Source organism: Paraburkholderia sp. FT54, from assembly GCF_031585635.1.
In the GTDB taxonomy this organism is placed as follows: domain Bacteria; phylum Pseudomonadota; class Gammaproteobacteria; order Burkholderiales; family Burkholderiaceae; genus Paraburkholderia.
On record NZ_CP134198.1, the window covers coordinates 57672 to 173014 of the forward strand.

The following is a 115343-nucleotide window of genomic DNA, read 5'->3' on the forward strand; positions in this document are numbered from 1 at the left end:
TTTCCGCGCTCTGGCCGGAAAGGAGCATCTTTGCGGCCTGTCTCCTGCGTTCGGCGTCCCTTTCGCTCAGACGTAAGCGGTGTTTTCTCCACACTTTGGAAGAAGCACGACGAGCGGCGCGCCTTTAGAACGGCATATCGTCGAAACGCGGCGTGGCTAATGACCGTTTCACGGACTTTAGCCAGCCCTTAAGTTGCCTGACGTCGTCGAATACGAGCAGGTCATGTTCAAGGGCGTGGAGGCTCTCCTGCAGCGAGAAGATATCAGCGGCGAGATTGCGCATGATAGTGCCGGGGGAGACGTCGATGAAGGGCGGAATTCCGTAGCTGTTCTTGAATCCGTTCTCGACATGCAGGATTTCGTGGTCGAGTTCACCGACCTGTTCCTTCAGAATCTTGTTGTAGTGTTTCAACCGCTCTTCGCCGATGTTGTTGAGGGCGCTTTGGTCGATATGTTCCAGCTCCAGCTGCACCTCAAGCAATTGCAACAGGCTATTTTTGCTATACGCCTGATTGGCCCTCTGCATCATGGTGGTCTTGCGCTCACGTTCCTGCGGATCAGTTTCGCGGTCGGGATGCAAGGCGCTGGCCAGTTTGCGATAGACCTCGCGGATGGATAAGCTCAGTTCTGCCTGCTCAACTTGTTCTCGTGCCTCTGCTGCGAGTTGCCTGGGCGTCTTTTTTCGTTTGGCGCGGCGCGCTTCCCGAGCCTGGTTTTCGAGTGCATCTTGTGCCTGCAACTGCTCCATTTGCGCATGGGCGCGCTGCAGTACGTCCTCGGGAGAACTCATATCAACGTCGTCGCCCAACTCGACCCCGAGCATAGCTTCGAGCGCCGATTTCATGTCTTCCAACTCGGCGGCGGCTTCACTGTCAAAGTCAGATTCGCTATACCGGTTGTAAATCGTTTTAAGCTCCGGATCATCGCTCTGCGCGACCAGCTCACCTGCCAGGTCGGTGATCAGGTCTGCAATCGTGCGTCGTTCGGATTTGGTCAGGCCCTTCTGACCGTACGCCTGGTCCAGGCGATGCACGAGCCTGGTCCGCAAATCGATGGAAGTTTGCTCAAGGGGAGCGAACTCGCTTAGGTATTTCCGATGGAAGGCAGGCATTGCAGCCTCCCAGGCACTCAGCCGGGCGCGCCGCTTTTCGATCTGCTTGATAAGCGTGTTGAACGCCTTTTGTCCTTTCGACAGATTAGTAGGCTTGTTGTGGTCGGGAGCAATGCTGACGGACCTGATATTTGTCCTGGTCATGGGATGATTTCCGCTGGTTGATGCGAGAACGAATACCCCGCTATTTTAGCCGAGGCCGCGCTGGCGCCCGCGTTGCGATAGCGGGCACGCCTACGTTGCCGACCGATGGCCGACCTGTGCCGGAGCTCGTGCAGAAATGCGAATTGGACCTCAGATTGAGGTGCTTCAGGGGCGGGTTGTAGCGAGCGTCACTCGTTTGGCGAAGTTAAAAGGCAACAGGTCGCCGATGTCAGCCCCGGGCGCTCGTTGCGCTAGCTCGTTGAGTACATGATGCAGATATGCATAGGGCTCGACGTTGCAGGCCCGGCACGTCAGCACGAGACTGTAGACGATGGCGCTCGCCTTCGCGCCCGCAACTGTGTCAGAGAAGAGCCATGAATTTCTCGCTGTTGCAAATGGCCTGATATCTCGTTCCAGAATGTTGTTATCCACGGGGGCACGCCCATCGGTCACGTAGCGGCCTAGATATTCCCATTGGTTTCTCGTGTAGCTGATCGCCTTGCCCAACAGGCTTTCAGGCAGGACCTGGGGCGCCTGTGTGTCCAGCCATACCTTGAACGCTTCTAGCAAAGGCACGCTGTGTTCCTGCCGCAGCCGGTAGGCGTAGTCGGCTCGTGCCTCGCCATCGGGCAGTTCTGCCCGGGCCAGGGTCTCGACCTGATACAGCGCCTTGAAGTACTCAAGCGCCTGCAGCGCGCGACCACCGGCTTTCCTCTTCTGCCCCTTGTGCGCGTCGACGAACAGGCGCCGCGAATGGGCCATGCATCCGAAGTGGGCCACGCCTTCGAGCGTGCGCCAGGCGCTGTAGCCGTCGGTCATCAGCATGCCGTCGTAGCCGGCGAGAAACGCCTGCGGATATTGCTGCCCGCGTCCCGACTGGTAATCGAACAGCACCACCGGCTGTTCGCTGTCCTGTGCGCTGCGGTACGTCCACATGTACGATTTGCTTTGCGCGCTCTTGCCTTCTTCCTTCAGAACCTGCACCGTCGTCTCGTCGCCGTGAATCAGCGGCTGAGACAACAGTGTCTTGCGCATCGCTTCGTACAGCCGGCGGTAGTGCAGCTCGGCAGGCCTGATGATCCAGTTCGCCAGCGTGCCGCGGCCCACCGGAATGCCCGCACGGGCCAGCGCATGTTCCATCCGGTACAGCGGCGTGCCGTCAACATATTTGCCGGTCGTCACTGTCGCGATCATGGCCGCGCTTGCGTTGCTGCCCGGCAGCGGCTGGGCCGGCATCGGTGCGGTCACGATCGGCGTGTGCTCCGCGTGCTGCTCGCAGTGGCGGCACGCGTACTTAAGGCGTACGTGTTGCAACACCGACGCCTTGACCTCGATGTGCAACTGCTCGCTCATTTGCTCGCCCATGCGGTGCAGCGCGCTCTGACAGCACGGGCAAATCTTCTGCTCGTCGGGCAGGTCGTACTCGATGCGCCGGCGCGGCAGCTCCGCTGGCAACGGCTTGCGTCCCCGTTTGCCACGCTCGGGCTTATCAACCTCCGGCAGTCCCGTATCGGGCAGTGCTAATGCATCACCCGGATCATCGTCGGTGGGTTCGGTCGCAGCGATCTGCTCGGCTTCATCGAACACGCGATCCTTGAGTTTCTCGCTGCTCGGGGCGAAGCGCTTGAGCTGCGCGAGGCGGAACAGTTCCTCGAGTTGCCCGATGCGTTGCGCAAGTTGCTGGTTCTGGGACTGAAGCTCGAGAATGCGCGCGATCAGCGCATCGGGCGAGAGGTGTTTGAGGTCGTCCTCAGGGGACGGGGGACGGGCGCCGCTATTCATGTCCTCCACGATAGCGAAGCCGCACAACGAATGGGTTTACGTCAAAGTGTAACAATTGCGCCGGGCACCATGCGTACCACGCCCGGCGGCGCTGCTACTGAACGTTCAGCTCACGTGCCGGTACTGTCTCGAAGGGTGACGACGTACCGCATCGATGTCGATGCCTTCCAGTAACCAGTGAAGCTGCTCGGTCGTGAGCTCCATCACCGCCTGCTGTCGGCGTGGCCAGACAAAACGGTCTGCCTCTAATCGTTTTATCATCAGCCAGAAACCCGAGCGCTCGTAAAACAGCAGCTTGATGCGGTTCGCACGCTTGTTACGGAAGGCGAAGACCGCACGGGCAAATGGGTCAAGCTGCATGGACTGCTCGACCAGGATAACGAGACCGTTAATCCCGTTCCTAAAATCGACCGCGTCGCGGTGCAGGTAGACCCGCAGCTCAGCGTCCAGCCGGAACACGGTAGCGCCCCAGCGTTTCGATCATCGCCGACACCAACGTCGTGTCCTGCCCGCTAGACTCGAGCTTGAGCGTAATGCCATTGGGCATTTCCACCGTCAGCCGTGACGGTGCCGGTGGGTGCAGCGAGCGGCGCTCGGATTCGCCGTGCGCCGGCAGGAGTTCCGATTGCGGTCCGGATCGCCTTGACTGCGCGTCGGTGCGGCCGATCTCGACGACCGGCACAAACGCCGACGGCGTACCTTCGATTACGTCCATCGCGACGGTGCCGTCGCGTTTCTCCTGGTGCTTGCTGACCCACCGGCGCAGCAGGTTCGCGTTCACACCAGCCTTGAGCGCCATGCCAGCCAAAGACACGCCCGGCTGCAGGCAGGCCTCGACCAGCTTCTGTTTGGCCTCTTCGTCATAGTAGCGCCGTCGGCCATCACTGCTTACCCCGACGGGCTCAAGCTTCAACGGATCTGAGGGATTCTGCGTCATATGTCCACCTATCAATGAGGTGGACATATGCTGCGCGATCAAGCCTCAGGAAACCATGTGTGCTTATTTCACCGCTTACGCTCAGACGTCTCTGGGCCCGTCCTTTAGCCTCTGTAACGACAGACGTGTAGGTCAGCCGATAGCCAAGACCCCAGTCCCGCATCATGCGGGCAACATGCGAGGACGAGTATTGAATGCCATAACGCGCGAGGATGACGCTCCTTACCTGATCGACTGTCCAGACCGGCGTCGAAAAACCGTGCAATTCGGGCGAGTGCTTGACAGCGCTGATGAGCCAGCTTTGGGCGTTATCGTCCAGTCGCGACTTCTTTCCGTGGGGGCCGAGCCGGGCAAGGGCGTCCGGACCGCCGCCGTCTAACAGCGCTTTGTAATTACGCAGAGTGGGCAAGCTAAGGCCAGTCCGCCTGGATATCTCCATGGGGCGTTCACTTCTCAGAAGCATTTCAGCCGCCAGCATTCTACGGCGCTCGAGTGGAATCTCGTCCATGCGCTCGTCCGGATGGTTTTCCAGGACTGTGTGTTTGGCCTGTCCATATATCTTAAGGTGATTTCTTAGGGAATGGCCGGTTGCCGAACCCTGGCAGACGTCGGCGAAATTTTCCTGATCGGCTCTTGCGGGTCCGATCAGAGCCGATCGTCGACGGACCGGGTTCAGCCACCTGGGGCATTCGCCCGCCGCCTCAATCGTCCATCAATGTGCCGCGCACGTCGACTGATGAATTGCTGGCGGCTCGATCAGGAGATGCTGGTTCAGACCGGGAACGCTCGACACCACGCTCGTCAATCGCAATCCCAAACACAGTCGACGTGGGCAACGATGTGGACTCGATATACGGACTTCGGGCGTATCGGCGTTCGACCGGTAAATATGAAGTAACGAAGGACAACTACAACGACTCGAGCATTGTGGTGTATCGCTGGACGCCACCTGTATTGACCGGGACCGGCCTGAGCGCGACGAAGACGATGGTGGTGTCGCCATTCAGCGTGAATTGACGATCTGGGGGCGATGCTGGCATGTCAACGGCCGTACAAGAGAGACGAGGAAAGCGTGCAACGATTGGGTCATCCTTCGAGCCGTCGAGAACTCCTTTTACAGTCGCGAGCGCGGAGACCCCGACTGGCAGCGCTGTGGCGTCCGCGGGCTTCTGAAGAAACAGATCGGATAAAAACGTTGAAGAAGGTGGCAGGCTTGGTGACGAAGAAGATGGATAGGCACCAGCCAGAAAATGAGACGAGTCAGCCGGGCGTTCTGGCGTTCCCGCGAAAAATGTCAGATCGGGCGAATGACGCGCACCGATGAATTGGGCGTCCCGGTTTTGCCGGCGCCCGCCAGTCATGGTGTCACATGAACCCGGATACGTTTGTGGTCATTGTAGTTGCTCAGATTTGCGGGCCGGTGATCATTGCGATATCCGGCTAAATGCAGGTGCCGCGCCGGTGCCCTGGCTCAGTAGTGTGGGGATTTCATCGAGGCGCAGCAGTGTAAGGTTGCCGCCGTACACAACACCCGTGTCGACATTGATCACATTGTGGCTCACGATCGGCCCAGATGAAGGCGTATGTCCTACGATGACAGCCGCCACCCCTTCGACCCAGCCGCTGGTGTCAAGCCGAGCAGACCTGAGCCGCCTGAACAGTCGCGCGGCGACGCGGCGCAACGACCCGAAGCCACCCGGTTCCGGCAGCTTCCATCGTGACCGATCCCAGATGACCTTGCGCCGTATTTTCCCGTCAATCCCTTCTTTCAGTAGCGCTTCAACCGTTCTGGGCCACGATTTCAGAGGCACGTTGGCATGCACGATCCCGACCAGGCCGAAGTCCGTCTCGATTTCGATTGCGTAGGGGAGGGCTGCCATGTACGCGACGATAGCATCAATGGACTGTTCGTCTCCTGTCATATCCAGCAGCCACCTGCCGCCATTGCGCCGAACGAAGCCGTCGCTGGCGCCGTAAAGACGCCAGCGTACGATCGAGTCCTCATGATTGCCGCGCACCGACTGGATGCCGTACCGACGCACCACGTCGAGGACAGCGGGCGATTCGAACCCTCTGTCTACCAGGTCGCCGACCGCAAAGATCCGGTCCCGGGACGGGTCGAACTGGCCAGCTTCGAGTTCTTTTCGCAGCTGGGTGAAACATCCGTGCAGATCGCCTACAACAAAGTCACGACCTGACGTATTTTTTTTAAAGCGCCGAGCCGGTGAGAAGGTCTGCTGCATTTTTTTGCCGCCATGGGATGTCCACGTTGTACCCTCGTGGAAGGGACGAAGTGGATCGCAGTGTCCAACGCGAATTTTGAGCGCGACGGCCCGCAGTTTTGCGCGCTGTTCTTCGCCAGTGCAGAGCGGGTTACTCACGGGCGCACGGCGCACCACGTGCGCGCCTGCAAGAGCGTTGCTTCGCCGGCCGGCAGACGGTAGCGTCAATCCGATGCTGATGTTGCGCGTTTGCCAGCGTGGCGCGTAAGGCCGCCATAGAAGTAGTGTCGAATGTCCATTGCCCGCAGGCGTATCCGTTTGTAACAACATGTGTGCCTGAGGAAACGGCGGTATTTGTCCGATCGATCAAGGGGCGTCGTTTCTGCCCGTAAAGGCGCGTCGCGCGAGGTCTGGTCGCCAGCCCGACCTGTAGGTCTCGGTTTCCATATTTACTGTCAGTTACAAGCGCAGTCCAACTGCCGCCCAGGGCGTGGCCTGCTTGACAGTTGAGCAACGAAGTAAATTGCATCTCGCGGCGTCTGCGCTGCGGCCGACGGGAAAACGGCAGTCAGCTGACCGCCGTTCTGTGATGTGGCGGGCCGGTCTCAAAGTGGCTTCCTGTTCACCGGATCGGCGCCGCCGGTGGCCGCGTTGCCCGCATCGCGCTCGACCTCCACTTGCGTGCCGCGAACGGTATCATTCACGGTCTCCGTCCGCTGGCTGGACTCCTTGCCGACGACCACTTCCTCGACCACCCGCGCAGTTTTTGCAACAACTGGCTCTTCGGCCGTCTCGCGGATCTCCACGGCGCCTTCCTGCCGGTCCGCTTCGGTGGCAGGGCGATCGACGCTCCGGCGCTCGATCGTCGCATGCTCTTCGCACAGATTGACGCTTTCGGAGACAGGCGTCTCGGTAACGCGCGAATAGACGCGTACCCCTCCCGTCGACACCTCGCGCCTGCCGATGGTCAGGTCTTCCCGGACGACAGGAAACGTCCTGCGGTCTTCGGCAATTTCGTCTGCGGTGTATGCCGGGGCACTGCTGTCGTAGCCGCTATATCCAGCGGCTTTCCACTGGGTCACGCGCTCTTCGATATCCATCGCACCGGCGTCGTTCATCGCCGCCCGCACGGCGTCGATCTGCGATTCGTCGACCACATCCACGCTCAACAGCGCGTGCCCGCGGCGGACGGATTCGCGATAGTGGCCTGCCTCTTCGGGTGCGTCATCATTACCGAACAGCCTTTTGAAAAAATGGGCAATGCCGCCTTCGTGTGGCGCCCCTTCTCGGGTGTCGGCTGCGACGGTGCGGGTGGGCGTGCCGCCGCTGCCTGAAACGTCGTCTGGCACTTCGCTTTCACGGCTTGCATCCTGCGCGTGAACGTGTATGTCGGTGCGGGCGATGCCTTCCTGCGCCAGACGGTCCGATGCGCGTTGCGCGTCGGACATGGAATCGAACAGCCCAACGAGAGTCTGAGTCATAACATTTCTCCAGAATACCAGGATGAAGGCGCTATGCGCCGAAGGGGCCTGAGATGGCTTTCTGTTTGCGCAACGGCCGTTCCCGCCGGCTCACGCCTGAGGGGGGTCCTCGCGCTGCCATTCCCCGTCAGGGCCTTTGCGACGCTCGATCACTACCTCCTCGTTGTGCAGGCGGATGTTCTGTAATGACTGCTCGACGCTCCCGGTGGTCGTCACGCGAACCTCTTCCTTCAGCGTCAGCTGCATCGTGACAACCGGCACGTACCCGTACACCGGGATGATGAGCGTGTCGCCTTCCTGCCGGGGTAGATCCCTGCGGTCAACGGCCCGACCCACAGGTATCCGTTCGACGGTCACTTTCTCGCTTCGCAGCGAAACCGACACGGGGCGCAGATCTTCGTGCACGACTGTGCGAACCCGCACCGCTCCGGTTTCGGTCGATTTCACGCCTACCTCAATCTCCTCAGTGACCGCCGCCACCCGTAATTCACTTTCCGGTCGACCGTCAGGCGCAACGTGTGAAGCAGACGGCGTCGACACAGGATTCCGTTGCATGGTGATTCTCCAGTTGGAAAAGCCGGAGCATGGCCCCGGCTCATGGTTTCCCCAGCCCGAGGCCGCCTGAAGCTTCGGCTAGAGGGGGGGGGGGGCCGGTCGCACAACGCGGCTGCGAGCAGACACGGCATCCTTGCCCACACCGGCGGCACCCGCGTCTTCAAACGGCGGCTGGTGACGGAACCCTGCGCTTCCGGAGACGGCGGCGATAATCGCGCCGACCACCAGCGCGGCGAATGAGAACCAGCTCGCACGGGCGACAGCGCGCGCGGTGGTGTCTGCTGCCTGTCGCGCGTCCTGTTCCGCTTGCGGACTGGACGCCGCGGAAGCAGCCGACGCGACGGCTGCCTGGACCTGCTGTTTAGCGGAATTCATGAGATCGCCGGCGGCACCGTTCTGGTTAGCGGCCGTGGCGCTGACCTGCGCACCGGTCGATGCGACGCGGCCTGCCGTGCTCACCGCGCCCGCAAGCAGTGAGGACATGCCATAGACGACGAGCAAGGTCATGACTGCCCAGGAAAGCAGCCCGTGCAGCCAGCCCAGAACAGGGGCGCACCGGCCGGCGAAATACGAGCCGACAAAAACGGCAAGCACCGTCGTGATAATGACCCATGCGCCGGAGCCGAAACCGAAGCCGCGCAACGGGTTTGGTTGCGACAGTGGAGAAAGCAGCGAAGCTCCGATCGCGGTTCCAAGCACGCTCATGATCAGATACACGATTGAGGACAGGATGACACCGGCGATAATGGAACCCCAGGAGAGGCGCGGCAGTCCGTCCTGAGTGGTGAGGAGTTTCATGGCAATTTCCCTGGATTGGTTAGACGGCACCGCCCGCCACTGGCCCGACGGCGCGCACCTTACGTGCGCAAGCGGAATGCCCGGACGAAAACGAATCGTGGGTCCCCTGACTGCCAGCCGTCGAATGCGGTCAATCGTCATTGGACGGCAATGGCCTTGGCGCATTTCGGGCGGACTCGAAGTGCAGGGTGCCCGGGCGTCGGGAAAACCGCGACTGTTGCTTTTCGTGCTCCGGCGCCAGTCAATTGCAGGAGCGCGCGCGCCGGATCACGGTTTCAACCAGTTCACTCATTTCCGCGGAGCCGGGGAACCACTCGTCCCATTGCGCCGGATCGGCATGATCGCCCCCGCAGTACAGAGCAATAACAAACGGCCGCCCGGAACGTTCGCTCGAGGTGCTTAACGATTCGATCTCAGGGACCGCGTCGCGATCCCTCGGCATGTTCGCCATCACCACGACCCGCGGGGGGGTAGACTTCGCGGCGCCGGGCGCTTCTGCCGGATCGACCGTGCACATTACTGTCATGCCGCGCGACGTCAGCATGGACGCGAGCCGCGAGAGCGTCTTCGGCTCGCTGTCGACAATCAGCACGTCGACCTGGGTTTCTGCCCGGCCGAGCGAGCGGGACACGCTGGCGCGCTGGCGCGACGCATTCCTCTGTCGTCGCAACAGGCGTTTCGCCGGCGTCGCAATGCAGGCAAGAAGATGGGCGCTGACTATCTGCCTCCAGATACGGTCCAGTTTGAAATCAGTCATCCGGGCCTGCCGCTCGAGCATTCTTTTTCGATCCGGCAGGTGCAGCAGAGAACAGTGTCTGAACCACCGAAGGTCCCTGTGAGTATTTCCGGACCAGTGGCGACCGACCAGCTGATATGCCCCAACGTCGATGATCTGATGTCCGTTGTCGGCGAGAAGGTTAAGCGCGGCGGAAATAAATGCTTCGTCGCCGTTGTGATTGAGCCTTTGCATTGCGATGGTATAACGTTCAAAGCACTCGCGCGCATAAGGCATCAGCACCTGGATGAAGCCTGCTGAAACAAGAAGGCACTCGCCCCCAAACCACCGCGGGTCGTTCAGGCGCTTTCCCGCCACGACCTCGAGATCGCCAACGACGCGCGCCGCTCCATACGCGAAGAACTCCTGGTCGGAGATGTCGAAGGCCCCCACACCGCTGCGGTAGCAGCGCCGCAATACGTCCTGATCAAGCTGTCGCAACGCGACCATATCCGTGTCGAGAAGCAGGACCAGCGTCCCGGCGCCTACGGATTTGCCGATCTGTTCCAGAAGATCGAGCTTGAAGTGGGCCGCATAGAAGCGGGTCGTTTTCGGCAGTGTCAACGATGGCGCCAGGTCGCGCAATTCCGGGCGCACCGACGCATCGACGCTGGCGAGATAGCGCTCTATCTCGCGGCGTACATTCGTGACGATCGTGAGCGCGGGCATCCCGGCAGCGAGCAGGCTCCGGTTTAACGTTATCGCCTGTTCGACGTAGCAGAAGGGGTCAACACGGGTACAGTTAGGGCTTCCCTTGCCTTGCGTATCGATATACACGAGCGCACATGGCATTACGTTAATCCGCAGCAGGTCGTTCGCATTCGCAGAGCGAGCCGGGCTGCCGCCGATGCATGTGTCGAACGATGCTCGCCAGTCGTAGCGTTCTGCCTGAGCCATGCAGTATCCCCTGGGGTCGCGCAAGTTGAGCATGCATTCCATCACTGAATTAGATCTTGTTACGCCGCTTCCATTCCGCGAACGCCAAAAGTTAGCATTTTGCGGACTAGTCAACCGCATCGCATTTCTGGACAGCTTTTGCATGCGTTTCGTCCGCCAGACGGGGGTTCCTTGACCTGCATGGACGCCCCGGATTTCCCGTCGATCACAAACGGCAGCGAGCGCATCACACGCGGCTATGCGAGACCGGCGGCGCCCAACGAACCCAGTTGATGAGATGTGGTCGGGCGATGCGATGGGACGGCGGCATCTGAGAGTTGGAGCGGCTTGCTGCGCGCAACGCGTTGCAAAAGCAGACGGTCCCTGAAAGGGTCCGCCGGGCGAAAGCCGTCCATGGCCTCACAGGATTCAGGACGAAGTGCGACACATCGACGGACAGCCACGGAGACATTGACCGGTCAGCCGTTCGCGGCAGCGGAAGGCGCCGACGAATTCTCCCTGCACGCACGACTGGGAACGAACGCGGGAACGCTGACAACCAGCTGATTCAGCGGCCATGTAATTCCAGCGCTGATGCGCCAGGATGAATCTCTCCGCGTTATGAGAATGATGGTTTTGCCGTGTGAAGTGAAGCTGCGACAACCCATGCATGGACATTCAGCCGTCTCGTTATTTCGGCCAGATCCGCGGCCGAGATGGACTCGAACGTGACCGTCATTTCATCGAAATCGTGCTTGTCGCTGCAGTGAACCCGGGTTCGTCTCGCTTGCGTCGCGTGCGCTCCCAGGGCCTGCCAGACCTGAATGATGCGCAACTGGCCGGCGGCGGTCCGGATCGTGATGCTGGCGCAAGCGCCATCGGCCGGGTCTTCGTGTCGATGTGTCATTGCAGTGACTTCAGCTCAGGATTGCGCATCAGTTATGGGCCGGCTGACACCTTCGTCGCGCGTGTCACCGCGTGGCGCACAGCACACGTGCGGGGTCGGGCAGTTACTGCTCCGTTGCCGGGAGCGCGCGGCGTCACGAACGGGCCGTGGCCCAAGGGGCGCGGCCCAGGTCGGCGCCGCATCACCTGACCTCACTGCGATGACGATGGTTCATCCGGCGGAGCAGCCATTCGCCGATACGGCACAGTCGGCCATGACGAATCCGTCTGCGCCCGTCACCGACGCCCGGAATGCGCTTCGGCACTCCAGCTTTAACGATAAATCACTTACCCTTCTGCTGCCCGGCGGCAATGCAATTCAGCGTTTGCAATAGGGCCGACGCCTGATCCGCGGTCGCCCGCGCGAGCATCGGCGTAGCCAGCAACGCATTGATCCGGTTTCGCCAGTACTGAGCGTGCACGACGGAGGTCTTCGGGTTTAAGTCATCCCCGTTCTGAACCAGCCGCTCCAGTTCAAGCACCATGGCCCGGATATGAAGAAGCTCATGCTGCTCCTGGTCATGGATCATCGCCTTTGCTCTCCCGCCTCTTTTGTCGTATTTTTGCAGAGGCTTTTCACGCCATCAAGCGACTGGCGGATATTCACTGGACTAAGACGTCCACGGGGCGGCCTCGAACATGTTGCCCCAACCGTTCCACAAGTTGACGTAGCTGATCTCGCCAGGCATCGGCTCCCTGCTGGTCAACGCCGCCAGAATGATTCCGCGGGTTATGGACCCCTGCCACCGGCGCTGGAATGATCGAAGGGTGGTTGCAATGGCCCACCGGATGGACAGGCCCGTTCATTGTTGCGCCGGCCCGGACCATCCGGTGATTGGGCGGCGTTGGCGGAAATGCCGCGGCGTCACGACGTTCACAGGCGCCGGGAAACACATTCACCCCACCGGAAAACCCCTGAGTGCACGGATTACAAAACTGACCGACAATCGGATCCAACGCACGCAGCCGGCCGTTTTTCGCGCCGGCGCTGGTCCTCGCGGCGGTGTCGGGGAAACCTCATAAGTTGTTTTCGGGCGGCGTCAGCCGGACGATCGCAGCGGCGCATGTCACCGTGTTCTATCGCAGCTCACCATGAGTCCTGTTGCAATGAGGCGGCCTGAGTGGATGAACCGATCCCGGGACGGTAAGGTTTTTGGCGCCGCCTATATCAGTAAAGCGTCCCGATCGGTCGGGTCGGCACAGATAGCGTCACTCGTTTCGGAGGCGCGGCAGCGCAATGAGGCGGACGCACTGAGCGGTTTTCTCGTCAGGGCCGGCCAGAATTTCCTTCAGTATCTGGAAGGCCCGCAACCCGGAGTCATTGCCTGTCTGCGCCGGATAGAATCGGATTGCCGCCACTACGACATGAAGATTCTGGCACTCGGGTCAATGGAAACGCGCCATTTTTCCAACTGGTCCATGGGTTACTTTGTCGGCGATGCGGGTGGCTGCGAGCGGTTCGAATCCGCCCTGACCGAATGGCGGGGAACGGATCGCTCACTGCTCGAAGAAGTGTGGCGGATTGCGGCCGCCGCTCAGACCGGGCCGTCTGTCGACCGCCCCGAACTGGTCATTGGCCCCTTCGAGGTCTTGCTCCGAAGAGCTGTCTGAAGTGACCGCGCAACGCGTCCTGCAGTTCGTCATTGAAGGTCGACCAGCAGTGCAGGTGCCAATCCCAGTACGCAGATCAAAAACGCGATACCGTACGGCACTTTGTGTGTCATATCCGGCGCCTTCAACATCCCCTTGTGTGGATGTTGATCAGCGCGGTGTCGTCCTCTGCTTCGTCAGTTGTGTCGGGCAGTGAGTCGCGTTGCGGCAGAAAAGCCGCGCAAGCAGAATTGACGGGCACGATTAGCGCTCCAACGGACATCATCAGCGGAATTTCCGAACTTCAACACCGGCAGGACTTCGCGCTCAAGCGACGTCTGCTACGCGCCCCACTATCGCAAACAGCTCGCCGCGCGCTTTGCCGCCTGGCATCGTTTCCCGGAGGCCACCCAAGATCCATCCGTTTTCTGCGCAAGCACGTGTCCTCTCCGCTATTGCGCCGCGAACAATTTATCGTAACCACGCCCTTGAGGGAGAAGGTGTCGGTGACATTACGCGCCGTTGCTCGAGGTAAATCAGTGGGAGCAAGGCACAGGTCGACCGAATGGAGTTCGGTATCTGCACGCGAGATCTCGCGTGGCGCCTTTCGTTACGATACTGTTTGCAAGGACTTCCCCTGAAAGTCAAGGTCGGGGTTCGATTTTTTTCGACCCTCGCAGATATTGGCGCGCACTTGCAGGCTGGCCCTGTTGGTGTGGTCATAGCATTTTTCCTCAAGTAGGCTGCCGCTGTCGTGTCGAAGCAATACCAGGAACAGACTGCGTCTTTGCAAACGGCCTTGTTGCCCGAGACGTATCGGGCGGCCCACGATATGAGCCGCCCAGGAGAACCCTTCTATGAGGAGGAAGTTGTCAAGGCCTTTCACGTACTGCGTCACGAATTATCGGCCCAGTCCTTCTCGGTCTCCGCGGACGCCACGTAGCCGGGTCAAGGGCAGGCGAAGCCTGGCGCAGCGCACCCTTGACGCTGCGAAGGGGCGATATGCTGGCCTATGTTGGCGAGCGTGAGTTATAGCGCTCGCCAACATACGAGCGCATTCTGGCGGAGCTCCACCCCGACAACCAATGCTGCATGGCGAGATTCCGGCAGGAGCAAGACTCGAACCGGCGGCAACACCGGCGCTGTAGCCTGAGCAACGACAGTCAGGCTCGATTGAAAACGTTCGCGTGCCCGGACAGTAAGCGGGTTGCCCCGACGGGTGACCGTAGTTCTAGATGGGGTACGTCGGTAACGGAGTGGTTCCAGCGCTTTGCGCATGCAGTATGTGGTGCCCGGCCTCGCGCCGGCACGGATAGAAGTTGGCCCGGGGCAACTGCCCGGATATCAGACACTCCGGCCTCGAACGTTTTTAGTGACTCGCCTGATGTAAAGGATTCCAGACTGGGTTTTATACCCTCAGCAAACAGCAGGTTATCCACCGCTGGTCAGCGGTTCGAGTGTTATGACCGCGACGCTGACAGCGGTAGATAACCTGACTCTGTCAAACGGAGGCAAACGACCCAAGGAAAGCACATCGAAAAAGCGGTCGAATTCCAATTTCCCACGGCAGTACATCGTACGTCGGCGACAAGTTCGTCAAGCTCCCCAGCGAACGGTGCCTTCGGTGAAGCGCACCGGAGGAACCCGGTGGCAAACATTGTTATCCTGCTATAAAAGTGGCGCGAACGCTGCCGCAGCCGATTCATCGGCGTTTTCGCTGGGCGCGAGTGCCGTGCAAGATCGCCATCGCACTCGCCTGCATTGGCAGCCCCGGGCCTCGCGCCGGCAGCGGGTTGGCCTTTGGTACTGACCATCGGAATAATAGCGTCGCGCAGAAGAAGAACTGGTTGTCGGGCGAGCACTTCAGCGTGGACGGCACGCAGATCCAGGCGTGGGCGGGGCACAAGAGCTTTGCGCGCAAGGACGGTGACGACAGGGATAACGACGGTGGCAGCGGCGAGGGCGACTTCAAGGGCGGCAAGCGGAGCAACGAAACGCACGAGTCGAAGACCGATCCCGATGCACGGCTTCACCGCAAGGGCAAGACGGCCAGCGAATTGCGTTACATGGGCCACACGCTGACCGACAACCGCCATGGGCTGGTGGTCAATGCCCGGGTGAGCTGTGCTGATGGACATGCCGAACGTGAAGCGGCCAAGGTCATGATCAACGATGCGCGGTAGGCGGCGAACGATGCGGCTGCGCAAATCACGCTGGGCGCGGACAAGGGTTACGACGCAGAGGAATTCATCGAAGCTTGCCAGCAGATGAAGGTCACGCCGCACGTGGCGCAGAACACGTCGGGTCACCGTTCGTCCGTGCCCGATTAGATTGCACGCAGTGTGGGCTACGCGATATCGCAGCAAAAGCGCAAGCTGATCGAACAAGGCGCGCCGAATGGGATTTTATCGATCAGGCCACCAAAAACACCAGATCTTTTGCCTTTGCGCGTTTGGCCAGTCGGAGCGTATTGATCGCACCGTGCACGCTGGTCTTGGTGGTCTGCACGGGATCGTCCTGGTAATGGATGGGAGAAGCGGGGCAGGCAAGGATGTAGATCTCGTCCGCTTCCCCTAAAGTGGAAGGATGACGTCGTGGCGCATCAGTTCGAAATTGGCGTAAGGGAGGCAAGGCCAAGCGCTTGACGCAGGCTCGCGTCGTCGCGTCGGGGCCGTCATCGCAGACCAGGATCTCGTAGCGACGTGGCGGTAAAATCCTTGGTCGCACAGCGCGGCGAGACACGCGGCGAGCAGCGCGGAACGCCGATAGGTCGGCACGACCACGGAGACATCGAATTGCGCCAGCGGCGCGCCGGGTTGGCCGCACGCGCCCTTCGCGGCTTTCGTGCTATTCGTCTTCGACGTGCGCGCTGACAAGGGCGCGCGCATTCCGGCGGTGCGGCATGTGCACGGCACGGCGCAGGTGTGCAGACCGTCAACCGTTCGCACCATCCGCTCTATTACGACCTGCTGGACGCGTTCAGACAGCGCACAGGAGTGCCGATGCAGATGCGTCCTGCCTCCACGGTCCGAAGCTCGAAGCCCTGCCGCTGTGGCAGCTTTATCTGGACGCACTACCTCTCGCAGGTCAATCCGGAATGGAAAAGCAAGGTGGGAGATGGCACGACCGTCAGTTGGCCGACAGGCACGGGCGGGAAGGGCAACGATGGAGACGTTCAAGGCGGCCGTAGCCAGCGTTGACTGGTCAAAATCGTTCTATCAGATCCTGACAAATGAGCCAGGCAAGCAGGCATGGCTCGTCGTCGGCGCAACCTTCGTGCTGCTCCACCCGGCTCACCGCAAGCCAGAAGTCGGCAAAGAAACGCTGAGGTTCTTCGACGCCAGCAGGAAATGTCAGGCGCCGGACGAGCCGCCTCACAGCTTGTTCACTCGATGCAGTCGACATCCTGGGAAGCCTGGCCGCCATGCGCGAACGCCAGATCAATCCGTCCCGCAAACAGGCATCTTATTCGTCACGACGGTCGTGCCTGTCATCGTCACCTTGCTCATTTCGAAGCGCTGTTAGCCCAAGACCGAGTGCCATCACAATTAGCAACGCCAGAAAGTCCCATCCGCACGCGAACCTGAGACCCACAATAGCCTTGGATTCGGGCAGCCAGCCGGTTGTGCCACACCGTTTCTCCACTAAATGCGTCACGGCCGCGCACGGCAGCGAGGACGTCATCCGCTGTGCGCTGAACCCGGGGCAGACGGCGCACGCATCGGGCACGTTGAGCACAGCGTCGATCGCTGACTCGTGACGGTGAAGGAGAGAACTGCACGCCAGGGTGCGATCGACACATGACCTGTTCCGGAGCTTTTTCCGGATAGGGGCCTTGCTCCAGGCTGGAAGTGAACGCGGCTTCGATACAAGGGCCTGAAGTTAGTGTGACTGATCTCTTTGATCACCGGGGAGCAGACCTTCACATTCGAGAAGTCGCCAGCGAGGTTGCCGGCTCGCCGACAATTGCCAGGAGCGCGGGGTTGCAGCGCCTTAAGTTTTAATAAGGTGAAGTCTGGCATGCTAACCGGCTGGAGTCCGGTGATCCCGCGTAAAGTGCGGACCGTGAACCTAACGAAGACTGCGATGGAAACGCCGGATGCCCACTTGCCCCCACGAAACTGATTCGCGGTATCTGTCCAGGAGGCGCGCGCAGGCATTCAGACGGGCGGGTCTCGGGCTTGCCTGGCTGTTCCTTTATCTGGTTCCCGGTATAGTCGGACGCGAACCTTGGAAGCAGGACGAAACCTATACGTTCGGCATCATTCAGCATATTGCGTCGACCGGTGACTGGGTTGTCCCGACGAACGCGGGCGTACCTTTCATGGAGAAGCCGCCGCTCTTCTACTGGCTCGCTAGCGTATTCATGCGGGCCAGTTCCGGTTGGTTGCCGGCGCCAGACGGCGCCAGGCTCGCAACGCTTCTGGCCATGCTGATCGCCTTCGCTGCCGTCGCCGCAGCGGCACGTCTGATTGCCGGTAATCCCGGCTGGCTTACCCGGGATGTCGCGGGTACGGTTCTGTTACTGGCAGGGACGATAGGGCTGGTGAAGCATTCACACGATCTGTTCACTGATATCGGGTTGATGGCTGCAAGCGCGAGCGCGCTTTATGCCTTGATCCGTATTGTTGGTGATACCGCGCGGAGCGGTAACCCTCGATGGCTTGACTCCCTCCTGTTTGGCATCAGCATTTCAGCGACCTTCATGACGAAGGGACTGCTGATGCCCGGCGTGTTCGGCGTCGCCACGCTTCTCGTACCCGTTTTCGTGCCTTCTTCCCGTTCGCGCCGCTACGTCCTGCTGCTGGGAGCTGCGGTGGCTGTCGGACTGCCGCTAATGACGATCTGGCCATGGCTGCTTGCGCAGCGGTCAAACTCGCTCTTCATCGTCTGGTTTTGGGAGAACAATGTCGGACGTTTCGTCGGTTTTTCAGTGCCGGAACTCGGGTCCGACAATACACTGCTTACTGCGGTGAAAGGGCTGCTTTTTTTCGCGTTCCCAATTGGACCGCTAGCTCTGATGACGATGTGTCGGGCGACCGTCTGGCGTGACCCCCGGCTGGTCGTGGCAGCGCTGGTTGTCACGGTTGGTCTCGTGACACTGGGCCTTTCTGCGACAATGCGTGAACTCTATCTTTTGCCTTTGTTGCCGGCGCTGGCGCCGCTGGCGGCCAGTTTTCTTTGCCGCCTTTCGCCCCTTGTGCAGCGGGCGTGGGTCGCCGTCTCGTCGACCGTGGCCATTCTGAGTCTGTGTTTGGGATGGACAGGATGGTGGATCATGCGCGCGCCTGTCACCGAACACCACTGGCTGTCGCCGTTTGCTCGCTGGCTGCCGCTGTCCTATCAGTTGCCAGCGAAGCAGCCGGTGGCGCTCGCCGCGGCTGTTGCGCTGACATTGGGCTGGCTTTTGGCACAGCCTGTCATCTCACGTGGCGGTCGCTGGTCCGGTGCGTGGAGTTGGGCCGCCGCGATGACGCTCGGGTGGGGTCTTATGTCAACACTCATGTTGCCGTGGATCGATGCCGCGAAAAGCTATCGGGAGGTATTCGACCAGGCGGCAATCGCACTTGCACCCAACCTGGCTGCGAAAGGATGCGTCGCCTCTGACGGCTTCGGTGAATCTGAAGCCCCCATGTTTGCGTGGTATGCGCACCGTCAGGCAGTTCCGCTCGGGACCCGAGGGGCTGAGAACTGCAACGTTCTGATTGTGCAGACGCCCTCCGCGCACAAGCCTTCTTCACTTTTTTGGCAGCCGTTCTGGACCGGCTCGCGCCCCGGAGACAGTCAGCAGAGGTTCATCCTCTACCGGCGCATTGCCGAATCCGGTTCAGGAAAGCAGGCCGATGGTTCAGCGGAGTTCTGCCGTCAGTCCGGCATAGTCAAACCGTCCGATCAGCGTCACTGTGGAACTGTTTCAAGCGACGCGCAGCGTCGTCACCGTCCGTCTGGCCCGTATGCGGAAACTTGGATGTCAAAGCGGATCGGGCGGGGAGACGTTGATGGCGAAGTCGTCTCGCGACCGGCAGCCCGGTCAGTCTGACGTCGACGGACGGTTCACATCACGCGGGCATCGATTATAGCTTCGACCGTTACTTGCCGCATTATCAGCTTTTTCACAGGACTGGAGGATGACGACCCCTTCCTGCTCGCTTCCCTCGCCGCACCGGACCATCAGATCACCGCGGGCCCTGAGCAACGTGGTGCCGTCGTTCGCCCACGGACCGCAGGCAACGCATGCTTACTGCGCGTGTATCTTTGCAGCAGCCGGCCGGCGTCGGTCGGCTATCATGAACCGGTCAAAGCCCGCGGCATGCGCGTGCCGATGGCCGGCGACAAAGGGTTAGGGACCAAATGAAAACCATTCTGGTCCTCGACGACGACCCGGCCATCGCGAAATCCTTGAAACGGCTGCTTCATCTGGCCGGATATCGGGTGATAACCGCTAGCAATGGCAGCGAGGGACTTGCCGCTGCACGCGTTGAAATGCCCGCGCTCATCATCACAGACCGGTCAATGCCGATTATGGATGGCGTCGAATTCTGTCGTCAGCTCAGGCGGGAAAGAGAACTCGCACGGATACCAGTCATTCTCACGAGTGCGGATATGTCCGCCCCTTGAGCAACGGCAATGTGGAATGAATTCTTAGTCAAGCCAGTACCGATGGATGTTCTTCTGGCTTCCGTTCAGCGCCTTCTAGCGTCCGCCACCGATGGTCGTGAGGCCGGGGATTGAATATCGCGGTCCGACGCCGAGACGAAAGTTCATCGGTACCCGCCGTGCTATCGCATGCCAGCAAGGCTGTCGGGCCACCCTTCACGCGCTGCGGCTGGAAGCTCCCGCAAGATGGGCGAGCGGTAGCTGAGCATACGTCGTTGCGGATGTGACGCGACAGTATCGGACTCGCCTGTGGTGTGCGGGTCATTTGCGGCATCCGGGCGTGCGGTTTCGTCGTGCTCGACCGCACAGAAGCCCCGCGCACAATTGCGTGGCGGCGATGTATCAACTATATGAAGTTTTCTCTCTTTTCGTATGCCGTCGGGAGGCGGCGTCCTTAGGAAAACGGCGGGCCGAGCTGACAATCCGGTCGCCACGAAGCATGAACCACAGTCCAACGAAAACGAGCGCTGGATACAACAGTGCAAGACGCACAAAGGACAATACGTCGTCAGTGTCCATTCGTTCCTCCATACCTTATCCGAAATTGCCCGGACTGACCTACAGTGCAGTTCAGGTGATTCAGTTTCGCAATCTTCAGGACGCGCGGGAATCAGGGTGAACGTGACATAGGTGATGACAAGGCATGAGCGGGCGCGGCGAGAGAGAGTGCCGACGGCATATCGGTCTTTTGTGCACCTTCGCAGCAACCCGTTTCACCAAAGCTTCTTCGCCACGTGCCTCGCGCGGCCGCCTTCCGATCTCGACAGCCGCGTCAACGTGCCTCGATCTGACCGTTCCTGTCTGGTCGTTTCGCCGAGCGGGTGCGTCCGACGATACCGATGAACTGCACAGTGAACCAAAGCGTCAGCCTTCCGGATGCGTCAGTACTCCGGGCGCGGTCACCCGCCACCTCCTCCTGTTGTTGGGAATACCTGATACCGGGCAGGGAAGATCCCATGCGCAGCTTCCGGAGTGCGCCATGTGCTCCACTCGCAAGCACATCCATCTCAAGCGTCGCCTTCGGTACAGATCGCCGGTTCAAGGAAATCGTCATCTCCAACTGGCCGTCGGCCGACACATTCCCGTGCGGAGCGCAACGGGCATATTCGTTGCGGGTTCAGTATTCCCCGTCTGTCGCTCACACGCCGGTGCCGGCTATCCAGGCGGACCGGTGCGTGCGCGGCTGTTCTTTCACGCCAATCACGCTGTGACGCTCAACGGTATTCGGGGAGGCTGATATGAAAGCATCGATGAAGTCGGTACTGTTTTCCGCATTGGTAATCGCCTTTGGCGGGACCGCGATGGCCGGGGGGCTGGTGGAGGCGGTGCGGGGGCAGGAGGCCGCCGTCCGCGTCTAGCAGGCTGTTGAAAAGCGCCCCGTCATGACGACCGAAGCTATGTTCAGGAGGCTTGCGCGTGCGATTTCGCGCTGAATTGCCGGTTTGCCGCGCGATCTTCGCGGGGCATGCGCACGCATGCAGGCCTTGTGGCGTGCAGCCTTCGCGCCATGGCGGCTCACCGCGCCGCTCCTTGCGGCACCACCCCTGGCATTCGGCCATGCGGGTCAGATTGCTCGCAACCATCGTCAGTTTGAAGTGCTTTTCGATTCGTTTGCGGATGATCTGGCTGATCCGGTAGCCCGCATGCCGCGAAGTGCGACCGTCGATTGCGCTGCCGCCCCAACGCTCATCGTTGCGCGCGACATGCGGTATCACGTTTCGAGCGCGGCAATCGTTCACGAAGTCGCGGGTGTCATACGCCTTGTCGGCACCGACTGTCTTCGCATGACCACCTGGCACGCAATCGAGCAATCGCAACGCACTGGCCCGCTCGGCGAAACCATCCGCGTGACTGACCACGGCGCCGACCACCAGCCCCGAGCGGTTCTCCATCAGGATGTGCCCGTGGTAGCACAGGATGGCCGGGGGCGGCACGAATGCGAGAGAGCGGCGCGCTTTGTAGAGAGGACATCTAATGGCTTTGAGCTTGCACATGGCTTTCGCCAGAAACGCTGCCGGTCAGATGGTCGCAACGAACGATCTGCGCTACGTCGGTCCGGCATTCTTCCATGCGCGGGCTGCGGTGATGAGGTCGCGCTTTGCCGGTCGCCAGGTTCTCGCGCCTACTTCCGGCACGTGCGTTCGGCTGCACGTGAATTCGGCGCGTTGCGCGCCCTCCACGCAGCAGCGTTGGACCTGCTCGTCGAGAGCCGGTTTGTCGATGCGCCGCCGCTGGCATAGAACGGTAGTGGACAGAGTAAGCGCCGCATGATCGAAGAGTGGGGCGGCGAGGCCTCAGTGTGACCAGGGTGGACGGGATCCCTGTCGATCTGTACGCCGGGACACTGGCCGGCCCGTTGATCATCCAGATCGCTATCAAATCGTTGTATGACGCAACGACTCGTCCAAATGTGCGTGCGCTCCGCTACGCGGCTTTGGAAAATCGCCATCCCAGAGCCGATCGCGATCCATAGCAGGATCGATGCAGACGCGCGTGTCCCGGCTGATACTGAACGCGCGTGGCAACAGTTCGTCTATCACCTGCTCCTTGATCTGCCGCATCTGTTTGCGGCCAGGCTTGAATCCCTGTTGCTCTTCGACCTCCTGCGCGCGCAGCTTCGTGAACTACGTGATGACGGAGGGCGGCAGCAGCTTCATCTCCGCGCGATAAGTGAGCAGCATCTTGCGGTTCAACGAATATTCGAGCGCACCATTGTCGCGAGGCGATACCCAGCCGCTGCGGTCCTTTTCAATAGTGGTGGTGGGCTGGAACGCGTGAGGCGCGAGCCAGCGCACGGAGCCGATGCACCTGCAGATTCTTAAAAAACATGACAGTGATCCTGTGTAGTTCCTTCGTTGAAGGAAAGTCTTAATGCTTTCCGCTGACCGCCTGCAGCGGGGCGAAGCGTTCGCCGTCGAGAGGTAAACTCGAAGCCACGCGCCGCCACACAGCGGCATCTCGCGACCCCGAATCGCTCCGCTACCTGCCTGTTCGCGGAGCGCTCGAGCTCCAGATGCTTATCCGGTTTACCTGCCCTGGTCGAACTGACGGCGAGGGCGCCACGGCCGCGGATTGCCCGCATCGAATTTTCAATGGCTATCGCGCCCTAAGCTAAAGTTTTCCTTGCGATGGCCGACAACGGCAGGCGCGGCAGGGTAAGTCTGTGGCGCCCGACCGGGATTTTCCCTAGGCGCGCCGCGGTGCGGCACGGTGGTTGCGCAATGCTTGTCGCATACCGCGCGTCTCTCGTCAGGGGAACGATCATGCCCTACCAATCCTGTGCTCCTTACCGTGGCTTCAACATCGACCTTCAGGCCACGACGGGCAAGTCGCTGTGTTTGCACGCACCAGGGCGCCGGTACAAGGTGTCTTGGACCATCTGTTCGGTTGGTCAATCTGAACAGACGCTTGCAAGTTTTCCAGAGCAGCTGGAATTCCTAACTGAAAATGAGGCATTCCGGTACGCCGAAGACCGAGCGCATATGTTCATCGACGGCATGCTCGCTGCGAACCCATCGATCTCTTCTGAAGGCCAGACGACGTACGCTCCAGAGCGCGCAGAGCGTCCTGAAGCGTGAGGGGCGCCCAGCTTAATGCCTCATGTGATCGAAGACCCGAGCGGGCCTAATGTGGTCGCGGGCGACCGTGCTAGGACCCTTGGTCTATCTGGAAGCGGCTCTCCTTACTACGCAATATGGGTACTGCGACGCCAGCGCTGCCGCGGTTTCCAGAATTCGTTGTACTGCTGCTTCCGCTTAATCGATCACCGATATTTTGCGATCAGGTCTGCTTTGCCCCTATCTGGATGACCTATGCTTATTGCACCGGTCGGTTGTATCCGAGAGGGAGGGCGAAATGGAACGGTGCCTTGCTTGCGAGACGTTGATCGGAAGAGCTTCAGCAGTCCCCCCGCACGAAAAACTCCAGTGCTCCGGAGCGGGTGTTTTTGGTACGCCAAAATCGCCGATAACACGCTACGTCCTTTACCGATGCACCTCTTGCGGTTGCTGGATGAAGCAGAACACGTCCGATGGATTGCCGGCCGGCCTTTGGTGGGAATGCGAGTCGAGCGGTCCTGTCCCGCAAGTTCCTGAGCGCAAGCCTCCCGACCATGCCTGGAGGAAGGCGGTACTTGCCTCAGTGCTGGGGCGACCCCGATAGCCCCACAGAGCGAGCGGTTGTTACCGTTCATGGCGCACCGAACCGGCGGGTCTGGATGCTGCTGAATGCCGGCCAACACTAAGTTTCGGGGCTGTCAGATGGACAAAAACTCGGCGTACAGAGAGATCGAAGAGAATGGTGGCGAGCCATACGCACTGCATTTCGCTGAAGAAAACCCTAACCATCCGCTCACCCCGTTTTGTCGGCAATACCTGTTCGAGAAAGATCGCGAGGCGCGCGCGGCAAAGCATGAGTCAGATCGAACTTTCGCGCTGAAATCGTTGGCCGAAATGCAGTCTTCGTCGAACATAGCACGAGTTGCCGCTGCGTCATCAAAGCAGGCGGCTGATGCATCGAAAGAATCTGCAGCCGCCGCTCGCAATTCGGCCTTCTGGACAATGATTGCGGCAATCGCTAGCGCTGTCGGAATTTTGGTCAATGCAGCCATCAACCTCGGCTGGCTCGATTGGGCAAAGCACGTCATCAAATGACTCTCGTAAGCTCGACAACCCACACCCAAGGGTTCGCGTGGCAGCCATAACCGTGCTCGGCGTTCAGGCTGTCGCAAAGGCGTTGGTACGATTCGCCTGCGGTCTCAGTGCGCCTTCACCGTTGTCGTATTCCCATGAACCGGCGTGAACGGCTCTGATAATCATATAGCCGGCCTCGCGCCGTTCCGATAGGACGGCTGGCGTAGAGTCAGGGTTGCGACACCAACGTGACGCACAGGAGGCCGGCATGAAAAAGTTTAGCGGAATCGACCTGCACTCGAACAACAGTGTGGTCGTGGTCAGCGATGAGGTGGACCACATCGTCTATCAGCGGCGGTTGCCAAACGACGCGTTGCAGATCCGCGCCGCACTGGCGCCGCATCGCGAAGAACTGGAAGGCGTGGTCATTGAGGCGACGTACAACTGGTACTGGTTGGTCGATGCACTGCTTGCGGATGGATATCATGTTCATCTCGCCAACCCCGCAGCGATCAGGCAGTACGAGGGGCTGAAATACAGTGGTGATTTCACCGATGCGGCCCATCTCGCACAATTACTGCGTCTGGGGCTGCTCCCCGAAGGCTACATCTACCCCGCGGACGGACGGCAGGTACGCGACCTTGCACGCAAACGGATGCAGCTCGTGCAGTGCCGCACCGCCCAGATTCTCGCGATCGGCAACCTGTTCGCGCGGCATACTGGTTCTCAGATGCACGGGCCGCAGGTCAAGCGCCTCGATGGCGCGCAGGTGAGCCGATTCAGTTTTGCGCCCGACGTAACGCTCGCGATCCGGGCCAACCTAGCGGTCCTGCAAACGCTTCAGCAGCAAATCGAGATCGTCGAAAAGCGACTCACGCAGCAGGTGAAACTGAATCCGGATTACGCGCTGCTGAACACGGTGCCCGGCATTGGTCCAGTGCTGGCGACCACCATCATGCTGGAAACCGGCACCATCTCGCGCTTTGCCACCGTTGGCCACTTCAGTTCCTACTGTCGCTGCGTGGACAGCAGGCGCGAAAGCAACCGCAGGAAGAAAGGCGAAGGCAACACGAAGAACGGGAACCGCTACCTGGCATGGGCGTTTGTCGAAGCGGCCAACTTCGCGATCCGTACGTGTCCGCAAGCCAGGCGCTTTTACGAACGCAAGAAGCGAATGCGCAACGGCATCGTTGCGATCAAGGCACTGGCGCACAAGCTGGCCCGCGCCTGCTATCACATGCTTCGGGAGCACAAACCATTTGAGACAGTTCGCTGTTTTGGCTAGCAGGTGATGCAAGGGGAACGAACCCGGTAACTTGACTGGTGCACAGCCATGGCTTTGATTGGGTCTTCCCTTTGCTTCACCTCACCGACTGTCTGCAAGCAATCGGGTCGCCCGGGCGGGGAGCCACGTTTGACTGGCGCTGCAAACGCAACAGCCACGGCTTTGACCAACCCCTTGGACCTCGTCCGGCACCAACGTTTCTCCGGGGCGGCCATGGCCGCCAGGGCACACGTGACTTACCTCACGGCATGCTTGATCCAGATGGGTGTCTGGTGCGATCCGTTTCGCAACCAGCTTTGAGAAACCGGATGCGATACTGATCATGCAGACAGGAGACGCACCACAAGCGTCCTTGCGATTGCCATGTCGATGAAAAACATATCGACATGGCAATCGCAAGGGGGAAGAGATTTGTACCTTGACTCCGGCCGACTAATGGGTGTCAAGTTGACGGGCGTAGGCTACCTGTATGGCTTACGCGTAGTCATCCTTATTAGATAACGTTATCGCGTGCGGCAGTGACAGTCCAACCATGCCAAGCGGCGAAACGTTCCTCAAGTACAGCACGATGACGTGCCGCGTTCATCCGATGTCTGGGCAACGCGAAGTGCTGCCGGATCGGGCCAAAGCATGAGATAAACGCCTGCGTACGACGCGCCTCGCGAAAGCCGCACATCTGGCGGGGTGGACCGGCGAGGCGCTGCGCAGGAGACCCGCACCAGGTGGACCCTGACGCCGGCTCCGGCTGCCGATGCATGCCCGCTGATCGCCCTGTCGCTGGGGACGGCTGGCGGGGGCTCAATCAGTGAATAATTGGCCGGCAAATGAGAAGTTCCAGCAGAAGCGAAGGAAGCGGCAACCGCGGCTCATCGAGATCGCAGTCAGCGGGTGACGAGGAAGGAAGCCAGCGGGCGCCGCGCAGGTCCAGATGCGTCGCGTGACCAGAAAAAAAAACCGCCGCTCGTGAATACGCGAATGTCGTTGCAGCCGGCGGCGCGACAGCGAGCCTGCTCTTTCATCGCTTGAAAAATGTTTAGCTAAACGGAGCATCAAATGCACACGGGAAAGGCAGAAGGTGCGGTCCGGGAAGTCGCTTGCGAGGTTCGGGGCGCAGCCGGCGACTCCGCGGCGCAACTGGCGGGAAAGGTGCGCGAACTCTCCGGTAAAGCGCAGCAACTTCGCGCCGACGCAGTGAGCGCAGTGCGCGAGACACCAGCCACGAATCCCTTCATGACTCTGGCAGCGGTTGCGGCCCTAAGCCTTGTGGCAAGCGCCATATGGCGCGCCGGTCGACCCAGGCGCAACGACAGGTAAGCATCCCTCGCATATGCGGCAGTCCAGGAACCCATGATTCCCATACGCGCCCGCGCTTACGCCTCGGCGTTGGAAACCATGGGTACGTTACAAAACCGATTGCGCTTAAAGCAATTCAAGCCGGCGAAGTCGTCGCGTGCGTTGACTTGAACGCTCCGCACTGCACTTTCGCCACCGGCACTTTTCGCCTCCTATGCCCAAAAAACTTCTGCTTGCGGACGACGACGTCAATGCAATGGCAGCAGCCGCCGTGTTTTTCGAGTCCCACAATTTCGAGGTGCGCACCGCCACTGACGGCATCACCGCGCTCCGGTGGTTCTCAACGTGGCAACCCGACGCGGTCATTCTCGATATCGATATGCCGGGCGCCAGTGGATATGAGGTGGCGCGACACGTGAGGAGCACCGAGAGTTCAGGCAAACGGACACTACTCGTTGCGGTCACTGGAGCAATGCCGCCACGCGAGGTCGCCGCCAGATGCTATCAGGCATGCTTCGATCTCCACGTTGCGAAGCCAGCCGAGGTGAAGTCACTCGCTGAATTCGTCATTCTGGGAATCACGGGCTGAATCATTCCCGGCTACCTGACGAGGGCGAAGCGCGAAAAGCGTTGACATTATTGCTGTGTCACTATACTGTGACCCTCGAAATATTCAAGAAGCTCGATTGCTGATCACCATTTTCCGCCTGCTTTGCGCGGTACTCGTTATCCTCTCCTCTTCCTTGAAGTTTTTGTCGCTCCGCAACGGAGCTATTATTTTTATCTCAAGGAATCTCATGGATACCGGTACTGTTAAGTGGTTCAACGATAGCAAAGGCTTTGGTTTTATCACTCCTGACGGAGGCGGCGATGATCTCTTCGCCCACTTCTCGGAAGTTCGGGGCGACGGCTTCAAGACGCTCACGGAAAACCAGAAAGTGAGCTACGAAACAAAGCGCGGCCCGAAGGGCATGCAGGCGTCGAACATCTCGCCGCAGTAAAGTATCTCAAGGGCCGGTTTTTCGGCCCTTTGCATGTTTGCCTGACTTGTATCCTCGCGGAGCCAATGCGCTCCCGATCTGATCGCCACGTTTGAACGTGCACATCATTTGTCTTTCTGACACGATCCGTCTCGCCCCGCGTTCGATTTATTCGCCTGCACGGCATCGTTGTCGTGCGGGCGTCGTCCGGTTATCGCTTATGCAAAACAATAAACATATTCACCAGTACAACGGTTATTCAGTTTCCCCGTCCGCTCACCGTTTGCCGGACGGCTGGTTTGCCGCCAACCTGCTTCTCACGAGAGGTGACGCCCGGAGTGCTGAGCTAGCGTCATACAAGTTTGATGCGCTCGACTATTTCGATAGCGAAATACAGGCTGTTGGGCACGCCACGGTCTGGGCGCGCGGCTGGGTCGATAGACGCGGTTAAGTCGGCAACACCCCTGGATAGCAGCGGCAGATGGGCGGCGATCGAGGATCGACCGGACGCTGGTACAGAGCCCAGCCTGATCGCCACGATACACAACCATATCGCCTGCTTCCGGATGGAGCGGTGTCATTCCTGCGACCGCTTTAGCTCCTCGCCCAGGCGTCGTCGGTGACGCGCACGCAGGATGCCCAAGCTATGCTACGTGTGACGGCACACCCTGCCTGTCGCACCCGCTCAGTCACACCAGTTAAACCGCTATACCCGTTACACAATGTCGCAGTGAAGCGCCTCAAGGGCGCCCGGGCTCGCGCCCATCAGAACGTCACTCAACCGGATCACGGGATCCGGTCGCATGATCGACACAACGCTATTCCCGTCAATCGCATCACAAGGAGCAGAGATGGCGTTATTGGTCATGCAGGTCGCAGTAAGCGGAGAACTGGTCGAGGTTTTCGAAATGACGGTCGATGATATTGACGGCCACCGGATGCTCGCCGCTGCCAATGAGGACGAACGGGTGATTTATCCTTCCGGACAGGCACCCGAAGACGGCGAGGTCTGGATCGATCTGATCGATGGGGATGGCGAGACACTGTTCGACCAGGTGGCGTGTTTTCACCGGGCGGATGCAGCCGACGCGCTGCAGATCCATTTCGGCATGAAGTCCGATGTCGTCAAGGATTGCCTGTCAAAGTCGAATATCGCTTCACTCCACGCCAGGCACCGTCTGGCAGCCCAGGCCTACTTCCGCCGGGTCGATCGTCTTGTGGATTGCTCGCCGGTGAGTTCCAGGCAGAGCAATCGCCGGCGTGTTGGCGACGCCAGTGTGATGGAACTGGCGATAGAGCTGCGCAGGCGGCTGGAGGGTATCGTCACGCAACTTGCGCTGAGCGAACTGCCCACCCACGTGCAGGCTGCGGCGCAACAACTCAAGGATGCAACGAAGAGCTACGTGGGTGCGGTTCTGCTCCTGTAAAGCAGCGGCCGGAGCCGGATCGTGGAGGACTGTATGCAAAGAACGCTGAAGTATCGCGGGTTTCAGATCTGTGTCGACCTCGTGCCCACGTCGGAAGATATGTTTGACGCGTGGCTTTGCATTGAAGGACCGCCTCACGTCACGGGAGTGACTACGCCCGGCCAGCGCATCAAGGTTCGCGGTGGCCCGTTTTCGCAGCGTTGGGCTTACTTCGTTGCGCAGATCGCTGGCCTGGCCTCAATCGATGTCATTCTCGATCCTAGCGAATAGTTTGACGCCGTAACCCGTGACGAGTGGACCAGCATTTCCCGCGTTGCCGCCTGCAGTTCAAAAAAATACTGGATACCTACCCGACAGGAAACATGTTTCATGGACGAACGCAAACGGGACAGTATGATTGCCTACCTCCGCCACCGCATGGAGGACTTTGGAATCAGCGCGGATGATCTCGCCGCAACACTTGCGGCTGAGCCGGCAGCGGGCCGCTACCGAAGCGCGCATGGCGAGAACTGGAGTGGTGAAGGTGCGATGCCGCAATGGCTGAAGCAGCCGATCAGTGCGGGCCAGTCCATAGCCACTTCGAGGTGTCATCAGGGTGAAGTTTCCGGATCGTCCTCGCAGGCGAGCGCGGTTTCAGGTGCAGACTGCAAAAATGATCCGTTCGCGGGCCGTCCGCTCGCCCGATCGAGCTCCCGTTAGATCCGTTGGCAAGCCACTCAACTGCCGCTTAAAAAATCCGTGCCGTCCGGGCGAAGTGTCTCCAGTGGCCGAAGTACGTCGCGAATCCCCGGCAGATCCGCAACGTGTTGATCTATCTGGTCGATGACGTCCGTCACCTGATCGACGAAGGACTCGTCCTGTGTGCCGGTCGTCAGGCCGCCGCCGTTGACGAGCGTATGGGCGATGCGGTGCAGGCGCAACAGGTCGTCGCGCAGGCCTTCCGGGTCGTAAAGGCTGGTACGTACCTCATCGAGTCTGCCCACGGCGCCCAGCATACGCGTCGTGTCGTAGCCCGATTGCAGTGCTTCCAGCGCGCCGGCATCCACCTCGCCATACGGCGTCGCGGTGACCGCGGCTCTTGCGCTCATGCAGTCGTTACCTGATCTCGTCACCCGGGCGTGCCGCCTGACCAAACATCGCATTCGCGGGCCCCCGTTACATGATCTCCGTCGGCTATATGGATCCGGGCAACTGGGCAACCGACATTGCCGGCGGCTCGCGCTTCGGCTACACACTGCTCGCGGGATCCTGCTGTCGAATCTCATGGCGATCCTGCTGCAGGCGCTGTCGGTGCGCCTCGGGATCGAGACTGGGCGCGACCTCGCGCAGGCGTGCCGCGCGCATTATTGGAGGCCCGTCAATTTCATGCTGTGGCTGGCCTGCGAAGTGGCGATCATCGCATGCGATCTCGCTGAGGTGATCGGTACGGCGATTGCGCTGCAATTGCTCTTCGGTATTCCGCTCATGGGCTGCGCGCTCATCACCGCGCTCGACGCCTTTCTGCTGCTGCTCCTGATGAACAAAGGCTTCCGCTTTCTCGAAGCCTTCGTGATCGCCCTGCTGCTCGTGATCGCGGTGTGCTTTGCGGTGCAGATCGTTGCGGCGGCACCGCCGGTCATGGCTGTGCTGCGGGGCTTCGTGCCCTTGCCGGAATCGTGACCAACCGCGAGATGCTCTATGTCGCAATCGGCATCATCGGTGCGACGGTGATGCCGCACAAGCTGTATCTGCACTCGTCGGTCGTGACCTTACCGATTTCGGCGACGTCCATATGGCCGGTACCATGAAACACGGCGATCCTGATTGTCGCAGCGAGTAGCGCGCAACGACGAGGGGACGGCGCGATGCGATCAGATGGGCCACGGCGGACAGCACCATCGGCTCATGCTCGCGCTCTTCATCAACGCCCTACAGGCTTCTTTCGCCGTTGCTCGGGCTCGGCATTGCATCGGACGCTGTTCGCGCTTGCGCTGCTCGCCTCGGGGCTTAATTCGCCCGTGACGGCGACGCTCGCGGGGCAGATTGTCATCGAGGGAAAATAGAAGGGGAGCAGTGCAAGGCGTGCGGGGGCACCGGAAAATGCAGCAAGGTATCGGCGGCGGTTGAGACCTCGCGTGAACTGACAGCCTCGCAGGCACGGCGGAGGCTGTCGCCGCCAACTGACGGAAAAAGCAGCGCGGGTGCCGTAGTCTCGCTATTCCGACGTGGCCACTGTTACCTGATGTTCCCCGGGCCGATTTCGCCCTACGGCGGGTCCCCGTTTCACTCCGACGCGCGCATAAAGGCGATTGCGGCTAACGATGGTTGCGGCGGCCGTCATGCGGCATGCAGATTACTGACAATCGGATGCGGCTCCCACCGTCCGGTTCGACCGACTGCTGCCGATGCATGGCGCGAGACCCGTCGCACGGTCACTGTTCGGTACCATGCGGAGGATCTCTCGTGGGCCTTCGTGACCGAAGGAATCCGCGAACCTCGAAGTCCGATACGCAGATAAGCGGCGCCCGGCGTTTTCCCTTTTCGAACAGCGAACCGCGCTAAAGGCCGTCCGGTCGGAAGGACAGCACATTCGTTGCGGTTGTTTCTGGCCGATTGAAGGAGCAGGCAATTTCTCAGCGCGCCGACGGCATCGGGTTCGCGCAAACCACCGTATCCAGAATGCCTCGCCCCGACGAACGCCCCGGGCCCAGGGGTTGCTCGCCCGTGACAGTCGTTTGCGGCACTACGTGAACCGTACATCGGAGCAATGAACCACTCACCAGGAGATCGTCATGACTGAAACCGAACGCCCCACACCGCCTATGCCGGCGCAGCAGCAGAACCAGACACCCGGCCGCACCGCCGACATGACGCCCAGGCCGGATCACGGCGAACACTCATACAAGGGGTCTGGCCGTCTCGCCGGCAAGGCGGCGATCGTCACTGGCGGCGACAGCGGCATCGGCCGTGCCGTCGCTATCGCGTTTGCGCGTGAAGGCGCCGACGTATTGATAGCCTATCTGGACGAAGACGACGATGCACGCGCAACCGGGCGGTGGGTCGAAGAAGCTGGACGCAAAGCGGTGCTGTTGCGCGGCGATATCAGGAGCCGCGAGCACTGCAACGAGATAGTGGAACGCGCGGTCGAGGCATTTGGGCGGCTCGACGTGCTCGTAAACAACGCCGCGTACCAGATGGTCTTGCGCAATTGCTTGCGGAAAAGGGTATTCGCGCGAACTGCGTGGCCCCGGGGCCGATCTGGACACCACTTATTCCATCGACGATGCCGCCGGAAAAGGTCGAGAAGTTCGGCCAGCAAGTGCCGATGAAGCGGCCTGGACAGCCGGCAGAGCTGGCGGCTGTTTGCGTGATGCTCGCCGCGTGACCTGCGATTTCTGATGGCTGCCTCTAAGTGTCACCAATCTTGAACGCGCGGGTGACGAGGCACGAAAGGTTGCGAATCGGCTTCGCCGGCGCGGCGGGTTGTCGGCGTGCAGACCTATCCGTCGCTCGACGCAATCACCGACGAGGAATGGGACAAGACCTTCGATACCAACATCGGCGCAATGTTCAGGATTACGCGGGCCGCGGTGAAGCACATGAAGCAGGGCGGTGCGATTGTGAACACGTCGTCGATAAATGCAGATCATCCGAACCCCGAATTCGCGAGAATGGCGGGGCACACGCCATCAATACGACCGAGCAAAAAAGGTCCGGCGAGCTGGTCCTGATGACTCTGCGCAAGGCCCTGGATGCGTTCGAGCGGATGGACGCCGCGGCGGCCGCGCAGATTGTCCGGGATGGCGAAGCAGTCGATAGGTCGTGCCGTGCATTCGGACGCAGGACTGTCACGCAGATGAAGGAAGCTCCTCATATAATTCCGATTGGCCTGGAATACTACCAGCGAACACACAGAATGATCACATCGCGGTCAAAATGACGGCCCGCGAACAGTTCCTCCAGACTCTTCAACTTGCTCATCGGCGGCTCTCAATTCATTCAGACCGACACCTTAACCGATTCGCCCCCCGCTATTTGCACTAGAGCCATGTTATCCAGGTTCCGGTCAGAGCGAACGGCGCGCGCAACATCGAAGCCGTCCACATCCGGCATTCCGACATCGACAACTGCCACCTCCGGCCATATCTCCGTCATCAGGCGAATCGCGTCACGTCCATTGTTCACAGTGGTCACAATGTGCCCTTCGAGCTCCAACAGTATCCCTAGCGAAAGCAAAGCGTCCTGATTGTCATCAACCAGAAGAAGGCGTACCGGACAAGCGCCAAAGCCTCAGCAGTCGGTTCTGGTTGGGCAGGCACCGATGCCGTACGGAGGATTGGCAAACGCAGCGTTACAACGGTGCCTGTGCCCGCTCCTTCACTCTGAAGTGATATGGTCCCTTCATGAAGTTCAACCATACGCTGCCCAGTATTAGCGACGGTTCAGAAGGTCGACCGCAGACATCGTCTGATAACTCTGGCAGCCCAATTTGTTTCGGCTATCGCAGTTCAGGTGACAAGTCACCTTGCACCATTGATATAAGCTGCGCGCTGTTCCCTCCAGTCCTGTATTTGCGGCCGTCACCGCGTGCCGGCGGGAACGGATACGTTCACCGGCGAGCGCGGTGCCAGTGGCCTTGATATCCCTGCGGCCAGGCTTCAGGAGCCGGAGACGCAGACCTTGAGGCCCCTAGGGCGAAATAGACATTTGGTCCGCCATAGGCGCTCTGCTGAATGGGTGCCGAGGAAGTTGAACGCAATCAGATTCCCACGCGGGGCCCGGCAACCTCGCTGCGGGGCAGGTTACATGCTTCACACATCGTGCTTGCGAATAATGCTTATCTCACCGTTGCGCTCAAGAATTGCGCCCTTCACCCTATCCAATGCGTCAGTCCCCAATTCCTGGCGAACTGTCTCCAGGACGTCGGTTCGCGAGACGAGCGCGGCTACCATTTGCCGTTCATCGAACTTCCCGTCCCGGTATAGCTGTCGCTCAACTCCTCCTACGAAGGATTCAAGCGCTCGAGACCGAACACATGCCCACGCCAGCGCACGATGCACGAGGACGATAACCAGCGAGGCGACTAGGGTTGGAACTGCCGGCGAAGCTCCGACTATTGCGCGGCTCAATGTCGCCCCTAGCAGGATCGCAACGACGTAATCGAACGGTGACCGCTGGCCAAAGGACCGTCGTCCAGATATCCGAATGAAAGCCAGCGCGGCGAAAAACGTCGCTGCTGCTCGCATTCCCATTTGCAAGGAAGAGAGGTCCTTTCCCTCACCGAAGATTGCAATGAGCGCCTGCATGTCTAACTCCTGTTCTCGACTCCTGAACTCGGCCGCGGACTTTTTTGAGTTGCTCGGCAAAGCACGGTTTGCTCTTTTCCGCCGAATGACAATTTGCGATATTCGGTCGCCTACGGCATCGCTTTACCAACGTAACCTGGCAATCCCGCAGCGGCCTTGCTCTTTGCCAGCTTGAGCGCCTGCCGTTGAACCGACGCGAATTCGTCATCGGTTCCTGGGTACGGCAGATAGGAGCGAAACAGGTCCGCCCAGCGAAATTCTTCCAGCGGCACGGTGGTTTTTTCATACCCGCCGGCGTCACGGACCGATGCGGCAAGACTGCGATATTCATCGTCAGCCAACTCCCAAATATGGTCGGGCATTTCAGAAAAGCTCTTGCGCTGACCTCCGGCATCGTACGGATAGGCCCAGCGGCGGTCTTCCATAGACAACCAGAATTCCTGATACGAGAGCGATGAGAAATCAGCTACCAGCACGGCAGGCATCGTTTTTATCCCTGCGCGCCACAAAGCGGTTGCGACATGATGATGGTCAATCGCAAAAGGCGAACCGTCCAGACCAAGTACGAGAGGGACAGGCTTTTCCGCAATTGCCATCTCAAGGTCATGGCGGGAAAGCGATTGGTAGAACTGGGTCTTTTGGCGTATCTCGCGCAGACCATGCGTCAATTGGGTCGGACGCAGTTCGTTGATAGATACTGTCTTCATGTCCCCTCCAAACAAATCGGACTGTCTGTCCATCACAGGTCGCAGGACTTATCGTCGCTCGAGTGGGCGTTGGCGACCCAGCGTGCCCCTGCCGTCATCCGGGCGACTGGTGAATGTCTGCAAGGGATGCCACTGAGTCCAAAAAGCGAAGCGATTGGCGTAAACCAGCGTCTCGAGTGTCCGAAGAAGGTTCGCATCGTCATCCACTAAGAGCACACGCGCAATGTCATCTCCCGTTGCTTTCGATTACCGCAACGGGTGTTCCCGCTTTCTTCTGTCTGTTCACGTATATGAGGCGGCGGCCAAGCGTGTGTCTGAGATATCGTTCCCCTGCGCGAGCCTCTCAAGGCAATTTGAACTTGCGAGCGCGGCGAAAGAGGTCGCTTTTTCGTCTGTTGTGGTGCGTATCGTGGCGAGCCGATAACGGGCACCAACTGAGACGAGAAACAACGCCCTGACATTGACAAACTCCGGAGCGACGTCAAGCCGCCTCTCGGCGGGGCTAGCCAGGAATGTTATGCAAGAAGCCTGTCAATCAGTTCGACCAGTTCGACTGTTGAAAATGGCTTTCGCAGAAAAGCCTGTCCCGGGAGAACAGGCGGGATATTGATGGCGGTGGTCATAATTACGGGGATATGCGCAAGTAACGGCGCTCTCTCAATCTGCGCACCAACGCTATGCCGTCCATGCCCGGCATCATGACATCCGTCACGATGATGTCAGGAGCCTCGACCGACGCAGCATTGAGGGCTTCCGTTCCATTTTCGGCCCGTCGCACGCGGTGTCCTTCAACAACAAGCAGGGTGCCCAGTGCCCGAAGCAGATTAGCGTCGTCTTCAACCAGCAGCACGTTAGCCATTTGTCCGCTCCTCGTAGCAGAACAAGTAGCAACGCATGTTCCCTTTCTGTATGAATGAAATCGGTGCGCCGTACGGGGCGTCGCCGGCGAACGTGCAGAGCCGTCCGAGCAGAAACCTGGGTACAGCCAGGCTGAAGATTTCCATTGAATGCAAACAACCTACTCCTGGGGCGCGTGCGAAAGCTGGAGTGCTGCAGTTGTGCGCGGGACGCGTGCACTACGCGCGCGAGGCTTCGTCTCATTGTCTTCCGCGTTGGGAAGCGGACTAGGGCCCGGTTCCTGCATTGGGCATCACTATGGAGATTGCGTGCTTGAACACCATCTGGGGCCAGACAAGTCCTCAAGGATAACTATGTATGTGTCGAACGACGCGTCCTGGCCACTCGGTCTGATTCCGTTAATCAGGTAAACGTTTGCCGGGGTTTCTCCTTTGTGTAGCGCCTGCCGGAATTCGTCATTCTCCGCTGGCGCTCCCAGTTTGACATTTTGCCGTTGGAGAGCGCGAGGCGGCCACGGGAAAGTGCGACGCGCGGGAACTCCAGCGTGCCTTATGCATCACGTTTCTTTACTCATTGACACACAGGTAATTCCTGGGTTCGATAGCGCACGCTGGTAACGCCGGTTCGACAGTTATTCTGAAGGTTCTTGTCTGAGTCGGCCTGGCGAATGTTTTGCACAGCAGCGGCAATTCCCTACGCTACTGAGCATGCTTGGGGTACTCCGCACAGTATCCGGGTAAGCAATTGGATTTGAGGTTACGCACGAGCACGCTGTCGAGGCGCACTTCCTGCATTGAACCGAAAGCAGCTACTGCGGGTAAACGTGGAAGTTTCCCGAACAGATTTCCGCTGATACGGAACCAACGGTACGCACTGAATTGATGGAAAATTCGCACCAACGGTGGCCGGGGACAACTTGAGGTCGACCTGTAGTTGCATGTTGGTGCTTCTTTCGCAATAGTCCCAGCGAACAACGCGATTCAAGGAAGCGTCCGCCCGCGTTCGCAATAACCAGAACCTGAGAGAAGACAAGTGGGGCAGCCATCCGAGAAGCCGCCTACCCGGTTGAGCGCACGGGTCGAAGCAATGCTGTCACCAGGCTGGGCCAGCACTGTCCGGGCCATGGTGCTCGCATTGGCGGTGACGACGGTGACGAGCCTTGTCAGCAGGGCGCTCAAGGCGACGGCCGGAGAAATCGCTCCAATCTGGTTGACCAATGCCGCCCTGCTTGCGCAAATGATGGTGGCACCGCACAGACAGCGATGGTGGGCGTTTGCCGGGGGCGTACTGGGCTATCTGAGCGCCAGCCTTCTGGTTGGTGAACGTCTATCTGTGTCCGTCTCATATTCGTGCGCCAACCTCCTCGAGGTGCTGGTTGCGTTGGCGTTCGCCCCGGCTATCTCAACGGTCGGCGAGCTGTTTTGTTTGAAGCCTCTCCTGAAATTCATGGCCGGTGCATTGTTGCTCGCACCGGTTGTGTCCGGACTGCTTGTGACCGCCATGCTGCACGGACAGCCAGTCGGCCACCCGCTGCAAAACTTTCGCAACTGGTTCCTCTCGGATGCCTTGAGCCTCGCCATATTGACGCCCGCTGCCGTCGTCTTCTGGACCGGGGAGGTGACCAAACTGCTGCGTGGCGAGCGCCGGCGGAAGACAGGGTGCCTCCTGCTCCTGGTTTGCATCATCACGACGGCCGTATTCGGGCAAAACCACTTTCCGCTGTTGTACTGGGCGCTCCCACCCATTGTGCTACTGGCGTTTCAGGCAGACCTCGCAGGCTTGATGGTTGGATTGCTCCTGTGCCTGGGAATTGCGGCGTCGTTCACCGTTCGCGGGTCGGGACCGTTCTCGACGTTTCCCTATGGGGGCATGCAAAGCCGAATCTTTGAGCTGCAACTTTTTCTCGTCGCTGCGTTGGGCATTGCAGTACCTATCAGCGCCACGCAGGCGCGGCGTAGCCGCCTCCTTGCAATGTTCCGTGACGTCGAGCAGCGATATCGGATACTGGCAGAGAACGCGACCGATGTCGTCATGAGCATGGCGCCCGATGGCAGGCTCACGTACGTTTCGCCACGCGCTACGGCGGTGATAGGAATTGCCCCTGAAAACCTTGTCGGTTTGCACCTCCCGGACCTGGTGCTGTCCGACGACCGCGATGCCCTTGCTGCAGCAATTGAGAGCATGGCGACGGGGGCGACAGAGGCTTCCCGGGTGATTCGCTTCCAGCGCACGGATGGTCGAGTCCTATGGATGGAAATGTATCTTCGCCCTGTCATCGAAGGGATTCGCGGCAAGCCCCAGGCACTGACGGCGACAGCGCACGACATTACGGAGCGCTGGGCGGCGGAGCAACGCCTCGCAGATGAGCGAAGTCAATTGCATGCGTTTGCCTTCCGGGACGGACTGACCGGCGTTTTTAACCGTCGGTACTTCGACCGCGAACTGGCACTTCAATCGCAGCCGGAATTCTCGAAAGATGGCCGCAGTCGCCTCGGGATTGTCATGGTCGATATCGACGGATACAAGAGCTATAACGACCGATACGGTCATCAGGCTGGCGATGAATGCATGCGCACGGTAGCGCAAGCTATTGCATCCTCGGCGAAACGTCCTGCAGACATAGTCGCGCGTTACGGTGGGGACGAGTTTGCGTTGATTCTGAAGGACACCGACCTGGACGGAGCGCGTGTAGTTTCCGAGCGTATCCGGCAAGCCATTGAAAGTCTCCAGATTCCGCATGTCGCGTCCCCCGTCGGCATTGTCACAGTCAGCTGCGGAGTGGCGGCGCAACGACCGGGCGGTAGCGGCGACAGCCTTAATCTGGTTGCGGCCGCAGATAGAGCGCTTTATGCAGCAAAGCGGCGAGGACGGAACCGGACTTGTGCGGCCTGGGCCGACGACGCAGATGACCCCAGGATGTGACGCGGATACACACTGGCTTCTTCAACACCGCGCGCGTCTGTACCGTTTGAGCGCTCGACTGCTGCGCTTGTTTGGTCCTCGATTCGGGCACACGGAACAGGCAAGGAGAGCCGGGGACGCGGTCGCTTGCCGCTGAATGCTGCGACCTCGCAAAGGCGTCATTGCCTGGCGATAGGTGAGCGTCCCAGGCACGGCGCATGCGCGCGGTGCAGCAACTGCTCCAGCTGGAGAGGCTCATAAACCGGGCATCTTTGGTGGACGACGAGCCTGAGGTCGTCGAAGCACGGCTTCTGCTTGAGTCCGGGCAACATCCAGGTAACCACCGCGCTGGACGGTTTAGTGGCGTTCGAACTCGCGAGCAGCCGGCCGCCTGACAGCGTCGTAACCGGCTGGCGCATGCCGCGTGTGGACGGACTGACCTTTTGCCGGATGCTCCGGCACGCCAACCCGGCTTCCAGGATGCCGGTCATTCTGCTATCCAGAGACGCGCCCCCGGTGGACCGAGCGGCGTCGCTTTATAACTGCTACCTGCGCAAACCGGTTTCGCCGGATAAACTTTTACAGCTGATTCGGCGGCTCGTTGCCGGGAGAAGCTGAGCGTGCCGCTAGAACAGCTCTCTCTTCGCGCTTACCAGCGGCTCCATTGCAGCCCAACACATGGAAGAAGGTGTCGGCACAATCTACGGAGTCATTCCGCCCCGCAAAGCGACAAGGTCTTTGGCGGCTTGACAGGGGTTGCCTCGCAATGCCCCAAGTAGCTAACACGTGCGCGGGTGCCGTTCGATGTTTACTCGCAGCGCGGTATCCCAATCAGCCGACCGGTTCAGCATGCCGAACCAATCGATGCGCTGTCGAGTCCTCTGGGGATGAGTCGCGGGGGACCGGCCTGCTATCTTGATATCGACGGCTTCAAGAGCGTCAACGACGCGCTCGGCATGAGAGGTGGCATTCTGGGTTCCCTTGCCGCATGGTTCGGCTTCACGCTGCCGTCGGCCGTTTTCATGGTCGCGTTTGCGTACGGCTACACGCAATCCGCACACGAGTTTGACCTGCATCATCGCGTGTCTTGATTACAGGTCTGGCCGATGGCGCTCGGGAGCGCTCATATCTCGCGAGGCAGGAGACCGGCGCAGAACTCATTTCATCGGGTCATTCACGCATTCCTCTGGGTGCAGCGGAAGGGTATCCTTCGGGCGTTCAAGCACTGGAAGCACAACGGTCACTGTCGTTCCCGTCCGTCCGTCATTGCTCGCAAGGGTCACGGTCCCGCCGTGAGACTCGACCAGATATCTGACCAGCGCAAGTCCGATTCCAAGACCGGAATCCGGGGTCGAGGAACATGAGCCGAGCTGGGTGAACATGTCAAACACATAGGAAGCTTGGCCGCAGGAATACCGTATCCTTCGTCGGCGACGGTAAGTCTCAGCGCACCGGGCGTTCCAGTCCTATCGCCTCCGTACGCTGGCTCGATGACAGCCGACAGCGCGATGTGACTGCCATCGGGCGAGTACTTTGCGGCGTTGCTGAGCACGTTCACCAGGACCTGGGTGAGACGGGCGGCTCTGGTGCAAATAGCGGGGGGCGAATCGGTTAAGGTGTCGGTCTGAATGAATTGAGAGCCGCCGATGAGCAAGTCTGGAGGAACTGTTCGCGGGCCGTCATTTTGACCGCGATGTGATCATTCTGTGTGTTCGCTGGTACCTGCGCTAAAAACTCAGCCTGCGCGATCTGGTCGAAATGATGGCGGAACGGGGTCTGTCGCTGGTGCACACGACGATCCTGCGCTGGGTGCGTCGCTTTGCACCGGAATTCGTCAAACCGTGGAACCGCTTTTGCAGGCCCACCGGCCAGTGGTGGCGTGTCGACGAGACTTACCTCAAGCTGCGCGGCAAGTGGGTCTATCTTTATCGGGCGGTGGATCGGGCAGGTCAGACGGTCGACTTCATGCTCAGCGCCAGGCGTGACGTGAAGGCGGCAAAAGCGTTTTTCAGGAAGGCAATCAAACATCAAGGCCAGCCGCCGAAGACCATCACGCTTGATGGCTACGCCGCCTCGCACCGCGCCGTGCGCGAGATGAAGGCCGATGGCTTGCTGCCGGAGGACACGAAGGTCCGATCCTCGAAATATCTCAGTAATCTGGTCGAGCAGGACCACCGCAACATAAAGTCCCGAACGAAAGTCATGCTCGGCTTCAAACGTTTCCGGAACGCAGCGATCACTCTCTCAGGTATTGAACTGGTACATCGAATTCGCAAGGGCCAATTTAGCCTCGCGAAACTCCGCCTCAAAGATACCGCTGCGCCCGCTGTCTGGATGGCCGTCCTGTCTGCCTGATCAGGTATCCTTTATATAACAAAATATCTCGTCCATATCGACTATTTGCACCAGAGCCCGTGAGGGCATATTCGAACAGTGAAGTCATCGCAGGTCCTGCGTCATGAAAAAACGCGGCGCGATTTTCGTCGCGCCGCGTCTGGACTGCTCCGAAACCACGGATTCCCGGCTTCAGGCCCTCAGAACGGCCACCATCCTTTGCCGCCGTTCTGGCCTTGCGCGTTGCTGGCGATGCTGCCGTTGCCATTGCCGCCTCGATCGCCGTGATTGCCGTTACCGCTCACGCCTTGGTCGAAGTGGAACGCGCCGAATAGACCGCCGATCGCGGGTGCGTTGACCGGCACATACGGGTTCGAGCCGGTCTGTTTCGCATTGGGCAGATTGTCGCGGCTGCGGCCCGTGATCGGGGCGAGCTGCCAGTTGCGCTCGATGAACTTCGCGATGGACGCGGGGGGATGAACAAGGTACGCGTTTATCCTCTGCAGCGCATTAGCGCGTACCTTGTTCATCCCCCTTGAACAACCACTTGAGATCTTTCAGCTTGCTCATTGGCTCGTGGTCGTCAAAAACTCGCGCGTAACAGGCCGACGTGCCGGAATTGCACCGCAACCCTCAGTCGAACCCACCTCAGCCGCATATTGCATACAAAGCACCAATATGCCAATGCTGAGTCCATTCGTTTGGAGCTCAACTGCTAGGGTAAACGCCGTAATCTCGCGCAAAATCGTCTCTTGGATTGAGCTGAATCATCTGCTACATTATTTTGAATGCAAAATTCAAATGCTGGTCGGTCGAATTTGTTACGCCGAGCCGGTACACATTTCGGCTTTTCGCTGCCAGCTCCAGGCGGCGGCCCCGCTCGCGCGGAGGACACAACGGAGCAGCACCAGGAGAGGCGGCATCGACGGTGTCGCCAGGGACTCACGCAGTACCCAAGGAGACGAACGCATCATGCGCATTTATCAAGCTATTAACAAAGTGCCGGGCGGCCTGATGGTCGTGCCGCTGTTCATCGGGATGGCAATAAATACTTTCATTCCGAATGCGCTGAAGATCGGCGGGTTCACGCAGGCGCTGACCAATGTCGGTTACCCGACCGTGCTCGCTATGTATCTGTTTACGGTCGGAACCAAGATGACGCTGCGCGCTGCGCCGACCATGCTCAAACGCGGCTTCGGTATCTTGTTCGCTAAGGTCGGCGTTGCGATCGTGATCGCACTCGCAGTCGCTCACCTGTTCCACGGCAATCTCATCGGCTTGTCGACACTGGCGATTCTCGCTGCCATGAACGACACCAACGGCGGGATGTTCCTCGCGCTGACGAGCACTTTCGGCAATAAGGAAGACTCTGGCACGTACGTGGCACAAAGCATCGAGACCGGCCCCTTCGTAACGATGCTGGTGCTGGTCGGCGCGGGCCTCGCGAACATTCCGTGGCTGACGATGCTGTCGGTCATTGCACCAATCTTCGCCGGTGCGATACTTGGCAACCTCGACGCCGAACTGCGCGATTTCTTCACCAAACACGAGCCGCTGATCGTGCCGTTCATGGCCTTTACGCTGGGGCAGGGTATCAACCTCAAATCGGTCTTCACGGCCGGCACACCAGGCATCATCCTTGGGATCGCCGTGTTCGTGATCACCGGCTTCGTATGCATTGTCGCTGACCGCCTGCTCGGCGGCTCCGGCATCGCGGGTGCCGCAGCGTCGAGCACGGCCGGCAACGCGGCCGGTACGCCCCAGGCCATCGCGCTTGCCGATCACAGCTACGCGGCGATCGCGCCGGCAGCGACGATCCAGGTAGCGGCCTCGGTGATCGTGACGGCGGTGCTCACTCCGATGCTGACCGCGTGGGCTTACAAGCGTGCGCAGAAGCGTTTGGGCGTCGTACCCACCGCGACGCATGTCACCGAAGGGCAAGTCGAACTCGACAGATCGCAGGGCGCCATCAACCAGGGCTGAATCCAGAAAGGAAAGGAGAGGAGAGGATGCAGAGTCTATCGCTAGAGTTCGCGGACAAGCTACTTGCCGCTGCAAGCGCGCTTGCGAGCGATGCGTATGGCAAGCCGGTCTGCGTGTCGGTGTGTGACGCGTTCGGGTTTCTGATCGCGTTCTCGCGGATGGATGGGGCGCCAGTGCGCAGCATCCAGCTCGCGCAGCAGAAGGCTTACACCTGCACCCGGATGGGTGTGAGCACCGTCGCTTTCCTTGAGCGGCTAAGGTCCGAGGACGTGCCTATAGGGTTCTTCTGCGACCCGCTGCTCACCGCACTGCCCGGCGGTGCGCTGCTTGCCGATCTGCACGGCCGCCCGCTCGGCGCTGTTGGTGTGAGCGGGCTAGCGCCGGCTGACGACCAGGCGCTAGCCGAACAGGTGGCCTCCGAGCTGCTGCGTCTTGCTGGCTAACCCGTTTTTCCCACATGTCAATTAGAGAACGATTCATGGCTCACTCCAATATCTACGTCACCCGAATGATCCCCCAGCAGTCGATCGATGCGCTGCGAGCAATCCACAACGTCGAAGTCAACCCGCACGACCGCGCGCTCACGCGTGAGGAACTGCTCACGGCTGTGCGTGGCCGCGACGCGGTTATCACGCTGCTCACCGACACAGTCGACGCCGCGGTCCTCGATGCTGCCGGGCCGCAATGCCGGATCTTCGCAAACTACGCGGTCGGGTTCAACAACTTCGATGTAGCAGCGGCCACGGCGCGCAAGGTCGTGATGACCAATACTCCAGGCGTGCTCGACGACGCAACGGCGACTCACGCATGGGCGCTATTGCTCGCGACCGCGCGCCGCATTTCCGAATCGGAGCGTTATGTGCGCGCGGGCCGTTGGGAAGGCTGGGCGCCGATGGCCTTCATCGGTCAGGATATCGAGCACAAGACGCTAGGCGTGGCCGGCCTCGGGCGGATCGGCGCGAAATTCGCCCGCAAGGCGAAGGCGTTCGACATGCAAGTCATCTACACCGACGCGCAACCGAATCGCGCACTCGAGGATGAACTGGGTGCAACCTTCGTCGACAAGGAAACGCTCCTGCGCGAATCGGATTTCGTGTCGCTGCATCTGCCCCTGCTACCGCAGACGCAGCATTATCTCGGCGCACGAGAATTCGCGCTGATGAAACGTACCGCAGTCCTGATCAATGCTGCGCGCGGTCCGCTCATCGACGAACGCGCGCTCGTCACTGCGCTGCGTGAAAAGGTGATCTGGGGCGCGGGGCTGGATGTGTTCGAGAACGAACCGCAGCTCGAGGAAGGGCTGTTGGCACTCGAGAATGTCGTCGTCGTCCCGCACATCGCCTCGGCCACCACCGAAACGCGAATTGCGATGGGTAACATCGCAGTCGGGAATGTGCTCAGTGTTCTCAAGGGAGAGCGGCCACAGAACTGCGTCAACCCCGAGGTGCTCGCGTGACTTTGCGATGAATACTGGCTCGTGCCAGTCTATTGAAAAACCTGATCATTCAGAAGAGGAAGTTATGGCTAAAGTAGGATTTGTCGGCCTCGGCATCATGGGCGCCCCGATGGCGGCCAACCTGCAAAAAGGCGGTCACCAGCTGTTCCTGCACGACCGCAATCCGGTGCCTGACGCACTCGTGTCGGCTGGCGGCAAGGTCTGCCGCTCCGGTGAGGAGGTCGCGCGCGAGAGTGAGATCGTGATCGTGATGGTGCCCGACACACCGCACGTCGAAGCCGTGCTGTTCGCCGACGATGGCGTGGCGACGGGGCTCGGCGAGAACAAGATCGTGGTCGACATGAGCTCGATTTCGCCGATTGCGACGAAGGAGTTCGCCAGGCGAATCAACGCGCTTGGCAGCCAGTACCTCGATGCACCGGTATCGGGTGGCGAAGTGGGCGCAAAGGCCGCGTCGCTGACGATCATGGTCGGCGGTCCGCAGGCGGTGTTCGACAAGGTCAAGCCTCTGTTTGAACTGATGGGCAAGAACATCACGCTCGTCGGCGGTAACGGCGATGGCCAGACCACGAAGGTGGCGAATCAGATCATCGTCGCCCTGAACATTCAGGCGGTGTCAGAAGCGTTGCTGTTTGCCTCGAAGGCCGGCGCGGATCCGGTGAAAGTGCGCCAGGCACTGATGGGCGGCTTCGCGGCGTCGCGGATTCTCGAAGTGCATGGGGAGCGGATGATCAAGCGCACATTTGATCCGGGCTTCCGCATCGAACTGCACCAGAAGGACCTCAACCTCGCCTTGCAGGGCGCGAAGGCGCTTGGCGCTTCCTTGCCTCATACCGCATCCGCGCAGGAGCTGATGAACGCTTGCGCCGCGAACGGCATGAGCCAGCTCGACCACTCGGCCCTGTGCCGGGCGATCGAATTGCTGTCCGGGCACGAAATCGCCAGCACCTGATCGCTAAAACTATCGTTGTGAGCGGACTGGGCAGGCCATACGCTGCCTAGGGCCTCCCTCTTCTCATCAAAACGTCACACACCATTTTTGACGCCCCCCATGCCTCGCCTTCGAAAAGCCAAGATTGTCGCAACCCTCGGACCTGCAACCTCCGACCTCCGAACGATTACCGCACTCTTCGACGCCGGTGTCGATGTGTTTCGCCTGAACTTCAGCCATGGTTCGCACGAGGATCATCGACGCCGGTATGAAATCGTGCGCGAGGTCGAGCGCATGTGCGGCCGGCCGATCGCGGTCCTCGCCGACATGCAGGGACCGAAATTGCGGGTCGGCGCTTTTGCGGGGGGCAAGGTCATACTGACGCCTGGTGCCCAATTCGTACTCGACCGAAACCCTGCTGCCGGCAATGCCGAGCGGGTCTGTCTGCCTCACCCGGAGTTGTTCGAGGTCGTTAAGGCCGGTCAATCGTTGCTGCTTGATGATGGCAAGCTTCGACTCGAAGTGCTCGACAGCGACGGTGAGTCGATCCGCACGCGCGTCACGCACGGTGGCGCGCTGTCGGACCGCAAAGGAGTGAACGTACCCGACGCGATTTTGCCGATCCCGGCGCTGACATCAAAGGACCTGGTCGATCTTGAATTTGCCCTGTCCCTGGGAGCGGACTGGATTGCCCTGTCGTTCGTCCAACGCCCTCAGGACATGATCGATGCCCGTGCGCGGGTCGGTGAGCGCGCGTGGCTGATGGCGAAGCTCGAGAAGCCCGCGGCGCTCGAACAGCTGGATGAAATCGTCAAGGTTTCCGATGCAATCATGGTGGCGCGTGGCGACCTGGGTGTCGAGCTACCGCCCGAGCGCGTGCCGGGCGTACAGAAGCGAATCATTCACTCGTGCCGCGATCACGGCAAGCCCGTGATCGTCGCAACCCAGATGCTCGAATCGATGATTTCAGCGCCGGTGCCGACCCGCGCCGAGGCATCTGACGTCGCGACAGCGATCTACGACGGAGCGGACGCGGTGATGCTGTCGGCGGAGTCCGCCAGCGGCAACTATCCGGTCCCGGCAGTCGCCATCATGAACCGGATCATCGGCGAAGCCGAGCGCGATCCCCTGTATCGGAGCCTCATCGACGCGCATCAGGAGCTCCCCCTTCCAACGCGGGGCGACGCGATCTGCGCGGCGCTGCGCAATGTCACGCAGACCATCTGTGCGGCGGCCACGATCACCTATACCACGTCCGGCTTCACCAGCCTGCGGGCGGCACGGCAGCGCCCGTTGGCGCCAATTCTGAGCATTGCGCCCCGGCTTTCTACGGCACGGCGCCTGTCGCTCGTTTGGGGCGTCCATTCGACCGTCAGTGCGGACATCGAATCAATCGATGAAATGGTCAGCGCCGCACGCGGGATTGCCATCCGGGAAGGTATGGTCCGTAAGGGCGATCAGGTTGCCATTGCGGCAGGCATGCCGTTTGGCGAGGCCGGCACAACCAACCTGTTGCGCATTACCGAAATCTGAGGAGCGTTAGCCGTCAGCCCGCTGTCGGCAACTTGGCCTGCGAGCCGCATCAGGGCTGGATTCGGTTGTATGCGCGGCTGGACCGGTTAAAGTCCGGATTTGTGGATGTTACGGATGGCTGGAAGTCAACGCGAGCGAGCGATTCCAACGAAATTGAGCGTTGAGCAGTTGGAGCAATTTGCGACAGATGCACAACACCCAGCAGCCGATCTGGCAGTGGCGGGTGCCCAGCGATGCGGCAGCAACTGAGCGATTCTGTCAGCCGAAGTTATTAGACGAGGCGATCCAGCATTGAGTTGCCAGTCACGGCTTCCCACGCTTCATAAAGCCTGCGTGCGCGCCCGCCGCTTGTCTTGCGCGTTCGCGTTGTAGCGGCAGTGCATGAACAGGTTTGCCACCTAGTCGTTGGATCGACGTAAAGCGTTGCAAATGACGCGCTGATTTGAAACGGCGCATGATCTTCTCGCTTACCCGCGTTGGCTGGTGCGAGTTCTGCGTCCAATTGTTCAGTCCTTTGCGCTGCCGGTAACAGCGGCTGCTTAATGTCTGTGAATCGCACACTTAATGCTATTCTCTCAGTTCGCGCTTGAGGGCACCTCGGCTCTCTATATCCAGAGCCGAGGTGCCCTCAAGCGCGAACTGGTCAGCTGTCTTCGCACAGGGCGGGCGTTGCGCGTACCGAGAGCCAGGGCACAAGCCAAGGCTTGGGCGCACGTTAGCGAGGATGTGATGATCTCTAGCCGGCCTGCAGAAGTGCAGGATCGTGCCGTGCCAGGGCATTGGGAGGGTGACCTGATCATCGGCCTGAACCGATCTGCTATTGGGACGCTGGTGGAGAGATCAAGCCGTTTCACCATGCTCGTGCACCTGCCTCGGGAGAAAGGCTATGGGTTGACTCCCCGAACGAAGAACGGCCCCGCGCTGGCTGGCTACGGAGCTGTCACGATGGCCAATGCGCTCAAGAAGACCGTGACTGACATGCCTGCCCAGTTGTGGCGGTCATTGACTTGGGATCGTGGCAAGGAACTATCCGATCACGCCCGCTTCACCGTCGAGTCCGGGGTAAAGGTATTCTTCGCGGACCCGCACAGTCCATGGCAACGCGGCACGAACGAGAATACGAACGGCCTTCTGCGACAATACTTTCCAAAGGGCACAGACCTATCCAGGTGGAGCGCTCGAGAGATCCAGGCCGTTGCCAATGCACTGAATACCAGACCCCGGAAAACACTTGGCTGGAAGACACCTGCCGAAGCTCTGGACGAGTATCTAAAATCTGTTCAATAATCTAGTGTTGCGACGACCGGTTGAATCCGCCCAATACACCTCGATCGCATTCGGGCGACGCTGCCGCGAGGCCGGTGTGCGTCCGTCCATGGGCAGCGTTGGCGACTGTTTCGACAACGCCATGTGCGAAAGTTTTTTCGCCAGCCTTGAATGCGAGCTGCTGGCGCGCTCGCACTTCGCCACGCATGAACAGGCACGGCGCGAGATCTTCCACTTCCTGGAGGCGTGGTACAACCCGCTTCGCCTTCACAGCGGGCTCGGCTATCGTTCGCCGGTTATTTACGAACAGCTGCATGTGGCGCAAAAACCGAGCTCATCCACATGCGAGTTGTCCACCGCCGGCCGGCGTCGTGGTCGTGACAGACGACCCGCCGACCGGCCGTGGACAACTCGCAGCACCGCTTCAAACGGAGGTAACCTATCCGCTCAAAATTCAACTACGTAACCGTCCACCGAAACGGGTCATCCCCAGACCGGCCGGCGGGTCGCCTGTTACGACCACGACGCTGGGCGGTGGATAACCTGCCTGATCGGATGTTCTGGATTCCTCCGTATCAATGTATCAATCGAGCGTTTTACAGCAGCGAGGCCGGGGTGTCTGAAGTCCGGACAGTTGACCGGACCAACTTCTATCCGTGCCGGCACCAGGCCGGGCACCACATACCGCATGCGCAAGGCGCTGGAACCAACCCCTATTACGGACGCGCCCCATCTTGAACTACGGTTATCCGATGGGTAACCCAACGACTGTCCGGGCGCGCTGAACCTTCAATGCTGTTGTCGTTCGACGTTGGCTGCTCAGGTCGCCAGCACCTTCCTGGCAGGTGACTTGAGGGTTGCCCCGAGGGAATCTCGCCGAATTCCAGATAGCGCCACAGCGCTACCGCCAGACGTCTGGCACGCGCCACAATGCCAATGCGTCGGAAACGCTTGCCGCCGCCTGCGAAGCGCTCGTTGAACCAGTGGCTTAGCTGGCTGGCGGGCTGGAAGCGCAGCCAGCTCCAGGCCATTTCCACCATCAGCCATCGGGGCCGCCTGTTGCCGATCTTGCTGATGCCCTGTTCAACTTCACTGGTACCGCTGGCATAGGGCGTCGGGGCCAGGCCCAGGCAGCCGGCCACTTCGCGCCGGTTGTGAAACTGCCGCCAGCCGAACAGTTCCCTGACCAGGGTCCAGGCGCTGCCGGTGCCGATACCTGCCAGGCGCGCGAGCAGCGCGATCACGGGTTGCGCGCCGCTGCGAACCTCATGCTGCTGCTGTGACTCGAGCGTCCTGATCTGCCTGGCAGCGAGCGATAGCCGCTCACATTCGCGGTCGATTTCGGCGCGCAGGCCCGGCAGCAGTTGCGGGGCGTGCTGTGCCCACCAGTGTGTCCACGCGCCCCCACCGATGCGCTCGACCCGCAGATTGTGGAGTACGAGCAACGAGCGGATTCGGTTGCTGTGGGCGGTGCGCTCCTGCCGCAGGCGGTCGAGTTCACGGTGCACCCGCCGGTCATCTTCCTGTTCGGGAGTCGGGATGCGCGCGACTGCCCACACCCGGCGTTCACCAGCGTAGTAACGCATCAGCATCGACAGCAGCTTGTCGCTGTCGAGACGGTCGGTCTTGGCGCGGCGCCTGCGCCGGTTCACTTCGATACTGGCCGAATCCACCACCAGGTTCGTGATCTGATGTTCCTCCAAGCAGCGGTGCAGCCAGAAACCGTCGCGCCCGGCTTCATAACAGCTGCGCACCGGAGCATCGGCGGCCAGATGACAGCGCACCTTGGCCTTCGCAATTGCCGTGAAGACTGCGGCCGTATCGCGGGCGGCCGCTGTGCAGAGGCTCGACGCGCGTACCCCGTCGCCTAGCGAAAGCTTCCAGCTCCTGTCACCCAGTTCGAAGGCGACATACAGCGATCCGGTGATGGTTGTATCCTGCCCGTGAAGCGCTGTGCGAGGCGCATTCATTTGCGTACTCCTCTCGGAAAACGGGTATCGGAATCCTCGTTTTACTCCAGGAGGCTTACTTCCGCGGCCCTGTCATAGTATCTTGACCACCGCGAAGACATGCTCCACGCGCGCGCGGATCTCCGACTTGTTGCGGTTCTTGCCATGCTGCACCTCATCGACCTTACCGCCAGCGCGGCGCGTGCGCTGATTCGTGAAATCCTGGGCGTCCGGCAGCCTTGCTGCGAATCAGCGCCTTCTGGCTGGCATACGCGCTGTCACCATAGACGCGCCGCTCCTGTCCATGCAGCAGTTGCGGCAACGGATGTTTGTCATGCACGTTGGCCGTCGTGAGCACCGCGCTGTGAACTAGGCCGCTCTGGCTGTCCACCCCGATATGCAGCTTCGCACCGAAGTACCATTGCTTGCCTTTGCGGGTCTGGTGCATCTCCGGGTCGCGCGCCTTCTGCTGATTCTTCGTCGAGCCCGGCGCGCCGATGATCGTGGCGTCCACGATCGTGCCGCTCTTGAGTTTCATGCCGCTGGCCTGAAGCGTGCGGCCCACTTCGGCAAACAGTTTCTCGCCCAGTTTGTGCGTCTCAAGCAGGCGCCGGAATTTGAGCAGCGTCGTCGCGTCGGGTACGGCTTCACAGCCCAGGTCGATCCCGGCAAAGCGACGCAGGCTGGCGCTGTCATACAGCGCCTCCTCGCAGGCAAAGTCCGCCAGATTGAACCAGTGCTGGATGAAGTGGATGCGCAGCATGCGCTCCAGACCAATCGGCGGGCGACCGTTGCCGCGCTTCGGGTAATGCGGCTCGACCACCGCGCACAACTCAGCCCAGGGCGTAATTGCGTTCATCGTGTCGAGAAACTCGTCACGCCGCGTGCGTTTGCGGTGTGTCTCGAAACCCGCACCTTGATCGGCTGCCATCGCCAGCGTCTGCTGCTTCATACCTTTTCGCCTTCTTCATCAACTCCAACCTATAACGCGCGAAGTAGCTTGGCGGTGGACCTTAATCAGCGTTGCCTTAGGTCATTCCATGGGTTGGAATTGAACTTTCCATGGACCCATTCTCGGATGCGGAGAATGACCGCAGCACGCCTGCGATATTACAAGGTCGTCATCGAAATGGTGCGCTGGTGGCTCCGTGTAGCCAGACGTTCCCGACATCCGGCGCCTTCAAGTCGCCGTCCTTTTGTCCGCCCACGTCAATGCGCCGTACAAGGAATCATGCGCGCTTAGACAAGTCCGTATTTTTGTCCTTTCTAGACTGCGCTCACGCGGTCGAGCACGGTGGACAGGGTGTCTGCCGGGGCCGCTCTTGTGAGGAGCAGTCGAATTATGAACAGTGTCTTTGCCGTGCAAAGTCGATGCATGGCGCGCTTGAGCGCATTGCTCGACGGAATTCGCCGCAGCGTGACGGGCACTTGCGGCGCCGCTGCATTTGCGCTGATGTGGTGCACTCACGCGCACGCCGCAGTGCTGACGCCACCCGCGGCGGAATGCTCCGCATTGCAAGCGAAATATCCGCAATTCAAGGGTAAAACGCTGATAAACGCGATCAATCCGCATACACCCGGATACGAAACGGTTGATCCGGCCAATCCGGACAAGTACATCGGCTTCGATGTCGATCTCGGCGAGACGATCGGCGCTTGTTTGGGTTTCCAGGTCGACTACAAACCCGTTGCCTTCGCTGCGCTGTTGCCCACGTTGCAGGCTAAACAGGCCGACTTTGTGATCTCCGACATCTACGCGACCGAAGAGCGCGCCAAGGCGGCCGACTTCATCACCTACTCGAAGGTGTTCGATGGCGTGCTGGTGGCAAAGGGGAATCCGAAGAAGATCAAAGGAATCAACGCCTCGCTGTGTAATGCGACGGCCGCGGAGAACACTGGCTATGTCGAGGTACCGTTGATCCAGGGGTTGGCGGCGACCTGCAAGGCGCAGAGCAAGGACGAAGCGCAGGTGCAACTTTACGACAACAATCAAAGCGCGATCGAGGCGATTCTGGCCGGCCGTGCCGATACCTACATCAACGATGTGAATACCGTCGACGGCGCGGTCAAGGCATATCCGACAAAGCTCGAGAAAGCGACCGCCGTCACGATCCCGTACTCGGTCGGCATCGCCGTGCCCAAGGGTGATCTGCAAATGCGTGCCGCGATCATTGATGCGCTGAACGTGCTGCAAAAGTCGGGTGTTCAAACCGCGATGCTGAAGAAGAACAACATGCCGGTCGAAAATCTCGAGGCCCCGCATCTGGTTCTGGCGAAGTGAAATGGCACTGTTTCTTCATTACCTGACGCTGGGGTACTTGCTCAGGGGTATCGAGTTCACCCTGGCCGCAACGGGCATCGGCCTCGCCGGTGGCCTCCTGCTCGGAGTGCTGCTTGCCGGGATGCAGCTCAGCCGCTTTCGTGTTGCTGCTGGGCTTGCGCGCGGATATTCCGTGGTGTTTCGCGGCACGCCGCTGATTTTGCAGATGGTGTTCTTCTACGATGCGCTGCCGTTTCTCGGCATCCGTTTGCCAGGCTTGCTGGCGGCGGGGGTTGCGCTGGCCTTCAATGAAGCGACTTTCATTGCGGAGATGCTGCGTGCAGGCGTGCTCGGAGTCGACCGTGGCCAACAGGTGGCGGGGCAGGCCCTCGGCATGACGCCGGGCGTGCTGATGCGCCGTGTCGTCGCGCCGCAGGCGTTGCGCGCCATGATCCCCGCGCTTGGCAACGAGGCGGTCACAACGTTGAAGAACTCGTCACTGGCGTCGGTAATCGCAGTGCAGGAGCTGACGTTGCGAAGCACGCAGTTGGCCTCGTCGACGTTCGACTTCTTTTCGATCTTCTTTGCCTCGGGGTTGATGTATCTCGTGCTTACGGGTCTGCTCGGCGTGCTGCAGGTCATGGTGGAGGCGCGTTTCGATCTCGACCGGCACGCCAGCGTACACGGTCTGGCCCGCTGGTTCCCGTTACGGCGCGCAGTGCGGTCCACCGGGACGCCAGTCGCGCCAGTGGCAATTGCGGAACCTGTCGAGGAAGTTGCGGCACCGTCCGCGAGCGCGCCGCAAGAGGCGGCCGCCGTACGGGCGGAACGAATCGCGCAAGCACCTATGGTCGTGCGCGTGAATGGATTGAGCAAGGTGTACGGTGCGCAAACCGTCCTGGCCGATCTGAACCTCACGGTGTCTGCGGGCGAAGTGGTGGCATTGCTTGGTCCAAGCGGTTCGGGAAAGAGCACGCTGTTGCGCTGCATTAACCACCTTGAAAACTGGGACGCCGGCCAGATTCACGTGCGAGGCAAGCGTCTGGGATATCGGGCCGACGGCCAGTTGATGGGGCCTGCGGATCTGGCTCGGGAGCGGGCAAGCCTTGGCGTGGGCATGGTGTTCCAGCAGTTCAATCTGTTCGCTCACCTGAGCGCGCGCGAAAACATTGCCGGTCCGCTGCGTTGGGTGCACGGATGGTCTCGGGAGAAGGCCGAGGCTCGGGCGCTCGAGTTGCTCGCGCGGGTCGGCCTGTCGCACCGTGCTGACGCGTTGCCGCGGCACATGTCGGGCGGCCAGCAGCAGCGCGTAGCGATCGCGCGCGCGCTTGCGCCCAATCCGAGCGTACTGCTGCTCGACGAGCCGACATCGGCGCTCGATCCGGAGCGGGTCAACGAGGTGCTCGATGTGATCGGCAAGCTGGCGCGTGAAGACGGGCTGACGATGATCATTTCGACCCATCAGTTGCGCTTTGCGGCAGAGGTGGCCGATCGGGTGGTCTTCCTTGCCGATGGCCGCATCCTCGAAAGCGGTCCGGCGAGGCAGGTCCTGGCCAGTCCCAAGCATCCGCAAACAGCGCGTTTCCTTAGTGTAACGACGGCCGAGTAGCAATGGGCCGTCCCTTATTGAAAGATTCGACTATGAAGCATCACACTTTGCGGGTTTCGCAGCAAACCGTGCACTGGGGCTATTTCAGCAAGGTCGTTGCGCCGGCGTTGACAGTGCGCTCCGGCGACCGCGTAACGATCGAGACGCTCACGCATCACGCCAACGACGACTACGAACGCATGATCGAAGGCGACCCGGGCGCCGAGTCGGTGTTTGCGTGGACACGTGAATACAAGGCGGTAGCGCGTCGCGGTGCTGGCCCAACAACCGGCATTTTCCAGTACGGCGAAGGCGAGGGCGTGGGGGTGCATCTGTTGACCGGCCCGGTCGCTATTGAAGGGGCGGAGCCAGGCGATGTTCTGGAAGTGCGTATCGTCGACGTGAAACCGCGGCCGAGCTGCAGTGCCTGTTTTACGGGCCGCTGCTTCGGCTCAAATGTAGCAGCTTCGTGGGGATTTCACTACCGGGATCTGATCGAAGAGCCGAAGCCACGCGAAGTCGTGACGATTTTCGAGCTTGATACTGCCGGCGAGCCGTATGCACGCGCAGTGTACAACTATGTATGGACGCCGCAGACCGACCCGGATGGTGTGGTCCATCCAAACATCGACTATCCGGGCGTGCGCGTCGACCATAAGCTCGTCACGAAGCGCGAGAACGTCCTGCGCGACGTCAAGGTGCCGGCGCGCCTGCATTTCGGAACGATGGGACTGGCGCCAGCGGAGGCGGACTATGTCAGCTCCACTCCGCCGAACTATACAGGCGGAAACATAGACGACTGGCGCGCCGGAAAAGGTGCACGCATGTACTACCCGGTCGCCGTGCCCGGCGCGTACTTCTCGGTTGGCGATCCGCACGCGGCACAAGGGGATAGCGAACTCGGCGGCACGGCAATCGAAACCTCATTGACCGGCGAGTTCGAATTCATCCTGCACAAGAAGCGCACGCTCGAAGGGACGATTCTGGAAGGTCTCGATCACCCGATGCTCGAGACCGACGAACTGTGGTCGATGTATGGTTTCACGTTCCCGAACTATCTGGCCTCGCTTGGGCCCGAAGGACAGACTACGGTTGCCGAGCACGCGTCGCTCGATCACGCGATGCGCGATGCGTTCCGCAAGTTACGCCGCTTCCTGATGCAGGTGCACAAGCTCAGCGAGGATGAGGCCATCGCGCTGCTTTCGGTTGCAGCCGATTTCGGTGTGACGCAGGTGGTTGACGCAAACTGGGGGGTGCACGGCTCGATTCGCAAGAGCGTGTTCGCCGAACGGTAAGCGGACTTGTCAGGCGGACGTGGCACCTCCATGACGTTGCCCGGCCGCCTGCATACGCGCGAGCCGTTGCCTGAACATCGACTTCCGGATGACTGCATGCACCCCCCAGTTGCCGTTGACGACCTGCGTTACGCCAAAGTCCACGGCAACGGATATCAACGAGATCGCTTCGTCTTCGTTGAAACCGAATGCGGTCATCAGAAAGCGCCGCGTCTTGCGAAACGCGTCGCGCATCGCCGAATCGAGCGATGAATTTTCGTAAATCAGGCTGCGCGCCCTGTCGCCCAGTTCTTTCAGATAGTTCGAATGCGAGAAACCTTGCAATACCCATTCGTCCGCCGTCTCTATGAGCGGGTAGTCGATATCGGCAAACGGTTCATCGGCGAGGTCTTCAGCCTTGTGCAGGATGATCTGGAATACCCCGGTGAGAGAGCACTCGATCGCTGTACCGCACAGTTCGCTGTCGCCTTGCGATGCATGAGGATCGCCGACCGAAAGCAGACCGCCTTCAGCGGCAACGCGCAGATAGAGCGTGGCACCTTTGGCGACGCGCCAGTTGTCGAGATTGCCGCCGAAGTGGGAAGGCGGAACCGAATCGACGAAGCCGGTTTCCGGCGGCGCCAGCGTAACCATGCCGAAATGCGGCCTCACCGGGATCGTCACGCCATCGAGCACGCCGTGATTCTCGACAATCGACGTGCGATCGACCGGGACACCCGGATAGTCGATCGTAGGATGCTCTACGCCATCCGGATCGCGCTGCGATGTCCAGCGATAGTTGTAGACCGCGTGAGCGCAATTCTGTCCTGCGCCGCAATTGACCTCGTAGATCGTCACGACTTCGCGTGGCTTCGGTTCATCGAGCAGATCTTCGTACTGAAAGCCCCACCAGGCCGCAACATTACTGCCGAAAGCGCGGCCCTCGTACTTCGCGTTGGCGGCCAGCCGCGGCGCAATGTCGAGGATGCGCACTTCGATCACGTCGCCGGGCTGGGCGCCGCTCACACCGATCGGACCTGTGCAAATGTGCACGCCGAAGCCCTCGCCGCTGCCGCGCCCGTATATCGACGCATTGGCCGGCCCGGCACCGCGGCGCGCGACTGCCTTGCGCTCGCGAGTCCAGTGAAACACGCCTTCGGCGCCAGAGTCGCCTTTGATCATGCGGTCGTAATCGTCGTACGCGTGCTGGGTCAAGGTTTCGATGGTGACGATGTCGCCGGAATCGATCGTCAGCACCGGCGCGATATCGCGGCTGAAATAACCCCAATGGATCGTTTCCGGCGTCGCCGGCAAATGATAGTGACGTCCGGAGGGCGCCGCCGTGGCGGCATGGTGGGGACGCCCGCGCAAGTGCGCACCGGTTGTGTCGTCTGGCGCGTCGGCGTTGCCCTTGAGCCCGACCGTATCGGCATGAGGCTCGAAATAGCCCGACGGCCAGCCGCGCTGAATGCGCTTGCGCAGTTTCTGTTCGCTGACCTCGGCAGCCTGCCGGCGGTATTGACGCGGTGACATTCCATAGCGATCACGAAAGGCGTGGCTGAAATGCGCGGCGTCGTTGAAGCCCCAGCGGAAGCAAATGTCGGAAATAGAGAGGTGACCGTATTGACGATTGAAGAGATCGGATCGGCAACGTTCGAGCCGGCGCTGGCGCAGGTAGGCGGTGAAAGTCTGGCCGGCACCTTCGAACAATTTCTGCACAAGTCGCGCCGACATGTTCTGGCTAGCCGCCACGGTAGCGAGCGACAAATCCGAATCGCTCAGCGCGTGCTCGATGAACTGGCAGACGCGGTGCAGTGCGGCGGCCTGTGTGTTGCTGATAGCCGGGCCGGCATTGCTGCCGCGGGTGGTGAGGCTGCTGGCCAGATAGTTGAAAAGCGAGTTCTCGACGCTGGCGACCTGACCGTCGTTCAACGTATCGAAGGCGTCGGCCAACCCCGACAACGTGCCGCCCAGCAGGCGGCCCAAACCAGCGCGCCCCGACAGATGCGCGGACGACAGCCCTCGGGCACCGGGCAGCCTTGCCTGGAGCGAAGCGCTGGGTAGCGAAATCTGGAACTGGCGAAAATCAGAGTGGAAAAGCAGATCAACCGTGCAATGTGCAGGCCCAAAAACGATATCACCGGGATTCAATTCCACCGAGCGCTCCCCGTCATGGAACATCCCGTGCCCAGTCTGGTGCAGAGCCAGCCAGATGCTGTCCTCGGTTTCCTCGATTGCGTGCACGCGCGCCAGGGTCTGCGGCGACGAGGCGATACGCACCATGCCGGCACCACGCGCGGTGCGCCTCGCGGTCAGTTGGCCGTACAACGGTACGGCGGTGGACGTTGCGACGGTCGGAGACAATCTGTGCGGCTTAAGCGCCTCCCGCCAGACGTGGGCCCGCTGATTGACTGGATACGATTCAGTTGTAAATTTCTCTATTTCCACTTCCAGACTCCTGACACCATGGCTTTTGAAAGCAATTGATGTGCCATTCATTCGCGCCATTCCGCTCCGCTCTGGTTTGGCTTGACTTGCTCTTATTTTCTGAAGGAGGCTTATCCCATGAAGCCGCTGTTCCACATGATTGCGGGCGCGCCGGATCCTGTTGCACCGTTTAGTCACGCTGTCGAATGCGACGGTTGGGTGTTTGTCACCGGGCAGATGCCTTTCACGGAAACATCGATCGACACCCCCACCCGCCAGTCCGACGTACTTCGTGACCACGCCCTTGGAAATGCCCAGCGACGCGGCGATCCGGTCGTGCGAGAAGCCACCGTCGAATTTAAGTCGTAAAACGTCCTTGATCATGCGCATGTTCATCCGGTGCGCGGGCATGCTCTCTCCGGCAAAAGCCGGCGAGCATAGCTCGCGTGATTGATGTCATGCGCAACGCCAATCCTGCCTTCCGGTCCGCTCGGTCACGTTCCCGAAATGCCCGGTCACGTTGCCGAAATCGCCGGTCATCATCCCGAAAAGGCCGGTCACGTTCGTCCGAAATACGCAGCCTGCGCTCGGCAAGACATTCGGACCGTGCAAGAAAAAGGTCGGTCGAAGCTGGAGAATGGATGAGACCTATATCAAGGTCAAGGGCGAATGGAAGTACTTGTATCGGGCCGTCGATAAGGCTGGCGACACAGTTGATTTCCTGTTCTGCGCCAAGCGAGACAAGGCAGCGGCCCGGCGCTATTTCGAAAAGGCGATCGGTGGAAACGGCGTACCGGAGACGGTGACGATCGACAAGAGCGGGGCGAATCTAGCAGGGCTAAATGCGATCAATGCTGATCGCGAAGTGCCGATCAAAATTCGACAATCGAAGTATCTGAACAACGTGGTGGAGCAGGACCATCGGGCGATCAAACGCATCGTACGACCAATGCTAGGATTCAAGAGCTTTCGTCGTGCCCGCATCATTTTAGGCGGCATCGAACTCATGCACATGATAGCGAAAGGGCAGATGAAGAGTGACGATGGACGGCATCGTTCAGTCGCTGAGCAGTTCTGCGATCTTGCAAAATAAGTATTCCTAATCGTTTAGCCCTGCTTCTTTCTAATTTCCTTACTGCGACAGAACCGGCCCACTGTAGTAGCCACGATCGGCGACGGCCCGCAGTCTGGTCTTACCCATCGCGTCGCGCGCAGCTTTTGCTATGGGGCTAAGCTGCGCCCGGTCACTGCCAGAGTTTGTGACCTCGTGAGCCACGATGAGGTGGTGTTTGGCGTCAACGGCCACCTGCACGTTGTAGCCCACCATTCCCGAGCCTTTGCCGCTCGTCGCCATGGAGCGCGCGTCGGGATCAGTCATCGAGAGTTGGCCATCAGGCTGCGTCTTGAGTTGCTGCTTGATCTGATCGAGGTTTCGCATCTGCTCGCGTAAGCGCGCGATCTTGTCCTGCAATCGGGTCGTCTTCGCTTCCAGCTCAGCGGGTTGCGTACGATCGGCAGTCTCCAGCGCGTTCAGATATCGCTGGATACTCTCCTCGATCTGCTTCTGGCGCTTGTCGACCTTACCCTCGGTGAAGTTGCGATCGCGCGTATTGACTGCCTTGAACTTGCTGCCGTCAATGGCGACCAGCGCTTGCGAGAACAGCTTCAGCTCACGGCACAGCATCACGAAGCGGCGACACACGTTGCGAATGCCGACGCCGTTGTCACGACGAAAGTCAGCTATGGTCTTGAAGTCCGGCGCCAGGCGGCCCGTCAGCCACATCAACTCAACATTGCGCTGGCATTCGCGCTCAAGACGCCGACTCGATTGCACCCGGTTCAGGTAGCCGTAGATATAGATCTTCAGCAGCACTGCTGGATGATAGGACGGGCGACCTGTAGTCGACGGCATTGCTCCATCGAAGCCCAGTGATGCAAGGTCAAGCTCTTCTACAAACGCCTCGATAATCCTGACCGGGTTGTCCTCTGCGACGAAGTCATCGAGACACTCCGGAAGCAGCGTCATCTGCTTGCGATCTTCACCTTCTATAAATCGCTTCATCCGGTCACCCATGCTGAATGAGTCGATCCAGTGTAGGCGATCGGCGTGTTTTCACACAAGCTCGACCCAGTCCCGCCGCATTACGACCACATCTGACCGGCTGGACCCTTCAGCAAAGCGGACATCTCGAAAGATGTTACAAGGCATCGACGCTGCCGCCACGATCAAACATGACGATGCGGCCAAGTTCAAAATTAACTGTCAGCTACGGCGTTTTGTAAGTAGATCTGCAACTCCGGCACGGATTGCGATCTTCAAGATATATCCGCGAGTGTAGTCGACGCCCGCCCGCTGGCGAATTACCGTGCGCAATCGCGCGTTTGTCCAAAAATCAGCAGCTATGCCGTGGAGGCGCGGTGATTCCTTGAGGGTAGCGGCGACCCATGCCAGCATTTCATCATTGATCGTAAGCCGCTTCTTCTCCGTGCGCTGCTTTGGCGGCCGCATCCTGTGCTCCAGACCGAGCTTTCCGACGATCCTTCTCACGTGGCCGTGTGAGTGGTACACGCCGAACTTTTCCTTGATCTCCTTCTGAACGTCCCCGGCTCTCCACAGTTCAGTCTCGTAACCGTATGTCGTCGGACTGCCTTCCAGTCGGCCGCGTAGCCAGTCAAGCTCTCGGGCGGAAAGAGTCGGCGCTCGCCCGGCTGGCGTCAGCCGTTCAATGGCGCCGGTTTGGCCAGCGCTCAACATAGAGCTGTATTTCCGGACCGTGGGCACGCCGATGTTGAGAGTTTTGGCCACGAGTTCGACACTGTCTCCATTCATCAGCATCTTCGCAGCGAGCATTCGGCGGGCAGCCCAGACGCCGCCCTGAGACTTCTGCGCCGTCTCGGGGGACGCCTTGTTTGACGGCGAATAGCCGAGCCGGTACGCAAGGCCATAACTCCGGACCAGGTGGCCAACATGCGAGGCCGAAAACCGGACGCCTAGGCGCTGAAAGATCACCTCGCGCAGCTGGCTTATGGTCCAGGTCGGTCCCGGATAGCCGTGAAGGCCGGGGGAGTGTTTGATCGCGCTGACGAGCCAGCTCTGCGCAGCATCATCCAGTCGCGGGGCGCCGCCGTTGACGCGAAGGCGAGCAAAGGCCTCGTGGCCACCCGTCTCGATCAGGTTCTTGTATTTGCTCACGGTTGGAAGGCTCAACCGAGCTTTCCTTGATACTTCGCTGATCCCTTCGCCTCTCAGCAGAAGTTCAAATGCGAGAGCCCTTCGTTCCGGGAGGGGAAGATCGTCTAATTGTTCGCCCATCGCCTCGTGCGCAAATCAATGATTGTTATGGCATCGAAGTCTGTCAACGCCCCGACTTCAACTCGCTCTTGCAAGCAGTAGAGATCGGTTGGACACGTGGCGCGCGATAGTTCAGACGCCATCCACCCGTGAATAGTTGCGCAAGTGAATCCGAATCTGCGAATCCTGGCAACCCGGCAAAACCAGTTGCCACCTTTACCGACTGGGCGCCAAGGTACACGCGGTCCAGCCAGTCCACTTGAGCGCTGTTGCCGTTTGCCCAGATGTTCAGCAACTCAACGGCATGGTCGGTTCGAAGCCAACCGCCGGTGCGTACTCGCGCAACCAGCTGCCCCACCACAAGATAGCAGAGCAGTTCCGCGCGTACTTCGTCGTCAAAGTTGCTTCCATTGACTGTCATTGGCTCGTAGCGACTAGATGTTGCGGTGCACAGAGTCTACAACGGTCAGGCAACCTAGGTCGAGGCGACCGATTGTGATCGGACAGCTAGACGATCGGCAAGGTTCGCCATGAAGAGACAACCGAAACGTCTCTGCGAACGAACACACCGCATTTTTTGCTCTGAATATTCCGCAAACGATTGCTTATACTCTGTCCACCTCTTTCTCGGAGGTGCATCGTATGCGGCAGGAATGGCTTGAATATCTCCAGCGACTTGACTGGAACACGCCGGTGATTTTGGCGCTGGCGTCAGGGGCCGTCGGCTCTGTCATAACGCTCGCGTGGATCTCGGCAAGGGATGCCAGGGAGCGCAAGCGTCAGCGACGCGACACTGGATTGGAGCTTGCGTTGTCGTTGGAAAGCTACGCTCGAACCTGTCGGACAATGATGCATAAGGCCGCTTGGGCGGCATCGGAGCCGGTCGGCCCGATGAGCCGCGAAGCCAGCAAGGGCGTGTCCATTCCCGTCTTTGCCTATCCGGACAAGCTTCAGTGGCACGTCCTGAGCCGCAAGGTTATCTCCGAGCTGCGCGAGTACCTGGCAACCGTGTACGCCGTCCGGGAGTATTTGGAAGCGTTCCGCGAATTCGGTGAGCCGATCGACGTCTGTGGCCAGGTTGAGTATGAATGTGCAAGGGCTGCAATGGCAACGGTAGCACTGGCTGTGTCGCAACAAGGCTCTGCGGTAAAATTCGCGGTTTGATACTGACGGCGAATCCGATGGCCAGGAAGAAGAAAACGGCGCGCAAGACACTTCCCGCAGACATTGGCAAGGTGCTCAAACGCCTGCACTATCCACTAGATATGATCCTGCTGTGTGTGCGGTGGTACGTGGCGTATTCGCTGAGCCTGCGCAACCTCGAGGAAATAATAGCCGAGCGGGGTATCGAGGTTGACCATTCGACGGTGCATCGCTGGGTGATCAAACTCGCGCCGCTGTTTGAAAAGGCATTTTCGCCGTCGCAAGCGCCCGGCGGGCAGGAGCTGGCGTGTAGATGAGACCTACGTTAAGGTCAAGGGCCAATGAAAATTTCTGTACCGCGCCGTCGACAAGGCGGGCAACACGGTTGATTTCCTGCTGCGCGCCCATCGCGACAAGGCCGCATCGCACCGCTACTTCAAGAAAGCGATTGGACAGAACGGCGAGCCCGAGACGATCACGGTGGACGAGAGCGGCGCCAATCTGGCCGCCCTCGAAACGCTCAACACCGGGCGATCAACACCGATCAAAGTCCGGCAAAACAAATACCTGAACAACATCGTCGAGCAGGACCACCGCGCCATCAAACGGATCATCAGACCGACGATGGGCTTCAAGGATTTTCGCTGCGCGCGCATCATCCTTTCCGGCATCGAGATTGCGCACATGATTCGTAAAGGGCAGATGCATGATGATGGCGTCGCTGCGACTGCTGCCGATCAATTCTATTCTCTCGCGATGTAGGCAGTCCTCTTCATTGCGGGCGTTTGCTCACCCCACCTTCGTTTAACGCGACACTACCGTTTTGCCGCTGGCAAAATTAGCGAACATCAACGGCGGCAGGTTCGCTCGCGGCCTGCGGCTTGGCTTCACCACGCGTGTTGCGTGTATGCCAGCGCTGGGCGAGGACGGCGCAGACCATCAACTGGATCTGGTGGAACAGCATCAGCGGCAGCACGACGGCCCCGACCGTGGGGCCCGAGAAGAGCACCTTCGCCATCGATATGCCCGAAGCCAGGCCTTTTTTCGACCCGCAGAACACAATCGCAACCTGGTCTTCCTTGCTGAATCCGAGCCGCTTGGCGGTAAAGCCCGTGACCAGCAGCGCCACCATCAGCAGCACGGCGTCGACCACAACCAGGCCGCCGAGTGCCGCCACGGGTGTCCGGTGCCACAAGCCCTCGTTCACGGCCTCGCTAAAAGCCGTGTAGACGATGAGCAGGATCGAGCCTTGATCGACATACCGCAGCAACGGCATACCGCGTTCGAGCGAAGCGGAGATCCACGGCCGCAGCAACTGGCCTGCGATGAACGGCATGAGGATCTGCAGCACGATATCCCAGATGCCATTCAGCGACGCGCTCGAGCCCGCGTTCTGCTTCGTAAGCGTGACGCTCACGAGCAGCGGCGTGATGAAAATCCCAATCAGGCTGGAGGCCGACGCGCTGCACACGGCAGCCGGCACGTTGCCTTTGGCGATCGACGTGAAGGCGATCGACGATTGCACGGTGGAAGGCAGCGTGCACAGGAACAGGACGCCCATGTACAGTGCCGGCGTGACGAGCGGCGCCAGTACCGGCCTCAGCGCGAGACCGAGCAGCGGAAACAGCACAAACGTGCTGAGAACGACGACAAGGTGCAGTCGCCAATGCCTCGCACCGTCCACGATTGCTCCGCGCGGCAGCTTGGCGCCATGCAGGAAGAACAGCAGGCCAATTGCAATGTTTGCGATCAGGTTGACGGAGACGGCGGTGTGCCCGCGGCAGGGCAGCAAGCTGGCGACGATCACAGTGACGACGAGCGCCAGCGTGAAGTTGCCGGGCAATCGTTTGGGTTTGGCTCGAGGCATGGGTTTCACACGGTGCAACTTCGGAGAGGACAAAACCGACACTTTCTATACACGTGCGCTAAAAAACCAATTCATGTGGACGGGCGTTAGGATCGCATAGAACATCGCGAATGTCAGCATGCTGCTGGTGTTACACGGCCGTTATCATAAGCTGGCTGCGCGCAAGGTGGAGGGGGCAAGTGGCATTTGGGTCACTTGCAGCGGGATTGAGTATGACGGCGTTGGGCGATGTTCCGTTATGCGAGCAGAAGCGAAATCGCGTCCCGTCGAGTCGCCATGCTGGGTCGTCTCGTCATAAGTCGCTCCTGCAGATCCCCGCCCTGTGTGAACGGTGATCAGCCCGCGTCGTGATCAGTTGAGCTCCTTCGGAGCCACCCCGACCTTCGGCGGGTGGGTTCGGCAGGCACGGAAGATGGCCGGTTGCGCAGATGGCCGGGCAGCAGATCGGCAAGCGCGGCGCGCGGAGACATCGATCCAGGATGATGTTTGTCAGGTCCTTGGTCCCGAAAAAATGCTTGCCTGCGCCGCGTTGTCGCACTTGCGCCCGGCAAGGCGTCCTGTTTTTTTGATTCGTTGGCGTCTTTTTTTGAAGTGTGCATTATGCATTATCCCTGATGCACAGTTTTCCGTGTCGGCGCCGCACCGGTCTTTGAGGACCGCAGCGGCGAGGGCAAGAAGGAGGGTGGTCTTGCTGCATCACGCTTGCAAAATGCGTTTCTTCCAAGGATGTCTGTCCATGAGTTCACCTAATTTTTCTTCGCCGCGCCGGGCAAAGGTCTCAACGCCTGCGGCCAGGCGCAGTGAGCGCTTGCGGGCTTGCGAGCTGAGTCATGCCTTCCAGACCGCCGACGGCGACAGCGTGCCCATTTTCGATAGGCTGGATTTCAGCGTCGGTAGTGGCGAAATCGTGTCGATCGTCGGGCGCAGCGGGGCCGGCAAGAGCACGCTCTTCAATCTCATTTCGGGGCTGCTCACGCCGCAGTCCGGGCGCGTGGAAGTCGGCCGACGCGCCGATGGCGGCGAGGGGCGCATCGCCTACATGCTGCAAAAGGACTTGCTGCTGCCATGGCGCACGGTGCTGGAAAACGCGGTGCTGGGCATCGAGCTTTACCGCAAAGTTCGGCGCGAGGACATCGAACGCGCGAGACAAATGCTGGCGCGTTACGGCCTCGATTCCTTCGCCGACGCGCATCCGCACGCGCTTTCGGGCGGCATGCGCCAGCGCGTAGCGCTCACCCGCACGCTGCTCGTCGATCCGACGCTCGTGCTCCTCGATGAGCCGTTTTCGGCGCTCGACTACGAAACCCGCCTGACGCTGGAGGACGACGTCATGGAATTGCGCAAGCAGAACGGCACCAGCGTAATTCTGGTGACGCACGACATCGAGGAGGCAATCGCGATGAGCGACCGCGTCATTCTCCTTGGCGGACGCCCGGCGTGCATCGAGGACAACATCGACGTTCGACTCTCCACCTCGGGGCCCCGCACGGCGGTATCGGCGCGCGAAGCGCCAGAGTTCCGTGCCTACCACGCGCGCATCTGGAGCGGATTGCGCGGACACTCAATCCAGCACGCGGGAGCCTCGGCATGAGCGATGTCGCGATCTCACCAACGGTCACGAGCAAACGCGCAGCAAGCGGCCGCTCCAAAACGCTTGGCACGACCGGCATTGTCGTCGCGATCGTCGTCGTGATTGTGGCCGCCTGGCAATTGGCGGTTACGCTTGGCTGGGTCAACGGCCGCCTTTTCGGCTCGCCCGAGGGAATCTACCGGGCTGCGGTGCTGGGCCTCTCGCCGCAGGGCACACTCGTCCCAGACACGCTGGCGACGCTTTTCGAAACGCTGATGGGCCTCGTGGTCGGCAGCGGACTCGGTATCGGCCTCGGGCTGCTGCTCTGGTTCGTGCCGAGGGTCTCAGGCGTGGCCGAAGGTCTGTCGGTCATTCTGAACAGCATTCCGAAGATTGCGCTCGGTCCGCTGATTGTCATCTGGTTCGGCTCGGACATGGCCTCGAAGATCTGGCTCGCCGGCATCTCCACCTTCGCTGTCGCGATGATTTCCGCGTGCGCCGCGGCGCGCGAGGTGGATCAGGACCTGCTGAATCTGTTCCGCTCGTTCAAGGCGAAGCCGGGCATGATCTTCAGCAAACTGATCGTACCTAGCGCACTGCCGTGGATCTTCTCGACACTGCGCGTGAACATCGGCTTCGCGCTGATCGGCTCGGTGGTGGGCGAATACATCGCTTCGCAGGTGGGAGTGGGTCACGAAGTGTTCGTCGCTGGCTCTTTGTTTGACCTCAATACTGTTTGGCTGGGCATTATCGTTCTCACATTGATGGCATCGATTCTGAGCTGGATTGTTCAATTTACGGAAGCAAAGGTGATTACATGGAAAAGAAAACGGTGAAGTTTCTGGGCACTTGCCTTGTGGCGGCAGTCGCCGCTTCCGGGGCCCGCATGGCGGTTGCTGCCGAGCCGGTAGTCGTCTATCAGGCCTTTCAGTCGATTCAGTATCTGCCGCTTTACGTGGCGCTCGACAAAGGTTTGTTTGCAAAGAACGGTCTCACGGTGCAGAAAGTGACGGCCGGCGGCGGCGCAGCCGGAGTGGCTGCGGTGATCGGCGGTCACGCGGACTTTTCGCTGCAGGACCCGATGACGGCGATGCTTGCCAACCTCAAGGGCGCGTCGCTCGTCAATGTGGCGAACGTGGTTGCAGGCGTGCCCGTCTGGATCATCGCGCCGCCGGCCTCGTCGGTTAAGGAGGTGTCCGATCTGGCCGGCAGGAGCGTGGCCACTGCGCTACCGCCGACGACGAGTACGTATCTGCTGCAGCGCCTCGTTAGCGAGCGAAAGCTCGCTAACGTGAAGCTCGATACCGTGCAGATCGGCACGGAGCTCGCACCGGTCAGCGCGGGGCGCGACGAAGCGGCGGCGCTTTACGAGCCACAGGTCGATACCGGGCTGTCACAGGGATACCGGATCGTCTACGGGTTCCCCAGGGCCTATCCGGGCGGCTATGTATTCTCCAGCATGGACACGCTCGCTTCCACGATCAAAGCCAAGCCACAGATGGTCGCTGCGTTCGTGAAATCGATCGGCGAGGCCGAGGCGCTGATCCAGCATTCGCCCGATACGGCGAAGGCTGTTGCGCGGACCGAGTTTCCGACGCTTGACCCGAAGGTGGTCGACAGCGCCGTACAGCGCATGATCGACCAGGAGATCTTCGCAGCGACACCCGAGATTTCCGAGCAGGCGTTCCGTAACGCGCTGGCCCTGCAGGAGTCCCTCGGCAACATCAAGCCGGGCAGCGTGACATATGCCGGCGCGGTGGACAATTCGTTTGCGGCGGCAGCAGCGCGCAAATAGGCACGGGAACGTGAGACGGCGCTCGCGCAATGCCGACGCCCGCTCGAATCGATCCGGATTCCTCGCGCAAGTTGCGCGATCAACAGTAAAGCTATCACCAGAATGCAAAAGCAATCGTTGCTGACTACTCTGCTTGCCAGCCGCGGCGACGCCCAGGCTGCCCGCGCACGGCTCTCAGCCGCAAAGGCGCGCGCTGACGAACTCGAGCCCTGGCTCCGCGCGTTCACATCGCGAGCCGACAACTATGACGTGGATGCCGCAGTCAATGGACCGCTCGCCGGCCTGCCGGTCGGTATCAAGGATCTGATCGATACACGCGACATGCCGACTGCCTACGGGTCGCCGGTCTATCGCGGACACCAGCCGTCGGCGGACGCGCGTATCGTCGAGTCCATCCGGCAGGCGGGCGGAGTGGTCTTCGGGAAGACGGTGACGACCGAGTTCGCCTGGCGTGAGCCTGGACCCACGGTCAATCCGTGGAACCGACTGCACACGCCGGGCGGGTCGTCGAGCGGCTCAGCGGCAGCCGTGGCCGCTGGCATAGTGCCACTTGCACTCGGTACGCAGACCGTCGGCTCGGTCATCCGGCCGGCCGCTTATTGCGGAGTCGTCGGCTACAAGCCCAGTTTCGGCAAGGTGTCCCGCGACGGTGTGCATCCGCTGTCCGGCTCGCTCGATCATGTCGGCTTTTTCGCGCAGACGGTAGAGGGTGTGGCGCTCGCGCATGCACTCTTCGTCGAGCACCGATCTGAGGTGTTGGCGAGCCTCGAAGCATGGACCGCATGGTTCCCGGCCAATGCTCCAGCCCGGCTGGGCGTGTTACGCACGCCCTTCTGGGACCGGGTGCAGCCGGCACAGAAGGAGAACTTCGATGCCTCGCTCGAGCGTCTGCGCGCCGCCGGCGCCGTGCTCGTCGAGCTTGAATACGGCGCAGATATGCAGGCTATGGTCGACGCGGTGCAGGTCATTGCGTGCGTCGAGGCGCACCGCGCGATCGGCCCCATCGCCGCCGGGCATGGTGAGCTCGTCAGTGAGCACATGCATAGGCTGATCGCGGCGGGCGCGGCAACGCCTGCCGCTGAGTACGAGGCTGCCATTGCGCTGCAGGCGCGGTTGCGTCGCGAATCGAAGACGCTGCTCGCCGGATGCGAGGCGCTCGTAACCCTGTCGGCGCCTGGCGAGGCACCCGCAGGGCTCTCGGACACAGGCGACGGGATTTTCTGCGCACCATGGAGCCTTACAGGCAGCCCAGCCGTGACTGTGCCGTCGGGCCGCACCGCCAATGGCTTGCCGCTTGCGTTCCAGGTGGTCGGCGAGTTCGGCGCGGATCTGAGCACGCTGCAGATCGCGGCCTGGGTCGAAAGCCAGCTGCAGGCGCAATGGCCGGCCGCATCCGTATCGGCTGGGTATCCCGAAGTGGCGTCCGCCTGACGGTCTGCGAGCGCGCCAGTGTCGGTTATAGTGCGGGGCATGCTCTAACACGGCGAAGCGGCAAAAGGAGGATACGTTGAGCAGGCCCTATCGAACCATCCAGGAATACGTCCTCGGAACATTGAGGGCCGAAATCCTGAAGGGAGTGTATCCGCCGAATACTCGTCTCAGACAGGAAGAGGTGGCCAAGCGCCTGGACGTCAGCACGACACCTGTGCGCGAGGCGTTTCGCGATCTGCGGGCGGAGGGGCTGGTGTCGATCGACCCGAACCGGGGCGTCGTAATACGCGGCCTCACTGCGGAAGACGTGAGCGAGATTTACGAACTGCGCATGCTGCTCGAGCCCATGCTCGCGGAGCGGGCCTGCCGGCAGCTCGCGCCCGCCGATCTCGCGGCGGCCACTGTATGTCACGCAACCATGAGCGCGACCCTGTCGTCCGAAAAATGGGCGTTGCTCAACGTGGAATTCCACCGGCACCTGATAGGGAGTCAGGAGAAGACCCGTCTGTTCGAGATCGTCGAAAGCCTCTCGGGTGTCGCGCGTCCCTATGTGTCGTTGGCGATGCACGTCAAGCAAGACCTCATGGAGAGTAACAACCGCGAGCACGCGCAGCTGTTGGACGCCTTCCGGGCGGGCGATGCGCTGTCCGTGCGCGAGCAGAGCCGGATACACCTCGAAAACACGCGCAACGCGATCGTCGCCTGGGTTACCCAGTGGGCGCCGACGGAGGTCGCCCACGGCTAAAGCGAGCCAGGCGGTGCGCTTGGCGTGTGCTCTCTTGGGGGCGCAGGTGGGGCCAACCGGTCGGCCGCAGCGCGTAGGGTGTTCCTTTCGCCGTGAACCGGACGCCCAGCTAAGCCAACGCTTATTCCAGGAACATACAAGATATGGACGATTCGCTGGTTTCCCTGTCGGCGGTGACAGCCCGTGAACTCATCGGGCGCCGCGACCTTTCCCCGGTCGAACTGCTCGAGGCCTGCATCGCTCAGATCGAGGCGATCAACCCGGCCGTCAACGCCGTGGCGGCGACCTGCTTCGAGCGCGCGCGCGAGGAAGCGCGGCGCGCGGAATTGGCCGTTGCGCGTGGCGGGCCGCTCGGCCCTTTGCACGGGTTGCCGCTCGGGGTCAAGGATCTGGAGGAAACGGCAGGCCTTTTGACCACCTACGGTTCACCGCTTTTTCGCGCCAACGTGCCGGTCCGCGATAACGCCTTCGTGGCTCGCCTGCGCGCCGCGGGCGCTATCCTAACCGCCAAGACCAACACACCCGAGATGGGCGCGGGGGCCAACACGCGCAATGTGGTCTGGGGCGCTACCGGCAATCCGTTCAATCCGTTGTTGAACGCTGGCGGCTCTTCGGGCGGCTCGGCCGTCGCGCTCGCCACCAGCATGCTGCCGCTCTGCACGGGCACGGATACGGGCGGCTCGCTGCGGATTCCCGCGGCGCTGTGCGGCGTGGTCGGATTCCGGCCTTCGCCGGGCCTCGTGCCGATCGACCGCAAGGTGCTCGGCTGGACGCCCATCGACGTGAGTGGTCCAATGGGGCGCACCGTCGCGGACACCCGGCTGCAACTGGCCGCCCAGGCCGGCTTGCATCACAACGATCCGCTCGGGTATCGCATCGCCGGGTCAGCATTCGGGCATGGCGCGCCACTCGACGTCAGCGAGCTGCGTATCGGCTATACGGAAGACTTCGGCGTGTGCGCTGTCGACAATGCGACGCGCGCGACCTTCCGCACGAAGATGGCGGCGATCGCAGGCTACGTCAAGCTGTGCGAGCCGGTGGATCTCGACATGGGCGAGGCCGACCGCGCTTTCGACGTGATCCGCGCGCAGAACTTCCTCGCCAGTTTCAGGGAGACCTACGAGCGCGACCCAGCTCTGCTCGGCCCGAACACGCGCGCCAACTACGAAATGGCGCAGGCGATGTCGCTTCGCGACGCAGTGTGGGCGCACGCGGAGCAGACGAAGATTTTCCGCCGCTTCCAGGCGAAATTCGACGACTACGACGTAATAGTCTCGCCTACCTCGTCGATCTCTCCGTTTCCCTGGTCCCGGTGGCATCTCGCCGAGGTCAATGGCCGCCCGCTCGACAACTATTACCGCTGGGTTGCGCTTACCTACGTCGTCACGCTGCTAACGAACCCGGCCCTGTCGCTACCTTGTGGTACCGATCACGCGGGCATGCCGTTCGGCCTGCAACTCGTCGGTCCGTTTCGCGGCGACGAGCGGCTGCTTGACATGGCCGAGTCGCTTGAAACCGCGCTGCGCAATGATGCGGTACTGAACCGTCCGCTCCCCGATCTTCGCGCGCTCTCGTCTACGGTAAGCGAACTCAAGTCGATCGTGACCGATCCGCCCGTGCTGACGGTGACGGGCGGCTAGGCATGCCGGGCTGGTGTGCACGGGCGTTTTTTCGCTCTGGTGCACATCGGAAGGGTCGGCTTACCCTGGGGCTTTTGAGGAGCACGAGCCCGCAATGAGTACACTGAGAGACATCGACTGGTTGTTCCATGGCCGTCACTTCGACCGCGAAGTCATTGTCCTGTGTGTACGTTGGTACCTGCGTTACAAACTCAGCTCTCGAGACCCGGCTGAAATGATGGGCACAGCGAGTCGCTGCCGAAGGAGACGACTTTGCGATCGTCGAAGTATTTGAACAACTTGATCGAGCAGGACCATCGCAACATCAAGTCCAGGATCAATGCAATGCTCGGCTTCAAACGCTTCGGCAATGCAGCCACTACGATCGTCGGCACCGAACTGATGCATCGCATTCGTCAAAACCAGGGTTCACGCTGCACCCTGGGAAGAACCAAGCGGAAGCCTGATGACTGGCTTGGTGGCGACCGGCATATAGACGGCGTGACGTTACTCCAGGCGATCGAATGGAACATAGGAACCTGTCATCACGATGCGAAGGGAGAAGCTTGATTTGAAGGACTCGAAGAAAGCGAGAGTACCGATGCGGGGTACAGGGGTGGAGCATTTCGTAGTAGCGATGAAGCCTCGTAATGGGGGGGAGCGAAGGGAATGCGTCATCCGGCAAGACCTGTGGGCCAACCAGACAATGGGATGAGCCGATGAGTCGAGCCAGGCCGTTTGACGTTGCCCGCGAATTTCGGATCCCTTAACTGAGCGGAGATTATGCCACCCGTTTGTTCTGGGCGGCGTACCAGTCCTGCTCGAATTGCATTGGGCTGAGGTAGCCCAACGTCGAGTGCAACCGCGAATGATTGTAGAAGCTCAACCAGTCGATTACCTCGTCCATCGCCTCCCGACGCGTTGCAAAGCGCTGGCCCAGGATGCGTGCTCGCTTAAGCGATCCCCACAAGCTCTCGGTCGGTGCGTTGACGCTCCTATGTCAAGGGACAGGCGTCGAATCGGCCAGATCGGCCAGGATGAGCGGGTATAGTTCCCGGACGATATAGCGTTTCAGGCAGCGATGGATTTCCTTGTTGGACATGCCTTCCTTTGTCCGACGATCCACATACGCGCGGGTACGCGGATCACTGCGCATCCGAACCATGGCAATGGTCCATAGGGCGTTATTTGCAGACCGATCACCGCCCCTGTTCAAACGATGCCGGACCGTCTTGCCGGACGACGCCTGCAACGGACTTGTGCCGCAAAGTGCCGCCAGCGCAGCTTCGCTTTTTTCAGACGTTCGGGATTGTCACCCGCGACCGCAACCAGTACCGCAGCGGTCTGCGGGCGGACGCCGAATCGTTCGCGAACCCGCCTGGCATGCTGGCTGGTGAGGCTGTCAAGCATGGCGTCGAGTGCTTTGAGCTCCTCTGCCAGCGTCAGCCAACGCTTCGCCAGCAACCGCAGCGTAGTGGTCAGCGTTTGCAACATTGGCGTTTTACCCAACGAGCGAAGACGGACGCAACCCTCAACGCATGCTGCCGTCTTCGCTTTCAGAAGACGATCACGGATTTCCTGCGGCGCGCTGACGAGCAAAGCCCGTAACTGGTTGATAGCCTGCGTCTTGGCCGTGACCGCACTGCGCCTGGCAACAGAGACGGCGCGCATCGCTTCGGCGGCACCGGACTGTTCCTTTGGGATAGCCGTCGCCCTTCCGGAGAGTACCGCACGCGCGGCGTTTTCGGCATCAGTAAGATCTGACTTCCCCCTGGATCGGCGCATCGCGCGATCGGGACGATTGACTTCAAGCACCTCGATCTCATGATCGCGCAGCACGCGGGCCAATCCCGTTCCGTAGGTGCCGGTCCCTTCAACCCCGGCGCGGCGTAACTGGCCAAACGAGTTCGCCCATGTCAGCAGGTTGAGATATCCTGCCGTGTCGGTCGTTACCGACAGCGTTCCGAGAAGCTTGCCTGTGTCTGTGTCGCTAATCGCAGCCCCGACATGCGTATCCAGATGCGTGTCAACACCCAAAATCACTTCGTTTTGTTCCATTCGTGTGTCCGTTGTAGTGGGCGCATCGCCAACCCCACTCGCAGGACAGGACACTCATGGTGCAGTACAAAGGGTTCTGGTGCAAATAGATTCATTGGACCGGTTAAAGTAGCGATCCAATCAATCCGGTGGGCGGCGATGAGCAAGGGGAAGGGTCTGGAGGGGTTGTTCGACGGCCGGCATTTTGATCGGGAGATCATTGTTCTGTGTGTGCGCTGGTACCTTCGCTACAAGCTTAGTCTGCGCGATCTGGTCGAGATAATGGCCGAGCGGAGATTGTCGCTGGCACACACCACGATTATGCGTTGAGTAAAGCGCTTTACGCCGGAGTTCGTCAAGCGCTGGAACCGGTTTGGCATACCCACTGGCCGGTCATGGCGTGTTGACGAGACCTATCTGAAGATTCGTGGCAAGTGGGTCTATCTCTACCGGGCGGTAGATCGTGTCGGCCAGACAGTGGACTTCATGCTCAGGGCAAAGCGCGATGTGAGCGCGGCCAAAGCCTTTTTCAGCAAGGCCATCAAACATCAGCGCCAGCCACCGGAGACGATCACGCTCGATGGGTATGCCGCCTCGCACCGGGCCGTGCGCGAGATGATCACTGACGCTCTGCTGCCTGAGGGGACGCATGTGCGCTCCTCGAAGTATCTGAATAACGTGATCGAACAGGATCATCGAAACATCAAGTCCAGAACGAACGTGATGCTCGGATTCAAACGATTCAGGTGGGCGAAGACCACGATTTCAGGCATCGAGTTGATGCACCGCATCCGCAAGGGTCAGTTCAATCTCCGCACTCTCGGACTCAAGGATACTACTACACCTGCCGTCTCGAATGCTGTCCTATTCAATAAATAAGGTATCCTTATGTGTGCGATTCACAGACATCGTTTCAACTAAAATGAGGCGATGGACCGTGAGATTGCGACTCGATTGCGATGGGTGCTGATGTATCACGTGTGTGATTCACACACATCGTTTCAACTAAAATGGAGCGATGGACCGCGAGATTGCAACTCGATTACGTTGGGTGCTGATGTATCACGAGACCGGCAACGCCGGTCTCGTATGCGCGCGGTGTGGCATCTCGCGACCGACACTTCGCAAATGGTTACGGCGCTACTGGGATGCTGGAGAAGAAGGTCTGCGCTCCCAAAGTCGCCGCCCTCTCAACAGTCCAAACCGAAAGGTTTCCGAAGCTGATCGGGCGACGATTCTCCAACTGCGTGCAGAGCGCAAGGGAGCACGCCGGATTCAGAACGAGTTACGGCTACATGAACAAAGAGAACTGTCCCTCGCGACCATTCACAAGGTTCTGACCAAGGCGTCTGTAAAGCCATTGGTGCGTTCCAGGCGGCCGGCAAATCCCAAACGCTATAGCCGCCCGGTTCCCGGGGATCGAGTCCAGATGGACACGATGAAGATCGCGCGAGGCGTCTATCAATACACGGCCATCGACGACTGCTCGCGCTTCCGCGTACTGGCTGTCTACCCGCGCCGAAACGCCCGAAATACGCTGTTTTTTCTTGATCGTGTCATCGAAGAGATGCCATTTCCAATCCAGCGTATCCAGACCGACAGGGGTGGCGAGTTCTTCGCCGAATCGGTGCAGCGGCGTCTGATGAACGAGTGCATCAAATTCCGGCCGATTCCGCCACGCTCCCCACACCTCAATGGCAAGGTCGAGCGTTCACAGCTTACTGACCTCAACGAGTTCTGGTTCCACCATGCCACTACCGAGAACGAGATTGACCGGCGAATTGAGGAGTGGCAGTTCGACTACAACTGGCGCCGCCCGCACGGCTCACTCGGTGGCAAGACGCCCGTCGACCGCATCGCAGAAGTGGGCGAAATCACACCTCTCGCGGAGCAGGTGGAAAGCGCCTACGACGGGCTGAAAGAGAGAATCCGGCATCGCGAATGGCGAGTTGACAAGACCCTTGCCGAACATCATCGGCGTGCGCTTGAACTCGCGTCTCCTACCGGAGCCACGAACTCAAGCGCACCAAGAAAACGGCATTCAGGAAAGTGAAACGATGTCTGTGAATCGCACACCTCAGACGGCTAGTCAGCAGGTACTTGATTGGAAGGACAATTTATACAGGGTCACAAGGCGGAGCCACGCCAGACTTAGGTGCCCCTGGCCGGAAAAATGCACGAAAATCAAAGGCACCCCATACCGTGGGTTGGACGCAAGCATCGTGTGTGATGCTTTGATGAAACGAAGGAAACGCTGGGCAGCATATTGCCTGCCCAGTCGGGTCCATTTACCACAATAGGTGGCGTTAGTTGCCGGCGATTTCGTAGCTGGACAGCAATTCGATTGCCCTGCACAGAGCCGAGTGGTCGAGCCTGCTCATGCCGTTCGCGGCGCAAGCGTTCATCAGTTCCTGCGCGGACGCAGTATGAGGCAAGGAAACGCCAAGCGCCCTGGCACCCTGCAAGGCGAGGTTGAGGTCCTTCTGGTGCAGTTCGATGCGGAAGCCCGGATCAAACGTCCGCTTAATCATCCGCTCGCCATGCACTTCGAGAATCCGCGACGCTGCGAAGCCGCCCATCAGTGCCTGGCGCACTTTCACCGGATCCGCGCCGGCCTTCGAGGCAAATAACAACGCTTCTGACACCGCCTGAATGTTCAGGGCGACGATGATCTGATTCGCCACCTTGGTGGTCTGGCCATCGCCGTTACCGCCGACGAGCGTGATGTTCTTGCCCATCAGTTCAAACAGAGGCTTGACCTTGTCGAACACCGCCTGCGGACCGCCGACCATGATCGTCAGCGACGCGGCCTTTGCGCCCACTTCGCCACCCGATACCGGAGCATCGAGGTACTGGCATCCGAGTTCGTTGATCTTCCTTGCGAACTCCTTCGTCGCAATCGGCGAAATCGAACTCATGTCGACCACGATCTGATTCGCACGGAGTCCGCTTGCTACGCCGTTTTCCCCAAAGAGCACCGACTCCACGTGTGGAGTATCGGGCACCATCAAGATAACAATGTCGGCTTGCTGTGCCACCGCTTTGCCGGACTCGCAGAGCGTCGCACCATTCTCGATCAAGTTCGCCGGCGCAGGGTTCCGATCGTGCACAAATAGTTGATGGCCGCCTTGCTGCAGATTGGCGGCCATCGGCGCACCCATGACACCCAGACCGATAAATCCAACTTTTGCCATGACTTCCTCTTCAATGAGTTCTTCTTAAACCGTTGACAGCAGCGCCAAGCTTTACGCCGCGGAGCGCAATACTTCGGGGTTGATACAGGTCTGCGGCTTTTCGCCTTTCAGCACGCTGATGACGTTTTCCGTTGCGATCTTACCCATCGCAAGGCGCGTCTCGATCGTCGCGGAAGCGATGTGCGGTACGACAAGCACGTTATCGAGGCTGCTCAATCCTGGCTCGAGTTCGGGTTCGCGCTCGAACACGTCGAGCCCGGCCCCCCAAATTACCTTGTCGCGCAGCGCGGCGACGAGTGCCTTTTCATCGACCAGCGGACCGCGGGCTGCATTGATCAGGATGGCTGTCCGCTTCATCTTCGCAAGCTCAGCCGCGCCGATGTAATGCTGCGTTTCTGGCAGAAGCGGCAGGTGCAACGACAGATAATCCGACTCTCGCAGGAGCGTTTCCTTGTCGACAAATGTCGCGCCGACCTGACGTTCGATTTCGGGATTGCGATGTGCGTCGGTGTAGATCACCTTCATGTCGAAGGCGGCCGCCTTGCGCGCGAATTTCGATCCGATCCGACCCATGCCTGCGACACCCAGAGTCTTGTTGTCGACGTCCTGGCCGATAAATGCCATCGGCGCCCACCCCTGCCACTTATCCGCACGCACGAAGCGTTCGGACTCAGAGATGCGCCGTGCTGTCGCAAGCATTAGCGCCCATGCATATGTTGCCGTGGCGTCGTCAAGCACACCCGGCGTATTGGTCATGATCACGCCGCGTTGAGTCGCCGCCTGCAGGTCGAAGTTATTGAAGCCAACAGCGTAATTCGCGAAGATCTTGCATTGCGGGCCGGCGGCATCGAGCACTTCGCCGTCAATTGTGTCGGTCAGCAGGGTGATTACGGCGTCCCGACCTTGCACTGCTTCCAGCAGTTCGTCGCGCGTGAGTGCCCGATCATGCGGATTGACCTCGACGTCGTGGAACTGCCGCAGTTCGTCAATCGTCTCTTGCGAGATCATTCGTGTCACATAAACGTTAAACCGTTTCATTGATTGTTCTCTTGTTAAAGCACGATATAACACGGCAAAAAGATTACCCGCGCACACCTAATGGCGCGTCGTCCTGCAAGTGGCATGGGGTGCCGAAGCGGGCAAGCTCGTCGGCGACAGCCTGATCTTCGGCTGGCGTGAGGCCACTTATACCGATCGCCCCGATCACGCCGCCTTGGGCGTCGCTTAGCACCGCACCGCCCGGCAGCGCAGTCAACAATGGATCGCAGAAATAGCTGATTGGAATTTCGTCGCGGCGCAGCCGCGCATGGAATGCCTCCGTTGTCACACCCATACGGGTACACGTGTAAGCCTTCTGGTGCGCTAACTGGATGCTGCGCACGGGAGCATCGTCCATCCGGAAAAATGCAACGAGAAGGCCGTGGCTATCACACACGGAGATGCACACCGGCTTGCCAAACTGCTGGCGCACGTTATCGACCGCGCGTGCGAGCAGTGCCTGCGCCAATTGGAGGTTCAAATTGCTCAATGGGTTCACCTATCCTTGTTGTATTGTTGACCTGGTCGAAGATGAATGGTTAAAGTCCATCGCGTCACTCTGCTGCCCGCCGCTCCGGACGGTGGACGACGCCGTGGATTGGGCCGGGCGCTCGAAGGCGCCGGCGGCGAAACCATTCAGCTCACCGGCGATTCGGCGCCTGACTGTACGCTCGACCCGCAGCCGCACCCCGCTCCATGCTGATGCGTGTAAACCGCACGTTCGTTGACTTGGCGTTCGGCACCCCCCGTCGACGACATAAAGGCCAGCGCAGGCATTGCCAGCATGCGCTGCGCTATGGCGCTACACGTGGGGCAAGTACAGGCTGCGTCGCGTTCAGCGACAGGACGCATGACGGAGAACGTGCCACAGGTTTCACAACGATAGGGATAAGTCGGCATCGCCTTTCTTTCCTCTTTCTTCGAAATCAAAAGTTCTACAACAGACTGGCGCTTGCCAGTTCCTCGGGCCCTAACCGCTCAGGAAATCGACGGTGCTCACAGCACAATCGCCCGTGCCGGGCCAGCCTTGCCCGAGCGCGACGACGCTGACGCAGCCGTGTTCGCAAGCGTCGCGGGCCGAGGGGCCCGGTACGCCGGACACAAAGACCGAGTCGAGATTGATCCATGGCACAGCGCAAGGACCATGAACGGCACGATCAGCGGCGCGTGCTTGCTGAAGAATTCGCGCAGTACCGCGGCGACGTTGTTGAGCTTCGCTGGCGACGATTTGCGCGATGACCGACAGCATCGTCGGCCACGGAATGTTCACAATGCCCGTGCCAACCAGCGCCAGCATCGTCACCAAGGAGTCCGGTCTCGATGCCTTGCGGTGGTGCTGGTCAGCCTCGGCACTGAATCCGCGGCCGATGCCGTTTCCTCAACGCTTGGGCAAGTATTTTTTGTCGACCTTGCAGATATAGGTGTATTTCGGATTCACCATCTGGGTACAGCGCGCTTCCGCGATCTGGCCGAGCAGCATGTAGGCTTCGGCACCAGGGATGCCGTAGCCCTCTTCCAGCCAATAGACCATTTCCTCGAACGCGATGCGCAGCGCGTCGTCGAGCGGCCGCGCGCAGCCGACGGTGCAGATGTGCGTCGGCGTCTCGATGCGCGGCCAGGTCATGCGGCTCGGCGCGCGGACGAGATCGACCTTGAGCTTCAGGTGGCCACGAATTTCGATCGCCCCCATGCCGTTACACTCGGCGTCGCCCTGCAACGCGTGCACGTCGCCGAAATACAGGTACGCGCCTTCATGGAACACCGGAAACATGATGCGATTGCCATTCGTGACTTCCTGGATGTCCAGGTTGCCACCGTGGGTACCGTTGTCGACGGTGAGCGTGCCGCCCGCCACCGGCGCCACGCCGATCACGCCGATCATCGGTTTGGCTTCCAGCTTGAGCGAGTCGCTCCAGTGAACAATGCCATTTTCGACGACGACGTTGCGATTCTGAATGCCGAATTCCTTCTTACGGACCCAATCCGGAAAAATGCCGATGCCCGGCCACAGCGCGGTATAACCGAGGCCGTGCACGCCAACTTCGAGGACGTCGATCACGACCATATCGCCAGGCTTCGCGCCGCGCAGACGCACAGGCCCGGTGGCCGGATTGACGAACGGGAGCTTCACTTTCGACTCGTCAAGCTTTTCGTCGAGTTGCGTGATCAGGTGGCCACCGATGTTCAATTCGGTCTCGACCTCGAAGGTTTCGCCAGGCGAGACTTCAGCGATGAAACCATCGGTAGCCGTCAGTGCGTACTTCAGGTCATCCTTGCGGATGATCTGGTGATGTGTGGATAGCGTGCTCATAGGATGCTGCCTACTCCTTCAGGGGTTGCTAAATGCCGCCCGCCGGCAAAGTCGCGGCGGATGGCTTAAATCAATCAAACTTGTGCCAGGGCATGAGGAAGCGCTCGAGCCGACCGACGAGGAACGACAGGAAGAGCGCGAGCCCGATGGTCACCACCACGCCGGCGAATACTTTGGGGATGATGTAAAGGCTACCCGCCTTGAAGATCGCATGGCCGAGCCCGTCGTCCGACGACATGAATTCGCCCACAATGGCACCAATCAACGCAAAGCCGACCGTGAGCCTGAAGCCCGCGAAGATGTCGCGCAGTGAGGCGGGGATCACCAGCTTACGGAAAGTCTGCCGCTTGGTCGCGCCGAGCGTGCGCATCTGATTGATCTGATCGTCATCGACGCTGGTCGCCCCCTTGTACGCGGTGACCAGCGCCACCACCACGACGGACAGCGTCGACATCGCGAGTTTGGACGGGAGCCCGGTACCGAACCAGATGATGACGATAGGCGCGAGTGCGACGATCGGAATCGAGCCCAGCGCAACGATGAACGGCTGCATGACCTTCGAGACGAAGCGCGAATACCATAGTGACAAGCCGAGCACGGTGCCGATGACATTGCCGAACAGAAAGCCAAGCAGCGTTTCCATGCCAGTCACGCCGGCGTCGTGCACGAGACTGCCATCCTGCTGCATTTTTACGAGGTAACCCCAGATCTGACTGGGCGAACCGAACAGGAAGGCCAGCGCCTGACTGGACGTCGCAACTTGCCACAGGGCGAGCAGTGCAGCGAGTAGCGCGAGTTGGCAGACGGCCACGACGAGCTTGTTGCGGGAGCGGCGCAGCAGCCTGCGCCATTTGAGGGCTGCCGGGGCATACGGGGGCGCCGGGGAGCGGGTTTCTTGCACGCGGGTTCCTTTTCAACGTTCACCCATGCGCACGTCGAGCTGAGACCAGATCTCGCGTACGTGGGCGGTGAAGCCCGCAGCGTCGCGGGCGGCCATCATGTCGTTGCGGTCGCAATCCAGGTGGATCTCGTGGATTGCCTTGATGCTGGACGGACGGTGGGTGAGGACGATCACACGGTCTGACAACGAGACCGCCTCCTCGACGTCGTGTGTGATCAGCAGGACGGAGCGACCTTGGCCCCTGACCAGCCGGGCCATGTCGCTTTCCAGCACCAGTTTCGTCTGGAAATCGAGCGCGGCGAACGGCTCGTCTAGCAGCATCACTTCGGGGTCGGTCACCAGCGTGCGTGCGAGCGCAACGCGCGCACGCATGCCGCCCGATAGAGCCGACGGGTAATAGTTGTAATACGGTGCGAGTCCGACCTTGCCGAGCATCGCATGCGCCTTTTTCTCGCGATGCGCGCGCGGCATTCCGGTCAGTTCGAGGCCAAGTGTGACGTTGGCCAGCACGGTGCGCCATGGCATCAGCATGTCCTTCTGCAACATGTAGCCGATGCCCTTGGGGACGTCCTGAAGCGGCTGGCCGTGCCACAGCACCGAGCCACGTGTCGGCTGCGTAAGACCGCTCATCAGGTTCAGCAGTGTGGTCTTGCCGCAACCAGACGGGCCCACCAGGCTGACAATTTCCCCCGCGCGCAGGCTGAAGGAAATGTCACCGATGACTTGATTCAACTCCCCGTCATCTTCGCCATATGATTTGCCGACCCCGCACGCAACCAGTGGGGTCAGCGGGTGGACCGCCCCTCCCGCCTGCGCCGGAGGCGCTTCCGCGCCCGCCACCTTCATTTGGACCCCGCCACCGTTACGCCTGCTCCTGCCACGGCGGTCTTGACTGCCTTGTTGGAAAAGGTGTTGTCGATCACGTCGTTATAGGACAGCGTCCCTTGTACGTTGCCCAGGTACTTCTGCATCGATATCAGCTTGTCCCACTGCTGCCGGTCGACCGGCAGCGTTTGCGCCGGGATCTTATACTGCAACTCCATGTCGATTGCCTTGTTCACAACGTCGGCGGGCAGGTCCGGGAACTCCGCACGGGCAACCTCCTTCGCGTAGTCTGGCTTGGCATACGTAAGACGTGCGGCTTCTTCCAATGCGTTCGTGAGCGACTGCACGATCTCGGGATGGGCCTTGGCATACTCGGGCAGTACCATGATCCCCGTATTGCAGAACGGACCCATATAGCTCGAGAAGTCGAATACCACTTTCGCCCCTTGCGCCATTGCGGCCGCGACCATCGGCTGCTGCGCGAACGCGATGTCGGCACGGCCCGCGAGCATTGCACCGATTTCCGTGCCTGGGGTGACTTCGACGATCTTCGCGTCTGTGCCGACTTTCAGGCCATTGTCCTGCAGCAGTTTCTTCGTGACGCTGTATTCGGTATTCGGATCGGGCGACGTGACCAGGGTCAGGCCTTTGAAAGCCTTGGGATCGGTGATACGCGCCACGGTCTTCGATACGCCAAAGTAATGAGCACGCTGCACCAGCGTCCCGACGACCATGCCCGGTCCGCCGCGTTCGCGAGACATCTCCACCATGGTGGGATCGCCGACGGCGAACTGCGCGGTCTTGCCGAGCACCGCGGCGAAAGCCTGCGTGTCTCCACCGGCCGCGGTCAGGTGCACGGTCAGCCCGTACTTCTCGAACAGCTTCGCGTGCTGTGCAACGTAAAGGTCGATGTAACCGAGGTTATGTACGGCCTCGGAAAATTCGATGGGTTGCAGCGGCGCCGCGGAAGCGGGGTGAGCGAACCCGAAAGCGCAGGCGCTGAGCGTAGCGAGCAGAACACGCCCAAGCCGGGGCACGGCACCGGTAGCAGAGCCCGAACCTTCTGCTGAAAACGTACCTCTTTTCATTGCTTCAACTCCGACAATAATGAGATCGCAAAACGAAAAAGGTCCGGCATCAGACGCGCTGATGTCGGACCTTTTTGGCCGGTGTTATCCAAGACGCCTTTGTCTCGGACAACGGGAGTGCTGTTTTGATGCTCGTCGCGTGCGGCGAACCCCAGCGTGGTTTATTAAGCAACGGCTATGCCAGTTTGCGCCACACGATACGTGCGGTTCTTCGATCCTTTGCGATCCCCAAAGGGAAGTGGGATCACTCACATTTCACACTGAGCAAAAGGGCTATGTGAATGATCTGCGCATGCACCAGCCGCGCACCATTTCGCGTCACAGCACGCCATTGGTGCGACGTTGCACAGGCAACTAACATTCGATACCTTTAGGAAAGCTCATCCGGCGTGGGCGTCTTGCCGTAGCACCATCGACCCTGATGTTCGCGCTCGTTGTTGTGCTGGTCAAGCCATGCGTTACGATCGGTCTGCAGCGCGTCGACCGATGGGTCGAACTTCTTGCGAAGCGCAACCCGACGATAGAACTCGTTGAGCATGGTCTTGTGCAGGCGCTCAACGATGCCGATGGTTTGCGGAGAACGCGCTTTGGTGCGGGTGTGATCGATGTTCTCGACGGCCAGATACAGCTCGTATTCGTGGTATTCGGGGTTGCCGCTGTACTCGGTGCCCCGGTCGGTCAGCACGCGAGAGTGGAATACCATAGCTGTCGAAGAACGGGACGACGCGCTCGAACTCAGTCGCGCTGCCTCCGACGGAGATGACGGCAGTTGCAATTATGGGGCCGACACCACGGATTTTTCTCAGCCGCTGGCTTGGAGCGGATGAGCGGCTGCATGATCGCTTCGCGAAACTCGGGCAATGGGCGTTCAAGTAGATGCAGCAGCGCGAGCGAGAACTGGTTGATGCGCACATCGTTGTATTCCCAGTACGTGCCCGGGGTCTGCAGCGGCCGCGGCTCCCTTCCGCCAAACAGCGCCTTCGTCCCCGCGCAGTCCTGGCTGACTGATCTGACTCTGGTCAATATGCAGTGAGACCCGCCTGCAATGCGCGGTGATCAATGGTGATATGGCGACTAGGCTCACGGCCTATTGGGCGCGCGTTGATTGGATACCGGAGAACGTCGCCCGCTTTCCCGAACTCCTGCAGTGAGCGCCATAAGCGGAACCGCACCTTTTCAACAGTTCCTTCAGCGATCTGCGAGGAAGGGCGCTTGCCCTCCTTCGCAGATCATCGCAAGCCCGCCGCATCGGCGACCGTGCACGCTCAGATCGATTGATTGAGCGCAGCGCGCTGAGTGCGACCGCGCCCGAGCACCGCGTATGTCACGCCGCTTATCACTATCCCGATCAGCGCTTCGCCGTATTCCGGTACCCACATGTGCACGATGACCGCCGCGATCGAACCCAGCGCCCATGCTGCGAATGCCTTGCCATGGAACGGTTCCGCGTCGTCGACCCGGCCCGCGTTGCCGAAGAACAACTGGTCCATGATCATCACGGCGCCAATCGGCGGCACGAACATGCCGAGCATGCTGAGCCAGTACGGGAACAGACTCCAGACGCCCGCAACCGCGGCCAGGCCGCCGATCAGGCCCAGCACCAGCGTCATCACGCGCATGCGGCTGCCGAACAGGTGGCTGTAGCCCACTGCGCCGTTATAGAGGCAGTGCGCGCAGACCGAACCCAGGTTGACAAACACGAATATCAGCGCCAATACCGACACCACCGGCCCGTGGCCGCTCAGGAGCGGCAGGAAGTCACCGCCGTTTTGCGTCGGGTTGACCGCGGCGCCAGCCGCCACGACGACTGCGCCGAACAGAAATGCAATGGAGTTGGCCACGGGGAAGGCAGAGAACGAAGCGATTACACCGTCCCGTCCATTTTTCGACCAACGCGTGAAGTCCGCCGTCATGGTGCCGGCGTCCGCGAAGGTTGCAATGACAAGCGTGACTGCGCTACCGAAGCTCATTGTCCTTGCGGTGCCGGTGTACGTCATGATGCTGGAAAGGCCATGCTCTCCCGCGGCGAATCCCACGGCCACCAGACCCATGATAATAAAGAAGGGCACCGCGATCAGGCCGACCACGGAGAGCGCTTTGATGCCAAGGAACGTGATGAAGGTATAGAGCACCATCGCGAAAACGATGACGGCTGTCGCGTTCCAGCCGAACGCGGTATGCACGGTTGCACCGGTCAGCCCGGTCTGGAACGCGTACCATCCGACCACGACAGTTGAGAGAAAGCCGCTTGCGACGGCATAGCCTTTGGTGCCGAAGGTCGCCTTGGCCTGCATGCCGAAGTTGAGCCCGGTGGAACCCGCGATATGACTGAGGGCGCCCACGTAGAGAAACAGCACGAAGTTGCCAATCAGGATGGCGAGCACGGCATGGATGAAACCCAGGTTGAGCGTGATGATGCCGCCGAACACTGCCTGTGTCAGCACCATCGGGAATCCAAACCATACGGCTGCTACTGACCTCAACGATTGTCGTCTGGGGAGTGGAACCGGTTCGTGTTCGAACTCTTCGGCAAGGCTGTTGTGTTGGGCGGTTGCAGCGCCAGGCGTGACAGAGTGATTCATGCAATTCTCCTGAAGGGGATGTGCGGGAAACATCAAGGATCAGACATAAACGGCAGGACGACGAACATCAGGTTCCTGCGGCCGGATGTGCAATCAGGTTGGCGACGACGGGAGGCTGGACATGGCGCCACGGCTGCGCGGCTTCGAATGCGGCGGCGGCACGCAGCACGGTGGCGTCGGCGAGATGGCGACCGATGATCTGCATGCCAACCGGCAAGCCGTCGCTCGTAAAACCGGCGGGTACGGATGCGGCTGGTTGACCGGTCATGTTTAGCGGGAACGTGAAGGCGAGCCACTGGGTCGTTGAGACCATCCGGCCTTCGATTTTTTCCGGACCTTGAATATGCACGGGGAAGGGCGGCACAGCGAGCGTCGGCGTCAGGATCAGGTCGTAGTCGCGCATAAAGCGCCACATCGTGTTGGTCACTTCCTTGCGCTTCAGGTTGGCGTTGGTGAAGTCCTCGGCGGTCCATGGATGCATGATCATTTCCACCAGATGCCGGGACATGCGGTCGCCGTGCTGCTCGACGATTTTGCGCATGCCGACGAGGTCGGTCTCCTGCGCGACCAGCGCCCAGAAAGCCGCGAAGGGATCGGTGAAACCCGGATGCGCTATCTCGACCGTGCAGCCCAGTTCCTGTTCGAAGACCTTGACAGCCCGGCCAACCACCTCGCGCACTTCCGGGTCGACTGGTGCATAGCCCCAATCCGGGCTGTAGGCCACGCGCAAACCCCGGATGCCGCCATGCGGCGCTTCTTTCCAGTCGAAGTCGGCGGCGGGAAGGGACAACCGGTCACGCTCGTCGGGGCCTGAGATGACGGACAGCATCAGCGCTGCGTCTGCGACGGTGCGCGTGAGCGGACCAATGTGTTCGAGCGATTCCCAGCCCGAGAATCCCGGATACAGTTCGTCGCGGCAGCCCGGATAGAGCGGCACGCGTCCCATTGACGCCTTCATGCCGAAGATGCCGCTATGAGCGGCCGGAATGCGCACCGAACCGCCGCCGTCACTGCCGAGCGCGATCGGACACATGCCCGATACCACCGCCGCGGCCGAACCGGCGCTCGATCCTCCGGGGGTCATCGCCAGATTCCAGGGATTCCTGGTAGTTTCGAAAATCGGGTTATGGCCGACGCCGCTATAGCCGAACTCGGGTACGTTGGTTTTGCCGATGACGATCGCGCCGGCCTGCTTCATGCGTTCGACGGCAACGTCGTCTTCGTCCGCGATAAAGTTCTCATAGGCGGGCGCGCCGCCTGTCATGCGAATGCCCGCGGCGGAGATGAGGTCCTTGATCCCGAACGGCACGCCGGCGAGCGGACCCGGATCGCCCCCAGCCATCACGATGCGCTCGACTGCCTTGGCCTGCTCGAGCGCCAGTTCTGGCGTTGCGGTACAAAATGCATGCACGGACGGTTCTAGCGCGTCCATACGCGCTAGAGCGGCCTTGACCACGTCAATCGCGGACAGCTCTCGGGTCCGGACCGCATGCGCGATCCGGACGGCATCCAGGTTCGACAGTTCGTCGTTTGTCAAAATGAAAGCTCCTTTTAATATTGCGTAGTAGAACTAATGTCTTAGTGACCCACTGACCGTGGGGCCATCGGGCGATCGTGAGCCTAACGTTCCAGCAGGTCGACCAGCGCCGCGTTGACGAATTTGGCGTCGACAGGATTGAGACCTGCGCCGCCTGCCTGATGGCCCCAGATCGACGGAATGGGTCGGTATTCGGCATTGGGCATCTTCGATACCTCGTACTGGCTATCTTCGGGCGGAAAGTACAAGTCGGTTTGTCCTGGCATGACGATGGTTTTTGCCGTGATGCTCGAAAGCGCGAGGTCGAAATCGCCGTTGTAAAGCGGGTTGGCGCTGATGTCGCCGTGTTGCCAGGTCCACAGCATGGCGAGCAGGTCGTTGGCATCGCTTTCCAGAAAGCCACCTTCCCAGAACGTCACGAGGAAGTCCTCCAGCGACGCATATCCAAGCGCCGTGATCGCCAGCTTCTCGCGATAAAACGCCTGCGAAAAGCCCCAGCCCGCATAGACGCGGCCCATCGCGCGCAGGCCACGCGCAGGCGGCTTGTCGTAAAAGCCTTCTTTCCATTCTGCATCCGCGGTGAGCGCCGCCTTGACGCCCTCGAGGAAAACGAAGTTGTGCGGCGAACACCGCGCCGAGCCGCACGAGGGCAGCATGCGCTTCACCATGTCTGGATACATCGAGCCCCAGTGGTATGCCTGCAATGCACCCATCGACCAGCCGGTGACGAGTTCAAGCGTCTCGATGCCGAAAGTTTCGGTGACGAGCCGGTGCTGCAGCTTGACGTTGTCATACGCTGTCACATGCGGAAAGCGGGCCTGGTTGTAGGGCGGCGGGGTATTGCTTGGGGAGCTGGACAAGCCGTTGCCGAGCATGTCCGGAACGATGATGAAGTAGCGTGCGGGGTCGAGCGCCAGGCCGGGGCCGATCAGCCATTCGTTGTCGGCATGCTGGCCGCCGTACCAGGTCGGATAGACGATCGCATTGTCGCGCGCGGCGTTCAGGGTGCCATGCGTCTTGTAGGCAAGCCTGGCGCCACGTAGTGTCGCGCCGGATTGCAGCACAACATTGCCCATTTCGGCAATTTCGAACGTATCTGGTTCTTTCGTCATAGGTTAAACATTTGCGGAAACGGTAAACAAAAAAAGCCCGTCAACCAGGATCGGCCTGGTTGGCGGGCTTCATTGGCCGGGGCCTGCACGGACGCCTTTGTCCGCGCAGGCAAGTGATCAAGGGATTGCTGCTGTGTTTCAGCGCTTGCTGGATGCATCCGGCAGGCAACGCGAGGCGATGTCGCAAATGTCGTGCCTGCTGCCGCGACACGCGGTTAATCACGCATCAAAGCAAGTGCCGGCTTGGGGCGCAGATGGCCGCGGTGCATCTGCTTCGTGACAACGAAGCCGTCGATGTCGTGCACCACATGCGGGCGAACGCGCACCACGCACTTGCACGCGATATGAAAATGCACTGTGAGCGCCGCTAACGCCTGATGGGCTCTGATGTGATGGACGACTCCCGCTAGACGGCGAGAGATTCATGCCAAAGTGGACGGGTCATGATGTCCACGGCAAAAGGAGCGTTCATCATGAAGATAGCAACTGTTGGACTGGATCTGGCCAAAAATGTGTTCCAGCTTCACGCAGTGGATCCGCAAGGCCACCTTGTTGCGCGCAAGCAGTTGAGACGCACGGAAGTACTCCGGTATTTCGCGAAGCTCGAACCGTGCGTAGTCGGCATGGAAGCGTGTGGGTCGTCGCACTACTGGGGCCGGGGGCTCGCAAAGCGAGGGCACACTGAACCGCACCGGGTTCCCCGGAACGGTTCAGACAGGTGAAATGTTCGGGCAGAACTTCGCTGTCTGCCGCCCAGCAATTTTTACTTTCACGCTCGATCAAGATTGATCGACGATGGTTCAGCCTATGTCGACGGCAGTCGGCCAGTATGGAGTGGACGCTGCCACGCTCAGCGAGTGCCGAGGGACAGGTCGTCCGGGTGATAGCGGGAGAAGACAGCGATCGGCGCTTGAGTATGTCAGCCACCGAGTGCAGAGATCCCGGCTATGGCCGCGTCAAGAGCCGGAGAATGCGTGGATCCTGGCGCACTTCAATGGCCATGCTGATTTCAATGCGCGCAGCGTCTTCATGGGCGGGATTCAGGATGTAGTTGAAGGCGAATGGCATCACCGCGCTTGGTACCCGCAGAAGTGCAGAGGTGGCCTGCGTGAGCCACTCGGTCCCGGCTGCCTGCGTCCAGGCCTGGTCGTCACGCCAATCGGGCGGATACGCATCCTCTCCAATTTCTGCGATCGTGACACCATCGCTCACTTCGACCTTCAGCAGCTGATAGGTATCCGGCAGATCTGCGGTGCTGCTTATTTCCTGATGTACCAGCGTTTCAAGGAGGGCGCCCGCAGGATGCTCCGCGAGATAGACCACAGGTTGTCCCGCAAAATGCCACCGCCCGGGTGCACGAAGGCCGCCGACTCCTTTCAGATCGGCATAGTTACTGATTCTCCACAGGACCATCAGGCAAAGTATCCTTCGTCGATCTGGATCAGTGCGTCCTCCACCAGACGCGCCCCGTGTTCGGTGCTGGCCATCTCAAGTGCACTGCGGCCGGCGAACCGCTTTTGCGGGTTCCGTAACCAGTGCATCGCTTTCGCAGCATTTCCGAAGGTCGCTACAGTCCGCGACAGGATGCGTGCCAGCCGAATCGCCCGATCGGATTCCTCAGTCGAAAGACGTTCATGCTGTTGACGCCGATGAGTGAGGGTCCGGCGCGGGATGATGAATGCGAGTTCGTCCGCCTTCAGTCCCTGCGCCGTCAGGCGATCGATCACCTCGACGGCCACGCGTTTGCTGGCCAGCTCGGCGAGATCGGTCTCGTTACGAATGCGTGCGTCAAGCAGTTGCTCAAGCATTGCCAGCTCCGCCCGACGGGGATTTTGGGCTCCTGTTGGCACAAAGGCGATGGTGGTCATCCAAGGCTCCCATTTGGCAAAATGCCCATCTATTATAGGCATTTTGCCGGATTTCGGGGCGGGGACCTAAGTTTCTTTGGTGTTGTGTCAATTCAATTTAACATAATTCTATTTATCAACAGAACTGATGGGGTACGATGCTATAATCTGAACCCGGAAACCAACGTGATCAGGGTTGCGGGCCGCGTGGCGCCAACCGGATAATCAAGCCTCAATGGCACCGACAACGGCTGCGCAGCGCCTGCAACGCATGAGAGATGACCTGAAAAACCTCGCCACGAGTGAAGAATACCGTCGCTGGCTGTACGAGTTGAAACAGCGCGTCGAGCGTGCCCGTCAGCGTGCCGCTGCCAGCGTGAACCGTGAGCTGATCAAGCTGTACTGGCAGATCGGCAGCGAGATTCTTCAGCGGCAGCAGAACCAGGGTTGGGGCGCGGGCGTCGTCGACCAGCTTGCGCGTGACCTCAAGGCCGCGTTTCCGGACATGCGCGGGTTCTCGCCGCGCAACCTGAAGTACATGCGTGCGCTCGCACAAGCGTTTCCGCAGCCGGAATTTGTGCAACAGCCCGTTGCACAATTACCGTGGTCGCACGTTGTGACACTGCTCGACAAGCTGGACGACGTACGGCAGCGGCTTTGGTATGCGGAAAAGTCCCTTGAGCATGGCTGGTCGCGCAGCGTGCTGACCATGCAGATCGAGACGGCCGCCCATGTGCGTGCCGGCAGCGCCGTCACGAATTTCGCCGACCGGCTGCCACCTTCGCAGTCCGATCTCGCGCGCGACGCGCTGAAGGATCCGTATATCTTCGACTTCCTCGGCCTGGCCGAGAACGCCCAGGAGCGCGACATCGAGCGCGCGCTCACACAGCACATCACCCAGTTCCTGCTCGAGCTCGGCGCGGGGTTTGCGTTTGTCGGACGCCAGTACCGGCTGGAGGTCGGCGGCGACGAGTTTTTCATCGACCTGCTTTTCTACCACCTCAAGCTGCGCTGCTATGTCGTCGTCGAACTGAAAACGACACCGTTCAAGCCCGAATATGCGGGCCAGCTGAACTTCTACCTGTCCGCGATCGATGCGCAGGTCAAGGCGCCCGAGGACCAGCCGACCATCGGCCTGCTGCTGTGCAAGGAAAAGAACCGGCTCGTGGCGGAATATGCGCTGCGCTGCGCGGCGTGGCCAAGCCGATGGGCGTGGCCGAGTACCAACTCATGCGCGAGGTGCCCCCGTCGCTTAAGCCGGGCCTGCCGACCATCGATCAGATCGAGGCCGAACTGCGTCCCGACCTGCCAGACGGCAGTGCGTAAACATCATCGGGCAACGCCCGCCCACGCCGGTTTGACCAGCAGATATTAGCGCCGAAGACTGAAAAGCCGCAGCAGTTCGTTACGCAACCCGGAAATATCGAGGACATGCTGCGCGCGCGTGACCGCCACGTAGAGCAGGCGCAGCTCATCGTCGTCCGGCATCGGGCTGCCGTCGGCACCGCGCAGGCGGAAATCGTTCGCCACCCTGACCCGCTTCCATTCGAGGCCCTTCGCGCGGTGGACAGTCGAGATCACATAGTCGGCGCCGCCATCCGCCACCGAGCGCTGCGCCAGGGCCCGCAGATAGCCAGTACCGAGTTCATCGACGATCCGCACCACTGGGAGCAGGTCCTGGCCAAACGCACTGCGCGCAAACGCCTGTGCGTCGCTCCACGTCTCGAACAGCGAAAACGCCGCCGGGCGGAACGCGCGCTGGCCGGCCAGCAGCCGGTCCGCGCCATCGGCGTACGCGAGAATCTCGGCCGGACTCATCCGGATCGCCGGGCGATGTCCCGCCTCGAGTCCCGCGGCAAACTGCCAGATCGCCGTGACGTTCTTCCGGCACAGGATCGCGTCGACCGGCGGCGCTATCGCGGGATCGTCCACCAAGATCGAGCCGATGGTCGCCTGTCCCCGGATAGGCGTGCGCTCACCGAGCAGTGCGAGCAGTCGGCTGGCAAGCGCCGCAAACGTGGCGCCAAAGCGGAACGACTCCGTGAGCGCGCATTCGGGCGCGTCGATCTGCGCCATCGCATTGACCGCGCCCCGCCACTCATAGATCTGCTGGTACGGGTCGCCCACGTAGATGATCTGCGCGTGGCGCTGCCGGCCGACGACCGACAGCATGACACCGTCGCTGTCCTGCGCCTCGTCGAACAGGAGGTAGTCGGCTTCAATGCGTGGCTCTGAGAGCGCCCAGAGCTTCAGGAGCACGTCAGGCGAAACGGCACTCACCGCGCGCGGACCCGCCCTCTTCCCACAGGCGCCTGACGTAAGGCAGCAGGTAGAGGCGCAGTTGCGCGGCCACCGCATCGTCGATCTTTTCGTCGACGACGATATGCTGGACTGCCGGCTCGATGTCAGCGGACCGGCAGTACCGGTCCCGCCCATCGGCGATCATCCGCCCGATCTCGAACGGGGTGACCTCGACGGCCTTGCCCGTCACCGTTCGCACTTCCAGCGCGCCAAGCCCGTAACGTGCAGCCAGTTCATGCGGTGGCTCGCCATGAAGACTCATCCTGTTTCGCAGCGATGGGCTGACGGATGCCCACGCCAGCGAATGCATCGTCCTGGAGTCGACGTGAGGCGGGAATCGCCGGGCGGCGCTTGCTGCGATTTCACGGTTGAACGCGAGATACATGCCGCGCCGCTGGTCGAACTGTTGGGCCACGAGTTGCAGCGTGGAGGTCTTGCCCGCGCCAGCAAATGCCTTGATCTTCAGGTCCCCGGCGCCACCCGCCGCCGCGATCACGGCCTCCTGCTCCGCCGTTGGAGTAAAGGTCCTCTTCACGCGGTACCAGACCTCATGCGCGCTTGCTCCTGGCGATGTCAAATTGCTGATTCTCGCACGGCCCGCCGTCGATCGGGCGCCCGATCGACGGCAGAACACTTCCGCGTTTGACCACAGCAGACGTCCCATCTGGCGTTCCAAAAACTGACAGCGCCTGTCACGTCTCAACAAGCTCGAGCCCGTTCTCCGCACACCATTGCCTCAGCGCGCTTTCGACAGCATCGGCTTCAAACGCATACCAGCGCTCGAGAACGCCTTTACGCTCCAGCAAATCCTTGAATCGCGCATAAGCCCCCTGCCGCCGGAAAAATCCTTCGACCTGGTCGTAACACGCAGGCAATTCCTGCCCGACAAAGCGCAACGCGAGACGTCCTCCCAGATCGAGCTCGTTCTTATGCGGTATCTCAAGGTAGCGGTCGGACGTTTCAATGTCGTCAGGAAGCTCCTCGTCGAACGCGTCGCTGGAATCGGAAATCCAATAGATTTTGCCCGTATCGAGCGAGACATACGCGTTATGCTCCGTTGGTGCCCCGTAGCTGACGAAGTCGAAAGCCATAGAAAGATCGTCGTGCCTGACTGCGACCATGGCTGTCCTCCCACAGGTTGTAAGGTTCGGGCAGCCGCGTTGGCAACCGGCTCAAGGACAGGGTTGGCCCCGCGTCTTGCCGCATCGGCTACGCGACTCAAAGCTCTTCGCCCGGGTCAGCGAGATCGAGCCGGAACTGCCATCCTTCCATGCTCATCAGCATTCGCCCAAGATCGTTCCACGAGACCTGCCTGCCGTCGACCACCACAAGTGGCAAATGCCCTGCCTGCGACTCGTCCCATTCGATACGCCCGCGCACCGTGCTGTCGATGATCTGGTACTCATGAAAATCGATGTGCCTGACCGACAGTGCGCGACGAATCTTTTCGACGAGTCGCCCGAGCAGCACGAACACATCATCGTCGGCTTCGCCGATCAGCTGGAACCGGTAGCCAGCTGGAATTTCTCCGCGAAGCTCAAAGCCATCCAGAGCAATCCGGTCGCCCAGGAGGCGGAGCTGGAAATGGAACTGGTGGGACTCCCCCTGGCAGTCGATCATCCGGATGGGGTCAAGTCGCACGTTCTCGAAATCGGTGAGTCCGGTGGACTCGGCAATCCTGGCATTGAAGCACGAAGTGCAGAGCAACTCATAGCTGCCATCGCCGGAGCCGCAGTGGATGGTGTCCCAGGGCGGCGTCTGGTTGCCACATTGTTCGCATCGCTCGTGTGCCATGTCGTGCCTGCTGTAACGGTTCTTCCTGCGATTGCTGCGAGGTTGGATTCCGGTTGCCGTCTGTGCCGGCACTATTCGTCGCACGGTGCGGCAACATGCAGCCCGACGAAGCTGCGATGATGTGCGCAGGAACTGGCGAACGGATGCCGCCATTTTGACAGAGACCGCGAGCAGCGCCTAACTGGCGCCGAGCGCCTTGCGCCGCCTGACCGGTAAGGCGACACGCCATCCAGGATCGACGCGTTCGATGAGGTCATTCCCAAACGGTGGCTTCCATGAGGACGCGCTACAGGCCTGATATGCCCGGATCTCGGTAGCCGGCATCACTTCGCCCTAAAACATGGTAGACATCCGAACTAAAATTCCATCATTTCTTTTATGTCAAATTAAATAGGATTCCTAAGTACATTACTCCGATGTCGTTGGTTTGCATAAAACTGTCCCCGCTTTCTGCATAATTTTGTTCCCAGCCCTACTTCGTCGCGTGCAAATGCGGTGTCTGCATGGTCGATGTTCGCCAGCCCGTGATCAATGCGTCGAACGCCACGTTGAGCTCCCACTTCATCGCCATAACGTGCATGTGGTGAGCGGTGCGTCCCGGACCCACTCGCGGCAAACGACCGTTGGAGAAGACACAAAATGACTTCGGGCGTCTGGCTGAGGAACAAGATGCTGCAGAATTTCTTGAAGTAAATTTGTTCCCGCTGACCCGCGCTGCGGTTGTTTCACCGCAGTCTCACGGGAACAAAATTGTGCAATCCAGCGACCGATGAATTCCTTAATATTGCTCATGCCATCCCGGGCACGGCAACGTGTCGATACTAACGAAAGAACAGGTCCCGCTCCACGTGTTGCGCCCAAAACTCTTCCGCCAATACGCAACGCACACGATTTCGTAACCCGATCGGCAGTTGCTCCGCACACTGAGTGACCATGGAGCGTGGCTGAACAGACTTCCGCTGTGAATGAGGCCAGTTTTTTGCGAACGGACGAATCCTTCGCGAGGCCGCGTCGGCGACCGGTCTTCTGGCATGGGCAAGCTAGATTGCCTCGCGTACCCTGTCGCGCAGTCTGGAAAGCTGGATGTGCCGGCCGGCACGGGCCTTTTCCAGCGCCTCCGGACTGATGTCGGTGCCGAAAATCTGAAGGGTCGTGGCCTTCGCGCGGTGACCCAGGTATTCAAGCAGACAGATGGCAATCGAATACACCTCTTCCCCGGTCGCGCACCCCGGTACCCAGATCCGGAGGGTGGAACTCGTGTCACCCTCGCCCATGAAACGCGGGAAAACACTCTGGGTCAGCGCTTCGAAGGTTTCCGGGTCACGAAAGAATTCGGTGACGTGGATGAGCAGGTCCCGGCCCAACGCCAGCGTTTCCGCAGGCTCTGATTCGAGCACCGAAATATAATCGGGCAATGAAACAAGCTGGCGCAACGCCATCCGCCGGGACAATCGGCGTTGGATGGTGTCGTGCTTGTAACGGGTGAAGTCAATGTTGCATGCGCTCTGGAGCAGGCGAAAGATCGGACGCAGACTCGCTTCTGACGCATGGGCCGGCTCTTCCTTCAGACCCGGCGCCGTCGTCAACCGAGGGTTTTGCCTGATTCGCGTCATTTCTCTTGCGATTTCACGGGGCGCCAGTACTCGGTCGACGCGGCCCAGGCCAATCGCGGCGCGTGGCATGCCGTTAAAGATCGCCGATGCGTCCTGAGCGAACGTGATTCCTCCTTCAGCCTGCACCGCCTTAAGACCGAGCGCGCCGTCCGATCCGCTGCCGGAGAGAATGATGCCTATGGCGTCGGAGCCTTGGTCTCTGGCCAACGAGTCCAACAGATCATCAATTGGCATCGGCGGTCCAAGCGTTTCGTCGCGCGGTCGCAACCGGATCTGACGGTCGACCACGAACATGCGCTTATTCGCAGGAATCGTATAGAGGTGGTCCACCTGGATCGCCATGCCCTCGACGGCTTCCTGTACCGGCATGGCCACGCGTTAAGCCAGGATTTCAGGGAGTAGGCTGCGTCGGGATGGGTCGAGGTGCTGCACGATGAGAAACGCCATGCCGCTCACGGCCGGCACTTCGGACATCAGTTCGGAAACTGCTTCAAGTCCACGCGCAGACGCGCCGATGCCGACGACGGGAAACGCCGGCGGCGCTGCTTCATTTTCCGGCGTGGCAAAATTATTCATCGTGTCTCCGTTCCAGGAAAGCGTCACCATTTGCGCAACTTCGTCGCGACCTGGGCAGCCGCTACCGGCCTCCCCCGTTTGCACTGCCACTGTCGCTGTGAAGGTCTGAGTGCGTCGCCTTTCAACGAGCAAGTCCAGTGCCACTCTTAAATGCTCTGGGGATCGGCCGAGGTAGGGGCAGCAGATTCGGCAGGAGATTCCGGAAGCAGCCCGTCAAGCCGTTCCTGCCCGTCAGCCCAGGCGGCCATTGCCTGCTTGAGGATCCACCCGCGGGAGCGATCAAGGCGGGCCGCAAGCTGATGCACTTTTTCAGCCAGACATACAGGAACGTGTGCGGTGAGCACCCTCGCGGTTGCGCTGGGCACGGCGTTGCCTTTCGTTGCCTGATGAGGCAGGGCATTGGGAGAGCGAACCCGACTCGCTGCCGGATGCCCCGACACGGATAGGATCATTCTAATCGAAACGATCTGAATCGATTAACCCGGCGGCCGGCAAGGAGCCGTAAAGGCTCATTGCCCGCGACGATCGATGTACAGATTAATGTTGTGCCTTACAAAATTCAAGTTGAGGCGATTAGCCTCTGGCGCGATCGCACGGGTCGGCATGCGGTGGAGCGGCTCTAGCCTGACACGTTTTGCGCAAGCGGCCGAGGCCAGGCTCCTTATTACCGACTCGCACGTCGTCGCGCGCTGGACCATTTTTTAAATGTGATATGCCTACGCCTGGCCTCGATTCGGAACGGGCCGCCACGCGTGTCACCGCGTGGCGGCCGGCACCCGGGGGAAGCGGCAGCGACAGAATTGCCGCCTCTCAGACGGGAATCCCTAGCTCGCCTGTCCCACACCGAGGTCGGCACCCGTGGTCGGATCGGATGATGCGTCGGAAGCCGTGCGTGACGCCATTGCCTGAAGCACCCTCACATCCTTCTGGGATACGTTGACCGTGGCCATGCCGTCGCCGCCATCAACCGCGGGCTCGGGCGAGTCGACAAATTCCCACTCCGGTCCTTCGTTCCAGGGCCCGCGCGGCGCGTCGTCGCCTTTCGACATGTTGTAATACACGCTCGTGAATTCGGGCACGCCCGGCAGTTTGCCCTGCGGAAAGTTCGGCTGGATAGAATGCAACGCTTTCTCGAACGATTTCTGATGGGCAATCTCCCGCGTCATGAGAAACCCAAGCGTTTCCTTGATGCCTGGATCATCGGTGACGTTGATCAGTCGTTCGTAAACGATCTTGGCGCGCGCCTCTGCCGCTATGTTCGACCGGAGATCGGCGGTTGGATCGCCGATCGTGTCCACGTACGAGGCACACCACGGCACTCCGGCCGAATTCGTCAATGCCGGTCCGCCGCCATAGAGCAGCGCGGTCGTGTGGGAGTCGTTTCCACCGCCAGTCATTGAACGGTACAGTTCGGCCTCCGCTTCGACCGCTTCGGCAAGTTGACCTTTTGCGCTCTTGTTGAGCATCGCAACGATCGATCCGACAATTTCCAGGTGACTCATTTCCTCTGTCGCAATGTCGAAAAGCAGATCCTTGCGACCCGGATCGTCTTCGCCAATCGCCTGCGTGAAGTAGCGACACGCTGCGCCGAGTTCGCCCTGAGGCCCGCCGAACTGTTCGAGAAGAAGGTTGGCAAGACCAGGGTTGGGCGCCGCGACGCGAACCGTGTATTGCAGACGTTTGTTATGGATAAACATGGTGCTTCTCCGGTGACCGGCACGATTGAATCCTCCATCACCGTCGTTGCGCTTCATGCGCAACCATCACCCGGCATGAGTGGAGGCTTTCGCAGCCGTAGGTTAGGCCGGACAGCGGCGCGGACCTGAAGCGTCGCACCACACCCAGAGATGGGCGCCCGGTTCTCAGAGCAGAATCGCTCTGGCAAGATCGACGGCGGTATTGCCGTGCACGGCATTCGCTGCCTGGAGAGAGATTGAGCACGCGCTGTGCCTGTCTGTATTGATCGCGTTGCGCAGTCGCGCGCTCGGCGCATCTGGCGGACGTGTCGTAACTATCGACACCTGGACATCCCACGAATGACAAAGCGCAAAGCAGATTCCGCTTCGCTGGGGGACGCTCGCGGCGAAATCGTCTGCAAAGCTCAATTCGACATGAGCGTTGCCACGCAATTGGTTGCCAGCCCAACTTAGGGCGCGTCGGGAACAGCCGTTGCGCGGATCAGATGTCATGGGCACAAGCAAACCCGTGTTCAATCCCACCGATCGTCAACGTTACGGGCCAACCATGAAAGTCCTTACCACGCAGAGCGGATTACCCCGTCTTTCCTGGGGCTCCGTGATCGCGGGTGTCATCCTCTCGCTGATTGTCTATCTGATGCTCAGCGTGCTTGGCGCAGCAATCGGCACGTCGGCTCTCTCCCCTATTTCACGACCCAATCCTTTGCAAGGGTTTGGCTTCGGCTCTGGCGCTTATCTGATCGTGATGACCGTTATCGCCGTCTTCATTGGTTCTTATTTTGCGGGACGCTGCGCGCCTGTGCTCGGGTGGCTCCACGGACTGCTCGCGTGGGCGGTCATGATTCTGATGGTTATCTACGGAGCGACGTCTCTGGTCGGAAGCGCGGTGAGCGCGGCCGGAAGTGTTGCATCGAGCAGCGCGACGGTCGGCGCAGCGGCCAACCCATCCAATCCTGCCGGCGCCATGGCGGGATCGTTGACGCAGCGCGTTCAAGGCGCAATCGCCTCCGCGACGGCCGAGGCGCCAAGTCCGCAAGCTGACGCTGACGCAAGGCAGGCGGCGGACACTGCCGCGCGGAACGTGGCGCGCGCCTCGTGGTTTTCGTTTGCAGCGCTCGTTGTGGGCGCAATTATCTCGATCGTGTCGGGTCATGCCGGGTTTCGCCACCAGCCGCCCTTCGAGGAAGCGGGCGGCGCATCGACAGACGATCCTCTCGTGCGCCGCAACGCCACACGCGTTGTGCCCGGCCGGCCGGTTGCCTGATCGGTCGAATTGACCATTTGCAGGAGTCGCCATGACCGACAGCAACGAAACTCCCGACGCGTGCGCCTTAACCGCCGGAACTCAAAGCGTGACCGCGACTGAGCAGCGACTGCATGTTGGCGTGTCGGAGCATGAAACTGCGAGCGTGCGCGTTCACACGATCGTTCATAAGGATCTGCAGGACATTCCCGTCGTACTGAAACGTCGTCTCGTCTCAATACATCGCGTTCCGGTCAACCGGTGGGTAGATACCGAGTTCGAGCCGGTTCGGAACGGCAATCAATTGATTGTGCCCGTCTTCGAATATGTGCCGGTGACCGAATTGAAGCTGATGCTGAAAGAAGAGATTCATATCGTTGTTGAAGAAACAGAAGAAACGAGCGTGCATCAGGCCGAGGTGCAGCGGCAGGAAGTTGTGGTGGAACGGCGAACCGGAACAGAAGGAGACTGGATCGCGCAACCCGCGGCGCCGTCCTCCCAAGATGGTGAGCAGTCGACGTTTTGAGAGCAGGCATACATCCTGGCTGAAGTTTGGCCACTCACCATCTTGGAGTATCACAATGTCACAAGTTCTTGTAGGTGTATTCGACTCGTTCGAGCAGGCTGAACATGCCATCGTGCGGCTCACGCAGGCGGGGATCCCGAGAAGCGACATGGAAATTCATGCCAACGGCCAGACGGAGGATGCGCTAGCGGTCGATAGCCCTGTCGAGCAACAGCCCGCGGTTACAACCGACGAATCTTCCAGCAAAATCGGCCGCTTTTTCAGCAACCTGTTTGGCCACGACGAACCGCCGGCGGAAGTCGGTCATTACCAGGAAGCGGTGCGCCGCGGCGGCGCTGTGCTGACCGTCACGGTACTCGACGAAACGCAAGTATCGACAGTCCGGTCTGCCCTGCATGAAGCGGGAGCGGTTGATATCGACGAACGCGTGACCCAGTGGCAAAACGCCGGTTATCAAGGCTACGATCCGAGCGCCGCGCGGTACTCGGCTGACGAGACTGCGGCCGAGCGGCAGTCGTTTGCGGTCGTGCGCGAGTCGCTTGATGTCGGCAAGCGCGAAGTGCAGACCGGTGGCGTGCGCGTCTATTCCCACGCGACCGAAACGCCCGTGAGCGAAGCCGTCAGCTTGCGTGAGGAACATGCCACGGTTGACAGGCATCCCGTGGACCGCATCGCGACAGCGGAAGACCTCAAGGCCCGCTCGGTTGAAGTGCTGGAAACGGCCGAGCACGCCGTCGTGGCGAAGACTGCTCATGTGGTGGAAGAAGTCACAGTGGGCAAGAAGGCTTCGGAGCGTACAGAGACCATCCATGAGACGCTTAAAGGCACGGAGGTGGAGGTGGAACGCCTGGATGGCGAGGCGACTGGCGCACCTGCCATTCCGGCAAACGTCCCGCCGGCCACGCGTGCGTAAAGAAAAACTCCTGTCCCGCCGGCAAGTCGCCGCCGGCGGGACCACACGCCAATTTCCCCTGAATGAGTCCACCATGAAAAATCCATGGGTTAAAAAGAATCCTTTCCTCAGCATGTGGCTGAGTGGCGCAAACAGCGTGGCGGGAGCCGCGCGAGGCCACGCAGCGGCAGCGGCGAAACGCGGAGCCACTGCATTCTGGTCAGCCGCTTTGACGCCACCAAAGCCGAAGAAGAAAAAGCCACGGCGTTGAGCGGACACCAGTGACACCGGCGGTATTTCTGCGCCCGCCGGGCGCAGAACTGTGGAGAGCATCATGGCCTTACGTACCTTTACTCGCGTCACCTGCCCATGCGGGCATCACGGCTCGATCGTCGAGAGCAGATATGACGAGGGTGAAACGCATTGGTATCTCGCGACGCTACGCGAACTGTCTCACAACGGCAGTTACGACGGCCTCGATCCTCTTTTCTCGGAGACGACTCCATCGTGCCCAGCTTGCGGGCGATCGCTAGGACCGGAACACGCAACGGACAAAGAGAGCATTGCCGCGAGCGCCGTCGTCTCCCCCTGAGATGAAGAGCCGCGCATGGACCCCGTTGAATGTTGCGGCGGCGACCTTGTTTCCATGATGCAGCGGGATGCGCAGCGTTGCCGACAACGGCCGGCGCGCGACCGGGACGACGAACAACTTCGAACGCTACGAACGAGCGTTTCCGAAGAGTCAGATTTCGAGCGCCTCGAGGCGCCTGGCTTTTGCCGTCACGCGACCATGAATTGGAGTCAGCCCACCCCGCATTACTTGGGCCGCCGCCCCGACAAACTGGACCGGGTCGATCGCTGATGCGGCCGCTATTTTAACGGCGGAGTGGTTTTCTTCCCGATCACGGCGCTCATGATACTTATGGCGATGAAAGCGGAAAAATCATGGGCAGCTTTCTCATGCCGGTGCACCTACGTATCATCGGCCGAATGGCAACCGTCGCAATGGGCGCTGCTACGCCCGCGATGTTCTGCTTCATGCCTCGTCCCATGAGTCCGTCGCCATGAAATCGCTATTTTTCAAACTGGGTCCAACTATTGCGCAGCTTCTGGAACGGTGTCGCGCCTGTCGAGTCCACGCTTGCCGACGCCGGTATCTGACTTCGCGCGTGGGCATTTTTCCCGTGACCGGGACGGTCTCACTTGGAGGAATAGACAATGGAAACGACGAATATCGATGGAATGCGGGAGGCTGCCGGCGATGTACAGCGGGCTGCCGCAAATCTACTGAACGACGGCGGTGCGCAGATCGGTGCCGCGGCGAGTGAACTAGGCGGCAAAGCGCGGCAACTCTACGCCGATTTTGCGGAGGTAGTACGCGAGTCCACCGTCGAAAAGCCTGTTGCGGCGCTGGCGATTGCGGCGGGCGTGGGCTTCATTCTCGGCGCGCTGCACGCGGCGAATCGCTCGAGGTCGAATCAGGTGCGCGGCGACTGGAGAGACCGGGAATAACGCAATACCGCAGTGACTTCGACGCGACCGGAGTCGTCCAGGCGACAAGGGGTCGCGCCGATCGTCACGATGCTTCAATAACAAGCCAGCTCCGAGGAGTCCCGCGATGTCCGTACATTCGAAAGTAGCGCAATGGCAAAATGCCGGCAGATTCTGTGTTGAACGAGCCACTGACTATAGCGATCTCCTCGGCATCGGAATTGAACAGACCAGAAAATCTGTCGTGCGCGAGTTGAGCGCACTGGTTGCCTTGACCGTCGCCGGCCTTTTTTCTCTTTCGTTTGCGTGCCTGGCGATCATCGCGACGGCGTGGGGAACGCCTTATTTTCTTCAGGTCGTATGGGGTGTTGCCGCGTCGTGGCTGCTGGTCTCGTTTGTTTCCATGTTCATCGTTCGTTCCCAGAAACCCGCCCGGTCGCTCCGTGTCCTTCAGACGGAGATCCGCAGCGACCTCGACACCTTGAAAGAGGCGCTCAAATGACCCGCACACCTGGTGATAGAGAGATTGAAACCGCAATTCTGACGCGCATGGCAGACTCACGCGCGACGCTGCTTGCAGCGAACAGAACCTCATCCGCAGTCCCGGCCATCAGAAAACAATGGAGATTGCCCGCGAACAGCCTGATCGATGCGCTGGCCGACGCGCCGCACGTCGCACTACTGCTGGCATTATGTGTGGGTGCAATCGTTATCGGGCCTCGCCGGACGATTGGCATTGTGGGGCGCTCGGGCGTGACGGCCTTGCTAAAAAGCGCTCCCCGGAAGGTGCTGCTCGACGCGAAATGAATAATGGCTGTACTCCTTGACTGGGCGCGACCGAAATGTGGTCAGCCGGGTTAAGCAGACGAACGCTTTCTGAAACTTTGCCTCCCCGGCCAAAGTATCAAGCAGCTATCAAGCCGCGCACCAGTTTCAACCCACCGAACGCGACTCTCGCGGAGAAACTGCGTCCACACGCCCAATTCGCCTCAGCGATTATTCAAACACTACGACCTGTCGAATCGCCTTTCCTTCGTGGAGCAGATCGAAGCCATGATTGATTTCATCTAGCGTCAGACGGCCGGTGAGTAGTTTGTTGACCGGCAACCTGCCCTGCATGTAAAGATCGATGTAATGGGGAATGTCGCGCGCCGGCACGCACGTGCCGATATAGCTGCCTTTCAGTGTGCGCTCTTCAGCGACCAGGCTCACTGCCGGCAGCGGCCATAGCGCGGTAGACGGCGGCAGGCCCGCGGTGACGGTCGACCCACCGCGACGGGTAATGCGATAAGCGAGATCCAGAGCGCGAATGGCGCCGGCGAATTCGAAGGCAAACTCAACCCCACCTGAGCTCAACGCCCGAATCTGCTCGACGGCGTCATCGTGGCCCGCGTTCACCGTGTGCGTAGCGCCGAGGGCGCGCGCCTGCTCCAGTTTCGCATCGGACAGGTCGACCGCGATGATCTGGCGAGCGCCGGCCGCCTGCGCACCGATCAGAGCCGCCAGGCCCACACCTCCCAGACCGACCACGGCAACAGAAGCGCCTACACGGACTTGCGCCGTATTCACCACCGCGCCGACGCCCGTGAGCACGGCGCATCCGAATAGCGCGGCTTCGTCGAGCGGCACACTGGCATCGATCCTGACAACCGAGCGCCGCGATACGGTCGCATATTCCGCAAACACCGAACATCCCAGGTGGTGGTTCAATGTCTCGCCATCACGCGTAAGGCGACGCCCACCAGAGAGCAGCGTGCCCGCGCCGTTCGCCGCGGCGCCCGGCTCGCACAAGGCGGGGCGCCCCTCGGCGCAAGGTGCGCAGTGACCACAACTCGGCACAAAGACCACCACGACATGATCGCCAATCTGAAGATCGGTCACGCCGGCCCCCAGTTCGGTGACGACGCCGGCAGCCTCATGTCCGAGTGCCATCGGCATGGGGCGTGGCCGATCGCCATTAATGACGGACAGATCAGAGTGACACAGCCCCGCAGCGGCGATCCTGATAAGCACTTCATCAGGCCCCGGCGGCGCAAGCTCAACCTCGTCGATACGCAATGGACGGGAAACGGCATACGGATACGCTGCGCCCATTGTTTCCAGCACTGCTGCCTTGATCTTCATTACGCGACCTCCATGACCCGATTGCCCAGTTCCTCGACAAAAACGCGGACGTTTTCCGAGTAATCCACCGGGACGATAACCAGTTGTACCCCGCCTTCGCTGAAGGCGCTCTCCAACGCCGGAGCCAGCGCCTCCGCCGTTTCGATGCGCCTGCCTTTTGCGCCGTACGCATCCGCATATTTGACGAAATCGGGGTTGCCGAACGTCAGCCCCCAGTCCGCGAACTTGTCGACGGCCTGCTTCCAGCGAATCATCCCGTAGGCATCGTCCTGAATGATCAGCACGACGAGATTGAGCTTCAATCTCACCGCCGTCTCGAGTTCCTGCGAGTTCATCATGAAGCCGCCGTCACCGCAAACAGCCATGACACGACGATCCGGATAAAGAATCGCGGCCATCATCGCCGATGGCAAACCCGCCCCCATGGTTGCCAGCGCATTGTCGAGCAATAGCGTATTCGCGCTACGGGTTCTGTAACACCGCGCGAACCAGAGTTTGTACATGCCATTGTCGAGCGCAACGATGCCGTCGGCCGGCATGATCTTCCTCACGTCGTGAACGATGCGTTGCGGAGTCAACGGAAAGCGCGACTCTTCCGCCCGTCCCAGCGTGCGTCTCAGGATATCTTCGCGCAGCGGCGCCAACGCCGCCGCGTGCGGCAGGTTTCCCTCCAGCAGATCGGCCAGGCGCGCAAGGCTCAAACCGAGATCTCCGACCACTTCCGCGTGCGGGAAGAACACCTGCTCGACATTGGCCGGCGTATATCCGACGTGAATCACCATGGGCCCGCCGGGCCCCATGATGAAAGGCGGCTTCTCGACCGTGTCGTGGCCGATGGCGAGGATCAGGTCGGCGCGGTCGATCGCCTCGTGCAGGTAGTCGCGTTCGCTCAACGCCGCCGTGCCCATCCAGAGTTCGGACGCCTCTTCGCGACCGATCGCGGACACGGTTCCCTTGCCCATTTGCGTGTTGAAGTACGGCATGCCCGTGCGCCGGATGAAGTCGGTCAACTGCCCGGCAAGACGGGGGCGGTTGCTGGCCGCGCCGAACATGACCAATGGACGCCTCGCGCCCTGCAGCAAGGCAGCAGCCTGCTCGATTGCTGCCTGCCCGGCGACCGGCAGGTCGACCGCATGCAATGGAATCAACGGGACGTCGCCGCCTACCTCCGAGCCGGCCACGTCTTCCGGCAACTCGAGATGCACCGGCCCCGGCCGCTCTTGCGCAGCCAGCCGGAATGCCTCGCGCACCACGGTCGGAATGCTGGCGCCGTTGACAATCTGCCGGGACGCCTTGGTGAGGGGTTTCATCGTCGCGACTATATCGACAATCTGAAAGCGGGCCTGGCGCGCTGTCATGATGGCTTTCTGTCCGGTGATCAGTACCATCGGCATCGCACCCAGATGAGCGTAAGCCGCGCCTGTCACGAGATTCAGCGCGCCAGGGCCGAGCGTGGCCATACAAACACCGGGCTTTCCGGTCAGGCGGCCATGAGTAGCCGCCATGAAGGCCGCTGACTGTTCATGGCGAGTCACGACGAGCTCGATGCCCGAGTGCCGCAACGAATCCAGGACGTCGAGATTTTCCTCGCCGGGCACGGCAAAGATGCGTTCGACACCTTCATTCTCCAGGGCCTTGACGAACAGGTCTGATGCTTTCACAAATGGACTCCTTGTTTCTTCAATACGCGACCAGACATTTCAGAACGGCTGGTGGCGTCGGCGTGGGAACTGGAGCACGCCGTCGCCGACAGCTTCGTTATGCTCCGTCGCGAACGCCATGGCGTCGGCATGCGTTTCACAGACATGGGATGCACAAGTCGCGTCGCGGAAAGCCGCGCGCAGCTTTGCTCGCATGAACGCGCAGCTGGTAAAGCGGCTCACCGACTTGTAGTACCGCGATTGCAGCCGTGCGGCCATTTCAAAGTACTGATCGGCGACTACGTGGTCCAGTCTGAATCCGTCATAGTTGACGATTAGCGAGACTTTCCGGCCGATGGGTTGGCAGAATGCCTCTAACACGCGGCGCACACTTTCAATGTCGCTATGGGAGCGAACCGCCATCCCTTCGAAATTTGCAAACAGGGTGTTTTGCTCTCCTTTGTAGCTGAGCCTGCGAGCGAATTGCGAATCAAGCAACACGGTTGCCAGATTCATCAGTTGCGGCAGGAAGATCCGTGAATTCATGGGTCGTGGACTCGACACGATCGGGGCAAAGTCCATGTGCGGAAGAATGTCCCGATCGACGTCAATGCCCGGCGCGACTTCCGTCAACTCGAGCCCTTCTGACGTTAGCCGGAACACACAACGTTCCGTCACATAGAGCACGGGCTGGCCGCGTTCAGCAGCCAGTCGTCCGTTGAAGGTGATCTGCTCGACCGACTCGACCAGTTTCTTTTGTGAGCCTTCCGTGACGATCCGAAGACGCCCCGCATCCACCGCAACTTCAAGGCCTCCCGCCGTGAACGCTCCGGCAAATACCACTCGCGAAGCGTTCTGACTGATATTAATGAAGCCGCCGGCACCAGCCAGGCGTGGACCAAAACGGCTGACGTTGACGTTTCCGCTTCGGTCGATTTGTGCCATACCGAGGCACGCGAGATCCAGGCCGCCGCCATCGTAGAAATCGAACTGCTGGTTCTGGTGAAGCAGCGCATCCATGTTGACGGCTGCGCCGAAGTCGAGGCCGCCCTGCGGCACGCCGCCGATGATCCCAGGTTCGGCGGTCAAGGTCAGATGGTTCAGCAGACGCTCCTCCGCGGCGACTGCGCCAACGACCTCCGGAACGCCGATACCCAGGTTGATCACGCCCTCAAGCGGAAGTTCGAACGCGCAGCGACGCGCCATCACCTTCCGCTCGTCGAGCAGCGGACATGCGTTCGCGCCGGCTGACATCCTGATCTCGCTGGAAAATGCCGGGTTATAGGCCGTCCCGTAAGTCTGCGGCTGCGCGTCGGGCGACGCGACTACAACCCGGTCGACGAAAATGCCCGGAACCACGACGGCGCGCGGGTCGAGTGTTCCGCTCGCCGCGATCCTCTCCACCTGCGCGATGACGAGGCCATTTGAATTGTGAACGGCCATCGCGATTGCCTGCGCATCGAGCACCAGCGCTTCGCGTTCCATCGTGATATTGCCTTGTGGATCGGCCGTTGTGCCGCGAATCAGCGCGACGTTCAGCGGAAAGACCTTGTATAAAAGCCAGGTTTTGCCATCGAGATCGATCGTGCTGACCAGATCCTCGGTTGTCCTCGCATTGATCTTCCCGCCCGCCTGACGCGGATCGACGAAGGTGCCCAATCCAACTTGAGTGAGCGTGCCTGCCCTGTGGGCCGCGATGTCACGGTACAGATGCGACATCGTTCCAAGCGGCAGGTTGTAGGCCTCGATCAGATTCTCGGTCGCCATTCGGGCAAGCTTTGGCACTAACGACCAATGGCCGCCAATGGCGCGTTTGACCAATCCCTCCAGAGCGACCCGGTTGAGCCCGCGGTCTTTGCCGTCGCCCGGCGCCGCCGCGAACACCAGCGTCAGATCGCGTGGGAAACCGGATTCAGTGAAACGCCGGGCCAACGCTGTGATCAATTCGTCCGGCGTACCGATGCCGACAAAGCCAGAACAGCAGACAGCGTCGCCGTCGCGGATCAATCCGATGGCGTCGTCAGCGGTGACAATCTTGTCTTGCATAGTGCTCGCCTAAGAGGTGAGTTCGCGGCGCGCGCCGCCCCGGCATCACCGATGAAACGGACGCGCGATCGGCGCGGGCGACGCTTGCGACTTCGATGCCCGTCATCCTGCGCGTCCGGCTGGTCGACAGTCTTTCAACGTCACATGCACCAGGAACGGCAAATGGCTCTTCGCGAGCGGATGAAGGCGGCAAAGGTCTGCCGCCAGCCTGGGCCACCCACGTGGCGCGCAATACCCGAACGTGCGCAACGCTGCTATCTCCGACGACCAGCCGTGCAGACGCGTCTCCACCTCGTCGCCGTTGATGCCCCATGGCATCGGCGGCAAACGGTAACGCGGCGTTGTCATGACACCCCATTGGGTGAGCCCGGAAAACCAGCGCGGGATCGCGTCGAATGCAATCTCGGCGCCCGGAAAGCGCTCGGCGATCCGGACAAAAAGACGTCTTACCGCATCTGGCTGGAGATACATGAACAGCCCTTGCGCAACGACAAAAACATCGGCGCCGGCTTTGATCCCGTTCGCCCAGTCCGGCTCGAAAACACTTGCAGCGATACAGCGAAAGCGCCGCGACGAAGGTAAGAATCGCTCACGTAATTCAATCGCCGGTGGCAAGTCGACCGTGAGCCAGGTCATGTGGCCGTTATCTACACGATGAGCCTGTGTTTCAAGCCCTTCCCCCAGCGATATGACCATGCCTTTCGGATGCCGGTCGAGCCAGTCTTTCAGAAGACGATCGATTTCCGCCGCTCGCGCAGAGAAGGAGCCGACGGGCTGGCCGAAGTGACCCGCGAAATCATAGTCAATGGCGTCGCAGATGCGCACGCTATGCGGATCGACGAGAATGGCGTCGGCGCGGCGCGATTCGCAGGCCCGGTCGTAGAGCGTCCACAGCATCGTTTCCGATACACCCTCCAGTCGCGAAGGGATCCGGGCTATTTCCTGATCACGCCGCTTACGTGACGCAGGAGGCGCTTTCGCACGCTGCCGCCCTATGGCGGCGGTCATCCCGCGCCCAGGCGTCTTGCATTCGCGGTGGCACGGCCATGAATCGGTGCGAGCATTTCCCGGACCAGAGAGGTCATTGAACTTGCCAGATACAAAGGGTTCGACGGAGACTGAACGACGGTCGTCAAGAGGCTCGGCTGATGTTCAGACCCTGGCGTGGCCGGACCCCTCGAGGCAAATCCGGTCGGTGCCGCTGACATCGCGCCGATGAGATTGCAGGTATCGCGAGTGAACTCGACGGCCAGTTTGATAAGCCCCGAGTTCATCGCCCCTATCGATTCGGTTGTGGCCTCGCATTTTTCAATGCCCATGATGCTGAACTCAGCCCGGTCACGCGGACTGGGCACCGGACCCGCCAATGCCATCCGCACAGTGCGCAGGCGCACCACTTGCGCCGTTGCATTGAGCAGTTCACAAACCTCGGCAAAGAGACACAACCAGTTGCAGGAGACGTCGAGAGCGGGTCTATGGCGTGACGAAACAGGTGTCATGCTGTCCATATAAAGATCCATTTGGTATGGATGCCTAAAAATGTTGAATTTTGCGTGGGCGCGAAATATGCCAACACGGCCTTCAAGGTTTATTTAGAGGGGCAAATACGTTCACGACCCTCCGGCGCTCAGCCGCACGGTTCCAGCAAGACAATGTCGAAAATGCGAAGGGGCGCAACGGTAAAGCGAGTGACATAACCAGAAGCATACTGACGAGGGTCTCGCGTTGCTCCGCGACATCCAATGAGCCCAGCATAAGCGGATAAATGCTGCACCGCAACACTTCATTTAAAGCCGGCCACCGAGCGATTTTTGTTCGACAAATCAGGCATGCGTGTTGCGCACGCCGCATGCTCAATACCCACGGGTGATTACACGCCGCGAGTTATCGACTTACTTCCCGTCTGCCGAGGAAATCCAATAATTAAAAGCGAATTTTTCGGACTCTTTATGAGCGGGTACGTCACCAGGCACAGCGCATGAACGGAATTTTCGTGTCCTCGTCAGCCTTGTCGGCAGCATGGTCGCTATCAGACAGGCTCGATTCAATCGGTCAGACAGGCTCGATTCAATCGGTCGCGTTGGCAAGGCCCGCTCCTTGCGAAGATGATTCGTACGCTACCGCCGACCGACGTGCCGAGTCTGTGTCACGCCTCGTCAGTCAGGCCCGTACACACCGGATAGCAACACGCAATTCGAAGATTTCGAGACCCAATTGGCAGTGCTGGTTCAGAGTGCTGGACCCGCGACGGTGGCGGAACTGACTGCACGATCATCGCGTACTGGAACGGGGAACGCGTGATCTACGCTAACGTTGATACGGAGGGAACCGGCAGGCCGATTGGCCCGTGCGCGCCGGACGCGCGCTGGTGGCAGGAGTGGAAGGACTGGCTCGCAGACTGGCTGACCGATCCTGTTCTAGGCGTACGCCACGACCTGCCCGACGAATCGTGAGTTTTCGCGGGAGTGGGGTTGCTATGAAGCTTAGCGCGATCGACCCTTCACGATGTGAGTCCGTCGACCGTCGACGATGCCGGCCCGCTGCATTCGGGGACTCGGTTCCGCCCCGCTCCGCAAATGGTTCTTCATTTCGCGAAGCAGGCTGATGTCAATACACTGGCTGAAATTGTCGTTCTGGGGATCAGCGGCTGATTCCCCGACATATTGATGACAGGCCTCAACCGCTTCGTTACTTCGGACGCTGGTCGGCGACGGTCTTTACTGACGGCCATTTTGCCTTGAACGGCTGAGTCCGCTGTTGACGTCGCTGTTCGCGCCGCTATTTGTGCCCATATTTAACCCGTTGGTCTTCCCGCTACTGGAACGGGTGGCCGCAGAACTGTTCGAGCCGGAACCAGCAGCAGGCCCCGCCTCCGCTTCGGTACGCGCCTCCCCCGGCGAACCGTAGTCCTCCTGATCCAGGGCCTGCACGGAGCCCCCGCCGGGTGTTGGACTCCGCGACGCGTCATTGCCCGCACGCGCGCTTGCTGCGCACGACAATACGATGACGAGAGCTAACGCAACGAACGACTGAGTCCCATGTTTCATCACTTACCCCAAGAGACTGCACTTCCAGGCAGGCGGCTGCCTTCCCATGAATGAGGCGACGCAAACTCCGTGCCGCCCGCCGGTGATTCGTCACCATCGCAGGGCATCCGAACACGGCTTTTGCATGGATACCGTCATCGATACCTTGTAGTTTTTTGGACTCGTCACTGTGGTCGGACGCACGGTGAACGCCGACTAAGCATCTGACTGCTTGCGCTGCCGCAACGCATGCTATGGAGCCCATACGAGAGACTGCCGACACGAGCCTGTTAAGCACGGAGACATTTAGCGGCTGAGCCCATCGCGCAACGAGATGGCTTGAGAAGCCCATCGGACCTAAAAGACCGGGCGGCAGCCGTTAACAAGTAAGGGATTTAACTAGCGGGTTTGCAGAAAGAAGCGAGCCCGGGAGTGGTGCCAGTCATAGCCCCGCCGGGACGCACAACTATCGAATCGACTTCGAGCCGGCCTCGCCTATGACGCGGCGCGGTTCACCAGATGCTCGACCATACGTTGGGCTGCCGGCTGAAGTGCATCGAAATCCCGGAAGCACACCACGAATCTGCGTTGCGCCCATGGGTCCGTGAGTGGGATCGTCTCCACGTCGAGGATTCGCGCATACGCTTCGCCTACCTCCGTACTCAATGCCCGTACTGCTCGAGCTGACGCCTCGAAAACCGCGCTTACGGCCATAGCGAATGATCCACTAGAGGGATTTACCCGCTCAAAATGCTGTGTCCCATCGAGCAACGATGACGAAGCTAGTCTGTGCCGCTTGTCCTCAAGGTCGTTCGAATTCAGTTTGGCCAGAGCACTCTCTCTGTATTTCAGCAGATACAGTCTAATCGAAGAAAACTCTCCAGCCTTGGGTTGCTACCTTGGTAATGACAGTCAAATTTTGATCCAAGGTGTTGCAGATAAAACATTTAAATACTTCAGTGGCATGGATTTTCTTGCTAAGAACGTGATCATTGCATATTCGAACAAAGTAGGAAATCCACGCTCATTATGCGAGGTCGAGCGGCGCAAAACGTCACCGACAACGGGGTTTTGAATTACATTGCCCAAGACCGGCAGAATTTATTTGATGAACATTCGCCCAAGTATGCATTTAGCCGGATGCACATGGTAGTAACTCCATGTGCGTCACTAGCAGGAGGAAGAAGGAAGCCAGATAATCAACTGTTATTGGCGGCAGTTAATGGGGATTTGACCGAAGCTAAATACTTGCTGTAAAGGGGCCGATCCCAATGTAACTGGCTTCCCTTGGACAGAAAGTTCCGTTCTATCATTCAGCATACGGGAGCGACATGAACCCGTCGCACGGTTGCTAATAGACCGCGGAGCAGACATCACCCGTCGGGATTCGAGCGGAAAGACGATTTTGTTCGATGCTGCAAAGTATTCAAGTTCTGCCTTCGTTCGATATTTGGTTAAGCGCCGCGTCGACGTGAATGCGAAAAGTGCGACCGGCGATACGCCTCTCATGACCGCTGCAGAGGCCTGCAAGCCCCAAATAGTTAAACTGCTGTTGTATAGTGGTGCAGATCACACGACTAGGAATCAGTTTGGCTTGAGCGCGGCATATATGGGCGGCGGTTGCAAGGAAGTGGCTGCTTTACTTCGCTAACCAAGCGTCGGCGGCGCTTATATACGTAGTTTCGGTGCAGCCTCAATTACGAGGCTTCAATCGCCGATATCGTTGAGGCGATTGGTTTTGTTCGGAGACTCGCGTCGCCGCTGGTTCAACGGCCGCTTGATGCGCGCGAAGCGGTCGCGCGAATGTCCAGACGGTGGCGTAGGCGAATCTCGCTTGTTGGCCGAACCCTGCCCGATGTCCCGCACACGTGAACTCGTAGGCCGTGCATCGCGTGTCAGACCGCAGTCGACGGATGTTGTTTGCAAGGACTTCGCCCGAGAGTCAAGATCGGGGTTCGATTTTTTTGACGCTTGCAGACACTTGACGCGCACATGCAGGTGGGCCGGTTGGCGTAGTCATTTCATTTTCCTCAAATCGGCTGCTGCTGTCGCGTCGAAGCAATACCAGGAACAGACTGCGTCTTTGCAAACGGCCTTGTTGCCCGAAACGTATCGGGCGGCCATGATATGAGCCGCCCAGGAGAACCCCATTTGAAAACCGGCGAACAGGCATGAGGCAGTAAGCCTCATGCGGTAGCGACTCGCCAACAGCATCCTCGGGTTCTTCTCCTGTTCGGTCCGACCTCGTCTTGCTATCGCGTCGAGCAGTAGTTGAGTTATGCTGAAATCAGGTCAGGTGGTAGCGGGCGGTAACGGCGGATGCATCGGGTGGCGTTGCCAGGCATCGGCATCGTAGCGTTCGTCCCTGGCGAGCATCGCCCATAGCATTCGGGCATGCTTGTTTGCAATCGCAATCAGCGTTTTGTGATAGCCCTTGCGTTCATGGAGTTGCCTGATCCATCGTTGCAGGCGGCTTGCGTGCGTGGGATCGGCACGCAGCGCCGACTGCAACGTACTTCGGGCACCCTGAACGAGCAGAGTGCGCAGATAGACATTGCCGCGCAGGCTGATATGTCCGAGCCGTGTCCTGCCGCCCGAGCTGTGCTGGCGAGGCGTCAGGCCAAGCCAGGCACCGAACTGTCTGCCATTTCTGAAGACCTTCGCGTCGGGCACCGTGGCGGCCAGCGCGCTTGAGGTCACCGGACCGACGCCGAGCAGTTCGCTGGCGCGTCTTGCAACGTCACTGCTTCTGGCGTGAGCGGCGATCTGCTGGTCGCAGCGGGCGAGCCGCAGGTTTAGCGCGGCCAGCTGTTCGCGCACCTCCAGCAGCATCGCACGCACCGGGTCAGGCAGCCTGGTGTCTTCGATCAGGATCGGCAACGCGCTGAAAAAACGGTCCGCAGAACGAGCAATTACCACACCGAATTCTGCCAGCAGCCCGCGCGTGCGGTTCAGCAATGCTGTCCGTTCCTCCTGCCAGCCATTACGCACGCTATGCCAGGCCAGGATCGCCTGCTGCTCGACGGATTTGATCGCTACAAAACGCATCGTCGGCTGCCGCGCCGCAACGGCGATGGCCTCAGCATCGGCCGCATCATTCTTGCCACCGGGCCTGAACGGCTTGACGAACTCGGCTGGAATAAGCCGGGCCGTGTGACCACGCGCGGCGAACCAGCGCCCCCAGTGATGGGATGAACCACAGGCCTCCATCGCGACGCGGCACGGGGATAGCTGTTCAGCCCATCGGATGAACGCCTCGCGTCGCAGCACGCGTCGCTGCAGCACCGCGCCCGTGACGTCGAGCACGCAGATCGCGAACACATCCTTTGCCAGGTCGATTCCGACGGTAGTAAGCTGGTCCATGACTTCCCCTCCTGTTCAGATTGATGGCTGACACCTCAATCCTGGCACTCGATGCCGTGCGACTTCAACGTCGCCTCAGGTTGGGGAAGTCCCTCACATTTGAAAAAGTCGCTTCGTGATTTTTTCCGTTCGCTCGCGCAAAAATCGACCTCTCAGATCGACCTACAAGCCGCGCGCGACCATCGGTCAAGGGTACGAAGACCCCCGAAACCTGCACACGAGAGACCGACTGCGACTTTTTCAACAACATCGACCCGGAGCAGTCAATGGTGTTCACCGACTGCGCCCATCCGGCATCCGCGCTGGAATTGATCTGCGCGTACGGCATCACAAGTGCTATTTGTGACGGGGCAGGCGCACAGAGAACACTGTTTCTGTCTCGTCCGACCGCACGTTAACCTCGCCCCCGTGGGCCTTGGCAATCTCGCGGGCGATATACAGCCCGAGCCCCAGACTGCCGTCGGCATTGCCGCCTTTATTTTGCGGGCCACGCTGGAGCGGATCAAAGATGCGCTCAAGGGCCGAGCACTCAATGGCAGCTCCATTGTTTTTCACCTCCAGCCGGATATCCGAACCCTCGTCGGTTACCGTTACAGCCACCGGCCGGTCATCCGCTCCGTACTTAATCGCATTCAGAACCAGATTGCCAAGCAACTGCTGCAAACGCCGGCCGTCCCAAACACCCGTGCACTCATCTGCCACGTCCAGATCAACCTGACGGTCCGGATACGCTGCCCGCAACTGGTCAATCTCGTCGGCAAAAATCTAAGCCAGGTCAATATCGGTCGGCGCGATATTGATGCTCAAGCCTAGCTTGGTTCGATTGAAATCCGCCA

General features: G+C 60.2%; 90 protein-coding genes and 34 pseudogenes (1 of these 124 only partly in view). 60 read left to right on the forward strand and 64 right to left on the reverse strand.

From position 1 onward, the window contains the following. Nucleotides 1-124: 124 nt before the first annotated feature. The 5 genes from RI103_RS37230 to RI103_RS39825 all read right to left on the reverse strand — a co-directional run bounded on the left by RI103_RS37230 (nucleotide 125) and on the right by RI103_RS39825 (nucleotide 4482). Nucleotides 125-1255 carry a J domain-containing protein gene (locus RI103_RS37230; protein WP_310819633.1) on the reverse strand — a complete coding sequence of 377 codons (1131 nt, stop codon included), beginning with the start codon at nucleotides 1253-1255 and terminating at the stop codon, nucleotides 125-127. Between the two features lie 165 nt (nucleotides 1256-1420). Further along, complete coding sequence (gene tnpC / locus RI103_RS37235) at nucleotides 1421-3037, reverse strand: IS66 family transposase (protein ID WP_310819634.1); 1617 nt, start codon at nucleotides 3035-3037, stop codon at nucleotides 1421-1423. Nucleotides 3038-3142: 105 nt separating this feature from the next. Further along, nucleotides 3143-3496, reverse strand: coding sequence for an IS66 family insertion sequence element accessory protein TnpB (gene tnpB / locus RI103_RS37240; protein ID WP_310819635.1), 354 nt, complete (start codon nucleotides 3494-3496; stop codon nucleotides 3143-3145). Continuing rightward, entirely contained in the window at nucleotides 3477-3974 is a 498-nt protein-coding gene (gene tnpA / locus RI103_RS37245) for an IS66-like element accessory protein TnpA (RefSeq protein ID WP_310819636.1), read from the reverse strand. Before tnpA ends, tnpB begins: the two co-directional genes overlap by 20 nt. Continuing rightward, nucleotides 3940-4482, reverse strand: coding sequence for a winged helix-turn-helix domain-containing protein (locus RI103_RS39825; RefSeq protein ID WP_409077085.1), 543 nt, complete (start codon nucleotides 4480-4482; stop codon nucleotides 3940-3942). The genes tnpA and RI103_RS39825 overlap by 35 nt, the downstream gene beginning before the upstream one ends. A gap of 271 nt (nucleotides 4483-4753) precedes the next feature. Here RI103_RS39825 and RI103_RS37250 point away from each other — a divergent pair. Beyond that, nucleotides 4754-4991: pseudogene (locus RI103_RS37250) on the forward strand (SMP-30/gluconolaconase/LRE-like region family protein); the annotation flags it as partial. A gap of 407 nt (nucleotides 4992-5398) precedes the next feature. Here RI103_RS37250 and RI103_RS37255 read toward each other — a convergent pair. The 5 genes from RI103_RS37255 to RI103_RS37275 form a co-directional block, all read right to left on the reverse strand. Continuing rightward, on the reverse strand, nucleotides 5399-6217 hold the full coding sequence (locus tag RI103_RS37255) for a metallophosphoesterase (RefSeq protein ID WP_310819637.1): 819 nt from the start codon (nucleotides 6215-6217) through the stop codon (nucleotides 5399-5401). Nucleotides 6218-6801: 584 nt separating this feature from the next. Further along, nucleotides 6802-7677 carry a YsnF/AvaK domain-containing protein gene (locus tag RI103_RS37260; protein WP_310819638.1) on the reverse strand — a complete coding sequence of 292 codons (876 nt, stop codon included), beginning with the start codon at nucleotides 7675-7677 and terminating at the stop codon, nucleotides 6802-6804. A gap of 90 nt (nucleotides 7678-7767) precedes the next feature. Next, nucleotides 7768-8232, reverse strand: coding sequence for a YsnF/AvaK domain-containing protein (locus RI103_RS37265; protein ID WP_310819639.1), 465 nt, complete (start codon nucleotides 8230-8232; stop codon nucleotides 7768-7770). A 78-nt stretch (nucleotides 8233-8310) separates the two neighbouring features. Continuing rightward, nucleotides 8311-9030, reverse strand: coding sequence for a hypothetical protein (locus RI103_RS37270; RefSeq protein ID WP_310819640.1), 720 nt, complete (start codon nucleotides 9028-9030; stop codon nucleotides 8311-8313). A 241-nt stretch (nucleotides 9031-9271) separates the two neighbouring features. Beyond that, nucleotides 9272-10702, reverse strand: a complete 1431-nt coding sequence (locus RI103_RS37275) for a response regulator receiver protein (protein ID WP_310819641.1) — start codon at nucleotides 10700-10702, stop codon at nucleotides 9272-9274. A gap of 649 nt (nucleotides 10703-11351) precedes the next feature. On the opposite strand from RI103_RS37275, the gene RI103_RS37280 reads away from it, so the two are divergent. Then, the gene (locus RI103_RS37280; protein ID WP_310819642.1) at nucleotides 11352-11777 is read left to right on the forward strand and encodes a hypothetical protein; all 426 of its coding nucleotides are present in this window, start codon (nucleotides 11352-11354) and stop codon (nucleotides 11775-11777) included. Between the two features lie 133 nt (nucleotides 11778-11910). On the opposite strand, the gene RI103_RS37285 is transcribed toward RI103_RS37280, so the two are convergent. Next, nucleotides 11911-12156, reverse strand: a complete 246-nt coding sequence (locus RI103_RS37285) for a hypothetical protein (protein WP_310819643.1) — start codon at nucleotides 12154-12156, stop codon at nucleotides 11911-11913. Between the two features lie 595 nt (nucleotides 12157-12751). Between RI103_RS37285 and RI103_RS37290 the strand changes: the two genes are divergently transcribed. Both RI103_RS37290 and RI103_RS37295 read left to right on the forward strand, forming a co-directional pair. Then, nucleotides 12752-13237: a BLUF domain-containing protein gene (locus RI103_RS37290; RefSeq protein ID WP_310819644.1), complete on the forward strand. Its 486-nt coding sequence runs from the start codon at nucleotides 12752-12754 to the stop codon at nucleotides 13235-13237. 1802 nt (nucleotides 13238-15039) lie between these two features. Continuing rightward, a pseudogene (locus RI103_RS37295) lies at nucleotides 15040-15606 on the forward strand (transposase); the annotation flags it as partial. Nucleotides 15607-15652: 46 nt separating this feature from the next. Here RI103_RS37295 and RI103_RS37300 read toward each other — a convergent pair. Further along, a pseudogene (locus RI103_RS37300) lies at nucleotides 15653-15831 on the reverse strand (SDR family NAD-dependent epimerase/dehydratase); the annotation flags it as partial. Nucleotides 15832-16272: 441 nt separating this feature from the next. Here RI103_RS37300 and RI103_RS37305 point away from each other — a divergent pair. From RI103_RS37305 to RI103_RS37315, 3 genes and pseudogenes are all read left to right on the forward strand, one after another. After that, nucleotides 16273-16555, forward strand: a pseudogene (locus RI103_RS37305) (phosphate ABC transporter substrate-binding protein PstS); the annotation flags it as partial. A gap of 760 nt (nucleotides 16556-17315) precedes the next feature. Further along, the gene (locus tag RI103_RS37310) at nucleotides 17316-19256 is read left to right on the forward strand and encodes a glycosyl transferase (RefSeq protein WP_310819645.1); all 1941 of its coding nucleotides are present in this window, start codon (nucleotides 17316-17318) and stop codon (nucleotides 19254-19256) included. Between the two features lie 311 nt (nucleotides 19257-19567). Continuing rightward, a complete protein-coding gene (locus RI103_RS37315) occupies nucleotides 19568-19834 on the forward strand; it encodes a response regulator (protein ID WP_310819646.1) in 267 nt (88 codons plus the stop codon). A gap of 1592 nt (nucleotides 19835-21426) precedes the next feature. Here the strand turns inward: RI103_RS37315 and RI103_RS37320 are convergent. Both RI103_RS37320 and rdgC read right to left on the reverse strand, forming a co-directional pair. Further along, nucleotides 21427-21798: pseudogene (locus RI103_RS37320) on the reverse strand (transposase); the annotation flags it as partial. 546 nt (nucleotides 21799-22344) lie between these two features. Continuing rightward, nucleotides 22345-22702 (reverse strand): annotated as a pseudogene (rdgC, locus tag RI103_RS37325) (recombination-associated protein RdgC); the annotation flags it as partial. A 434-nt stretch (nucleotides 22703-23136) separates the two neighbouring features. Here rdgC and RI103_RS37330 point away from each other — a divergent pair. The 3 genes from RI103_RS37330 (at nucleotide 23137) to RI103_RS37340 (ending at nucleotide 25789) form a co-directional block, all read left to right on the forward strand. Further along, complete coding sequence (locus RI103_RS37330; RefSeq protein WP_310819647.1) at nucleotides 23137-23451, forward strand: hypothetical protein; 315 nt, start codon at nucleotides 23137-23139, stop codon at nucleotides 23449-23451. 681 nt (nucleotides 23452-24132) lie between these two features. Then, entirely contained in the window at nucleotides 24133-24525 is a 393-nt protein-coding gene (locus RI103_RS37335; RefSeq protein WP_409077092.1) for a hypothetical protein, read from the forward strand. 247 nt (nucleotides 24526-24772) lie between these two features. Further along, nucleotides 24773-25789: an IS110 family transposase gene (locus RI103_RS37340; RefSeq protein ID WP_310819649.1), complete on the forward strand. Its 1017-nt coding sequence runs from the start codon at nucleotides 24773-24775 to the stop codon at nucleotides 25787-25789. Between the two features lie 493 nt (nucleotides 25790-26282). On the opposite strand, the pseudogene RI103_RS37345 reads toward RI103_RS37340, so the two are convergent. Further along, a pseudogene (locus RI103_RS37345) lies at nucleotides 26283-26471 on the reverse strand (IS6 family transposase); the annotation flags it as partial. 116 nt (nucleotides 26472-26587) lie between these two features. Next, entirely contained in the window at nucleotides 26588-26965 is a 378-nt protein-coding gene (locus RI103_RS37350; RefSeq protein ID WP_310819650.1) for a hypothetical protein, read from the reverse strand. A gap of 331 nt (nucleotides 26966-27296) precedes the next feature. On the opposite strand from RI103_RS37350, the gene RI103_RS37355 reads away from it, so the two are divergent. The 6 genes from RI103_RS37355 (at nucleotide 27297) to RI103_RS37380 (ending at nucleotide 30188) form a co-directional block, all read left to right on the forward strand. After that, the gene (locus RI103_RS37355; protein WP_310819651.1) at nucleotides 27297-27671 is read left to right on the forward strand and encodes a response regulator; all 375 of its coding nucleotides are present in this window, start codon (nucleotides 27297-27299) and stop codon (nucleotides 27669-27671) included. Nucleotides 27672-27879: 208 nt separating this feature from the next. After that, nucleotides 27880-28083, forward strand: coding sequence for a cold-shock protein (locus tag RI103_RS37360; RefSeq protein ID WP_310819766.1), 204 nt, complete (start codon nucleotides 27880-27882; stop codon nucleotides 28081-28083). 199 nt (nucleotides 28084-28282) lie between these two features. Beyond that, nucleotides 28283-28513 (forward strand): hypothetical protein, encoded by a 231-nt coding sequence (locus tag RI103_RS37365; protein WP_310819652.1) that lies wholly within the window; start codon nucleotides 28283-28285, stop codon nucleotides 28511-28513. Nucleotides 28514-28865: 352 nt separating this feature from the next. Then, a complete protein-coding gene (locus RI103_RS37370; RefSeq protein WP_310819653.1) occupies nucleotides 28866-29489 on the forward strand; it encodes a hypothetical protein in 624 nt (207 codons plus the stop codon). Between the two features lie 33 nt (nucleotides 29490-29522). Further along, nucleotides 29523-29759 (forward strand): hypothetical protein, encoded by a 237-nt coding sequence (locus tag RI103_RS37375; protein WP_310819654.1) that lies wholly within the window; start codon nucleotides 29523-29525, stop codon nucleotides 29757-29759. A gap of 99 nt (nucleotides 29760-29858) precedes the next feature. Beyond that, entirely contained in the window at nucleotides 29859-30188 is a 330-nt protein-coding gene (locus RI103_RS37380) for an H-NS family nucleoid-associated regulatory protein (protein WP_310819655.1), read from the forward strand. Between the two features lie 17 nt (nucleotides 30189-30205). Here the strand turns inward: RI103_RS37380 and tnpC (RI103_RS37385) are convergent, their stop codons facing one another. Beyond that, nucleotides 30206-30577, reverse strand: a complete 372-nt coding sequence (gene tnpC, locus RI103_RS37385) for a Tn3 family transposase post-transcriptional regulator TnpC (RefSeq protein ID WP_310819656.1) — start codon at nucleotides 30575-30577, stop codon at nucleotides 30206-30208. 175 nt (nucleotides 30578-30752) lie between these two features. On the opposite strand from tnpC (RI103_RS37385), the gene RI103_RS37390 reads away from it, so the two are divergent. The 6 genes and pseudogenes from RI103_RS37390 to RI103_RS39835 all read left to right on the forward strand — a co-directional run bounded on the left by RI103_RS37390 (nucleotide 30753) and on the right by RI103_RS39835 (nucleotide 33408). Next, nucleotides 30753-31148 carry an Nramp family divalent metal transporter gene (locus RI103_RS37390; RefSeq protein WP_310819657.1) on the forward strand — a complete coding sequence of 132 codons (396 nt, stop codon included), beginning with the start codon at nucleotides 30753-30755 and terminating at the stop codon, nucleotides 31146-31148. After that, nucleotides 31148-31525 (forward strand): annotated as a pseudogene (locus RI103_RS37395) (divalent metal cation transporter); the annotation flags it as partial. The gene RI103_RS37390 and the pseudogene RI103_RS37395, both read left to right, overlap by 1 nt. A gap of 735 nt (nucleotides 31526-32260) precedes the next feature. After that, a pseudogene (locus RI103_RS37400) lies at nucleotides 32261-32853 on the forward strand (SDR family oxidoreductase). Further along, nucleotides 32849-32939: pseudogene (locus tag RI103_RS39830) on the forward strand (phosphate transport system regulator PhoU); the annotation flags it as partial. The pseudogenes RI103_RS37400 and RI103_RS39830, both read left to right, overlap by 5 nt. 26 nt (nucleotides 32940-32965) lie before the next feature. After that, a pseudogene (locus RI103_RS37405) lies at nucleotides 32966-33127 on the forward strand (SDR family NAD(P)-dependent oxidoreductase); the annotation flags it as partial. A gap of 107 nt (nucleotides 33128-33234) precedes the next feature. After that, nucleotides 33235-33408 carry a hypothetical protein gene (locus RI103_RS39835; RefSeq protein WP_409077093.1) on the forward strand — a complete coding sequence of 58 codons (174 nt, stop codon included), beginning with the start codon at nucleotides 33235-33237 and terminating at the stop codon, nucleotides 33406-33408. 59 nt (nucleotides 33409-33467) lie between these two features. On the opposite strand, the gene RI103_RS39840 is transcribed toward RI103_RS39835, so the two are convergent. The 5 genes from RI103_RS39840 to RI103_RS37430 form a co-directional block, all read right to left on the reverse strand. After that, a complete protein-coding gene (locus RI103_RS39840; protein ID WP_409077086.1) occupies nucleotides 33468-33704 on the reverse strand; it encodes a response regulator in 237 nt (78 codons plus the stop codon). Nucleotides 33705-34279: 575 nt separating this feature from the next. Then, a complete protein-coding gene (locus RI103_RS37415) occupies nucleotides 34280-34774 on the reverse strand; it encodes a YetF domain-containing protein (protein WP_310819658.1) in 495 nt (164 codons plus the stop codon). A 110-nt stretch (nucleotides 34775-34884) separates the two neighbouring features. Beyond that, complete coding sequence (locus tag RI103_RS37420) at nucleotides 34885-35481, reverse strand: ParB/Srx family N-terminal domain-containing protein (protein ID WP_310819659.1); 597 nt, start codon at nucleotides 35479-35481, stop codon at nucleotides 34885-34887. A gap of 625 nt (nucleotides 35482-36106) precedes the next feature. After that, nucleotides 36107-36340 (reverse strand): response regulator, encoded by a 234-nt coding sequence (locus RI103_RS37425; RefSeq protein WP_310819660.1) that lies wholly within the window; start codon nucleotides 36338-36340, stop codon nucleotides 36107-36109. 294 nt (nucleotides 36341-36634) lie between these two features. Beyond that, entirely contained in the window at nucleotides 36635-36892 is a 258-nt protein-coding gene (locus tag RI103_RS37430) for an RNA chaperone Hfq (RefSeq protein WP_310819767.1), read from the reverse strand. 569 nt (nucleotides 36893-37461) lie between these two features. On the opposite strand from RI103_RS37430, the gene RI103_RS37435 reads away from it, so the two are divergent. The 3 genes from RI103_RS37435 to RI103_RS37445 all read left to right on the forward strand — a co-directional run bounded on the left by RI103_RS37435 (nucleotide 37462) and on the right by RI103_RS37445 (nucleotide 40331). Then, nucleotides 37462-39261, forward strand: a complete 1800-nt coding sequence (locus RI103_RS37435; RefSeq protein ID WP_310819661.1) for a diguanylate cyclase — start codon at nucleotides 37462-37464, stop codon at nucleotides 39259-39261. 339 nt (nucleotides 39262-39600) lie between these two features. After that, nucleotides 39601-39858 carry a response regulator gene (locus tag RI103_RS39845; RefSeq protein ID WP_409077094.1) on the forward strand — a complete coding sequence of 86 codons (258 nt, stop codon included), beginning with the start codon at nucleotides 39601-39603 and terminating at the stop codon, nucleotides 39856-39858. A gap of 269 nt (nucleotides 39859-40127) precedes the next feature. Then, entirely contained in the window at nucleotides 40128-40331 is a 204-nt protein-coding gene (locus RI103_RS37445) for a hypothetical protein (RefSeq protein ID WP_310819795.1), read from the forward strand. Nucleotides 40332-40397: 66 nt separating this feature from the next. Here RI103_RS37445 and RI103_RS39850 read toward each other — a convergent pair. Beyond that, nucleotides 40398-40798: pseudogene (locus tag RI103_RS39850) on the reverse strand (sensor histidine kinase). A 98-nt stretch (nucleotides 40799-40896) separates the two neighbouring features. Between RI103_RS39850 and RI103_RS37455 the strand changes: the two are divergent. Next, nucleotides 40897-41595, forward strand: a pseudogene (locus tag RI103_RS37455) (IS6 family transposase). Between the two features lie 179 nt (nucleotides 41596-41774). On the opposite strand, the gene RI103_RS37460 reads toward RI103_RS37455, so the two are convergent. Beyond that, nucleotides 41775-42104: a hypothetical protein gene (locus RI103_RS37460; protein WP_409077087.1), complete on the reverse strand. Its 330-nt coding sequence runs from the start codon at nucleotides 42102-42104 to the stop codon at nucleotides 41775-41777. 442 nt (nucleotides 42105-42546) lie between these two features. Between RI103_RS37460 and RI103_RS37465 the strand changes: the two genes are divergently transcribed. The 5 genes from RI103_RS37465 (at nucleotide 42547) to pyk (ending at nucleotide 47477) form a co-directional block, all read left to right on the forward strand. Beyond that, nucleotides 42547-43557, forward strand: coding sequence for a 2-keto-3-deoxygluconate permease (locus RI103_RS37465; RefSeq protein WP_310819768.1), 1011 nt, complete (start codon nucleotides 42547-42549; stop codon nucleotides 43555-43557). Between the two features lie 26 nt (nucleotides 43558-43583). Further along, nucleotides 43584-44000, forward strand: a complete 417-nt coding sequence (locus RI103_RS37470) for a heme-binding protein (protein WP_310819664.1) — start codon at nucleotides 43584-43586, stop codon at nucleotides 43998-44000. 35 nt (nucleotides 44001-44035) lie between these two features. Beyond that, nucleotides 44036-45013: a D-glycerate dehydrogenase gene (locus RI103_RS37475; RefSeq protein WP_310819665.1), complete on the forward strand. Its 978-nt coding sequence runs from the start codon at nucleotides 44036-44038 to the stop codon at nucleotides 45011-45013. A 64-nt stretch (nucleotides 45014-45077) separates the two neighbouring features. Continuing rightward, nucleotides 45078-45965, forward strand: a complete 888-nt coding sequence (gene glxR, locus RI103_RS37480) for a 2-hydroxy-3-oxopropionate reductase (protein ID WP_310819667.1) — start codon at nucleotides 45078-45080, stop codon at nucleotides 45963-45965. Between the two features lie 99 nt (nucleotides 45966-46064). Then, complete coding sequence (gene pyk / locus RI103_RS37485; protein WP_310819668.1) at nucleotides 46065-47477, forward strand: pyruvate kinase; 1413 nt, start codon at nucleotides 46065-46067, stop codon at nucleotides 47475-47477. A 408-nt stretch (nucleotides 47478-47885) separates the two neighbouring features. On the opposite strand, the pseudogene RI103_RS37490 reads toward pyk, so the two are convergent. After that, nucleotides 47886-48005: pseudogene (locus tag RI103_RS37490) on the reverse strand (IS6 family transposase); the annotation flags it as partial. A 72-nt stretch (nucleotides 48006-48077) separates the two neighbouring features. Here RI103_RS37490 and RI103_RS37495 point away from each other — a divergent pair. Next, nucleotides 48078-48764: pseudogene (locus RI103_RS37495) on the forward strand (IS30 family transposase); the annotation flags it as partial. A gap of 4 nt (nucleotides 48765-48768) precedes the next feature. Next, nucleotides 48769-49065: pseudogene (locus tag RI103_RS37500) on the forward strand (transposase); the annotation flags it as partial. A gap of 394 nt (nucleotides 49066-49459) precedes the next feature. Here RI103_RS37500 and RI103_RS37505 read toward each other — a convergent pair. Both RI103_RS37505 and RI103_RS37510 read right to left on the reverse strand, forming a co-directional pair. Then, entirely contained in the window at nucleotides 49460-50713 is a 1254-nt protein-coding gene (locus RI103_RS37505) for an IS110 family transposase (RefSeq protein ID WP_310819669.1), read from the reverse strand. Between the two features lie 75 nt (nucleotides 50714-50788). Beyond that, a pseudogene (locus RI103_RS37510) lies at nucleotides 50789-51644 on the reverse strand (IS5 family transposase); the annotation flags it as partial. A gap of 390 nt (nucleotides 51645-52034) precedes the next feature. On the opposite strand from RI103_RS37510, the gene RI103_RS37515 reads away from it, so the two are divergent. The 3 genes from RI103_RS37515 to RI103_RS37525 are packed head-to-tail and all read left to right on the forward strand — an operon-like array spanning nucleotide 52035 to nucleotide 55835. Beyond that, complete coding sequence (locus RI103_RS37515) at nucleotides 52035-52973, forward strand: ABC transporter substrate-binding protein (RefSeq protein ID WP_409077088.1); 939 nt, start codon at nucleotides 52035-52037, stop codon at nucleotides 52971-52973. 1 nt (nucleotide 52974) lies between these two features. Further along, entirely contained in the window at nucleotides 52975-54561 is a 1587-nt protein-coding gene (locus RI103_RS37520; RefSeq protein WP_310819670.1) for an amino acid ABC transporter permease/ATP-binding protein, read from the forward strand. A 32-nt stretch (nucleotides 54562-54593) separates the two neighbouring features. Next, complete coding sequence (locus tag RI103_RS37525; RefSeq protein ID WP_310819671.1) at nucleotides 54594-55835, forward strand: acetamidase/formamidase family protein; 1242 nt, start codon at nucleotides 54594-54596, stop codon at nucleotides 55833-55835. Nucleotides 55836-55844: 9 nt separating this feature from the next. Here the strand turns inward: RI103_RS37525 and RI103_RS37530 are convergent, their stop codons facing one another. After that, nucleotides 55845-58262: an acetamidase/formamidase family protein gene (locus RI103_RS37530; RefSeq protein ID WP_409077095.1), complete on the reverse strand. Its 2418-nt coding sequence runs from the start codon at nucleotides 58260-58262 to the stop codon at nucleotides 55845-55847. 117 nt (nucleotides 58263-58379) lie between these two features. Here RI103_RS37530 and RI103_RS39855 point away from each other — a divergent pair, with 117 nt between their 5' ends. Continuing rightward, nucleotides 58380-58610, forward strand: a complete 231-nt coding sequence (locus RI103_RS39855; protein WP_409077103.1) for a hypothetical protein — start codon at nucleotides 58380-58382, stop codon at nucleotides 58608-58610. Nucleotides 58611-58821: 211 nt separating this feature from the next. Further along, nucleotides 58822-59334: pseudogene (locus tag RI103_RS37540) on the forward strand (IS6 family transposase); the annotation flags it as partial. A 57-nt stretch (nucleotides 59335-59391) separates the two neighbouring features. Here RI103_RS37540 and RI103_RS37545 read toward each other — a convergent pair. The 3 genes and pseudogenes from RI103_RS37545 to RI103_RS37555 form a co-directional block, all read right to left on the reverse strand. Further along, a pseudogene (locus RI103_RS37545) lies at nucleotides 59392-60303 on the reverse strand (IS1182 family transposase); the annotation flags it as partial. Nucleotides 60304-60504: 201 nt separating this feature from the next. After that, nucleotides 60505-61449, reverse strand: a complete 945-nt coding sequence (locus tag RI103_RS37550; RefSeq protein WP_409077089.1) for a winged helix-turn-helix domain-containing protein — start codon at nucleotides 61447-61449, stop codon at nucleotides 60505-60507. 148 nt (nucleotides 61450-61597) lie between these two features. Beyond that, nucleotides 61598-61954: a hypothetical protein gene (locus RI103_RS37555; protein ID WP_310819673.1), complete on the reverse strand. Its 357-nt coding sequence runs from the start codon at nucleotides 61952-61954 to the stop codon at nucleotides 61598-61600. 221 nt (nucleotides 61955-62175) lie between these two features. On the opposite strand from RI103_RS37555, the gene RI103_RS37560 reads away from it, so the two are divergent. Together RI103_RS37560 and RI103_RS37565 are read left to right on the forward strand one after the other, a co-directional pair. After that, nucleotides 62176-62697: a hypothetical protein gene (locus tag RI103_RS37560; protein WP_310819674.1), complete on the forward strand. Its 522-nt coding sequence runs from the start codon at nucleotides 62176-62178 to the stop codon at nucleotides 62695-62697. A gap of 17 nt (nucleotides 62698-62714) precedes the next feature. Further along, a pseudogene (locus RI103_RS37565) lies at nucleotides 62715-63438 on the forward strand (IS6 family transposase). Nucleotides 63439-63514: 76 nt separating this feature from the next. On the opposite strand, the gene RI103_RS37570 reads toward RI103_RS37565, so the two are convergent. Beyond that, nucleotides 63515-64543, reverse strand: a complete 1029-nt coding sequence (locus RI103_RS37570; protein ID WP_310819675.1) for a bile acid:sodium symporter family protein — start codon at nucleotides 64541-64543, stop codon at nucleotides 63515-63517. Between the two features lie 907 nt (nucleotides 64544-65450). Here RI103_RS37570 and RI103_RS37575 point away from each other — a divergent pair. The 8 genes and pseudogenes from RI103_RS37575 to RI103_RS39860 form a co-directional block, all read left to right on the forward strand. Next, nucleotides 65451-66134 (forward strand): ABC transporter ATP-binding protein, encoded by a 684-nt coding sequence (locus tag RI103_RS37575; RefSeq protein WP_409077090.1) that lies wholly within the window; start codon nucleotides 65451-65453, stop codon nucleotides 66132-66134. Beyond that, nucleotides 66131-66949, forward strand: a complete 819-nt coding sequence (locus tag RI103_RS37580; RefSeq protein WP_310819676.1) for an ABC transporter permease — start codon at nucleotides 66131-66133, stop codon at nucleotides 66947-66949. Before RI103_RS37575 ends, RI103_RS37580 begins: the two co-directional genes overlap by 4 nt. Further along, on the forward strand, nucleotides 66931-67908 hold the full coding sequence (locus RI103_RS37585) for an ABC transporter substrate-binding protein (protein ID WP_310819677.1): 978 nt from the start codon (nucleotides 66931-66933) through the stop codon (nucleotides 67906-67908). The genes RI103_RS37580 and RI103_RS37585 overlap by 19 nt, the downstream gene beginning before the upstream one ends. A 102-nt stretch (nucleotides 67909-68010) precedes the next feature. Continuing rightward, nucleotides 68011-69339 (forward strand): amidase, encoded by a 1329-nt coding sequence (locus RI103_RS37590; RefSeq protein ID WP_310819678.1) that lies wholly within the window; start codon nucleotides 68011-68013, stop codon nucleotides 69337-69339. A 76-nt stretch (nucleotides 69340-69415) separates the two neighbouring features. Continuing rightward, nucleotides 69416-70084: a GntR family transcriptional regulator gene (locus RI103_RS37595; protein WP_310819679.1), complete on the forward strand. Its 669-nt coding sequence runs from the start codon at nucleotides 69416-69418 to the stop codon at nucleotides 70082-70084. A gap of 143 nt (nucleotides 70085-70227) precedes the next feature. Then, nucleotides 70228-71724: an amidase family protein gene (locus RI103_RS37600; protein ID WP_310819680.1), complete on the forward strand. Its 1497-nt coding sequence runs from the start codon at nucleotides 70228-70230 to the stop codon at nucleotides 71722-71724. A 94-nt stretch (nucleotides 71725-71818) separates the two neighbouring features. Next, nucleotides 71819-71941, forward strand: a pseudogene (locus RI103_RS37605) (IS6 family transposase); the annotation flags it as partial. 35 nt (nucleotides 71942-71976) lie between these two features. Beyond that, nucleotides 71977-72129: pseudogene (locus RI103_RS39860) on the forward strand (DDE-type integrase/transposase/recombinase); the annotation flags it as partial. Between the two features lie 355 nt (nucleotides 72130-72484). Here RI103_RS39860 and RI103_RS37615 read toward each other — a convergent pair. Next, nucleotides 72485-72691 (reverse strand): annotated as a pseudogene (locus tag RI103_RS37615) (IS3 family transposase); the annotation flags it as partial. A 12-nt stretch (nucleotides 72692-72703) separates the two neighbouring features. Next, nucleotides 72704-73761, reverse strand: a pseudogene (locus RI103_RS37620) (IS110 family transposase). Between the two features lie 138 nt (nucleotides 73762-73899). Between RI103_RS37620 and RI103_RS37625 the strand changes: the two are divergent. Beyond that, nucleotides 73900-74619 (forward strand): annotated as a pseudogene (locus RI103_RS37625) (IS6 family transposase). Nucleotides 74620-74758: 139 nt separating this feature from the next. Beyond that, nucleotides 74759-75793, forward strand: a complete 1035-nt coding sequence (locus tag RI103_RS37630) for an IS481 family transposase (protein ID WP_310819681.1) — start codon at nucleotides 74759-74761, stop codon at nucleotides 75791-75793. 253 nt (nucleotides 75794-76046) lie between these two features. Here RI103_RS37630 and glxR (RI103_RS37635) read toward each other — a convergent pair whose 3' ends face one another. The 14 genes and pseudogenes from glxR (RI103_RS37635) to RI103_RS37695 all read right to left on the reverse strand — a co-directional run bounded on the left by glxR (RI103_RS37635) (nucleotide 76047) and on the right by RI103_RS37695 (nucleotide 88328). Then, complete coding sequence (glxR, locus tag RI103_RS37635) at nucleotides 76047-76934, reverse strand: 2-hydroxy-3-oxopropionate reductase (RefSeq protein ID WP_310819682.1); 888 nt, start codon at nucleotides 76932-76934, stop codon at nucleotides 76047-76049. A 51-nt stretch (nucleotides 76935-76985) separates the two neighbouring features. Beyond that, a complete protein-coding gene (locus RI103_RS37640; protein ID WP_310819772.1) occupies nucleotides 76986-77972 on the reverse strand; it encodes a D-glycerate dehydrogenase in 987 nt (328 codons plus the stop codon). A 43-nt stretch (nucleotides 77973-78015) separates the two neighbouring features. Next, nucleotides 78016-78462 carry a heme-binding protein gene (locus RI103_RS37645; protein WP_310819683.1) on the reverse strand — a complete coding sequence of 149 codons (447 nt, stop codon included), beginning with the start codon at nucleotides 78460-78462 and terminating at the stop codon, nucleotides 78016-78018. 146 nt (nucleotides 78463-78608) lie between these two features. Continuing rightward, complete coding sequence (locus RI103_RS39865) at nucleotides 78609-78872, reverse strand: FmdB family zinc ribbon protein (protein ID WP_409077096.1); 264 nt, start codon at nucleotides 78870-78872, stop codon at nucleotides 78609-78611. Between the two features lie 70 nt (nucleotides 78873-78942). After that, nucleotides 78943-79278: a hypothetical protein gene (locus RI103_RS37650; protein ID WP_310819684.1), complete on the reverse strand. Its 336-nt coding sequence runs from the start codon at nucleotides 79276-79278 to the stop codon at nucleotides 78943-78945. A 72-nt stretch (nucleotides 79279-79350) separates the two neighbouring features. Next, entirely contained in the window at nucleotides 79351-80283 is a 933-nt protein-coding gene (locus RI103_RS37655) for an acetamidase/formamidase family protein (protein WP_169488530.1), read from the reverse strand. Between the two features lie 70 nt (nucleotides 80284-80353). Further along, nucleotides 80354-81184, reverse strand: a complete 831-nt coding sequence (locus tag RI103_RS37660) for an ABC transporter permease (RefSeq protein ID WP_310819685.1) — start codon at nucleotides 81182-81184, stop codon at nucleotides 80354-80356. Nucleotides 81185-81196: 12 nt separating this feature from the next. Further along, nucleotides 81197-82030: an ABC transporter ATP-binding protein gene (locus tag RI103_RS37665; protein ID WP_310819686.1), complete on the reverse strand. Its 834-nt coding sequence runs from the start codon at nucleotides 82028-82030 to the stop codon at nucleotides 81197-81199. Beyond that, nucleotides 82027-83097 (reverse strand): ABC transporter substrate-binding protein, encoded by a 1071-nt coding sequence (locus RI103_RS37670; RefSeq protein ID WP_310819687.1) that lies wholly within the window; start codon nucleotides 83095-83097, stop codon nucleotides 82027-82029. The genes RI103_RS37665 and RI103_RS37670 overlap by 4 nt, the downstream gene beginning before the upstream one ends. Before the next feature lie 370 nt (nucleotides 83098-83467). Further along, nucleotides 83468-83828 (reverse strand): annotated as a pseudogene (locus tag RI103_RS37675) (integrase core domain-containing protein); the annotation flags it as partial. A 94-nt stretch (nucleotides 83829-83922) separates the two neighbouring features. Beyond that, nucleotides 83923-84057, reverse strand: a pseudogene (locus tag RI103_RS37680) (serine hydrolase); the annotation flags it as partial. A 305-nt stretch (nucleotides 84058-84362) separates the two neighbouring features. Continuing rightward, nucleotides 84363-85679 (reverse strand): cytosine permease, encoded by a 1317-nt coding sequence (locus tag RI103_RS37685; RefSeq protein WP_310819688.1) that lies wholly within the window; start codon nucleotides 85677-85679, stop codon nucleotides 84363-84365. Between the two features lie 67 nt (nucleotides 85680-85746). Further along, nucleotides 85747-87219 carry an amidase family protein gene (locus tag RI103_RS37690; protein ID WP_310819773.1) on the reverse strand — a complete coding sequence of 491 codons (1473 nt, stop codon included), beginning with the start codon at nucleotides 87217-87219 and terminating at the stop codon, nucleotides 85747-85749. A gap of 80 nt (nucleotides 87220-87299) precedes the next feature. Then, nucleotides 87300-88328, reverse strand: coding sequence for an alpha/beta fold hydrolase (locus tag RI103_RS37695; RefSeq protein WP_310819689.1), 1029 nt, complete (start codon nucleotides 88326-88328; stop codon nucleotides 87300-87302). 473 nt (nucleotides 88329-88801) lie between these two features. Here RI103_RS37695 and RI103_RS37700 point away from each other — a divergent pair. Beyond that, nucleotides 88802-89008 (forward strand): annotated as a pseudogene (locus RI103_RS37700) (IS110 family transposase); the annotation flags it as partial. A gap of 265 nt (nucleotides 89009-89273) precedes the next feature. Here the strand turns inward: RI103_RS37700 and RI103_RS37705 are convergent. After that, a complete protein-coding gene (locus tag RI103_RS37705) occupies nucleotides 89274-89744 on the reverse strand; it encodes an RES family NAD+ phosphorylase (RefSeq protein ID WP_310819774.1) in 471 nt (156 codons plus the stop codon). Beyond that, entirely contained in the window at nucleotides 89741-90196 is a 456-nt protein-coding gene (locus RI103_RS37710; RefSeq protein WP_310819690.1) for an antitoxin Xre/MbcA/ParS toxin-binding domain-containing protein, read from the reverse strand. Before RI103_RS37710 ends, RI103_RS37705 begins: the two co-directional genes overlap by 4 nt. A gap of 250 nt (nucleotides 90197-90446) precedes the next feature. Between RI103_RS37710 and RI103_RS37715 the strand changes: the two are divergent. Further along, nucleotides 90447-91501, forward strand: a pseudogene (locus tag RI103_RS37715) (YhcG family protein). Nucleotides 91502-91546: 45 nt separating this feature from the next. Here RI103_RS37715 and RI103_RS37720 read toward each other — a convergent pair. From RI103_RS37720 to RI103_RS37750, 7 genes and pseudogenes are all read right to left on the reverse strand, one after another. Continuing rightward, a pseudogene (locus RI103_RS37720) lies at nucleotides 91547-93011 on the reverse strand (UvrD-helicase domain-containing protein). Nucleotides 93012-93168: 157 nt separating this feature from the next. Beyond that, nucleotides 93169-93597 (reverse strand): hypothetical protein, encoded by a 429-nt coding sequence (locus RI103_RS37725; RefSeq protein WP_310819691.1) that lies wholly within the window; start codon nucleotides 93595-93597, stop codon nucleotides 93169-93171. 97 nt (nucleotides 93598-93694) lie between these two features. Beyond that, nucleotides 93695-94270, reverse strand: a complete 576-nt coding sequence (locus tag RI103_RS37730; protein WP_310819692.1) for a hypothetical protein — start codon at nucleotides 94268-94270, stop codon at nucleotides 93695-93697. A 1040-nt stretch (nucleotides 94271-95310) separates the two neighbouring features. Beyond that, entirely contained in the window at nucleotides 95311-95952 is a 642-nt protein-coding gene (locus RI103_RS37735; protein ID WP_310819775.1) for a CheR family methyltransferase, read from the reverse strand. Continuing rightward, nucleotides 95944-96489 (reverse strand): annotated as a pseudogene (locus tag RI103_RS37740) (chemotaxis protein CheB); the annotation flags it as partial. The pseudogene RI103_RS37740 and the gene RI103_RS37735, both read right to left, overlap by 9 nt. A 196-nt stretch (nucleotides 96490-96685) precedes the next feature. Further along, a pseudogene (locus tag RI103_RS37745) lies at nucleotides 96686-96824 on the reverse strand (CopG family ribbon-helix-helix protein); the annotation flags it as partial. Between the two features lie 459 nt (nucleotides 96825-97283). Beyond that, entirely contained in the window at nucleotides 97284-98156 is an 873-nt protein-coding gene (locus RI103_RS37750; RefSeq protein ID WP_310819776.1) for a manganese catalase family protein, read from the reverse strand. A gap of 547 nt (nucleotides 98157-98703) precedes the next feature. Here RI103_RS37750 and RI103_RS37755 point away from each other — a divergent pair. The 6 genes from RI103_RS37755 to RI103_RS37780 all read left to right on the forward strand — a co-directional run bounded on the left by RI103_RS37755 (nucleotide 98704) and on the right by RI103_RS37780 (nucleotide 103115). Next, nucleotides 98704-99420, forward strand: coding sequence for a hypothetical protein (locus RI103_RS37755; RefSeq protein ID WP_310819693.1), 717 nt, complete (start codon nucleotides 98704-98706; stop codon nucleotides 99418-99420). 31 nt (nucleotides 99421-99451) lie between these two features. After that, the gene (locus tag RI103_RS37760) at nucleotides 99452-99925 is read left to right on the forward strand and encodes a DUF2382 domain-containing protein (RefSeq protein WP_310819694.1); all 474 of its coding nucleotides are present in this window, start codon (nucleotides 99452-99454) and stop codon (nucleotides 99923-99925) included. Beyond that, a complete protein-coding gene (locus tag RI103_RS37765) occupies nucleotides 99903-100838 on the forward strand; it encodes a YsnF/AvaK domain-containing protein (protein ID WP_310819695.1) in 936 nt (311 codons plus the stop codon). The genes RI103_RS37760 and RI103_RS37765 overlap by 23 nt, the downstream gene beginning before the upstream one ends. A 1197-nt stretch (nucleotides 100839-102035) precedes the next feature. Then, on the forward strand, nucleotides 102036-102329 hold the full coding sequence (locus RI103_RS37770; protein WP_310819696.1) for a CsbD family protein: 294 nt from the start codon (nucleotides 102036-102038) through the stop codon (nucleotides 102327-102329). 106 nt (nucleotides 102330-102435) lie between these two features. Further along, on the forward strand, nucleotides 102436-102810 hold the full coding sequence (locus RI103_RS37775; RefSeq protein WP_310819697.1) for a phage holin family protein: 375 nt from the start codon (nucleotides 102436-102438) through the stop codon (nucleotides 102808-102810). Beyond that, nucleotides 102807-103115 (forward strand): hypothetical protein, encoded by a 309-nt coding sequence (locus RI103_RS37780; RefSeq protein ID WP_310819698.1) that lies wholly within the window; start codon nucleotides 102807-102809, stop codon nucleotides 103113-103115. The genes RI103_RS37775 and RI103_RS37780 overlap by 4 nt, the downstream gene beginning before the upstream one ends. A gap of 189 nt (nucleotides 103116-103304) precedes the next feature. Here RI103_RS37780 and RI103_RS37785 read toward each other — a convergent pair whose 3' ends face one another. The 5 genes from RI103_RS37785 to RI103_RS37805 all read right to left on the reverse strand — a co-directional run bounded on the left by RI103_RS37785 (nucleotide 103305) and on the right by RI103_RS37805 (nucleotide 109626). Continuing rightward, nucleotides 103305-104432: a zinc-dependent alcohol dehydrogenase family protein gene (locus RI103_RS37785; RefSeq protein ID WP_310819699.1), complete on the reverse strand. Its 1128-nt coding sequence runs from the start codon at nucleotides 104430-104432 to the stop codon at nucleotides 103305-103307. Beyond that, nucleotides 104432-106093 carry an acetolactate synthase large subunit gene (locus RI103_RS37790; RefSeq protein ID WP_310819700.1) on the reverse strand — a complete coding sequence of 554 codons (1662 nt, stop codon included), beginning with the start codon at nucleotides 106091-106093 and terminating at the stop codon, nucleotides 104432-104434. The genes RI103_RS37785 and RI103_RS37790 overlap by 1 nt, the downstream gene beginning before the upstream one ends. A gap of 39 nt (nucleotides 106094-106132) precedes the next feature. Further along, the gene (locus RI103_RS37795) at nucleotides 106133-108118 is read right to left on the reverse strand and encodes an acyl CoA:acetate/3-ketoacid CoA transferase (protein WP_310819701.1); all 1986 of its coding nucleotides are present in this window, start codon (nucleotides 108116-108118) and stop codon (nucleotides 106133-106135) included. 102 nt (nucleotides 108119-108220) lie between these two features. After that, the gene (locus RI103_RS37800; protein ID WP_310819702.1) at nucleotides 108221-109126 is read right to left on the reverse strand and encodes a class I SAM-dependent methyltransferase; all 906 of its coding nucleotides are present in this window, start codon (nucleotides 109124-109126) and stop codon (nucleotides 108221-108223) included. Further along, nucleotides 109123-109626, reverse strand: a complete 504-nt coding sequence (locus tag RI103_RS37805) for a polyhydroxyalkanoate granule-associated phasin (protein ID WP_310819703.1) — start codon at nucleotides 109624-109626, stop codon at nucleotides 109123-109125. Before RI103_RS37805 ends, RI103_RS37800 begins: the two co-directional genes overlap by 4 nt. Nucleotides 109627-112459: 2833 nt before the next feature. Between RI103_RS37805 and RI103_RS39870 the strand changes: the two are divergent. Beyond that, nucleotides 112460-112669, forward strand: a pseudogene (locus tag RI103_RS39870) (ankyrin repeat domain-containing protein); the annotation flags it as partial. Then, a complete protein-coding gene (locus RI103_RS39875; protein WP_409077097.1) occupies nucleotides 112652-112795 on the forward strand; it encodes a hypothetical protein in 144 nt (47 codons plus the stop codon). The pseudogene RI103_RS39870 and the gene RI103_RS39875, both read left to right, overlap by 18 nt. 641 nt (nucleotides 112796-113436) lie before the next feature. Here RI103_RS39875 and RI103_RS37810 read toward each other — a convergent pair. Together RI103_RS37810 and RI103_RS37815 are read right to left on the reverse strand one after the other, a co-directional pair. Next, the gene (locus RI103_RS37810; protein ID WP_310819466.1) at nucleotides 113437-114507 is read right to left on the reverse strand and encodes an IS110 family transposase; all 1071 of its coding nucleotides are present in this window, start codon (nucleotides 114505-114507) and stop codon (nucleotides 113437-113439) included. A gap of 336 nt (nucleotides 114508-114843) precedes the next feature. Further along, nucleotides 114844-115343, reverse strand: a pseudogene (locus tag RI103_RS37815) (ATP-binding protein); it runs 619 nt beyond the window's last position.

Coding starts and splice junctions, on each gene's coding strand:
- tnpC (WP_310819656.1), bottom strand. CDS start 30,577: ATGAGCGCAAGAGCCGCGGTCACCGCGACGCCGTATGGCGAGGTGGAT.
- RI103_RS37260 (WP_310819638.1), bottom strand. CDS start 7,677: ATGACTCAGACTCTCGTTGGGCTGTTCGATTCCATGTCCGACGCGCAA.
- RI103_RS39875 (WP_409077097.1), top strand. CDS start 112,652: ATGACCGCTGCAGAGGCCTGCAAGCCCCAAATAGTTAAACTGCTGTTG.
- RI103_RS37290 (WP_310819644.1), top strand. CDS start 12,752: ATGAACCGATCCCGGGACGGTAAGGTTTTTGGCGCCGCCTATATCAGT.
- glxR (WP_310819667.1), top strand. CDS start 45,078: ATGGCTAAAGTAGGATTTGTCGGCCTCGGCATCATGGGCGCCCCGATG.
- RI103_RS37560 (WP_310819674.1), top strand. CDS start 62,176: ATGCGGCAGGAATGGCTTGAATATCTCCAGCGACTTGACTGGAACACG.
- RI103_RS37525 (WP_310819671.1), top strand. CDS start 54,594: ATGAAGCATCACACTTTGCGGGTTTCGCAGCAAACCGTGCACTGGGGC.
- RI103_RS37515 (WP_409077088.1), top strand. CDS start 52,035: ATGAACAGTGTCTTTGCCGTGCAAAGTCGATGCATGGCGCGCTTGAGC.
- RI103_RS37685 (WP_310819688.1), bottom strand. CDS start 85,679: ATGAATCACTCTGTCACGCCTGGCGCTGCAACCGCCCAACACAACAGC.
- RI103_RS37380 (WP_310819655.1), top strand. CDS start 29,859: ATGGACGAACGCAAACGGGACAGTATGATTGCCTACCTCCGCCACCGC.
- RI103_RS37270 (WP_310819640.1), bottom strand. CDS start 9,030: ATGAAACTCCTCACCACTCAGGACGGACTGCCGCGCCTCTCCTGGGGT.
- RI103_RS37340 (WP_310819649.1), top strand. CDS start 24,773: ATGAAAAAGTTTAGCGGAATCGACCTGCACTCGAACAACAGTGTGGTC.
- RI103_RS37590 (WP_310819678.1), top strand. CDS start 68,011: ATGCAAAAGCAATCGTTGCTGACTACTCTGCTTGCCAGCCGCGGCGAC.
- RI103_RS37280 (WP_310819642.1), top strand. CDS start 11,352: ATGGACATTCAGCCGTCTCGTTATTTCGGCCAGATCCGCGGCCGAGAT.
- RI103_RS37765 (WP_310819695.1), top strand. CDS start 99,903: ATGGTGAGCAGTCGACGTTTTGAGAGCAGGCATACATCCTGGCTGAAG.
- RI103_RS37805 (WP_310819703.1), bottom strand. CDS start 109,626: ATGGACAGCATGACACCTGTTTCGTCACGCCATAGACCCGCTCTCGAC.
- RI103_RS37355 (WP_310819651.1), top strand. CDS start 27,297: ATGCCCAAAAAACTTCTGCTTGCGGACGACGACGTCAATGCAATGGCA.
- RI103_RS37755 (WP_310819693.1), top strand. CDS start 98,704: ATGAAAGTCCTTACCACGCAGAGCGGATTACCCCGTCTTTCCTGGGGC.
- RI103_RS37335 (WP_409077092.1), top strand. CDS start 24,133: ATGGACAAAAACTCGGCGTACAGAGAGATCGAAGAGAATGGTGGCGAG.
- RI103_RS37655 (WP_169488530.1), bottom strand. CDS start 80,283: ATGAGCACGCTATCCACACATCACCAGATCATCCGCAAGGATGACCTG.
- RI103_RS37585 (WP_310819677.1), top strand. CDS start 66,931: ATGGAAAAGAAAACGGTGAAGTTTCTGGGCACTTGCCTTGTGGCGGCA.
- glxR (WP_310819682.1), bottom strand. CDS start 76,934: ATGGCAAAAGTTGGATTTATCGGTCTGGGTGTCATGGGTGCGCCGATG.
- RI103_RS39865 (WP_409077096.1), bottom strand. CDS start 78,872: ATGCCGACTTATCCCTATCGTTGTGAAACCTGTGGCACGTTCTCCGTC.
- RI103_RS37730 (WP_310819692.1), bottom strand. CDS start 94,270: ATGGCACACGAGCGATGCGAACAATGTGGCAACCAGACGCCGCCCTGG.
- RI103_RS37310 (WP_310819645.1), top strand. CDS start 17,316: ATGCCCACTTGCCCCCACGAAACTGATTCGCGGTATCTGTCCAGGAGG.
- RI103_RS37750 (WP_310819776.1), bottom strand. CDS start 98,156: ATGTTTATCCATAACAAACGTCTGCAATACACGGTTCGCGTCGCGGCG.
- RI103_RS37580 (WP_310819676.1), top strand. CDS start 66,131: ATGAGCGATGTCGCGATCTCACCAACGGTCACGAGCAAACGCGCAGCA.
- RI103_RS39855 (WP_409077103.1), top strand. CDS start 58,380: ATGAAGCCGCTGTTCCACATGATTGCGGGCGCGCCGGATCCTGTTGCA.
- RI103_RS37630 (WP_310819681.1), top strand. CDS start 74,759: ATGGACCGCGAGATTGCAACTCGATTACGTTGGGTGCTGATGTATCAC.
- RI103_RS37230 (WP_310819633.1), bottom strand. CDS start 1,255: ATGACCAGGACAAATATCAGGTCCGTCAGCATTGCTCCCGACCACAAC.
- RI103_RS37445 (WP_310819795.1), top strand. CDS start 40,128: ATGAGTCGCGGGGGACCGGCCTGCTATCTTGATATCGACGGCTTCAAG.
- RI103_RS37600 (WP_310819680.1), top strand. CDS start 70,228: ATGGACGATTCGCTGGTTTCCCTGTCGGCGGTGACAGCCCGTGAACTC.
- RI103_RS37360 (WP_310819766.1), top strand. CDS start 27,880: ATGGATACCGGTACTGTTAAGTGGTTCAACGATAGCAAAGGCTTTGGT.
- RI103_RS37415 (WP_310819658.1), bottom strand. CDS start 34,774: ATGCAGGCGCTCATTGCAATCTTCGGTGAGGGAAAGGACCTCTCTTCC.
- RI103_RS37370 (WP_310819653.1), top strand. CDS start 28,866: ATGATCGACACAACGCTATTCCCGTCAATCGCATCACAAGGAGCAGAG.
- RI103_RS37520 (WP_310819670.1), top strand. CDS start 52,975: ATGGCACTGTTTCTTCATTACCTGACGCTGGGGTACTTGCTCAGGGGT.
- RI103_RS37710 (WP_310819690.1), bottom strand. CDS start 90,196: ATGACCACCATCGCCTTTGTGCCAACAGGAGCCCAAAATCCCCGTCGG.
- RI103_RS37640 (WP_310819772.1), bottom strand. CDS start 77,972: ATGAAACGGTTTAACGTTTATGTGACACGAATGATCTCGCAAGAGACG.
- RI103_RS37725 (WP_310819691.1), bottom strand. CDS start 93,597: ATGGTCGCAGTCAGGCACGACGATCTTTCTATGGCTTTCGACTTCGTC.
- RI103_RS37375 (WP_310819654.1), top strand. CDS start 29,523: ATGCAAAGAACGCTGAAGTATCGCGGGTTTCAGATCTGTGTCGACCTC.
- pyk (WP_310819668.1), top strand. CDS start 46,065: ATGCCTCGCCTTCGAAAAGCCAAGATTGTCGCAACCCTCGGACCTGCA.
- RI103_RS39825 (WP_409077085.1), bottom strand. CDS start 4,482: ATGGACGAGATTCCACTCGAGCGCCGTAGAATGCTGGCGGCTGAAATG.
- RI103_RS37505 (WP_310819669.1), bottom strand. CDS start 50,713: ATGAATGCGCCTCGCACAGCGCTTCACGGGCAGGATACAACCATCACC.
- RI103_RS37780 (WP_310819698.1), top strand. CDS start 102,807: ATGACCCGCACACCTGGTGATAGAGAGATTGAAACCGCAATTCTGACG.
- RI103_RS37435 (WP_310819661.1), top strand. CDS start 37,462: ATGGTGCTCGCATTGGCGGTGACGACGGTGACGAGCCTTGTCAGCAGG.
- RI103_RS37810 (WP_310819466.1), bottom strand. CDS start 114,507: ATGGACCAGCTTACTACCGTCGGAATCGACCTGGCAAAGGATGTGTTC.
- RI103_RS39835 (WP_409077093.1), top strand. CDS start 33,235: ATGGACGCCGCGGCGGCCGCGCAGATTGTCCGGGATGGCGAAGCAGTC.
- RI103_RS37800 (WP_310819702.1), bottom strand. CDS start 109,126: ATGACCGCCGCCATAGGGCGGCAGCGTGCGAAAGCGCCTCCTGCGTCA.
- RI103_RS37770 (WP_310819696.1), top strand. CDS start 102,036: ATGGAAACGACGAATATCGATGGAATGCGGGAGGCTGCCGGCGATGTA.
- RI103_RS37330 (WP_310819647.1), top strand. CDS start 23,137: ATGCCCTACCAATCCTGTGCTCCTTACCGTGGCTTCAACATCGACCTT.
- RI103_RS37570 (WP_310819675.1), bottom strand. CDS start 64,543: ATGCCTCGAGCCAAACCCAAACGATTGCCCGGCAACTTCACGCTGGCG.
- RI103_RS37275 (WP_310819641.1), bottom strand. CDS start 10,702: ATGGCTCAGGCAGAACGCTACGACTGGCGAGCATCGTTCGACACATGC.
- RI103_RS37795 (WP_310819701.1), bottom strand. CDS start 108,118: ATGCAAGACAAGATTGTCACCGCTGACGACGCCATCGGATTGATCCGC.
- RI103_RS37425 (WP_310819660.1), bottom strand. CDS start 36,340: ATGGCTAACGTGCTGCTGGTTGAAGACGACGCTAATCTGCTTCGGGCA.
- RI103_RS37775 (WP_310819697.1), top strand. CDS start 102,436: ATGTCCGTACATTCGAAAGTAGCGCAATGGCAAAATGCCGGCAGATTC.
- RI103_RS37670 (WP_310819687.1), bottom strand. CDS start 83,097: ATGAAAAGAGGTACGTTTTCAGCAGAAGGTTCGGGCTCTGCTACCGGT.
- RI103_RS37470 (WP_310819664.1), top strand. CDS start 43,584: ATGCAGAGTCTATCGCTAGAGTTCGCGGACAAGCTACTTGCCGCTGCA.
- tnpA (WP_310819636.1), bottom strand. CDS start 3,974: ATGACGCAGAATCCCTCAGATCCGTTGAAGCTTGAGCCCGTCGGGGTA.
- RI103_RS37420 (WP_310819659.1), bottom strand. CDS start 35,481: ATGAAGACAGTATCTATCAACGAACTGCGTCCGACCCAATTGACGCAT.
- RI103_RS37265 (WP_310819639.1), bottom strand. CDS start 8,232: ATGCAACGGAATCCTGTGTCGACGCCGTCTGCTTCACACGTTGCGCCT.
- RI103_RS37460 (WP_409077087.1), bottom strand. CDS start 42,104: ATGAACAAGGTACGCGCTAATGCGCTGCAGAGGATAAACGCGTACCTT.
- RI103_RS37555 (WP_310819673.1), bottom strand. CDS start 61,954: ATGACAGTCAATGGAAGCAACTTTGACGACGAAGTACGCGCGGAACTG.
- RI103_RS37735 (WP_310819775.1), bottom strand. CDS start 95,952: ATGCCACGCGCCGCGATTGGCCTGGGCCGCGTCGACCGAGTACTGGCG.
- RI103_RS37315 (WP_310819646.1), top strand. CDS start 19,568: ATGAAAACCATTCTGGTCCTCGACGACGACCCGGCCATCGCGAAATCC.
- RI103_RS37285 (WP_310819643.1), bottom strand. CDS start 12,156: ATGATCCATGACCAGGAGCAGCATGAGCTTCTTCATATCCGGGCCATG.
- RI103_RS37465 (WP_310819768.1), top strand. CDS start 42,547: ATGCGCATTTATCAAGCTATTAACAAAGTGCCGGGCGGCCTGATGGTC.
- RI103_RS37695 (WP_310819689.1), bottom strand. CDS start 88,328: ATGACGAAAGAACCAGATACGTTCGAAATTGCCGAAATGGGCAATGTT.
- tnpC (WP_310819634.1), bottom strand. CDS start 3,037: ATGAATAGCGGCGCCCGTCCCCCGTCCCCTGAGGACGACCTCAAACAC.
- RI103_RS37255 (WP_310819637.1), bottom strand. CDS start 6,217: ATGCAGCAGACCTTCTCACCGGCTCGGCGCTTTAAAAAAAATACGTCA.
- RI103_RS37390 (WP_310819657.1), top strand. CDS start 30,753: ATGGCGATCCTGCTGCAGGCGCTGTCGGTGCGCCTCGGGATCGAGACT.
- RI103_RS37785 (WP_310819699.1), bottom strand. CDS start 104,432: ATGAAGATCAAGGCAGCAGTGCTGGAAACAATGGGCGCAGCGTATCCG.
- RI103_RS37365 (WP_310819652.1), top strand. CDS start 28,283: ATGCAAAACAATAAACATATTCACCAGTACAACGGTTATTCAGTTTCC.
- RI103_RS37760 (WP_310819694.1), top strand. CDS start 99,452: ATGACCGACAGCAACGAAACTCCCGACGCGTGCGCCTTAACCGCCGGA.
- RI103_RS37665 (WP_310819686.1), bottom strand. CDS start 82,030: ATGAAGGTGGCGGGCGCGGAAGCGCCTCCGGCGCAGGCGGGAGGGGCG.
- RI103_RS37475 (WP_310819665.1), top strand. CDS start 44,036: ATGGCTCACTCCAATATCTACGTCACCCGAATGATCCCCCAGCAGTCG.